Here is a 99,496-nt window from a genome sequence, read left to right as displayed (position 1 = left end):
TGTACTCGTCCGAATAAGAACGTCGCTGCCGTTTCGTCATCTGACACCTCTTGCTGTCTAAGCTATAGGTGTCCACCGATTTAGGGGAGGCTCAATTCTGGATTGCTTCGCTTCGCTCGCAATGACGAAAGAAGCCCTCATTCCCCGATCAGCGCCAACCACTCGTCCTCGGTCAGCACCTTGACGCCATGCTCGCGTGCCTTGGTGAGCTTGGAGCCGGCGTCCTCGCCCGCGACGACGTAGTCGGTCTTCTTCGAGACCGAGCCCGCGACCTTGGCGCCAAGACGCTCGGCCATTGCCTTGGCTTCGTCGCGGGTGAACTTGGTCAGCGACCCCGTGAACACGACCGTCTTGTCCGAGACCGGCGAGCTCTTGCGCGGCTGTTCGGCGGGCTTCACCTCGATCTCGCCAAGCAATTCGCCGAGCGCCTTGACGTTACGGGGTTCGGCGAAGAACTCGACCACCGCATCGGCCACGATTTTGCCAATTCCGCCGATGTTGTTGAGGTCCTGATACGCCTCCGTATTGTTCTCTTCCTTGCCAAGGCCTGTCGCGGCGGCCAGCATCGCACCGCGGAAATTTTCGATCGTGGCGTAGTGCCGGGCCAATAGCTTGGCGTTGCCCTCGCCGACGTGGCGAATACCGAGAGCGAAGATCAGTCTATGCAACTCGATATTGCGTCGGGCGTCGATCGCGTCGAACAAGTTGCGTACCGACGTCTCGCCGTAGCCTTCACGTTCCATCAACTTCTTAACCGACCGCTTGTCGCGTTCCCGGAGCGTAAAGATGTCGACCGGCGACATCACAATGCCCTCCTGATAAAATTCCTGGATCTGCTTCTCGCCAAGCCCGTCGATATCGAATGCGAGGCGCGAGACGAAATGCTTGAGCCGCTCCACCGCCTGCGCCGGGCAGATCAGCGCGCCGGTGCAGCGGCGCACCGCCTCGCCCTCTTCGCGGACGGCATGGCTGCCACACACCGGACAGGTCTCTGGAAATTTGTAAGGTTTGGCGCTCTTCGGCCGCTTGTCCATGACTACGCCGACGACCTGAGGGATGACATCGCCGGCGCGCTGGACAACAACGGTATCGCCGACGCGGAGATCGACGCCATCGCGAAGCGGGTTACCGTCGTTGCCAATCCCCTTTATGTAATCCTCGTTGTGCAGCGTAGCATTCGAAACGACGACGCCACCGACCGTCACCGGCTCGAGCCGAGCGACCGGCGTCATCGCGCCGGTGCGGCCGACCTGGATATCAATACCATTGAGAGCCGTCGTCGCCTGCTCGGCCGCGAACTTGTGGGCGATCGCCCAGCGCGGGCTACGAGAGACGAAACCGAGCCGGTCCTGCCAGTCAAGCCGATCGACCTTATAGACCACACCGTCGATATCATAGCCAAGCGAGGCGCGGTCCTCGCCGATCTTGCTGTAGAACTTTAGGACGTCGTCGACGCTCTTGCACACTCGGGTCAGCGGATTGACCACGAATCCTGCCTTGTCCATCCACTCCAGCATGCCATGCTGCGTCTCCGCCGGCCGTTCGCTCATCTCGCCCCAAGTGTAGGCAAAGAACTTCAATGGCCGCGATGCCGTGACCGAGACGTCCTTCTGGCGCAACGAACCTGCCGCCGAATTGCGCGGATTGGCAAAGACCGTATCGTCAGCGGCGGCCTGCTTCTTGTTCAGCTCGATAAAATCCTTCTTGAGTATATAGACCTCGCCGCGCAGTTCGCAGGCCGCGGGGATGTGTCGGCCCTTCAGCGTGTGCGGAACGTCCTTGATGGTGCGGACATTCTCGGTCACGTCCTCGCCGGTGAATCCATCGCCACGGGTCGCGGCACGAACCAGTTCGCCGTCTTGGTAGCGCAGCGACAGTGACAGTCCGTCGATCTTGGGCTCGGCGACTAGCGCCGGAATCTCATCGTCATCGAGCTTGAGGAAACGCCGGACGCGGCCGACGAATTCCGTCACATCCTCGTCGCTGAAGGCATTGCTGAGCGAGAGCATGGGCACGACATGCTGCACCTTCGCAAAGCGCCCAGAGGGCTTCGCTCCAACGACCTTTATTCGATCGAAGTATTCCTTCCATCGCTTCTGTTGCTTCCATGTACTGATAAGCAGCTTCTCTAGGACATCGTAATCTGCGTCCAGCAGGATCGGCTTGTCCAAGTTATAGTAGGCGTGCTTCGCCCTCTCGATCTCCTCAGTGTAAGCCCGCAGCATCATCGAAGTTTCTTTTTCGAAGGCTTTTGGCAGACTTATGAGTGCCTTCCGTTTCTCGTCTGCATCCAACTCATGCAGTCTTTGATGAAAGGCAAAGACTTCATGTAAGTGCTCGTCTTCAAAAGAATTAAGAATGGCGACCAATTGAGCTTTTCGAAGATGCGGATCAACGAGAAGCCAATCGTCGGCAATGTAATTTAGCGCGATGGCTTTATTATAGTTGCTTCGCTTTTGTGCCATGAGAGTCGTACTAGCTCGCCGCCTTGAGCAGCCGGTCCGCGGCAGCCCTCGCCTCGGCGGTGATCTCGGCGCCGGCGAGCATCCGCGCGATCTCCTCGCGGCGGTGGTCGGCGGCGAGCGCATTGACGCGGGTGGCGACGCGCTTGCCCTTGTCCAGCGCGTCCTTGGAGATCAGCAGATGCTGGTCGGCACGGGCGGCGACCTGCGGGGCGTGCGTCACGGCCATCACCTGGACCTTGCCGGCGAGCCGCGCCAGCCGTCCGCCGATCGCGTCCGCGACCGCGCCGCCGACGCCGGTGTCGATCTCGTCGAACACCAAAGTCGGCGCCGAGCCGCGGTCGGACAGCACGACCTTCAGCGCCAGCAGGAAACGCGACAGCTCGCCGCCGGAGGCGACCTTCATCATCGGCCCTGGCTTGGTGCCCGGGTTGGTCTGCACCCAGAACTCGACGCGGTCGAACCCTTGCGGCCCTGGAGCTGCCTCGTCGGTCTGGACCTGGGTCATGAACTTGGCGCGTTCGAGCTTGAGCGGCGCGAGCTCGGCATTGACCGCCTTGTTGAGCTTCTCCGCGGATTTCTGCCGCGCCATCGACAGCTTCTTGGCCGCCGCCGCATAGCGCGCATCGGCCTCGATCGCGGCCTGGTCCAGCTTCTTCAGCCGTGAGGCGCCGGCATCGATCAGAACGACATCGGCGGCATATCTGGCGGCAAGCGCGGCGAGCCCGTCGACCGGCGTCGAATATTTGCGCGAGGCGGCGCGCAACGCGAACAGGCGCTCCTCGATGCGTTCGAGCTCTGAGGGATCGAAATCGGTCGCGGCAAGCGCCGCCTGCAGATGCTGGTCGGCTTCCTCCAGCGCGTTGATCGCGATGTCGATCGCCCTCACCGCGGGCTCGACCAGCGCCGGCGCGTTGACGCCGCGGCGCTCCAGCCGGCGCACGGCGGCCGAGAGCGAGGCGACCGGCGAATGGTGGCCGCCGACCGCCTCCTGCGCCTCGCGCAGGTCGGAGGCGATCTTCTCGCCCTGCATCATGGTGGTCCGACGGGACGCCAGCGAGGTCTCCTCGCCATCCCTGGGCGCGAGCTGCTTCAATTCGTCGGAGGCGTGACGGAGGTAATCGGCTTCGCGCGCAGCGCGCTCCATGCCGGCGCGATGCTCCTCCAGCGCGGTGTTGGCGGTGCGGCGGGCGTCCCAGAGCGCCTCGACCGCCGAGACATCCTTTTCGAGACCGGCGAAGGCGTCGAGCAGGCGGCGGTGGGTGGCGGCATCGACCAGCGCGCGCTCGTCGTGCTGGCCGTGGATCTCGACCAGGGCAGCACCGACCGCCTTCAGCGTCTGCACGCTGATCGCCTGGTCGTTGATGAAGGCGCGGGTGCGGCCGTCGGCGAGCTGGACCCGGCGGAGAATCATCTCGCCGGTATCCTCCAGCCCGTTCTCCGCGAGGATCTTCGCTGCAGGGTGATTCTTGGGGATATCGAACACGGCAGTAACCTGCCCCTGCTCCGCGCCGTGGCGCACGAGGCCGGCATCGCCGCGGCCGCCGAGCGCCAACGCAAAGGCATCGAGCAGGATGGATTTGCCCGCACCGGTCTCGCCGGTCAAAACCGCGAGGCCGGTTGCGAATTCGATATCGAGCCGTTCGATCAGGACGATGTCACGGATCGACAGACGCGCCAGCATGGAACTCTATTTCCTAGCCGAGACCCATTTTCTTGAAGGTCTTGCTAATCCAGGACCCCTGATTCTCGCTCGGTTCGAGACCGCCTGATTTTACAAGATTATAGGCGTCCTTGTACCAGCGACTGTCAGGAAAATTGTGCCCGAGCACGGCGGCAGCCGTCTGGGCCTCGCCGACGATGCCGATCGCCATATAGGCCTCGGTCAGGCGGTACAGCGCCTCCTCGACATGGCGGGTGGTCTGGTACTGCGTCACCACGGCCTTGTAGCGGTTGATCGCCGCCGTGTAGTCGCGCTTCTGCGCGTAATAGCGGCCGACGTTCATTTCCTTGCCGGCGAGCTGGTCTCGCGCACCTTCGATCTTGGCCTTGGCCGAGGTCGCATATTCGGAGGTCGGATATTTGCGCACCACCTCTTCCAGCGAGGCGATCGCCTTCTCGGTGCGGGTCTGGTCGCGGCTGATGTCCGGAATCTGGTCGTAATGCGAGGCGGCAATCAGATATTGCGCGTAGGCCGCATCCGGGCTGCCGGGATGCAGCGTGACGTAGCGGGTGGCGGCGCCGATGCAACTGTCATAATCGCCGCCCTGGTAGGACGCGTAGGCCGACATCAACAACGATTTGCGGGCCCAGTCGGAATAAGGATGCTGGCGGTCGACCTCTTCGAACTTTTTGTTCGCCGCCTTCATGTCCTTCTTCTCGTTCATGAGGTACAGGCCCTCATTGTAGATCTTGTCAGCGGGCTCCTCGACGAAGGTGTCGTCCTTGGCGGTGAACTTGTCCCAAAGCGCGCCGGTGCCGCAGCCGGCCAGCGGCAGCGCGAGCACGAAGAGGGCGACAACCTGAAGCAGCCCGCGGACTCGAGACGAGACTTCTCGAGACGGAACTTGACGATATCCGCGCGTCATACGCTGTGCCGACATGAGTATTGCCCTGACGCCCTGTGGTGCGGTGTCCGCCAGCCCATGAACCCCGTCCTGGGCGCGAAATATAGCCGTGGTGCCTGCCGTGCGACCACGCCGGTGTAACCGAAAAACGATCTTCAACCAACCCGGATAGGCAGGCATTCCGCCCGGATTAAGGCGAACGCGCCGCAATCCTAGCCGATCATCGTTACCAGGAGTTTCCCGGGGAAAGCCGCCGCCAAACGCCTGTGGCGACGGGTCTGTTCAGGACCCGTCTCTCTTTTAGGAAACGTTCGCTTCAGGATCCGTCTCTCTTTTAGGAAACGTCTGGCCCGTAGACCGCGGCGACCCGGCCACCGACGATGCCGCGACCGGTTTCGGCCACCGGACGCGTGGTGCGGCGGGCTGCTTCGCCCTCGACCACCCGCCAGGCGGTGCGGTCGGCGAGCAGCGCGGTCAGGACGGCGTGATTGAGCTTGTGGCCGCCACGAACCGAGCGGTAGGCGCCGAGCAGCGGCAGACCCGCCAGAGCAAGGTCACCAATCACGTCCAGCACCTTGTGGCGGGCGCATTCGTCGGCGTAGCGCAGGCCTTCGGTGTTGAGCAGCCGCTCCTCGTCGAACACGACGGTATTGTCGAAGGAGGCGCCGAGCGCATAGCCGGCGCTCCAGAGCCGCGCAACGTCGCACATCAGACCGAAAGTCCGGGCCCGGCCGACTTCGCGGCGGAAACGCTCCGGGTTGAGGTCGAAGGCGTAGCTCTGCTGGCCGATGACAGGATTCGTGAAGTTAATCTCGACCTCGGCGCGGAACCCGTCGGCATAGGGCCGGATCTCGCCGAAGGAGTCGCCGATCTTGACCGAGATCGGCTTCAAAACCTGAACGAAGCGGCGCTGTGCCGGCTGGGTCACGATGCCGGCCTGGTCGATCGCCGCAACGAAGGCCGCGGCGCTGCCGTCCATGATCGGCACTTCCGGCCCGTCGATCTCGATGATTGCGTTGTCGACGCCCATGCCCCGCAGTGCAGCAAGCACATGCTCGGCGGTGGAAACCAGCGGACCGTCGCGATCACCGAGGACGGTGGCGAAATCGGTCGCGATCACCTGCTCGGCGGTGGCCTGAACTTCGCGGTCGCTTCCCTCAAGCCCGGTGCGGATAAAAACAAAGCCCGCGTCGACAGGCGCGGGTCCAAGCGTGAGCGTGACGGGAAGACCGGAATGAACGCCGACGCCTGCCACACTGGCTTGCGCACGAAGCGTTGTTTGCCGGCTAAATTTCATCAGGAACCGCCCCACTACGACCACCGCGACTTATACTGAACCCGACTGAGCGGCTGAGACCGCTCGCTTCCGAATCCGTATCCCCAAGTCACGGCAAACCATAGTCACTGCCTCAAACAGCGCCAACTCACGCTTTTTTACCGATTGTTACCCCAAACCCGCCGTATTAGCGCCAAGGCTTAACCAAATTGGACCGGAGTTCGGGACCGTTTTCGGTAGTTTTACTGAACCATCGAATATGTAATTAATTATTTAAAATCAGTTGCTTGGCTACGCAATCCGGGTATGCACGGGGCAAAAGAAAAGGTCCCGGCAAGCTTCCCGCCGGGACCTTTTTTCGTCTGCCTTATTGTAACAATCCTCAGGTCGCCTGCCGTCGCAGGAAGGCCGGGATATCAAGATGGTCGTCTCCCTGTGGCGCCGGGGCAACAGGCGCGGGACGGCCGTGCATGTCCAGGCCCTGCGGCGCGGGACGACGGGCATACTCGGACACCGGCTCGGCGGAAGCGATTTGCTGCGCCACGGTCTTCTGGGGGCGGCGATCGGGCAACGGCGGCATCGCGGGACCGGCGGTGCGGGCCGCGATCGGCGCTTCGCTCTCCTCGTCACGACGGCCGAGGCCGACATTGGCGAGGCGCTGCAGCAGCGACAGCCGGGTCTTCTGCGGGGTCTCTTCCTCGACCTCGCCGCGGGCCTGGCGAAGCTCAGCCTGGGCCGGCATCGGAAGTTCCTCGATCCGCGGCATCCGCGGTGTGCGGACCGGCGCACGCTCGGCCTGCGGCGGGATGAAGGTTTCCGGCGTCATGGGCTCATGCATGGCCATCGGCGCCTGCTCGGGCTCCGGGAACAGCGTGGGCTTCTGCGCGATCGGCCGCACGGTGACGTCGCCATAGGTCTGCATCGGCGCGGGAGCCTGCGGTACGTCGGCAACGGCGGCGGCGATGGCGGCAAGCGCAGCGCGCTCTACGTTCGGACGCGGAGCCGTGGGAGCGGCGGCAAACTGACCCGTTCCGGCGGCCGGGGTCTGCGCTTCGAACTTCTGGGCGCGCTCGGCCATGCGCTGATTGTCGGCGCGCAGCCGTGCGGTCAGATCGGCAAGACGGCTCTCGGCAGCCGCGGCCGGAGCAGCGGGAGCCTGCTGCGCCTGCGGAGCAGGATTCGCGACGGGAGCGCTGGTGGCCTGGCTGTTGCGCGCGATCGCGGCCTGTTCGATGCCGGTCGCGACGACCGAGACGCGGATCAGGCCGTCGAGGGCTTCGTCGAAGGTGGCGCCGACGATGATGTTGGCGTCCTGGTCGACTTCCTCGCGGATGCGGGTCGCAGCTTCGTCGACCTCGAACAAAGTGAGATCCTTGCCGCCGGTGATGGAGATCAGGAGGCCCTTGGCGCCCTTCATCGAGCTATCGTCGATCAGCGGGTTGGCGATCGCGGCTTCGGCGGCGGTCAGCGCGCGCTTGTCGCCGGAGGCTTCGCCCGTGCCCATCATCGCCTTGCCCATCTCGCGCATGACGGCGCGGACGTCGGCGAAGTCGAGATTGATCAGGCCTTCCTTCACCATGAGGTCGGTGATGCAGGCAACGCCCGAATAGAGCACCTGGTCGGCCATCGCGAAGGCGTCGGCGAAGGTGGTCTTCTCGTTGGCGACCCGGAACAGGTTCTGGTTCGGGATGATCAGCAGCGTATCGACGACCTTGTGCAGCTCGTTGATGCCCGCTTCCGCGGTGCGCATGCGGCGGCCGCCCTCGAAGTGGAAGGGCTTGGTCACGACGCCGACGGTGAGGATGCCCATCTCGCGCGCGATCTTGGCGATCACGGGAGCCGCACCGGTGCCGGTGCCGCCGCCCATGCCGGCGGTGACGAACACCATGTTGGCGCCCGAGAGATGGTCGCGGAGCTCGTCCATCACCTCTTCGGCTGCGGCCGCGCCGACGACCGGCTGCGAACCTGCGCCCAACCCTTGCGTGGCCGCCGTGCCCATCTGCACGATGCGCTGCGCCTTCGACATCGTCAGCGCCTGCGCGTCGGTGTTGGCGACCACGAAGTCGACGCCCTGGAGGCCCGCCGTGATCATATTGTTGACGGCGTTACCACCGGCGCCGCCGACGCCGAACACGGTGATGCGGGGCTTCAGTTCGTGAATATCAGGAACATTGATGCTGATGGTCATGTTTGCCTCTCGATCACGCGCGCGTGGGTTCGCCCCGGCCGGCGGCCGCGGGAGTTGGTGAAAATCGAATATTGCGGGAAGGAGTCATCAGAAGCCCTCGCGTAGCCATCGTCCGACCTTTCCGAAATACCCGCCGGTCCCCGTCCTGACCTGCTGCCGCGTATGCCGCGGTTCGACATGTTCGTGGTGAACATATTGCGGGTAGACGAGCAGTCCGGCCGGCACCGCGAAGGCGGCGTTCTTCGCCTCGTTGGGCAGCCGGCCGAAACCGAGCGGACGTCCGACCCGCACGGGCCGGCCGAGAATCTGCGTTCCGAGCTCAACGAGACCGGTGAGCTGCGAGGCCCCGCCTGAGAGCACGACGCGGCCGTTGGGCTCCGAGGCGAAGGGCGAATCCTTCAGCTTGTCCCGAACCATTTCGAAGACTTCCTCGGCACGATGCTTGACGATGTTGGCGATGGTAGCGCGGGAGACGATCTGCGGCAGATCCTGCTCGTCACCGGCTGTCGGTACAGACATCAGCTCACGCGAGTCCGATCCGCCGGTGATGACGGTCCCGTATAACGTCTTGATTCGCTCGGCATCGGCAATGGTCGCGGAGAGTCCGCGCGCCAGATCCATCGTGATGTGTTGCCCGCCGACCGCAAAACCCGCGGCATGCACGAAGCGGCCGCCGGAAAAGACCGCGATCGTGGTGGTGCCCGCGCCCATCTCGACGACGGCAGCGCCGAGGTCGGCCTCGTCGTCGGTCAGCACCGACAAGCCTGCCACATAGGGACTTGCCGCCATGGCTTCGACGTTGATGTGGCAGCGTTCCACCGCCAGCATCAGGTTCCGCGCCACCGTGGCGTCGCAAGTGACGACATTCATGTCGATGCCGAACTGATGCGCGACCATCCCGCGGGGATCGCGGATGCCCTTGACGCCGTCGAGCGTGTAGCCGATCGGCAGCGCGTGCAGCACGGTGCGGCCTTCGCCGGTGGCGTGGCGCATGCCGGTGGAGGTGACCCGGCTGACATCGGCCGGCGTCACGGCGCCGCCGCGGATGTCGGCCGCAGCTTCGACCAGCTGACCGGAGAGCCGGCCGCCGGACACCGACAGCAGCACGGACTCGACCCGCACCTTGGCCATTTTCTCCGCAAGCCCGACGGCCTGTCGCACCGCCTGCTCGCATTCGCCGAGATCGATCACGGCGCCGGCCTTCATGCCGCGGGACTGGATCTGGCTGTAGCCGATCAGCTCCACCGCATGGGTCCGGTCGCGCAGGGCTTCGCTCGGCGCCGACGGCTTCAGCCGCGCGATCATGCAGGCGATTTTGCTGGTGCCGATGTCGAGGCAGGCGACGAGGCCGCCGCGCTTGTGCGGCATCGGGCGTGTCTTCGGTGTCTGGGTGCGATCAAGACCGGTCATGCAGCGTCCCCGGCCTTTTTCTTCTTCTTGTCCTTGAACAAATCGTCGCGCGCCTTGGCGGCGTCCTCGGACAGCTGCACCACCAGCCGATCGGGCAGGCGCAGGTCGACCGCGACGATGTCGCGGGAGAACAGCTTGTCCTCCTTGTCGAGCCTGGACAGCGTCGCAAGCGCGTTGCCGACGTCTTGTTCGGGCAGGCGGATGTCCAGGCCGTCCTTAAGCCTCAGGTTCCAGCGCCGCTCCCCGACGAAGATCGCGGCCTTGGTGATGGAATTGACCTGCGGATAGCGCGCCAGCAAAGCGAGGAAATCGCGAGCCTGCGTCTCGGCACCCTTGCCGACCACGAGCGGCAGCGACAGGAAGCGGCGCGAGACATAGGGTTCGAGCACGGCGCCGTCATCGGCGATGACGGAGAGCCGGCCGGCCTCCTGCCACAGCGCGAACGCCTTGCGCTCGGTGAGCTCGATCATGAGCTGGCCGGGATACAGCTTCAGCACGGTCGCATCCGCGATCCAGGGATTGGCCTTGAGCTTGTCGCGCACGGCGTCGGCGTCGAGGAACAGCAGCGAGGATCGGCCGCTGACGCCGCCGATCGCAAGGATCTCGTCCTGGCTGAGCTGCTTGCGGCCGTTGATCACGACGGAGGTGATGCGGAAGCCGGCGGAATTGGCCAGCGCGTTACGGGTGTCGTTGACCGCCGTGATGAAATCCTGGAGATGGCCGCCTTTGACGATACCGAAGCCGCAGCTTCCGATCAGGAGCAGCACCGTCATGCTGATCCCGACCCGGCGCGGCAGATAGCGCTCGACCAGCGCGACCAACCGCGGCGGAGGCTCGCGTTCGATGACGGCTTTGGCCCGGGCTTTGGTTTTAATCTTTTCCTCGGCTGCAGCACGCGCGCCGTGAACTCGTTCCAGACGCTTGTCCTGCACCCACTCGCGCAGAAGCACGACCGCTCCGATAGCGGCCGCCTTCAGGTCAGCTTGGGGCCTCAGCGATCTGAAAAGCGACCGAGTGAGGCTTCCTGCTCCATCCATTGCACGAGCTCGTCAACAGTTTGCCCGCGACATCGCGCGGGTCCTGGCGAACATGACGTCTCGGACTTGCCGGGCCGGGTGCTGGTCTTCAGCAGAAGAAAACCTCTCCCCTTCAGAGCGTTCGCCGGAGGTGACAACACCCGCAACGGTCCACGCGCCGGCAGCCAAAGCGTCATATACGCCGCCAGCGTTAACCTTCGGACGTCCTGGTAAACAAAAGGTAAAGTTCGTTAACGACGTGAGCTTTTTGCCCAGGCCTGTGAGGCATTTATGCCGCAATATCCGGCATTTTACCGGTTTTGGGTTCCAAAACCGGCCGTTTCGCCGGTTCGGCCGTTAACCAGTCCTAATTATTTTCGCACACCGGCCACAGCGAGCTCGACCAGGCCGCGCAGGAAGTCGACGAACGCGATGCCCTCGGCCTTCAGCGCCTTGGGGTAGAGCGAGGACTTGGTCAGCCCGGGCAGCGTGTTGGTTTCGAGATAGATCAGCCCCTTGTCCGAGACGATGAAATCCGAACGGGAATAGCCGGTACACGACATCGCCCGGTGCGCCAGCATCGCCTGCTGCTTCAGTGCGGCGGTGATTTCGGGTGCGAAGCGGCCGGGACAGATCTCCTGGGTCGACTTCAAAAGATATTTCGCCGCGTAGTCGAAACTGCCCTCGCCCGGAATGATCTCGATCGGCGGCAGCGAGATGATCGAGCCATCCGGCCGCTCCAGCACGCCGCAGGTCGCCTCGACGCCAGCGATGTAGGGCTCGATCACGTACTCTTCGTGCTTGGCGGCATTGCGGACGGCGACGAGATCCTGCCTGGCGTTAACGAAGATCAGGCCGTAGCTCGAGCCATCCCTGGCGGGCTTTGCGATCAGCCGGCCGTATTCGGCGAAGGCCTCGTCGATCTGGTCCAGCGCAATGTTGGCCGGCGGCGACACGCCGCCGAGCGCGGCGAAATGTTTGGCCGCGAACTTGTCGAACGCGAGATGCGAGGAGGCCGAGCCCGATCCGGTGAACGGCACGCCGCGCGCCTCGCACATCACCTGCAATTCGCCGTTCTCGGCGCGCCCGCCGTGCAGGCCGAGCACCAGCACGCGGTTCTCCGCCCTGGCCTGGTCGAGCGCCTGCTGCAACGGAATGCCTGACGTGCCCGGCTTGAACTCGTCCTCGAATGGGCGGGCATGTTCGAGCAGCTGTCTGGACTGCACGACATGCACCTTGTCCTCCACATCCCACCACCAGAGATCGGCCTCGGGCAGCGCCTGATGCAGCGCCTGGGCTGAGGCGACCGAAACCAGACGTTCGCGATTGGAGCCGCCGAAAAGGATGGTGATGCGCATGTTCTTTGGTCCGTCACCTGTCTGTGTTCGTCATTCCGGGGGCGATGCGAAGCATCGAACCCGGAATCTCGAGATTCCGGGCTCTCGCTTCGCGAGCCCCGGAATGACACTCACGCGGGAATTCCGATCCGCTTGATTTCCCAGTGTAGCTCAATTCCGGAATTTGCCTTCACCCGTTCACGCACGGTCTCGCCCAGCGTCTCGATGTCGTGCGCGGTGGCGTCACCCGTGTTGATCAGGAAATTGCAATGCATCTCGGAGACCTCGGCACCGCCGACGCGCAGGCCGCGGCAGCCGGCAGCATCGACCAGCTTCCAGGCGGAATGGCCGGGCGGATTCTTGAAGGTCGAGCCGCCGGTCTTTTCGCGGATCGGCTGCGCGGTCTCGCGATGGGTTTGCACTTCCGCCATGCGTGCGCGGATCGCGTCGGCATCCCTGATCTCGCCGCGGAAACGCGCGGAGGTGAAGATGATGGAGGGATCGACGCCGCTGTTGCGGTAGACGAACTTCATGTCGGCATTGGAGAAGACGTGCTTGGTGCCGTCGCGCCCGACGCCTCGCGCCTCGATCAACACGTCCCTGGTCTCGCCGCCATTGGCGCCCGCATTCATGCGCAACGCGCCGCCGATCGTGCCGGGAATGCCGAAGTAGAATTCGAGCCCACCGATATTGGCCGACGCGGCGACTTCCGCCACGCGCTTGTCGAGCGCGGCCGCGCCCGCAGTGACGACATCGCCGCTAGCGCTCGCCTCGCCGAAGGCGCGCGGCGCCAGCCGGATCACCACGCCCGCAATGCCGCCGTCGCGCACGATCAGGTTGGAGCCGACGCCGACGACGTAGACGGGAATGTCGCTTGCGAGATGCGCGAGGAAATAAGCGAGGTCGTCCTCGTCCGCCGGCGTGAACAGCACCTGCGCCGGGCCGCCGACGCGAAACCAGGTGAGCTCGGCGAGCGACTGGTTCGCCAGCAGCCGGCCGCGAAGATCGGGCATCGCGGCTTTGAGGTCGGGTGTGATGTCGGGGAAGCTCATGCGAGCATGCTCACTGCGGGTGAGGAGCGCACACTTCTTCCGTTCCCTCCCCCCTTGTGGGGGAGGGTCAGGGAGGGGGGTAGCCCCAAGCGAGATCGGAGTTCGCGGCCACCCCTCTCCCCCGCCCTCCCCCACAAGGGGGGAGGGAGCGCAGCTTGCCGTGCGGCTGACTGCGGGCCCCTCAGCATCATCATTCCAGCGCCTTCAACTCGCCGGGCAAGGCATAGGCCCATTGCGTGATGTTGCCGGCGCCAAGGCACACCACGAGATCGCCCGATTTCGCTACGCCCTTGACGATGCCGGCGAGATCGGACGCCGCCGGTAGCGGGATCACCTCGCGGTGGCCGTGGGCGCGCAGGCCCGCGGCGAAATGGTCGCGATCGATGCCCTCGATCGGCGTCTCGCCTGCGGCATAGACCTCGGCGACGATCACCACATCCGCGTCGTTGAAACAGGTGCAGAATTCCTCGAACAGCGACTGCAGGCGGGTATAGCGATGCGGCTGCACGACGGCGACGATCTTGCCGTTGGTGGATTCCCGCGCCGCCTTCAGCACCGCCGCGATCTCGACCGGATGATGGCCGTAATCGTCGATGACGGTGACGCCGTTCCATTCTCCGGTCTTGGTGAAGCGGCGCTTGACGCCGCCGAAGCCGGCGATCGCCTTGCGGATTGCCTCGTCCGACACGCCGAGCTCGCGCGCGACCGCAATCGCGGCCGTCGCGTTGGAGGCGTTGTGGCGTCCCGGCATCGGCAGCATGAGATCGGAGATCTCGTGCACGGCGCCCGTCTTGCGATCGCGGAAGGCAACCTTGAACTTCGATCCGCCGCCCATCGGGGTGAGGTCGACGAAGCGCACATCGGCCTGCGGATTCTCGCCATAGCTGATGATGCGCCGATCCTCGATCTTGCCGACGAGAGTCTGCACCACGGGATGATCGATGCACATCACGGCAAAGCCGTAGAACGGCAGGTTCTCGACGAAATGCCGGAACGCGTCCTGCACCGCCTCGAAGGTCTTGAAGTGATCGAGATGCTCGGGATCGACATTGGTGACGATCGCGACCTCGGTCGGCAGCTTCAGGAACGTGCCGTCGCTCTCGTCGGCTTCGACTACCATCCAGTCGCCCGCACCGAGACGTGCGTTGGAGCCGTAGGCGTTGATGATGCCGCCATTGATCACGGTGGGATCAAGGCCGCCGGCGTCGAGCAACGTCGCGACCATCGTGGTCGTGGTGGTCTTGCCGTGGGTGCCGGCGATGGCAACGCAGCTCTTCAGCCGCATCAGCTCGGCCAGCATCTCGGCGCGGCGCACCACAGGGATGCGCCGCTCGCGCGCCGCCGTCAGTTCCGGATTATCGCGCTTGATCGCGGTAGAGACCACGACGACCTCGGCGCCGTCGACGTTCTCCGCCTTGTGGCCGACCGAGACCCTCGCACCGTTCTTGCGCAGACGATCGAGATTGTAATTGTCGGAAGCGTCCGAGCCCTGCACGGAATAGCCGAGATTGAGCAGCACCTCGGCAATGCCGCTCATGCCGATCCCGCCGATCCCGACGAAGTGGATGGGTCCGATCTCGCGCGGCAGTCTCATGCTCTATTCCCTGACCTCGCCGCCGGAGAAGGCGGCATCTGGCGAAGGTCACGGCAAATCAGCCGCGCGCCTTTCCTACTGGATGCCCCGCTTTAGAAGGCGAAGACAAGGGCTTTTTCGCGTCAGATTCCCGCGATTTTGGCCACCAGATCGGCCAGCCGCTCAGCCGCATCGAGCCGGCCGGCGCCGCGGGCGGCCTGCGCCATGGTGGCAAGGCGCGCGGGCTCGGCGGCGAAGGCGGAGATCTCGGCGGCGAGGCGATCGGAGGAAAACTCGGTCTGCGGAATGCGGATCGCACCGTCGACTTTGGCCAGCACGCCGGCATTGGCGAACTGGTCCTGGTCGATCGCGCCCGGTAGCGGCACCAGGATCGAGGGCCGCCCGATCGCGGCGAGTTCGGCCACGGTGCCCGCGCCTGAGCGCGACACCACCAGATGGTTGGAGGCCAGCCGTGCCGGTAGATCGGTGAAAAACGGCGCAAGCTCGGCCTTGATCTTCAGCCTGTCGTAGACCGCACGCACGCGCGCCATGTCCTCGTCACGCACCTGCTGGGTGAGGACGAGCCGGCCCCACAGTGCGGGCTCGAGGCGCTCGATCGCGCCCGGAACGATGTCGGCCATGATGCGCGCGCCCTGGCTGCCCCCAACGACGAGCAGCCGCAGCGGGCCGTTCACTTCAGGCGCAGCGTATGGCACGCCAGCTGCGGCGAGAATCGCCGGACGCATCGGCGTGCCGACCGTCGTGGTCTTGCCTGATAGCGCCGGATCGCGATCGAGCACGCCAGGCAATGAAGTGGCGATGGCGCGGACGCGGCTCGACAGGAACCGGTTGGCGCGGCCGAGCACCGCATTGGCGTCATGGATGATGCCGGGCACGCCCGCGAATTTTGCCGCGACCAGCGGCGGCAGCGTCGGATAGCCACCGAAGCCGACGACAGCGACCGGCTTCAATCGCTTGATCAAGCTGTAGGCGGACAGCGTGCCGGCCGCGAGCGTCAGGCCGGCATAGGCGAGCTGCAGCGGATTGCGTCCACGCGCAGTCTCGCTCGAGACGACGTCGATCATGTCCTTGGTGAACAGCCCACTGTAGCGCAGCGCGCGCTCGTCGGTGACGAGGCGGACACGGAATCCGCGCCGGATCAGCTCGACGCCGAGCGCCTCGGCCGGAAACAGATGGCCGCCGGTGCCGCCCGCGGCGAGAAGAATCAGGGGGGAGGTGTCCATGGAGAGGAGTTTTACAGGGACTTTCCCGCCATTGCGAGCCGGTGCTCGTGCCCCGGGCGCAGCGCAGCGCGCCGCCCTTCGCGGCGTGGTGCGCTGCTGAACCGGGGCCCATGGCTGCGGCATTCTGGGTCCCGGATCTGCGCTTCGCTTGTCAGGGACACGAGAGCAATCACGCGTAGCTGCGCATCGCCTCGGCGTGGCCGCTTGCCTCGACCTCGGTGCGCGGGCGCAGCCGCGTCAGCGCCAGCATCATGCCGACACCATAGGCCAGCGACACGATCGAGGAGCCGCCATAGGAGATGAAGGGCAGCGTCATGCCTTTGGCGGGGATGAGCTGGAGATTGACCGACATGTTGATCGCGGCCTGCACGCCGAACAGGATCGCAAGCCCCGAGGCCGCGAAGCGCGAGAACATGTCTTCGTTGGCATAGGCGCGCGACAGCGTGCGGATGACGACGAAAGCAAACAGTGCCAGCATTGCGAGGCACAGGATGATGCCGAACTCTTCGGCGGCAACCGCGAACACGAAGTCGGTGTGGCTGTCCGGCAGGCTGCGCTTGGCGATGCCCTCGCCCGGCCCGAGCCCGAACCAGCCGCCGTTGTAGAAGGCTTCCATCGCGGTATCGACCTGGAAGGTGTCGCCCGAGGCCGGATTCATGAAGCGCTTGATGCGGCCGGCGACGTGAGGAACAAAAAGGTAGGCGCTGAACAGTCCGGCGGCGCCGAGGCCGGCGAGCCCGAACACCCAGATCATCCGCATGCCCGCGATGAAGAACAGCGAGCCCCACACCATCAGGATCAGCATGGTCTGGCCGAAATCCGGCTCCATCACCAAAAGCGAAACCAGCATCAAGAGCAGCACCAGCGCCATCGAGGTCGCCGGCATTTCTGGCCGCCGAGTGGATTCCGCGAACAGCCAGGCGGCCATGACGACGAACGACGGTTTTGCGATCTCGGAGGCCTGGATGTTGACGCCGATCAGCGTGATCCAGCGCCGCGAGCCCTTCACCTCGGGACCGATCGCGAGCGTCAGCACGATCAGGATGATGCTGGCCGCAAAGATGATCAGCGCGCTGCGGCGGATCGCGCGCGGCGACAGGAAGGAGACCCCGAGCAGCACGATGCAGGAAGGCACCAGGAACAGCACGTGACGGCTGAAGAAATGGAAGGGATCGAGCCCGATGCGGGTCGCGACCGGCGGGCTCGCCGCCAGCGACAGGATCACGCCGGTCAGCATCAGCGCCAGGATGGCACCCATCAGCGGCTTGTCGACGGTCCACCACCACTCGGAAAAGGGGGTGCGTTCTTCACGGGAGAGCATGGCGGCCGCTTTCGGACAGAGGTCGGTCCATTGGTCGCCGAGGTTGGTTACCGGGTGGTTAAGGGAATCGATGAAGTTTTCGGGAGTCGTGCCCCGGACGCAGCGCAACGCCCTTGCGGTGCGCTGCTGAGCCGGGGCCCAGCAGGCTTCTGGGTCCCGGCTCTGCGGAGCGTCACTTCGTGCCGCACCGCGTCCGGGACACGAAGGTCATCATACCGGCGACTTCCTATCCGAAAGCAAACTGCGAGTCCTCTCCAGCGCTTCGATGAGCTGGTCGAGCTCTTGCGCACCGAAGAAGACCTCAATGTCTCCGTTCTTTCTGAGGGACAGCGCGAGGCCGGCGACCTCGCCAGCAGTGCGTACCACTACGACGGCGTCATCTCCGGAATCGCGATCAGGAAAACAAATTGTGGCAACCTGCATCGTCACCTCATCACCCTCTCAGCGCGTCGGGTTATAAACCGTCACACCACCGGCTTCACGCCAGGCAGCGCCTGCACCAGCTCGCGGAACTTGGTGCCGCGGATCTCGAAATTGCGATACTGGTCGAAGGAGGCGCAGGCGGGTGACAGCAGGACGACCGCGTCAGCGATGCCCGACGCCTCCGCATCGCGTGCGGCTTGCTCGACCGCCACATCGAGGGTCTGGCTGATCTCGTGCGGCACTTGGGTGCCGAGCGTGCCGGCAAACTCCTCCGCGGCCTCGCCGATCAGGTAGGCTTTGCGGATGCGCGGGAAGTAGCCGGTGAGGCCCGTGATGCCGCCGGCCTTCGGCTTACCGCCGGCGATCCAGAAAATGTCGGCGAAGGACGACAGCGCATGCGCTGTGGCGTCCGCATTGGTGCCCTTGGAGTCGTTGACGAACAGCACGTTGCCGCGGCGGCCGACCTGCTCCATGCGATGTGCAAGGCCCGGAAAGCTGCGCAGGCCGTTCTGCAAGACATCGAGGCTGATGCCCATCGCGAGCGCGGCGGCGGCCGCACACGCCGCGTTCTGAGCATTGTGCAGACCGCGCAGAGAACCGATGCCGCCGAGCTTGGCGACTTCGCTGCGGGCACCACCGGAGGTCCGCACGATATTGCCATGCTCGACATGGATGCCGCTGGCCAGCGGATTCCTGACCGAGATGCGCACGATGTTCTTGCCGGTGCGATCGAGCCGGTCGGCGATATCGCGGCAAAAACCGTCGTCGACGCCGACGATCGCGGTGCCGCCGGCCTGCACACCGGCAACGAGGCGTTCCTTCACCGCAGCGTAATGCGCGATGGTGCCGTGGCGATCGATGTGGTCCTCGCTGACATTGAGCAGAATGCCGACGGAGGGATCGAGCGAGGGCGTGAGGTCGATCTGGTAGGACGACATCTCGATGACGTGGACGCGGCCCATGCCCGGCGGCTCCAGCGACAGGATCGCGGTGCCGATATTGCCGCCCATCTGGGTGTCATAGCCGGCCACTTTGGTCAGGTGCGCGATCAAAGCCGTCGTGGTCGATTTACCATTGGTGCCGGTGATGGCGACGAACGGCGCATCCGGCGCGTGGCGGCGCCGCTCGCGGCAGAACAACTCGATGTCGCCGATCACCTCGATAGCGGCCTCGCGCGCCTTCAGCACGCTCCAATGCGGCACCGGGTGGGTCAGGGGAACGCCGGGCGCGAGCACCAGCGCCGCGAAATTCGCCCAGGAGACGTTGCGTAGATCCGCCGTGATGAAGCCCGCTTGCGCGGCCTTGGCGACGTTCTCGGCATTGTCATCGGCGGCGATCACCTCGGCGCCACCCGCTTTCAAGGCGTAACAGGAGGCGAGCCCCGAGCCGCCGAGGCCGAACACCGCGACCGTCTTGCCGGCAAAGGACGTGACCGGGATCATCGAGGGCTCACCGCAGCTTCAGCGTGGACAGGCCGGCGAGCGCCAGCATCACGGAGATGATCCAGAAACGGATCACGATCTGCGGCTCGGTCCAGCCGAGCTGCTCGAAATGGTGATGAATCGGCGCCATCCGGAAGATGCGCTTTCCCGTCATCTTGAACGACACCACCTGCACGATGACGGAGACCGCCTCCAGCACGAACAGGCCACCGATCACCGCGAGCACGATCTCGTGCTTCACCGCCACCGCGATCGCACCCAGCATGCCGCCGAGCGCGAGCGAGCCGGTGTCGCCCATGAAGATCGAGGCCGGCGGCGCGTTGAACCAGAGGAAGCCGAGGCCCGCGCCCAGCAGCGCGCCGCAGAGCACGGCGAGTTCGCCGGTGCCTGCGACATATTTGATCTGGAGATAATCGGCGAACACCGCGTTGCCGGCGAGATAGGCGATCATCGCAAAGCTCGCGGTCGCGATCATCACGGGCACGATGGCGAGGCCGTCGAGACCATCGGTGAGGTTCACCGCGTTGCCGGCGCCGACGATCACGAAGGCGCCGAACACGACGAAGAACCAGCCGAAATGCAGCACGGTGTCCTTGAGGAAAGGAATCGTCAGCGCGGTCGACGCCGGATCGCGGTTCAGCCGCACCAGCGCGTAGCAGGCAACCAGCGCGATTGCCGCCTCGATCAGCAGGCGAAGCTTGCTGCCGAAGCCGGTCGTGGTCTGCTTGGTCACCTTGAGATAATCGTCATAGAAGCCGACGAAGCCGAAACCGAGCGTCACCGCCAGTACGATCCAGACATAAGGGTTGAGCGGATTGGCCCACAGCACCGTGCCGACCGTGAGGCCGGACAGGATCATCAGCCCGCCCATGGTGGGCGTGCCTTTCTTGGCGAGATGCGATTGCGGACCATCGGCCCGGATCGGCTGGCCCTTGCCTTGCCGGATGCGCAGATGGTCGATGATCCAGGGGCCGAACAGGAACACGAACAGCGCGCCGGTGACGACGGCGCCGCCGGTGCGGAAGGTGATGTAGCGGAAGACGTTCAGGAAGGTGCGAACGGCACCGAAGCCCGGAAATGTGTTGGAGAGCTCGATCAGCCAGTAAAACATTCAGACGGTCCTATGGCGCCTTTGCACGCGCCTTGATCTTGGCCTTATCAACCTGCCTCACGCGCATTCGCTGGTCTTCATCATGGGTCGGGCGACCTCTAAAGAAAACGAACGGCTTCGCGCCGGAAAGGGTGGGATTCGGGAACAGCGCCTTCCAAGCAGTTTACGCCCTTGCCTGCAAGGCGGCCACTAGGCCCGGCACAAACTTGTTGACCCAGAACATCTTCTTGCTGCCCTTGACAACCACGACATCGCCTGCCCTCAGCAGATTTGCGACCTCGCCCGGCTTCAGCGTGACGGGGTCGTCGTGCCAGCCGAGACCCTTGCCTGCTGGAAGCACCTCGAACAGGTGACGCATCAGGGGTCCGACGCAATAGACGCCGTCGATGCCGTCGAGATGCTTGGCGAGGCCGGTGTGATAGCCGGGCGCGCCATCGCCCAGCTCCAGCATGTCGCCGAGTACCGCAATGCGGCGGCCGCCGGTCGTGTTGCGCGCTTGAAGGCTTTGCAGCGCGGCAGCCACGCTGGCCGGATTGCCGTTGAAGCTGTCGTCGATCACGGTGATACCGCCGACCGCCTGCTCGACGCCACGGCCGGTCATGATGCCGACCCGGTCGAGCTTGATCGCAAGCGTCGCCGCATCGAGATTCGCCGCACGGATCGATGCGAGCGCGGCGAGCGCATTCTGCACGCGGTGCGGCGCGCCCGGCGTCAGGCTGAACGCGATCTCTTTCTTGCCGAGCGCGGCCACGACCTGCCAGCTGTCGCCATGCGGCGCGTGCGCGACCTCGTGCACCTCGGCTTTGTCGCCGAAGCGTATGACCTTGCCCTTCCAGTCCGGCGCCTTGATCCCGGCGGGCAGCACCAGCACGCCTTCCGCGGGCAGACCGAGTGCAATCGACACCTTCTCGCGACGGATGGCTTCGAGCGAGCCGAGCTTCTCCAGATGCACCGGCTGGACGTTGACGACGAGCGCGACTGTCGGCCGCGTCAGTTCGCTGAGCCGCGCGATTTCGCCGGCCTGGTTCATGCCCATCTCGACGACCCAGAGACTGGCATCGGGCCGCGCATTGCATAGCGTCAGCGGCACGCCCCAGAAATTGTTGAAGCTCGACGGGCTGGCATAGGCATTGGGGTAGGCCGCGAGGAATTCCTTGGTGCTGGTCTTGCCTGCGCTGCCGGTGAGCCCGATCACCGGTCCGTTGAAGCGCGCACGTGCCGCGCGGGCAAGACCCCAGAGGCCGTCGATCAGCGTGTCCTTGACGACGATCTGGGGAACGCGGACGCCCGCGATCTCGTGCGGCACGATCATCGCGACTGCGCCGGAAGTTTCCGCCTTTTCCGCGAACTCCCAGCCGTCACGCGCGCTGGCGAAGGCTGAGATGAAGCCGCCGCTCGGCGTGCCGCTCAGCGCGACGAACAGGCTGCCCGGTTTCACCAGCCGGCTGTCCTGGGTGACGAAGTCGATCGGCGTGTCCGGGAACGATCCGGCGGCGCCCAGCGCGCGCGCCACTTCGGCCACCGTCCATATGGGCGCGCTCATGCAATCCTCGACGCTAATGCGGCGGCGACCGCCTCGTGATCACTGAAGGGCAAAACCTCTCCGCCGACGATCTGCCCGGTCTCGTGGCCCTTGCCGGCGATGAGCAGCGCATCGCCATCTTCCAATTCCTCGATCGCCGTGCGGATCGCAACGGCCCGGTCGCCGATTTCGCGCGCGCCCCTGGCGGCGGCGAGGATTTCGGCGCGGATCGACTCCGGCTTCTCGCTGCGCGGATTGTCGTCGGTGATGATGATGCCGTCGGCGTTGCCGGCCGCGATCTCGCCCATGATCGGACGCTTGCCGGCATCGCGGTCGCCGCCGGCACCGAACACGACGACCAACCTGCGCTTCGCGTAGGGACGCAGCGCCTGCAGCGCCTTCGCCAGCGCATCGGGCTTGTGCGCGTAGTCGACGAAGATCGGCGCGCCGTTGCGCTCGCCGACGCGCTCGAGCCGCCCCTTGGCGCCTTCGAGGTGTTCGAGGCTCGCAAACACATTTGCGGCGTCGCTGCCGGTGCCGATGGCGAGACCGGCCGACACCAGCGCATTCTCGATCTGGAATTCGCCGACCAGCGGCAGCCGGATCGCATATTGCTTGCCGCGATGTTCGAGCGCGAGCACTTGCGAAAACCCTTCGACCTCCGCACCGGCGAGACGAATGCCCTCGCCTGCCCCGTCGCCCTTGCGACCGACCGCCATCACGCGCAAGCCGCGCGAATTCGCAGCGCTGATCGCCTCGGCCGAGCAATCATGATCGGCGGAGATCACGGCCGCGCCTCCCGGCGGAACAAGTTCGCGGAACAGCCTGAGCTTGGCCGCAAGATAATGCGCGACGGTCGGATGGTAATCCATGTGGTCGCGCGAGAGATTGGTAAAGCCGCCCGCCGATACGCGCACGCCGTCGAGGCGATATTGATCGAGCCCGTGCGAGGAGGCCTCGAAGGCGAGATGCGTGACGCCCTCGCGCGCGATCTCGTCCAACTGCCGGTGCAGCGCGATCGGATCGGGCGTCGTCAGCGAGCCGTAGACTGTACGTTTGGGCGAGACTAGGCCGATGGTTCCGATGCTGGCGGAGGCGTGCCCGAGCCGCTCCCAGATCTGCCGGGTGAATGCGGCGACCGAGGTCTTGCCGCTGGTGCCGGTCACCGCCGCAATGGTGGCGGGTTGCGCGGGAAAAAATCTTGCCGCGGCGAGCGCCAGCGCGCGGCGCGGATTGGCGACTGTGATGAACGGCACCTTGCAGCCATCAGGCACATGGTCGCCGACAACCGCCACCGCGCCTGCGGCAATCGCGGCATCGACGAAGCGCGCACCGTCGGTCTTGCTGCCCGCAAGTGCGAAGAAGAGATCACCCCGCTTGACCGCGCGGCTGTCGAGGGCAACGCCGGTCACATCGAGGGCCGCGATGGCGGGCTCGATTGCGGCGTCATTGCCTAGGAGGTCACGCAGCTTCATGGTCTTCCAGTCGACATGCCGGACCGGAACACCGAATCTGCAGGGAAATCCCGACTCAGCAGCGGCAACGGCCCACCCGGTTGATTACTGGGTTGTCCTGGATGCTGCAAGAATAAGGCGGTCCGCAGGCGGCAGGTCGAAGCGCGGCTCGATGCCGAGCAGCGGCGCGATCCGCTCAATCACCTTCCCGCCGGTCGGCACAGCATTAAAGCCGGACGTGATGAAGCCGTAGGTCTCCTTCAGCGGCTGCGGCTCGTCCAGCATGATCAGGATCTGATATTTCGGATCGTCGCAGGGCATGATCGCAGTGAAGGAGTTGAGCACGCGTTTCTTGGCATAGCGGCCGTTGATGACCTTCTCGGAGGTGCCGGTCTTGCCGCCGACATAGTAGCCGTTGACGTTGGCGGTCTTGGCGGTGCCGATCTCGGCATTGAGCCGCATCAGGAACCGCATCTTGTCGCTGGTCTCCGTCTTGACCACGCGCTTGGCCAACGCTGCCGCTTCGGACTCGCTGCGTTTCATGAAGGTCGGCGGAATTAGATAGCCGCCGTTCACGAGTGCGTTAATCCCCATCACCGCCTGGAGCGGCGCCACCGACAGACCCTGGCCGAACGCGATGGTGACCGTGTTCAGCTCACCCCAGCGGCGCGGGATCAGCGGAGCCGCGCTCTCGGGCAGCTCGGTGCGCAGCCGCGTCAGCTGGCCCATCTTGGCGAGAAACGCCTTGTGCGCCTCGACGCCCTGGCCGAGCGCGATCCGCGCCGCACCGATATTGGACGAGAACGTGAACACTTCCTTGGTGTTGATGAAGCGTCCGAGCGAGTGGCTGTCGTGGATGGTGAACTTGCCGTAGTGCAGGTTTCCGCGCGCATCCCACATCGAGTTCAGATTGATCTTGCCGGAATCGAGCGCCATCGCCAACGTAAACGCCTTGAAGGTCGAGCCCATCTCGTAGACGCCGGTGGTCAGGCGGTTGATGCGGTCGGGGTCGTGCGCTTCCTTCGGATTGTTGGGATCGAAATCCGGAAGCGAGACCATCGCCACGATCTCGCCGGTCTTGACGTTGGAGACGATGCCGGAGGCGGCCTTGGCGTGGTATTTCTCCTTGGCCTTCAGGAGCTCGTCACGCAGGGCGTGCTCGACGCGCAGATCGACCGAGAGCTCGATCGGCTTTTGCAGCCGGTCGGTGGCAAAGCCCGCGCGGTGGAGATCGGCGAGCCCCTGATTGTCGAGCCACTTCTCCATGCCGGCGATGCCCTGGTTGTCGATGTTGACGAGACCGATGAGGTGGGCGACCTCGTTGCCGGTCGGATAGACGCGCTTGTTCTCGCGCAGGAAGCCGATGCCGGGAATGCCGAGCTTGTGGATATCCTGCTGCTGCTTCGCCGTAATCTCGCGCTTGAGCCAGACGAAGCCCTTGCGCGTCTTCAGGCGCTCGCGCACCTCGGCCTCATCGAGGTCGGGCACGGTGGCGGTCAGAAGCTCGATCGCCTCGTCCTTGTCGATGATGCGGCGCGGCTCGCCGAACAGGCTCGACGCCTTGACGTCGGTCGCGAGAATTGCGCCGTTGCGATCGACGATATCGGGCCGCGCGGTCGCGACCACCTCCTGCGCCGCGGCGCGGCGTGCGCCGTGGGCGTCGGCGCCGATCGCGAACATCACGAGCCGGCCGCCGATCAGGGCGTAGACCGCGCCGAAGGCGAGCATCGCCAGGCCGACGCGCGCCCGCGCCTTGGCGGCGCGATCGACGTTGCGCCCGTACAGCAGACTGCGGATCAGCCGTTGCCGCCAGGGCTCGGTCGGCTTTCCTACAGGTTTGGCCGGGGTCACAGCACTCATGGCTTGTCCTCGGGCTGAGGCACGGAGCCCGTCACGTTATCGGGATCGCTCGCGGCTTCGATGGTATTGAGCATGGCGCCGATCGGATCCGGCTCGCCCGGCCTGAACATCCGCGGCGGACGCTCGGGCAAGTTCTTCAGTGAATCATATTGCGTGCCGTTGACCGGCTTGAGCTGCAGATGCCGGTCGGACAGGCCCTGCAGGCGCAGCGGCGCATCGAGCTTCGCCCATTCGGAGCGCAGCGCCGCGATCGCATCGCGCTGCTCGCGGATCTCCGCATGCAGCCGCAGCACCTTTTCGGTGCGCGCCGTGGAGTCCATCTTGATCCTATAGACATAGGCCGCCGCGAAGATCAGCGCGCCAATGACGAGCAGGTGGATGAAGCGCATGCGCTAGCCACCTCTCATGACGTCGGAGAGTTTTGGCCAGGACGATTGCTCGCGATCGTCCTGCGCAGGCGCCGAGGTGCGCTCGGCGGCGCGCAGCTTTGCCGACCGCGCCCGCGGGTTATGCGCGACTTCGTCCTCGCCCGCGATCACCGGCCGCCGCGTCAGGAGCTGGAAGCTCGGCACCGCCTGCGACACTTCCGGAAGATGGCGTGAACCGCCACCCGTCTTGCTGCGCTCGGCGAAGAAATTCTTGACGATGCGGTCTTCCAGCGAATGGAACGAGACGACCACGAGTCGACCACCGGGCTTGAGCACACGCTCGGCAGCGATGAGCGCGTTCTGGAGTTCCTCGAGTTCTTCATTGACGAAGATGCGCAGGGCCTGGAACGTCCGCGTCGCCGGGTGAATATCGCCGGGCTTGGAACGAACCACCCTGCCGACGAGATCGGCGAGCGCGCGTGTGGTCGTGAACGGCGTCTCCTGCCGGTCGGCGACGACGGCGCGGGCGATCCGGCGCGACTGCCGCTCTTCGCCGAGGAGATAGATGATGTCGGCGAGATCGCCTTCCGAGGCGCGCGCGACGACATCGGCCGCAGTCGGGCCCGCCTGCCCCATCCGCATGTCGAGCGGACCATCGAGGCGGAACGAGAAGCCGCGGCCGGCCTGGTCGAGCTGCATCGAGGACACCCCGACGTCCATCACGACGCCGTCGATGCCATCGACGCCTTGAGCCGCGCAGATTTCGGCGAGGTTGGAGAAGCGATCTTCAACCAGCGTCAGCCGGCCCGCCGAGCGTTCGACCAGCTCGGCGCCGCCTGCGATCGCAGTACGGTCGCGATCAATGGCAATCACCCGGGTTCCCGGCATGTCGAGGATCGCGCGGCTGTAGCCGCCCGCGCCAAAGGTCGCGTCGATGTAAAGGCCGCCCTCGCGTGGGGCGAGGTGGTCGATGGCCTCACGGCCAAGAACGGGGATGTGCGGAGCCGAGCTCATGCGCCAAGCCTGCCGATCGCCCCGCCGGACTCCCAAGTGAGATCGGGGACGAACAAGCTCATAACGCCTCGAATAATTCCGCGTCGCGGCGGTTCCACGACCCAATCCCCGTCCAGCATGGTTACCGTGCCCGATCGTCCCGGGCCACCAACCCAGTATTCCCTTTGGAATTTGTCGGGCAGCCATGGGATTTCGAGCCAAAATACGCTTTGGCCGCCTCCGGACGCGGGTCGGCTCTTCATCTCTCAGTAACGGCCCTTAGCGTTAAGAAAGCGTTGATCGGCTCGCGACAAGTCGAAAAGCTGACGCGGCGGTGATGCTTCATCCACACACATGCGCCAAAATGCATCCGTTAACCTCGTCGCGCGGTTGCGCACGGTGGAGGGTAAAGGAATAGTAAAGAGAAGGGCTTGGCCCACTCTCTGTCTGTCTCGAGCTGTTTATGTCGTCCGGTTCGTCCACGCCGTCTGGATCTGATTCGAAGCGTCAACGCGTTCTCCCGGTTCCCAAGGCCGCCGCGAACATGCGGACGTTCGAGCCGGATTCCTCGATCGTCTCCGACATCATCCCCTCACCGAACCACGGCGACCGCAACAAGGGCCGGCAGCCCGACATGATCGTGCTGCATTACACCGGCATGCCCGACGTCGAAGGTGCGCTGGCGCGGCTCTGCTCGGCTGGCACCGAGGTGTCGGCACATTATGTCGTGCTGGAGGACGGCCGCATCGTGCAATGCGTGCCGGAGGCCAGGCGTGCCTGGCATGCCGGCGTCTCGTCCTGGTCCGGCGAGGACGACATCAATTCCTGCTCGATCGGGATCGAGATCGTCAATCGCGGCCACGATTGGGGCTATCCGGAGTTTCCGCTGCGCCAGATCGCCGCCGTGATCGCGCTGTGCCGCGGCATCATGCTCCGCCGCAAGGTGCCCGCGCACCGGGTTCTCGGCCATTCCGACGTGGCGCCTGCGCGCAAGAAAGATCCCGGCGAAAAATTTCCGTGGCATTCGCTGGCCAATTCCGGGGTCGGCCACTGGGTCACGCCCGCGCCGGTCGTACGCGGCGAGAGCCTGATGCTCGGCACCATCAGCGACGAGGTGCTGAGCCTGCAGCAGGCGCTCGCCAGATACGGCTACGGCGTTCCCCTCACCGGCAAATACGACGGCGCGACCATGGAAGTCGTCACCGCGTTCCAGCGCCATTTCCGCCCGGCGCGACTGGATGGGGTCGCGGATCACTCGACGCTGTCGACCTTGCAGGCACTGTTGGGAAGCTTGCCGGCGGAGGGAACGACGGTCGCGTCGAAGTGACGGCGACTGCCACGCACCCCGTCATTGCGAGCGAAGCGAAGCAATCCAGACTGCCTCCGCGGAAGCAGTCTGGATTGCTTCGTCGCAAGCGCTCCTCGCAATGACGGAGTATGTGGCGACTACTCCATCTCCCGCATCCTTCGCGCATAAAGTCGTCGCAGCGGCTCGAGCTGCGTCGCTTCCGTCGCCGCGCGATAGGCCTCGCGCGCCTCCTCATTGCGGCCGAGCCGCCGCAATAGATCCGCCCGCACCGCTGGCAGCAGCTCGTAGCCATGAAGCCCGCCGCGTGCGGCGGTCGCATCCACGAGATCGAGTGCGCGCGCGGGCCCATCGACCATCGACACCGCCGCCGCGTGGTTAAGCTCGATCACCGGAGATGGGTTGATCCGCAGCAGGACCTCGTAGAGCCCGGCAATCTGCGGCCAGTCTGTCTGCTCATAGCTCGGCGCACGCGCATGCAGCGCGGCGATCGCGGCTTGTACTGCGTAGGGCTGCGGCCGGCCGGGCACGCGCAGCGCGTCGTCGACCAGGCGCAGACCCTCCTCGATCTGTGCATGGTCCCACCGCGAACGATCCTGCTCTTCCAGCAGCACGATGTCGCCGGCGGGGGTCTGGCGCCCTGCGCGGCGCGCATCGTGCAGCAGCATTAGCGCCAGCAGGCCCTTGATCCCGGCGCGATCGGGTAACAGCCGGTCGAGCAAGCGGCCAAGCCGGATCGCCTCGGCCGCAAGATCGGGCCGCATCAAATCCGCACCCGACGTCGCCACATAGCCTTCGGTGAAGACCAGATAGATCACGGCAAGCACACCGTCGAGCCGCGGCACCAGCGTGTCGCGCTCGGGGACCTCATAGGGAATGCCGGCGAGCCTGATCTTCTGCTTGGCGCGGACCAGACGCTGCCCCATCGCCTCCTCGCTGACGAGAAAGGCGCGCGCGACCTGCGCCGTGGAGAGCCCGCAGAGGGTGCGCAGCGTCAGCGCGACCTGGACTTCGGGCGCAAATGCAGGATGGCAGCAGGTGAAGATCAGCCGCAGCATATCGTCGTCGAGCGTCGCCGGCGGCTCGGCGGGCGCTTGCGCGTTCAGCTCGAGCTCGTGCACGAGCGCCTGCTCCTTGCCGCGGAAGACGGCCTGGCGCCTGATACGGTCGATCGCCTTGTGCCTGGCGACATTGACCAGCCAGGCACGCGCATTGTCGGGGACCTCGCACGCCGGCCAGCGCTCCAGTGCCACCGCAAAGGCGTCCTGGAGCGCGTCCTCGGCAAGATCGAAATCGCCGACGAGGCGGATCAGCGTGGCCAGCGCCCGCCCCGCCTCGTCGCGGAAAATCTTGTCGATCTCGGACAGTGTCATGCGCCGATGCGCGGCTGCGCCGTCACTTGTCGTAGACCCAGATCGGCCGCACCTCGATCGAACCGATACGCGCCGACGGAATCCGCGATGCAATCTCGATCGCGGTATCGAGATCCTTGGCCTCCACGAGGTAATAGCCGCCGAGCTGCTCGCGCGTTTCGGCAAACGGGCCGTCGGTCGTCAGAGTCTTGCCGTCGCGCACGCGGACCGTCGTCGCAGTCGTGGTCGGCTGCAAACGGTCGCCCGCCTTGAAATTGCCGCTCTGAATGATGCCTTGCGTGAAGGTCTGATATTCCGCCGTCATCTGCTGGCCGGCCGCCGGACGCATATTCGCGTACTCGGCTTCGTTCTGGTAGATCATCAGCAAATATTGCATCGCTTAACTCCTGTTGTTCGGCGGGATCGCCGACATCCAGTCGAACGGGACACACACCAAACGACATCTTCAGGATAAATTATTTGCAGGCCGCATGCGCGGCGATATCAGCTTGACGGAACCGTCATAAATGCCCCATGCCTGCCCCGTCAGTCGGCCGGACGGCCGCTCCGGCAGGTGCCGAAAGGCCGCCGGGGAGGAAAGTCCGGGCTCCCTTGACATACGGTGCCGGATAACGTCCGGCGGGGGCGACCCCAGGGAAAGTGCCACAGAGAACGAACCGCCCGCCTTCGCAGCGCAAGCTGCGTAGGCAGGTAAGGGTGAAAAGGTGCGGTAAGAGCGCACCGCGGCTGCGGCAACGGAGCCGGCATGGTAAACCCCACCGGGAGCAAAACCGAATAGGGACGGCGTAGCGGGCTGTTCGCGAAAGCGATAACGCCGCGGGGCGATGTCAGGCCCGCCGTCCGGGTAGGTTGCTCGAGGCCATGTGCAAACATGGTCCCAGAGGAATGGCCGTCACGTATCGTTCGCGCAAGCGGACGGTGCCTTACAGAACCCGGCTTACAGGCCGGCTGATATCTTGCAACGAGGGGTTCGATGCTGACCGCATCGAGCCCCTCACCATTTGGGCGCTCACTATCCGACGATCTCTTGCAATACGCCCATCAGCGCGTCCGGCGCTGTCACGTTCGGCGCGTGGCTGGCGTCGAGCTCGACAAAACGCCAGCCGTCCTCGCTCCTCGTGCGCCTCGCGAATTGCCCGAACACGTCGCCCGGCGGAATGCGCGTGCAATAGATGTAGCTGCGCGGCATCGCCGGCTCGCTACCTTCGAGCTTCAGCTTTGTCTCGAAACATTTGATCGGCATGTTGATCCGGCGGGCGTTGAGCCAGTCGAGATCGGCCTGCGGCGTGTCCGGCGGCGGCGGGTTCGGCGGGATGCGGTAGCCGTCGCCTGAGCTTGCCGCCTTGCGCATCGGCTCGCGCCCGCCCTCATGGAGATCGAACAGCGACTGGCCGTCACGCGGCACGAAGGCGTCGAGGTAGATCAATTGCGTCACCCGCTCGCGCGCGCGATCGGCGACGCCGGTGGCGACCATGCCGCCATAGCTGTGGCCGAGCAGCACGATGTCGCTGAGATCCTCGAACCTGATGACGTTGAGAATGTCCTGGATATGCGTGTCGAGATCGATCGCGGCACTGGCCAGATGCGCGCGCTCGCCGAGCCCGGTATAGGTCGGCGCAATCAGGCGGTGGCCGGCCTGCGCCATCAGCGGATGCATCTTCTTCCAGGCCCACCCGCCAGACCACGCGCCGTGACAGAGCAGGAAGGTTTTTGAGCGTGCGGCCATCGCCGTTTCCATCGTTCTTGTTTGTACGATGGAGTGTAGCGGGCGAGCGCGCGATGTAAACGCTATGGCTTCTTAAGCCGCGCGAGTGGTCACCTTCACGAGGGCGGGTGCAGGCCGACCAGCTTCGCGCCGCAGCTTGCCCGTCTCAAAACCGTGCATGCCGATCTGCCATTGCAGCCCGACGATGGCACCCTTGGTCGGCTGCAACAGCGCGAGCGAAGCGAACAAGGTCACCGGCAGCCACACCGCCAGTTGCAGCCAAACTGCTGGGGCATAGGCGGTCTCCACCGCGAGGATTGCCGGGACCACGAGATGGCCGACGACGACCATCACGAGATAAGCCGGAAAATCGTCGGCGCGCTGGTGGAACAGCTCCTCGCCGCAATGGTCACAGGTATCCGCCACCTTCAGGAAACGGCCGAACGCATGGCCTTCGCCGCAGTTCGGGCACTTGCCGCGAAATCCGCGCCACATCGCTTTTGCCAGAGAGACTGAACCGGTCGCCATGACCCCACCTCTTCCTTTTCTACGATCCATACAATAATATCTTGTATCCATACATTCAAAGGATATAGGCCTTAATTGCATGGATTGGACCCCTACAATCTCGGAGCTGAGCGGGCCGCGCTATCAGCGCATCGTCGAGGCCATGGAGGCCGACATCGCCGCCGGCCGGCTGGTGCGCGGCCAACAATTGCCGACGCAGCGGGCGCTGGCAAAGGCGCTCGGCGTCGACCTCACCACGGTGACGCGCGCCTACACCGAGGCGCGGCGCCGCGGCATCATGGAGGCCCGGGTCGGCCAGGGCTCGTTCGTGTCGGAGACCAGCGCGCGCCGCGCGGTCGACCTGCCGCATCCCGTCGCGATTGACCTCTCGATGAACGTGCCGCCGCAGCCTCTCGAAGCGCAGCTCGACGAGCGCATCATCGCCGGGATGGACGCCATCCGCGCGCAATCGGGTCTGACGGCGCATCTCAACTACCAGCCGCCCGGCGGCAGCGCACATGAGCGCGAGGTCGCGGCGCGGTGGATGCGGGCACGCGTGCCGCATGCGCATGCCGACAGGCTCGTGATCTTTCCCGGCGCGCAGACGATTCTGTTCAACCTGCTCGCCCATCTCGCCCGGCCCGGCGACGTGGTGCTGACGGAGGCCCTCACCTTCCCCGGCATCAAGGCCGCCGCGGCGCGGCTCGGAGTCAAGCTCGTCGGCGTCGCCATGGATGACGGCGGCATCCTGCCCGACGCGCTGGCGGAAGCTTGCCGCACGCATAGACCGAAAGCGGTCTATCTCATTCCGACGCTGCACAATCCGACCACCGCGACGCTTCTTCCCGAGCGCCGCGGCGCCATCGCAAAAATCATCAACGATGCCGATACGATTCTGATCGAGGATGACGCCTACGGGCTGCTCGATCGCTCGGCATCGCCGATCGCCAATCTCATTCCGGAACGGACATATCTCGCGACCACGCTGTCGAAATGCATCGCGCCCGCGCTACGGGTCGCCTATCTGGTGACGCCCGACAGCAGCTCGCAGCGGGAGATGCGCAACTCTTTGCAGGCGACGGTGCAGATGCCGGCACCGCTGATGGTCGCGCTGGTGACGCATTGGATCGAGACCGGGATCGCCGACCGCATCATCACCGCCATCAGGAGCGAGGCGGTCGGCCGCCAGCAGCTCGCGCAACGGGCGCTCAAAGGATTCGAGTTCCAGGCCAAACCCGCCGCTCACCATCTGTGGCTACGGCTGCCTGAGGGCCGCGCCGACGTCGCGGCGCATCTCCTGCGGAATGGACTAGCCGTCGTCGCCGGCGAGGCCTTCACCGTCGACGGAACGCCGCCACACGCGGCACGCGTCTCGCTTGGCGCGGCGCGCAACAGGGCGGAATTGACGGAAGCGCTACGCATCCTCGTGAGCGCGCTGCACAGCCCCGCCGACACCAGACAGATCGTCTAGCAATACTTATCGATGCTGACGGCGATGCCGCGAGCGAACGACTGGTGCGACGGGGGACGGATAGGCCGCATAGGCTTCGCTCGGCGCGACGGACTCGCCGCGGGCCCCGCGCGCGGCGGGTGTGAGCTGGCCGCCATTCAGAACGTCGCGGTCGGGATGGGCAGCCTGATAGGCCGCGGGCTCGGAAAACTGCGCCTGCGCCATCGTCGGCATCAAGGCCGCCGCCGACACCAGCGCGGCCGCGACGGCAATCTTCGTGCGGATCATCGTCCTTCTCCATATGCTCAGCCGGGATGCTGGCCGATCGGACCGCATGATGGCGTCGAGCGGGCCCCCAGGTGGAAGTACGAGCATCATCTAGACCTGTCTTTCGCGAACGCCCGCCGCTGGGGATCACGCTTGCGTGCGGTTTTGAAATTGACCTGCACGGCCGCAGCTGTGCTATGCGAGCGATGGGGATCAACAATTCGGGATCGCCCAGGCGACAGGGACAATCTGTTGGAAATACTCACCTACGCGCTGCTGCTGCTCGGCGCACTGGCCGGGGGCTTCGTCTCGGGCCTCGCCGGATTCGGCACCGCGCTGATGGCACTCGGCATCTGGCTCTACGTGCTGCCGCCCTCGCTCGCGGTGCCCCTGGTGCTGATCTGCTCGGTGATCGCGCAGAGCTCGACGCTGCCGTCGATGTGGAAGAGTTTTGATCTCTCGCTGGTCTGGCCGTTCCTGATTGGAGGACTGATCGGCGTGCCGCTGGGCACCATGCTGGTCGCCTCCGCCGATCCAAAAGTGTTCAAGCTGAGCGTCGGCGTGCTGCTGCTGATCTTCTCGACCGCGCTGTACCTCAACAAGAAGCCGCTCGCCATCACCTTCGGCGGTCGCATCGCCGACGGCGCGATCGGGTTTGCCGGCGGCATTCTTGGCGGTCTCGCCGGATTATCGGGGCCGCTTCCGATCCTGTGGGCCAACATCCGCGGCTGGAACAAGCACGAGCGGCGCGGCATCTTCCAGCTCTTCAATTTCACCGTGCTCGCCACCGCTTTGGTGTTGCAGACGGCCTCGGGCCTCGTCGCGTTCAAGGTGGTCTGGCTCGCGGTGGTCGCCTTTCCGGGCACGCTGATCGGCGCATGGGCCGGCGCGCGCGTCTATCACGCGCTGAGCGACAAGCATTTCGGCGATGTCGTGCTCGGTCTGTTGTTCCTGTCGGGCCTCGGCCTCGTCTGGAACAGTCTTGGCACGCACTAACTCCGTATTTTCTTCACGGTGAGCGCCACGCCGCCGGCAACCCCGACGCCAAGCACGCAGATAAGCGATCGCTACGCGGGCGCGCGTACAGGAGTCGCCACAGGCTCGGGTGCAGCCTGCTCGGGGGGCTCCTCGTGCCGGAGCACCACAAGGCGCTTTCCGAACTCGCGGCGCAACAGCCACACGCTCAGGGCAGCCTGCAGCGTGGTCGTCGCGATCGACAGGTACCAGACATGCTCCATCCGGAAGCCCGGCCACGTCGAGAGCCAGATCGACGGCAGGGAATAGGTGAGGACCCGCGTTGCCGAGGTCAACAACACCGGCTTGGTATTGCCGAGCCCCTGAAACATGCTGGAGCAGGTGAAGATCAGCCCCTGCGCCACCATGTTGAGCGAGACGATGCGCAGAAAAAGCGACGCAACCGCCATCGTCTCCTGATCCTTCGAGAAGCCGGTAAGCAACAGACCAGGCACGAGCTGCGCCGGGATCAAGAAAACAATCATCACGGCGGTCGCGACAAGCGCCGCCTTGACAAAGGTCTCCCTCACGCGCGCTCCATTGCCGGCACCGAAATTCTGCCCGGCGATCGGCCCCGCCGCAAGAGCGATGGCGAGCGCCGGCATCTGCATCAGGCCGAGGAGACGCGTCCCGATGCCAAATCCGGCCTGTGCCGCCGAGCCGAAAACGCTCAGCACGTAATAGCCCACGGCCATGATGATGAAGACCATCGCGAACTCGCCGCCTGCAGGCAGGCCGACATTGAGGATCCTCTTCCACTGTCGAAGCTGCGGCCGCCATTGCGCGGGATTAAAGGCGACATAGCGTTCCAGTTTCAGGAAATACACCAGCAGCATGAGCACACCGATGAAGACGGCAATCGAGCTTGCGAGGCCCGCTCCGGCAACACCGAGCGCGTGCCCGGTGCCCCAACCCGAGATCAGGACCGGCGCCAGCGCGATGTTGATGGCCACTGCAAGCGCTTGAACCAGCATGCTCGGCCGCACGATTCCCGTGGCCCGCAACGCAGACGCCATGACCTGCGACGCAAACTGCAGCGCCAAAGCCGGCATGAACCAGAGCAGATAAATCGCGCCGGCTTCGACCGTGGCCTCATCGGCCGCGACCGCGCGCATATATGGACGCGACAATGCGAAGCCCGCGCCCAAGGTCAGGAGCCCGAACAGCACCGACAGGAGGACCGACTGGTTGAAGACGAGGTTGGCGTCGCCGCGATCCTTGCGCCCCACCGCGTGCGCCATCAGCGCCACGGTGCCGACGCCAAGCACCTGCATCAGCGCATTGACGAGAAAGCCGGCATTGCCGGCCGCGGCGACACCCGCGATTGCCGCATCGCCCAGTCCCGACACGAAATACAGGTCGACGAGCTGGCAGATCATGATCGTGATCATGCCGACCACGATCGGTGGCGCCATGCTCAGGATGTGGCCCACGATGGAGCCGCGTGTCAGGTCTTTCATGTCATTCATCCTCTGGCGGCGCGACGGCGGGACTTTCGTCCCGCCAGCCGCGCGCCACTCACTCCGCTGCTGCGATATGTCCGAGCTCCACCACCTGGCGCTCGAACAGGCCGCGATAGATGCCGCCGGGCTTGGCCGCGAGCCTGGCATGCGTGCCTTGCTCGACGATCTCGCCGCGGTCGAACACCAGGATGCGATCGAGGCTCTTCACCGTCGACAGCCGATGCGCGATCACGATCGAGGTACGGCCTCGCATCAGCCGCTCCATCGCCTGCTGGATCAGCGCCTCGGATTCCGAATCGAGGCTCGAGGTCGCTTCGTCCAGAATCAGCACCGGCGCATCGGCCAGGAAGGCGCGCGCCAGCGCCACGCGCTGCCGCTCGCCGCCGGAGAGCTTGACGCCGCGCTCGCCGACCAGCGTCCCGTAACCCTTGGGCAGGCGCAGGATGAAGTCGTGCGCGTTGGCCAGCCGTGCCGCCTGCTCGATCGCCTCCAGGCTGGCGCCGGGCCGGCCATAGGCGATGTTCTCGGCGAGCGAGCGGTGAAACAGGATCGGGTCCTGCTGCACGATCGCGATCTGGCTGCGCAGCGAGTGCTGGGTGGCCTTGGCGATGTCTTGCGCATCGATCAGAACGCGGCCGCCGGTCACGTCGTAGAGCCGCTGCACCAGCTTGACGAAGGTGGTCTTGCCGGAGCCGGAGCGGCCGACGAGACCGACGCGCTCGCCGGCACGGATCGTGACCGACAACCCGTCATAGAGCGGCGCGTGATGACCGCCATAGTGAAACGTGACGTCGTCAAAGAGGAGCTCTCCGCGCTCGATCGCGATCGGCCGCGCGTCCGGCGCATCCGCAATCCCGATCGGCTCGTCGTGGATCGCCACCAGCTCCTCCATGTCGTTGACCGAGCGCTGCAGGTTGTTGATGTGCATTCCGACGTCGCGCAAATAGGCATGGATGACGTAGTAGCTCGTCAGCACATAGGTGACGTCGCCGGGCGAGGCCCGCCCCGACATCCACAGCAGCACCGCGCCGCCGATCACGGAGGCGCGCAGGGCCAGCAGCACCGAGAGCTGCGCCAGATTGGTGTAGTTGTAGCGCAGCCAGGTCCGCCGCACGCGCACGCGCCAACGATTGACGACACGGGCAAGCCGCGCATCCTCGCGCGCTTCCGCGCCGAAGGATTTCACCACCGCGTTGCAGGTTAGCGCGTCCGCCAACGTGCCGCCGACCTTGGTGTCCCAGGCATTGGAGACGCGCGCGGCTGGCGCGATATAGCGCGTCGAGAACAGCACCGTCATCGTGACGTAGGCCAGCGCGCCCAGCGCGATCACCGCGCCAAGCGAGGCCCAGTGCACGCCGAGCAGGATCATCGACCCGATCAGCACCAGCAGCGACGGCGCCAGCGCCATCAAGATGGTGTCGTTCAACAGGTCGAGCGCCCACATGCCGCGGGTCACCTTGCGCACCGTGGATCCCGCGAAGGAGTTGGCGTGCCAGTCGGTCGAGAAGCGTTGCACGCGCATGAAGGCTTCCTGCGCGACCTCGGACATGATCTTGAGCGAGAACGGCACGATGGCTTGAAGGCCGGTCAGCCGCAGCACCATGGACGCAGCGCCCAGCGCCACGATACCGCCCAGGGCCATCAGCGCCGCGTGACGCGCGGCGAGATCTGATGGGCCGCGCGTCAGGGCGTCGACCAGATGTCCGGAGAAGACCGGCATGAACAGGTCGGCGACGGTTGCGCCCAACAAGCCGCCGGCCACGACGAGGGTACGCCCCGGCTGCTTCAGCCAGTGCCGGAACACGAATGGCAGCACCACGCGTATCGCCGCGGGCCTTTTTGACAGAGCGGTCATGGCGTCATCCGGCCGCTTCTGGCGCGGGCCGGCTCCATTGATGGACGCAGGCCGGCCGCGAGGGCCGAGACGGCGTCACTTAAAGTTGGCTTTGGACTTGGGGAGCGGAGCGATCGGGACTGGAAGCCCAATCGAAGCTGGCGGAAGAGGCCTCTAGGAGGCCGAGCAGATACCGAGCCAGAACATCATCGAGCGCGGGCGTGCGATCTGCGAATGCGACGAAATCATGCAAATCCTCCCAGTTCGATGGAATGAGTTGCGCTTTATAGATGTGTCACTGGTGATTTGCAACGGGGCTCGCGCGAGATCACGCACGAGTGTTGCAAATTAGTGCGCGTCGCCGCTGGCGCCGAACGGCGAGGCCGGCTTCTTCAACAGCGTGACGAGCAGGGTGAGGCCGAGATAGAACACCGTCAGGATGAAGAAGGCATCGCCGAAGCCCATCACCACGGCCTGGCGATGCAAGAGCTGCGACAGCTGCTTCATCGCCATCAGCGTGGAATCGCCGAGCCCCTGGAACTTCTGCATGAACATGGTCAGGGTTTCGGTCGCGGTCGCGTTGCCCCAGGTCACGCGCTCCTGCAGGCGCGAGATGTGCAGGTCGGTGCGGTCGTTGAGCACGGTGTTGATGACGGCGAGGCCCACGGCGCCGCCGAGATTGCGCATCAGGTTGAAGAGCCCCGAGGCGTTCTTCACCCGGTCGGGCGCGAGCGTGCCGAGCGCGATGTTGTTGGTCGGCACCATAGCGAACATCATGCCGACGCCGCGCAGGATCTGCGGAATCAACAGCTCGTAGAAATCGTAGTCGCGCGTGATCCAGGTCATCTGGTAGGAGCCGAGCGCGAATACGACGAGCCCGAACGCGATCATGTAGCGCATGTCGTACTTCGCCATGAGGCGGCCGACCACCGGCGCAACCAGGAACATGGTGATGCCCGAGACGAACAGGGTATCGCCGATCATCAGCGCGCTATAGCCGCGCACTTCGGCGAGATAACGTGGGTAGATGTAGGTCAGGCCGTAGAGGCCGATGCCGATGCAGAACTGAAGGACGCAGCCGATCGCGAAATTGCGATTGGAAAAGGTGCGCAAATTGACGATCGGCTCGGCCGCCGTGAAGACGCGCCAGAAGAAGGCGATCGCCGAGATGCCGCAGATCCAGGCGCAGATCGCGACCGAGGGGTCCTGCATCCATTCATATTGCGGGCCTTCCTCCAGCACGTATTCCAGCGTGCCCAGGAAGCTGGCCATGAACAGCAACCCCCACCAGTCGAAACGATCGAGCAATTCGAAATGCGGCTCGTCGAAATCGACCAGCGCCAGCACGCCGATTGTGATACCGATGCCGGGCACGATGTTGATGAAGAACAGCCAGTTCCAGGACATCAGGTCGGTGATGTAGCCGCCGACGGTCGGCCCGATGGTCGGAGCCAGCGTTGCGACGAGCCCGATGATGGGACCGACGATGTGGAATTTGGTGCGCGGGAAAACGGTGTAGGCGGAAGCGAACACCGTCGGGATCATGCCGGCGCCGAGAAAACCTTGCAGCGCGCGCCAGACGATCATCTCCTCGATGGTGGTGGCGAAGCCGCAGAGCAGGCTCGATACGGTAAAGCCGGCCGCCGAGATCGCGAACAACAGCCGCGTGCCGAACGCGCGCGACAGAAACCCCGACAGCGGAATCGCGATCACTTCGGCGATCAGATAGGCGGTCTGGACCCAGGAGACTTCACTGGAGCTTGCCGACAGGCCGGCCTGGATTTCACTCAGGGACGCCGAGACGATCTGGATGTCCAGGATCGACATGAACATCCCGAACACCATGATGATGAAGGCGAACAGCCGCTTCGGCGCGATGCGCTCCGAAGCGGGGTCCGCCATCATGGCAGGTGAAACGGTCGTGGCGTTCGCCATCGTCTGACCTCGCGGCGCAGGCGCGCTACTGCGGATGGATCATGGTGGCGTCGTCGAGATCGACCTCGCTGTCGGCGTCGGCCGCGCCCTTGTTGGTATCGACGGTCGCAGTGACCGACATGCCGGCGCGGAGCAGGTTTTGCTTCGCGACCGACTTCGGCACGCGGATGCGGACCGGCACGCGCTGCACGATCTTGGTGAAGTTGCCGGTGGCGTTGTCGGGCGGCAGCAGCGTGAACACCGAGCCCGCGCCCGCCGCGATGCTGTCGACGACGCCGGAGAACTTGCGCATGCCGTAGGCGTCGACCTTGATCGTCACCGGCTGGCCGGGGCGGATGCGCTTGAGCTGGGTCTCCTTGAAATTGGCGTCGATATAGACGTTGTCGAGCGGCACGACGTTGCCGAGCCGCTGGCCAACCGCGACGAAATCGCCGGCACTGACGAGGCGGTTCGAGAACGTGCCGTCGACCGGCGCGCGCACCGCGGTGAAGGCGAGATCGCGCTCGGCCTTGGCCAGCGTGGTCTTGAGCTCGGCGAGCTGCGCCTGCGCTTCGGCCTGCTGCGCCTTGGCAACGTCGACATTGCTGAGCGCGACATCGTAAGCGGCCTGCGCAGCCTTGACGGCGGCGGCGCCCTGATCGCGTCCGGCTTCGGAGCTCTCGAAGGTGGCGCGCGAGGCAAAACCCTTGTTGCTCAGCGCCTGCTGGCGCTCGTAATCGAGGTCGGCGCGCTTGAGACCGGCTTCGGCGGAGACGAGTTGCGCCTTGGCCTGCGCGACCTGGCTGTCGAGCGCCACGACCTGGCGGCCGATGCGATCGATGGTGGCCTGCTGGGTCGCGATCCTGGTCGCGGCGGCGTCGACCGCGATCTTGTAGTCGCCGTCGTCGATGCGGAAGACGATGTCGCCGGCGCGCACCGTCGTGTTGTCGCCGGCGAGGATCGAGGAGACGTGGCCGGCAACGCGCGCGCCCAGCATGGTGTTGTTGGCGCGGACATAGGCGTCGTCGGTCGCGACGTAGAAGCGGCCAACCAGCGTGTAATAGCCGGCATAGCTCGCGGCCGCGAGCGCCAGCACCAGCCCCACTCCCATCATCACGAATTTGCGCTTGCCGGACTTCGGCGCGCCGGCGGCGGCAGGCGCGTCTGGGGCTGCGGCCGGCTTGTCGGTCACGGGCTGCTCCGGCGCCTCGCTGGGGCGGCGCTTGGTTTCCTCGGCCACATGAGAGCGCAACTGCTCGGCGAGAGCTACAGACGTCTCGGTGGCAGCATCACCACCCGCGGGCGTCGGCGTCTCCACGGCGTCCGGGCGAAGGACGCGCGCAGCCTGGTCTCTCACTACGGCCATGGAGGGCTCCCCCAACAAAAAAGCGCGATGAGGGACAGCCGCGTGCGGCCCGGTCCCTCTCGCTTATCCCAAATATCATTGACCGAACGGTTCGGTCAATATAGATAATATTCCCGGGCAGAGCCTACTGGCCCGAATCCTTTATTTCGGTTTCATGATCCTGGACCGATGCAAAAACCTTCCGAGACCCTGAACCAATGGTTGTAGCCGACCGCGAACATCTGCACGTCATCCAGGAGGAGGACAGCTCCAAACGCCGCCAGATCCTGGACGGGGCCCGCAAGGTGTTCATGGATCTCGGGTTTGACGGTGCCAGCATGGGCGAGATCGCTCGCGCGGCGCAGGTCTCGAAGGGCACGCTTTACGTCTACTTCGCGGACAAATGCGCGCTGTTCGAAGCCATCCTCGAGCAGGAGGCGCTCCAGCACGGTCAGGTCGCGTTCAACTTCGATCCGGTCCGCGATGTTGAAACCACGCTGAAGGATTTCGGCCGGGCCTACAACCGTCTGCTGTGCCGGACCGGCGGCGGATCCGCGATCCGCACCGTGATGGCGATCGCCGAGCGCATGCCCGATCTCGGCCGCCGCTATTATGCGCGGGTGCTGGACAAGTCCATCAACCGCCTCTCCGACTATCTCAACACCCATGTCGCCTGCGGCGATCTCGCGATCGACGATTGTGATCTGGCGGCGTCGCAATTCATGGAACTGTGCAAGGCCTCGCTGTTCCTGCCCTTCGTCTTCCAGGCTGCGCCCGCACCGTCGGAAGAGCGCATGAGCGAAGTCGTCGACAGCGCGACGCGGATGTTCCTGGCGGCGTACCGGGCGAAGTAACGGCACGCGTTGCAGGCCGTTCCGTCGGTCCTATATTGGGGCTCATGTCCCGTGATCTTCGCCCGCCGGTCGATATCCTCCATTACGAGATCGTTCAGGAACAGGCCTCCGCACTCGGACGGATGGGCCGCACGCTTGAACGGGCGCTGGCGCGCTTGCGCGAGTTCGACGCCGCTCACGCAAGCTCGGAAGTGCCGGCCGCGATGCAGCCGGCCAGGCGAAAGCTGGTGATGGAAGCCGGCCACGCGCTCTGGATGTTCGTGGTGCAGCGTGAGGCAACCGGCCTGCGCGACAGCCGCCACATCATGCGGACCTACAATGTCCCCGCCGAGGTACAGCTGTGCATGGGACTGGTCCCAGCACCGTCGAAGTCGACCTGAAATTTTTCTACGGCGCGGGCTCTAGTCGGTCACCTGCTTCCTCAACGCGGCGAGATCGTTGACGGCCGTCTTGGTCGGCCAGTCCAGACGATGCCGTCGTCCTGGAGGCGGCTGAGGATCAGGCTGATGGACAGGCGCGTCGCGCCGATCATGCGCGCGAGTTGGCCTGGCGTGATACGGCCGAGCGAGATCGGGCCCCTTTCCTCCTGGGCTACGCATCACGCGCAAGCCTCAATCGTCGGCGTACTCGTCCTCTTCGTGTTTTCGCGCCATGCTCTTGCGCGTACCCAGCGAGCCGGTCACGGAGGGATCACGCGCATTCGCATAGGGATTGCGCCCGCCCGCCCGCGCGGCGACCTCTTCGCCGGAGACGGCAGCGGGCTGGCAGATCAGGCGGCGGCTGGCGCGGCGCATCAGATCGACGTGGATGTGATCGTAATGATAGACGTTCGAGCCCGGCGCCAGCACCGTGGTGAAATGCACACACGCGCCCGACTGCACGTCGCGCAAGAACCCCTGCTCTTCCGGCATGCCGCGCCAGCCATCCTTCACGGTGACGCGGCGGCCGTCGGCGAGCACGAAGGCGGCGATGTCGAGCGCGTTGCCGAAGGCGTGCTCGGAGATATGGGCGTGCGAATTGCCGTTCATGCCGCGGCAGGAATAAGCGGAGATCTGCTTGATCTCCGCGACGCGGGTGCCGAACCACCGCATCGCCGAGGGCTGCACGGTGTCGGCGAGCCAACGATCGAGCTCGGACACGATCGGACAGGCCAGCGTCGCAACCGGCTTGATCGCAACGGGGCCAACGGCGGTGACGGGATTGCCCTGTGCCGGACCAAGGCGCGGCAGCGGTTGCTGCGCGGGCGCCTGCGAGTAGGGCGCCGGCCGTGCCGGATAGCTCGGCGCATTCATGTAGCGCGACGCGCCCGCGGCATCGGTGCCCTCGGGCGGCAAATCGATCTCGTCTTCCTGCTGCGCCACGCCGGGCGCATTCAGAGGCATTGGACCAGGGGAAGCGCCATAGCCGGACGGCTGACGCACCGCGCTCTCGGGATAGTTCGAGCGTTGCGGATAGGACGATGCCGGAGTGTTCTGGCTCTGCGGGTAATTCGATCGCGGCTGCGTCACCGGCCAGCGCGGCTGGCTGCCCACGCTCCCGGGCGGACGCAGTTCCTCATCGGCAAAGCCGTAGCTGCTCGAGCCTTCGCCGAGGGCGGCGACCTTGAGCGGAAACTCTGCGCCGCACATGCCCGGCCCGGAGATCGGGTCGATGCGGACGAGATCCGGCCCCTCTTTCACCGCGCCGGATTTCAGGCATGCGGCTTCGGCCTCGGCCCGCCACGGTTCACGTTCGGCCTGGAAGACGCCGCGTCCGCAACCTGCTAACGAAACAAGGACGATGGAGCCGACGAGATACAAACGAACTCCGCGCGTCATGCACGCACGTTCGGTGAATTTACTTAAAGACTCTTCAACGTGTGGATTTCAGTGTTCTTTAACCATATCGGCTCGCGCCAGCAGGAGCACCTGCCCGTGGCGAGTGACAGCAAGGCTGACTTTTTCGGAAAGAGACTTTCTGTTAACCATGACGCTCTCGCGCAAGGCGGCGCGACAGCGGGAGCGACATCATGACGTTCGCCGGGAGACTGAGCGTTATCACCGCGTACCTCGCCATGGCCTTTGTCGGTGCCATCGTGCTCGGCATGATCTAGCGGCTTCAGCCGAGGTATCGAACGCTTCCCTTACGACCGCGCGCTCCACTGCCGCGACGTCGTGATCAGCTTCTCCGGCCGCTCTTCGGCTCGCGTCCAGTCGTTTCCGGAACACCAGAAATGGCTGACTGCGCAGGCTTCCACGTGGAGCTTGCCGGAGCTCTTCAGCGTCATCGTCGCATAATAAGTGCTGCCGCTGGAGCGGCTGTAGATGTTGCCGGTCCAGACGTCGTGCGTTTTCGGCTTCATGTTGACGAGCACGCTCTCGCCCCTGGCCGACGCTTCAGTCAGCGCGAAGCCACACAGTGCCGGTCCACAGCGTTCGATGCGGACCGTGCCCTTGGCGCCTGCGCTCTCCCATTCGCCCAGCGGCAAATAGGCGGGCTCGTCGTCGCCACGCTCAGGGCTCGTCACGGGTTGCTCGAGCTCCGGCCTTGGCGCGACGACAGGTGCCTCCATGCGCGGCGGATCGAGCGCGACGGTCTTCGGCGGATCCATCCGCGGTAGCTCGACCCGCGGCGGATTGGAGCTTGGCGCCTGCGGCAGGACAATTGGCTGCGACGTCGTTGAGGCAAGGACAGGAGCCGTCTGCGCCGCCGCAGGCGCTACCGCAATCGCTTGCGCTGGCCTGACCGGAGCCGCGGGATAGAGCGGCTGCGGCGGCGGAAGCACCGGCGCAGGGGCCGGCGTCGTGTCATCGTCCGGCCGAAAGCTGCGATGGGAGGAAACCGAAACACAGGAAGCCGATCGGCAATGGCTGGGCGAGTCGACCTGGAATCGATGACCGCCGATCGAGAACGCGAAGGACCCGGCCTCGGCTGCGGGCGCAATCGCCATCAGCGCGATCAATGTGCCAAGCGAAGTCACAAGCCGCATCATCGGCGCCTCCCTCTCTGTGGCGACGACATTACACAGATGCAATCGCGGCTGAATGTGCGCGGCGTCACCCAGCACCGGGGAGCCGTTGTGACGCCCATCACAGAAGGTCCGACCGGCCCGGCGTAGGGTCGAACCACGCTTCATCCACCCGCGACTTCAGTCCCATCGGGACCCACACATTCTTCGGAGGTTGTCATGAACAAGCTCACCATCGCCGCCACCGCTCTCTTCCTCGCGTCCACCGCCGCCGCGCATGCCGGCAATGCGATCTCGTTCCAGATCGAAGGCCAGAACATCCGCATCGAGACGCCGCGCAACTGCGCCTCGCTCAATTGCGTGACCATCGTCGCGCCGGGCTTGTCCGACAAGCCGATCAAGCTGAACAACATCAACCTCAAGGGCCTTGGCTCGAAGGATGATGACGTCGACACCACGCCGGCTCCGGCCACGACCGCGCAGCCGGCGCCGGCTCCGGTGCAGCAGCAGCAGCCCGTGCAGCAGGCCCCCGTGCAGGCGACCGCGCCGGCAGCGCCCGCTATCGCGGTACCGAGCACGACGGTTGCCGCTGCTCCGTCCGCTGGCTACGACGCCACGACGCAGACCGCGCCCGCTGCGGCTCCCGCGCCCGTCGCGGTTGCTCCGGCCCCCGCTCCGGCGCCGGTGCCCGCCGCGCCTGTCGCGGTTGCCAACACGCCGATCGGCGTCTGGGCGACCGAAGAGAACAAGGGCAATGTCCGCGTCGAACAGTGTGGCGTCAATCTCTGCGGCTACGCCGCGAAGACCAACGAGCGTATCCTGATCAACATGAAGCCCGACGGCGCGAAGTGGAGCGGCCGCATCCACGATCCCGACTCCGGCCGCAACTACGACTCGACGATCGCGATGAAGGGCCCGAATGCAATGCGCGTGCAGGGCTGCGCCTTCGGCGGCATGTTCTGCGGCGGCCAGACCTGGAAGCGCGTGAGCTGACGCACCACCATCGTCCCATTCTATAGTCATCCCGGGCGATGCGAAGCATCGACCCGGGATCATGCGCGACAGTCTCAGTTTATCCCCTCACCCTGAGGAGCCTGCGAAGCAGGCGTCTCGAAGGGCAAAGGCCCGGATCGCGAGCGGGCCTGCATGGTTCGAGACGCGCGCAAGGGCGCGCTCCTCACCATGAGGGGAAAGAGTTGGATTTGAACGTTCACCGCCGCCGTGCGATAGACATTCATCCGCCGTTCAGCTGTACCCGGCTGATATCGGTCGATCTCGCCTCGCGTTTCTCACCGGGACTCTTCGTGACATTTATCGTGGCCTGGCGCCGCTTCATGTTCGCGCTTGTGCTGCTGGCGTTGCCGCCGGCCGGCGCGAGCGTTGCGTTCGCATCCGATGCGATCGAGCTTGCGCAGGCGCAGCCACAAGCGCAGCCGTCGCCCGCCCCCTCGCCGACGCCATCGGCTTCACCCGTTCCCGCGACCGAGGCGCAGCCCGCCGCCATCGAGCCGATCGGCAACGTCGCGACGGTGACGGGCATCGCGACCGTGATCCGCGACAAAAATTCCTATCCGCTGCGGGTACGCGACGACATCTTTCTCAACGACGTCGTGCAGACTTCGTCGAACTCCTCGCTCGGCATCACCTTCAACGACGCGACCACGTTCAACCTCTCGGCCAGCGCCAAGATCACCATCGACACTTACGTCTATGAGGACGGCGGCAAACAGAACGCAGGAATCTTCGACATCGGCAAGGGCACGGTCGCCTTCGTCGCGGCGGCGGTGGCAAAGACCGGCGACATGAAGATCACGACGCCGACGGCGACGCTCGGCATCCGCGGCACCACCGGCGTCGTCGAGGTGCCGGAAGGCCCGGCCGCGAACAACGCCAACAACGTCAACATCAAGCTCTATCCCGACGCCGACGGCCGGGTCGGACACATCGACGTCGACGACCGCACGAGCGGGACGCGGCTCGGCGCGCTGACGCAAGGCGCGAGCGGTTTTGCGATCCGGCCGGGCGCGGCCGCGGCAGGCGTCATGCGCTTTGCCGCGGTGCCGATCACGATCGCACCACAGCAGATCGCACGCGACCGCGGCTTCGTCAGCCAGGTGCATCTGGCGCAGACCACGGGCCGGCAGATCGTCACCGAGCAGCGCGACTTCCGCCGTGCCAATCCGACCGCGAGCCCGCGCATTCCGCGGCCGTTCCAGCCGCCGCAACAGCAACAATTGCGGCCGAATACGGCGCCAGGACAACAGCCGCAACAGCCGCAGCGGCCGAACGGTCAGCCCGGTCAGAACAACCGTCCAGGCCAGCAGCAGCCCGGCACGCCAGGCCGCCAAGGCGCCCAGCCCCAGCGGCAGGGCCAAGGACAGGGTCAAGCGTCGGGCCAAGGCGGCGCCGTCCAGCCCGGTACGCCGAGCGCGGGTCAGGGTCAGCAACAGCAAGGCCAGAAGCAAGGCGCGGGACGTCCGGCAGGCCCACCGCGCACCGGTCAAGGCACGCAGCCTGACGGCACGCCGCAAACCCGGCCGCAACGCGGTGGGCAGATTCCGACGCAGCCCGGCGGAGTCGCGCCGCCGCAGCCGGGCGGAACGCACCAGCAGCCGGGCCTGCAGCCGCAGCTTCCGCGCACCGGCATGCAGCCCGGCCAGCCGCCCGCTGCTCGACAGCCGGGCATGCAACGCCCGGGCGGATTCCAGCAGCGCCTCCCCGCCGCGCAACGCCCCGCAGCGCCGCGAAGGCCAGCACCAGTTCCGAAGGAGAAGGAGCGGCGGTGACTTTCTTCCTTCTCGCCTTGCGGGAGAAGGCGGCGCGAAGCGCCGGATGAGGGGTTCTATCGGCGAAAACTCATCGACAGCTTGACGCGTGGAGAGAGACCCCTCACCCGGCTTTGTTTCGCAAAGCCACCCTCTCCCGCAAGGGGCGAGGGTGCACCGTCACGCTGCGCGCGAGGAGAACTCACGCCTCGCCGCGCAGCCAAGCCTTCACCTTCTGCAAGAGACCATGCCGCAACTCGTCCGAAGCCGCTTCGGCTGGCGTCAGCGTCTGCAAGGCTGCATCGACATCCTCGGTCGCGAGCGGCGGTGTGACGTCGGTATCCACCGGCGCAAGCCCTGCCGCCGCGAGCGCGATCGGGCCGACCTGGGTCAGAAACACGCGCTCGTACTCGCGCGACAGGCGCGCGAGCGCGTCTTCCAGCGTCAACCAGTCGACCGCCTTGATGTCGTTCATCAGCTTGCGGACGGGACCGTCCCCGGCCTCCATGCGCCAGAAATGCACGACCTTGGAGCGCCCGCCGGACTGATAGACGAGCGTGCCCAGAAATTCGTGGATGGCGACCTCGTGACCGGTCTCTTCCAGCACTTCGCGATGCGCGGCTTGCTTCGGCGTCTCGCCGTCGTCGAGCTTGCCCTTGGGCAAAACCCATTCGTTGCGCTTGCGCTGGCGCACGACGGCGATCAGCGGCGGCGCACCTCGCCGCAGCACAATACCACCCGCCGCCATCACCGGCGCCTGTGCCATCACCAAATCCGTCGTCGCAGAAACGTCCCAGGGACGATATAGGCGGCCGACGCGGCTGATTGAAGGCTAGTTTTTTCTCAGCAGCGCTTGACCTGCGCGAATGCGCGTGCCCTCGGCGATGTCGTCGCAGAAGGTGAAATCGCCGGGCGCGAGGATGATGATGGTCGAGCCATGCTCGAACCAGCCGAGCTCCTCGCCCTTGCTCACGTTGACGTCGCAGGGAAAATTGACCGGCCCTCTCGTCTGGGCATTCAGCACCATGTCGAGGAAATGCAGACGGATGCTCGCGACCAGGATCGCGGCGACCGGTACCAGCGTCACGGCTTCGCCCGTCGGCAAATGCGTGCGGATCACTGCGCGCTCGTTCTTGCAAAACAGACGCTCGACCCGTTTCAGCGCGATCGGGTTGACGTTCCAGACGTCGCCATGGATCAACGTGACACGCTCGATATGCGCGTCAAAGGGCGCGTGGAAGCGGTGATACATGCTCGAGGTCAGCCGCAGGGTGACGAAGGAGCCGTTGCGGTGCTGATCGACAAGGGCGGAATCGCCGAGCAGATCGAGCAGCGAGTACGGCGCGCCTTTGACCTGGAACAGCTCGGTGTCCGCGATCCGGCCATGGGCGCCGACAATGCCGTCGGACGGGCTGGCGACAATGGAGGGGTCCGGATCAAAGGGGCGCAAGCCGGGCTTGAGCTCCCGGGTGAAGCAGTCGTGCAGGCTCTTGAAATGCGTTTTCCGCGCCTCCGACAGATCGAGGTCGGAGAACAGCTTCCACAGCGCGATGGAGCCGTCCCGCACCAGCGGGTTCTCGATCTTCGAGAACCAGCCCATGAAGCGGGTTAGCGCCGCGCGAGGGATGCGGTTGGTCAGCAGGAAGTTGAGGTCTTCCTGCTGGGTGAAAGAGGCGATCAGGGCTTTGACTGTCATGAATCTGTCAGCTCGCAGTATTAGCGCTTGTTGTCATGGAAACGACACTCCCGATTCTTTCTTTGTCCGTGGCCGCCGCAGCGTCCGCTGCCGTCGCCTTCCCGAAAATCAAGGCGCGGATCGCATTGTCCCGCGCCAAGCACCGCTCGCTCGCCGGACACTCCAAGATGTCGCGCCGGGTGGCAAAGCTGCTCCCGTTCTACGAATTCGAAGGCGATGCGTACTTCGCCTGCGACGGCGCGCCGGCGAACGTCGCAACGCAGCGCAAGGACGGCTTCTTCCGTCTCGCGCGTCTCTACGCCGAGCGCTACCCCAAGGGCCGCGCGATGACGAAGGAAGCGGCGGAAAAGATCTCCGATTTGCACTTCACCGAAACCTACCGCGTGCCGTTCCAGTTCTCGCGCCTCGTCCGCGAGCATTTGGGCACCTCGACCTTCTTGGAGTCGTCGCGCGGCGTCACCGTCACGGATGTCGACGGCAACACCTCCTACGACCTCACGGGGTCCTACGGCGTCAACATCTTCGGCAACGACTTCTACAAGGAATGCATCGAGGGCTCCGAGAAGCGCGCGCACGCGCTCGGACCGGTGCTCGGCCCCTACCATCCCGTCATCCTCGAGAACGTGGCGCGGCTGTGCCAGATCTCGGGCCTCGACGAAGTCTCCTTCCACATGTCCGGCACCGAGGCCGTGATGCAGGCGGTGCGGCTCGCGCGCTATCACACCAGGCGCACCCATCTCGTTCGTTTCGCCGGCGCCTATCATGGCTGGTGGGGCGACGTGCAGCCTGGAGTCGGCAATCCGATTCCCGCGCACGAGACCTACACCCTCGCCGAGATGTCGGAGAAGACGCTGCACGTGCTGCGGACGCGCAAGGACATCGCCTGCGTGCTGGTCAACCCGCTGCAGGGGCTGCATCCGAATGGCAACGCGCCCGGCGACTCCTCGCTGGTTGATTCCTCTCGCGGCGGCAATTTTGACCGCACCGCCTACACCGAGTGGCTCAAGACGCTGCGCGAGGTCTGCGACCAGCGCGGCATCGTGCTGATCTTCGACGAGGTCTTCGTCGGCTTCCGTCTCGCGGCAGGCGGCGCCCAGGAGTATTTCGGCGTCAAGGCCGACATGGTGACCTACGGCAAGAGCCTCGCCGGTGGCCTGCCGGTCGGCGTGGTCTGCGGCAAGAAGGAGTTGATGCGCCGCTTCCGCGACGACCGCCCCGCCGACGTCTGCTTCGCCCGCGGCACCTTCAACTCGCACCCCTACGTCATGACGGCGATGGACGAGTTTCTGAGCCGGCTCGCCAGCCCGAACCTCCGCGCCATCTATGACGGATTGGACGAGACCTGGAACGGCCGCGCGCAAAAGCTCAACCAAATGATGGGCGATGCCGACCTGCCGGTGCGGTTCGCGAACTTCTCGTCGATCTGGACGGTGAAATACACCACGCCGTCCCGCTACAACTGGATGCTGCAATATTATCTGCGCGCCGAAGGCCTGTCCTTGAGCTGGGTCGGCACCGGCCGGCTGATCTTCAGCCTGAACTACACCGATGCCGATTTCACCGAGGTCGCCGAACGTTTCGTTCGCGCCGCCGAGAAGATGAAGGCCGACGGCTTCTGGTGGCACGATGGCGTCCTCACCAACAAGACCATCAAGCGGCAGATCCTGAAAGAGATGCTGGCCAAGCGCTTCGGACGCTAAGGTCGATTCTCCGCTCCAACACACAGTCGTTCCGGGGCGGCTCGAAGAGCCGAACCCGGAACCTCGAGATTCCCCGGTGCGCAATGCGCACCTGCGGTCTGGTCCTTCGGACCATCCCGGAATGACGGCGTCTGTGGCGGCGCTCAATTCCACTTCCCCGCACGCTGGGCGAGGCGAAGAAAACGCAGCGGCCGGGCCCAACACGTGGATGCCCGGGACGAGCCCGGGCATGACGCAACCATCAGACATCGGAGGCCTTGGTGAGAACGGCGCGCTCAGGCGTGCTGCTCTTCGAGTGTGGGCTCGCCGATCAGGCCCAGCGTGTGCTCGGGCTTGAGGTGCAGGCCGGGGTCCATCAGCTCGCCGCGCATCAGCGCCAGCGGCGCGTTGCGGTAGAGCATCAGATCGTGGAAGGGGTCGGTCAGGATCTTCGTCATCCAGACGAGGCCGGTCTCGACGTCGCGGATGAAGAACAGGTGCACCGTGCGGAACATCAGACCGCCGCCGCCGACCACGAGCCAGATCTTGGCGACCTGCCGCATGAAGTCGGTCGCGCCCGCCCAGGGCGTGAACAGTCCGAACAGCGTGGGATCGACCAACAGCACCACCGGGGACAGCGCCCAGATCGACATCAGCACCACCTTGCGCTGAAGATTGTAGCCGACCTTGATCTCTTCCTTGTGCTCGTGCGTCGCCTGGTTGATCTGGTCGTAGCCGTGCGGCTCGAAGAAGAAGTGACCCGCCTGGCGCGAGGTCATCGAGACCAGCCAGCCGACCAGCGCCGAGATCATGGGGTCGACGAACAGCCAGACATAGGCGAACAAGAAGCTCAGCGCGCTGACGAAGTGCAGGCTCTGATTGATGCGGCTGTGGTGATAGTAGCGGTGGTCGTCCCAGCGCTGGATCCGCAGCTGCTCGAGATAGTTCTTGATCATGCTCTCCCCCAAATGCTTTCGGGTTCAGGATTTACAGAGATTCGATGTAGGCCGTGTGACATCATCATTTTGTCATGTGACGATGCGCAGCGACGCCGTGACGCATGCGACGCGTGAGCTTGGGTTACGCCGCCTTGGCGACGTCGACCTTGCGGAAGCGCACCAGCGAGAAATGACCGAGCGGCGGGATCAGGCGGCGCTCGGCAAGCTCGATGCCGTTGGCGCCGGCGAGCCATTTGGCGTAACGCGACCAGGCGAACTCGGCGGTGCGGAAGCCGAGCGGACGCACCACCGGCTGCAGCTTCTGCTCGATGAAGCGGCGCATGCCGGTATCGGCGCTGACGCGGGTGAGGATGATCAGCTCGCCGCCGGGGCGCAGCACGCGGGCGAATTCGTCCAGCGCGACTTCCGGATTCGGCACGGCCGTGACGACGTATTGCGCCATCACGACGTCGAAGGAATTGTCGGGGAATTCGAGCTTCTCGGCATCCATCACCGCGAGGCCTTCGACGTTGTTCAGCTTGCCCTCGGCGACGCGCTGGCGCGCCTTGTCGAGCATCGCCTCCGAGATGTCGGTGCCGAAGATGCGCAGATGCGGCGCGTAGAGCGGCAACGAGATGCCGGTGCCGACGCCGACTTCGAGCACCCGGCCGCCGATCTTGTTGGTGGCCGCGATCGCAGCCTGCCGGCCCTTGGCGAACACGCCTCCGAACACCAGGTCGTAGACCGGCGCCCAGCGGTCATAGGCCTGCTCAACCGTGCCGCGGGTGAGGTCGAGCTGCTGGGTGCCGTCAAGGTTCATGATCTTAGCCATCGATGAGGTTCTCGCTGTGGTTCGAAACGTTTTGGGTCAACCGCGCACCGGCCGACGCGCCATGATCGGCGAGGCGCGCAAGGCACGGCTGGGCTGAAGTGAAGTGAGGTTGCCGACGAACTGGCGCGCGCTGTTTTCCCAGGAGCGCTCCAGCGCGAAATTGCGGCAGGTCTCGCGCGACATGGTGAGCGCGCGCAGGCACGCGGCGCGCAAATCGTGGTCGATCGCGCCGATCGGGTGATCCGCGATGACGTCCTTCGGACCCGTCACCGGAAACGCCGCAACCGGCGTGCCGCAGGCGAGCGCTTCGAGCTGCACCACGCCGAACGTGTCGGTCAGGCTCGGAAACACGAACACGTCGGCGGCGGCGAGATGCGCGGTAAGGTCAGCACCCTTCTTCTCGCCGAGAAACACAACGTCCGGATATTTCTTTTCGAGCGCAACCTTCTGCGGGCCGTCGCCGACGACGACCTTGGTGCCGGGCAGGTCGAGCGAGAGGAACGCTTCCAGGTTCTTCTCCACCGCCACGCGGCCCATCGTCATGAAGATCGGCCCGGGCAGATCGAGCTTCGCCGGAGAGTCGGGATGAAACAGCTCGGTGTTGACGCCGCGGGTCCAGAAGCCGAGCCGCTTGAAGCCGCGCTCGGAGAGCTCCTGCCGCAACGAGGGCGTCGCCACCATGGTCATGGCGGCGGCATCGTGGAAGTGGCGCAGCACGGCGTAGCCGACGCGCGCGGGGATGCCGGTCCGCACCGAGACGTACTCGGGAAAGCGCGTGGTGTAGGAGGTGGTGAAGGCGAGCCGGTTGCGACGGCAATAAGCCCGCGCCGCCCAGCCGATCGGCCCTTCGGTCGCGATGTGCAGCGCCTCGGGCGCCGCCCTCTCGATCCGCCGCGCAATCTCCTTGCCGCTCGGCAGCGCAATGCGCAGCCCCGGATATGTCGGTAGCGGCCACGACCGAAAACCGTCCGGGGTGAGGAAGTCGATCTCGACATCCAATGCCTTGGCCGCGCCAGCCAGCGAGGTCAGCGTCCGGACCACACCGTTGACCTGCGGATGCCAGGCGTCAGTCGCGATTAATACCCGCATGGGGAAATCCCGAGATTTTTATGATTCTCGGCTTTGGACCATCAACCACGGATATTTCAGGCGTGTGACGTCATGGAAGTGTCGGCCCGCTGTTTTGTTCGTTAACGGGTCCGCGCAGCCACGAAACCGTCATGAAACAATCCTTGCCGCCATGAAGCCGTTTTCGGTTTTCCGCGCAAACGTCCCGAAACTTCTTTCCGTTAGTGATTTCCGCAACAGAGCACCGAAATGGTGCCGGGTGACCAAAAAACACCGCGCAAACAGGGGCGACCAATGATCAATCCGGAGACGTTGAAGACTTATTCGCGCGCCGTTGCGTTTGGCGCAGTGGCTGTCACCGCGATCGCGTTCGCCGGCCCGGCCAAGGCCGCGCCTGTGCAGCTCTTCCCCTTCTTCCAGCCGCTGCCGCCGATCGCGGCGCCATACCAGCCTTATCAAGCCACACCCTATCAGGCCGCGCCGTCCGAAGATCAGGACGCCGTCGAAACGCCGGCCCGCTTCCGTCGCCAGACCGTCTCCTACGCAACGCGTGAGGCGCCCGGCACCATCATCATCGATACACCCAACACCTACCTCTATCTGGTGCTCGGCAACGGCCAGGCGATACGCTACGGCATCGGCGTCGGCCGCGACGGCTTCACCTGGTCCGGCACCCAGTCGGTGACCAAGAAGGCCGAGTGGCCGGATTGGACCCCGCCGCCGGAGATGATCGCCCGCCAGCCTTATCTGCCGCGCCACATGGCCGGCGGCCCCGGCAATCCGCTCGGCGCCCGCGCCATGTATCTTGGCGGCACCATCTACCGCATCCACGGCACCAACGCGCCCGACACCATCGGCAAGCACGTCTCCTCCGGCTGCATTCGCCTGACCAATGACGATGTCGCGGACCTCTACTCCCGCGTCAACGTCGGCACCAAGGTGATCGTGCTGCCGATGACGGAACGCCGCGCGGATCTCGGCGCCGCGACGCGGTAAGCGACAGGACATTGTGACGCAAACGGCCCCGGAACCCACCGGGGCCGTTTTCGTTTGCCCTCGGCATCCCCAAGCGCGCGCGTGCTGCGACGCGATCCCCGATGGAGGCGCGAGTGCAATCAAATCCGCAAACGCCGCAAGGCACTTGGCTGCGCGCGATCGTCGGAGCTGGCGCAGTGGCACTGCTGCTGACCGCGCCCGCTTCGCTCGCACAACAGCCGGCGAGCGACGACGCAGCCCAGCAGGCCTTCAACAATTCCTGCCGAACCTGCCACTCGGTGAAAGAGGGCGACAATCGTCTAGGCCCCAACCTCAATAAAATCGTCGGACGCAAGGCCGGCTCGCTGCCGAACTACAACTATTCCGCGTCGATGAAAGAAGCCGGCTTCGTCTGGGACAAGGACAAACTCATCCGCTTCATGGTCAAGCCGGACGAAATCGTATCCGGCAACAAGATGCAGCCCTATGGCGGCGTCTCGGCGGAGGAAGCGGCGAAGGTGATTGCCTATCTGGAGGCGATGGGCAGCCAGTAGGATCGCGGTGGCGCTACGTATCCGCCGGCTCATACCGTCGCTCCACGTGGAACGATTTCGCGGTAATCAGCCAGGTCCCATTGATGCAGTGGTACGCCAGATAGTCAACGTATTGGAGCACATCGATCCGAATGCGAACTTTCACCATGGCTTGCGCTGACGACGCCATATCGACCAGCAATATCTCCTGAAGGCGCGGGGCATTCTTCGATTTGGGCGACGCAGTCGACGCCAGCATCGTCCTGTAGTCGCGAACGGGCAGGATCCGCAATTCGGCGTCGCGAAATCCATGGAGTTGCGCAGTCGGCGCAAAGACGCGGTCGAATTGCGAAACGTCATTGTCGTACATCAGCACAAAGTAGCGTTCGACGGCCTCCAGCAGAGGCGCAAGGTTCGGGCTCTCGGTCATGGCTCGCTCCATCAGCAGCAAAGTCGGAGCAATCCATCCCACGGAAAACCGAGGCGTGTCCTTGCGAACTAGGCTAATCTCGAAGCCTCCGGCGCAACATTGCGCCCTTCTTGATCAAACGGGATGCGGTTCATGCCAAAATGCGAGCTGGATGCGATCGACCGGCGCATCGTCACCGAACTCCAGACCAACGCGCGACTGAGCAACATCGAACTGGCAGATAAGGTCGGATTGTCCCCGTCACCCTGCCTGCGACGGGTGCGACGGCTGGAGCGCGACGGCTATATCGACGGTTACCGCGCCGCCCTCCGGCGCGGCCGCCTCGGGCTCGGCTTCTCGGCCTTCCTCGGCGTCAAGATCAACGGCCATGCCAACGACCAGGCGCTGAGCTTCGAAAGGACAGTCGTTGCCATGCCCGAGGTCGTTGCCTGTCACCTCGTCTCCGGTGAAGCTGACTACCTCCTCGAAATCGTCGTGCCCGAGCTCGAGGACTACCAGCGCTTTCTCGTCGACAAGCTGCTCAACCTGTCCATCGTGCGAGAGGTTCGCAGCAGCATCGCACTCCAGACGCTCAAGGCCGGCGCACCCCTGCCGCTGGCACATCTCGCATAACCATGATCAGACTGCTGACACCAGCCGACGCCGCGCTCTACCGCCCCGTCCGGCTGGAGGCGCTCGCGAGCAATCCCGAGGCTTTCACCAGCACGCTTGAACGCGAACAAGACAAGCCACTCGCATGGTTCGAGGAGCGCCTCGCGATATCGGACGTGTTCGGCGCGTTCATCGCGGGCGAGCTCGTGGGGACCGCCGGCTTCCGCCGGGAGGACGGCGCGAAGACCGCACACAAGGGGGTGCTCTGGGGCATGTATGTGCGGTCGCGGGCACGGAAGTCCGGCACAGGGAGGCTCCTCGTCAACGCGGTCGCGGCGCATGCCGCAAAGCGCGTCGAGCAGCTTCATCTCGTCGTCGTCAGCGACAACGAGGCCGCGTTGCGGCTCTACGTGGCCGCAGGATTTGTCGAATACGGCCGCGGGATGAAGGCGCTGAAATACAATGGCCGATATTACGACGAGACCCTGATGGCCATGTTCTTCGACGGAAGCGACGCGGCCGCGGTGACGCGGCGGCCGTCTTAACGACCAACCGCCCTCCACCGCTCCGCAATCAGCCTCAGCCACGCCGCCGAATGAAACGCGCTCATCAGCAGATACATCGGCACCATCCCGCCGAGCATCGCCCCATGTCCGGAGCCGCACAGCATGTCCGCCGGGCCATCGACCATGGCCGTCAGCACGGCCATGATCGCGAAGGTCGGCGTCGCCGCCAGCGCCAGCCATCTGGCGAGGTGACGCGCGGCCACCACACCATTGCGGCTCGCGCCGGCCGTTGCGCTGACGGGGCTAGTCACGTCCTTCAGCCGCCTCCTCGCGAAACGCCTTCTCGCCGGCGGTCGAGATCTCGACCCATTTCTTGTCGGGCGCCGCGCCTTCGGTGTAGCTGTCGTGCCAGTTCCACCATTTGTAGGTCGGCGTTTGCGGATAGCCTTTCGGCGAATCCTCCCAGACCTCCTGCCGTCCCAGCGGCGTGATGTCGAGGTAATTCCAGGTGCCGCCCATCTGCTCGTCGCCCCGGCTCTTGACGAAATAGGTGCGGAAGATGCGCGTCCCGTCGCGGAAGAACACGTTGGTCCCGTGCCATTCGTCGACGCCGAAATCCGCATCGAAACTGTCGGTGACGGTGACCCATGGCATGGTCCAGCCCATCCGCTGCTTCAGCCTGATGATATCGCCCTGCGGCGCGCGCGAGGCGAACACCAGCGTGGTGTCGCGGGCATTGAGATGCGCGACATGGGCGACCTGGTCGGCGACCATGGAGCAGCCGCGGCAGGCATGATCCGGCCAGCCGAACACGCCCGGCTCGAAGAAGGCGCGGTAGACGATCAGCTGCCGCCGGCCCTGGAACAGGTCGTACAGACTGACCTTGCCGCCGGGCCCCTCGAACGCATAGGTTTTGGTCACTTCCATCCACGGCATGCGCCGGCGCTCGGCCGCCAGGGCGTCGCGGGCACGGGTATGCGCCTTTTCCTTCACGAGCAGTTGCTGACGGGCAGCCTCCCAGTCCTGCGGCGACACCACCGGCGGTGTTTGCATGGCGGCCTGTCCGTTATTTCCTGCGTTGTCAGCTGATGTCATCATGGCTCTCCAACTTTTCCCGGGCGGCCGTTCCGTATCTCGCTGTGCAAGATGCGGAACCGCTCGCCCCTCGCCGCACATTGTCGGCCGTCAACGATCTCTCGCACCGGACGGTTGCGTGGTGGGAGTAACAAGTGTGGCGGGATTTGAATGGAGTCGCTGATCACGGCCGCGGCGCGCGCGCTCCAAGCCGGCGATCCGCTCGGCGCGCTGAACCGCGTTGCGCTGCGCAATGATGCACCTTCGCTGGCGCTGCGCGGCATCGCGATGGCGCAGCTCGGCGATCTCGCCAAGGCGAAGACGTTGCTGCGCAGCGCCGCACGCGCCTTCGGCCCGAGAGAGGCGGTCGCGCGCGCCAGGTGCGTGGTCGCGGAAGCCGAGATCGCGCTCGTCTCGCGCGACCTGAATTGGCCGGCTAAGACGCTCGCGGCGGCGCGAGCGACGCTCGCAAGCCACGGTGACCTCGCCAACGCCGCCCATGCGGGTCACATCGAGGCGCGCCGACTTCTCCTTCTCGGGCGCCTCGAAGAGGCCGAGCGCACGCTGGCCGAGATCAACACCACGCCGCTGCCCCCGGCCGCGCAGGTCGCCCGCGAGCTCGTGATTGCCGGCATCGCCATCCGGCGGCTCCGAACGAAGGACGCGCGCGCGGCGCTCGGCCGCGCGGCGAGCGCAGCACGGCAGGCCGGCATTGCAGCGCTTGCAGCCGAGGTCGAAAGCACGAGCCGCGTGCTCGACACGCCCGCAGCGCGCCTGATCACGCGCGGGCACGAACGGCCGTTACTGCTCGAGGAGGTCGAGGACCTCGCGACATCGGAGGCGCTCGTGGTGGACACGTTCCATCACGCGGTTCGCAGGCAGGGCATCCTCGTGCCGCTCGGAACGCGGCCGGTGCTGTTCGCGCTGGCCCGCATCCTGGCGCAGGCCTGGCCCGCGGACGTCTCGCGGGAAACGTTGATCACGGGCGCGTTTCAGGCAAGGCACGTCGACGAATCGCATCGCGCCCGGCTGCGCGTCGAAATCGGACGGCTCCGCACCAAGCTCGAGCCTCTCGCCGACGTCAGCGCGACGAAGCAGGGTTTTGTGCTGGCGCCGCGCAAGACACCGCGCAAGACGCGGGAGGTTCTCGTGCTGGCACGACCCGTCGAGGAGAAGCACGCCAATGTGCTCGCCTTCCTCTCCGACGGCGAGCCCTGGTCGAGCTCGGCGCTCGCGTTCGCGCTGGGAACGAGCGCGCGCACCGTGCAGCGGGCCCTCGAAGAGCTGGCGCGATCGAACAAGGTACAGTCCTTCGGACACGGACGGGCGCGGCGCTGGATGACGCCGCCCGTGCCGGGTTTCCCGACAGGCTTGTTACTCCCCGGACCGCTCCTGAAGACGTAAAGTGGGATTCACACTACAGGGACCGAGCAGATGAAACGTTCAGCCGCCGAGATCGTCAGGGAATACGGGCCCTATGCTGGCGTCGAAGCCGTGCACGGCGTCACCTATGACGGCAGCCATATGTGGTTCGCATCCGGCGACAAATTGAACGCAGTCGACCCGGCCGATGGCAAGATCACCCGCTCCATCGATGTCGCTGCGCATGCGGGAACGGCGTTCGACGGCCGCCACCTGTTCCAGATCGCCGAGGACCGCATCCAGAAGATTGACGCTGCGACCGGCAAGGTGCTCGCCACCATCCCTGCACCTGGCGGCGGCGGCGATTCCGGACTGGCCTGGGCCGAGGGCTCGCTCTGGGTCGGGCAGTATCGGGAACGCAAGATCCATCAGGTCGATCCCCAGACGGGAAAAATTCTCCGCACCATCGAAAGCAAGCGCTTCGTCACCGGCGTGACCTGGGTCGAGGGCGAGCTCTGGCACGGCACCTGGGAAGGCGAGGACAGCGACATCAGGCGGATCGACCCTGATACGGGCAAGGTGCTGGAGCAGCTCGACCTGCCCGCCGGGACGATGGTGTCAGGATTGGAGTCCGATGGCGGCGACCGCTTCTTCTGCGGTGGCGGAGATCGCGGCAATGTGAGAGCGGTGCGCCGTCCGAAGCGCAGCTAGGGTGCGCCATGACGAATGCGCGACAATTGCGCGTTCGCAGCCGTTAATATGTTTGCCCCAATTCCACCCCATCGGTGGGCTCTAGCGCCCTCCTCGCCTGCCCTGTAGACTTCTGCCCTGGGGCGGCCTGGGGGATTGATGCGACTGACGCTGAACTTGAAAACTGTCCTGATCGCCGTCGCGGTGCTCGCGGCGTCGTTTTTCATCAGCCTCAAGGCGATGGACTGGCTGTCGCCGCGGGCGACGAATTCCGCGCCGCCGGTCGCGCAATTGCCGCCGCTGCCGCCGGTCTCGAAGAGCTCGATCGTGGTGGCGCCGGTCGCCATCGCGCTGTCGGCGATCCGCGAGCAGGCCGAGAAGGCCGCTCCGCGCAATTTCGCCGGCAAGGCCGAGAACCCGATCTCGCAAATCCTGGAGAACGGCGACATCGGCTGGTCCGCCGTGCGCGGGCCGATGTCGGCTGTCGGCGACAAGGACGTGCTGACGATCTCGACGCCGCTCACGGGCAAGCTGAACGTGACGGGCTCGCTGTCGTCGAAAGCCACCGGCGCGCTCGGCGAGGCGCTCGGCAGCGTGCTCGGCGGCAATGCCGCGAAACAGATCGGCGCGGTCAACATCAAGAATCTGAACGCCAGCGCCGAGATCAAGGGCAACGTCGTCGTCACCTCGCGGCCGAAGCTCGCGGCCAACTGGCATCTCGAGCCCAATCTCGGCGCCCAGGTCAACCTTGGCGACACCAACCTCAACATCTCCGGTGCCAAGGTCAACGTGCCGGCGCAGGTAAAGCCGCTGATCGACAAGACCGTCAGCGAACAAATCAACGCCGTCTCCGAACGGATGCGCAACGATCCGACCTTGCGGGAGAACGCGAAGCTGCAATGGGCCAAGGCCTGCCGCTCGATCCCGCTGCAAGGCTCGGACTCCTCGGCCGCACTGCCGCCGCTCTGGTTGGAGATGAAGCCGATCCGCGCCATCGCCGCGCAGCCGCGCGTCGACGCGCAGGCCGTGACGTTGCTGATGGGCCTGGAAGCGGAGACGCGCGTCACCTCCACGCCGACCAAGCCCGACTGCCCGTTCCCCGACAAGATCTCGATCGTGCCGCCGACCGGCACCGGCGTGAACATCGGCGTACCCATCGACGTGCCCTTCACCGAGATCAACAAGCTGATCGCGGCGCAGATGGTCGGCCATACCTATCCCGAGGATGGCTCCGGTCCCGTGGACGTCACTGTGAAAAGCGTCAACGTGATCCCGTCGGGCGAGCGCCTCCTGATCTCGCTGCTGGTGCGCGCCAAGGAGAAGAAGAGCTGGCTTGGTCTCGGCGCCGAAGCGACCGTGCACATCTGGGGCCGGCCGATGCTCGACCAGGCGCAGCAGACGCTGCGGCTCGCCGACATCCAGCTCGCGGTGGAGTCCGAGGCGGCCTTCGGCCTGCTGGGTGCCGCGGCGCGCGCGGTGGTGCCGCAGATGCAGCAGGCGCTGGTGCAGAAAGCGACAATCGATCTGAAGCCGATTGCCGCCAATGCACGCGAGAAGATCGCAGCCGCGATCGCCGATTTCCAGAAGAGCGAGGACGGCGTCAAGGTCGAGGCGAAGATCGACAGCCTGACGCTGGCCGACATCGCCTTTGACTCCAAGACGCTGCGCGTGATCGCGGAAGCTGGCGGATCGCTGAATGTGTCTGTGACGAAACTGTCGGGAATGTAGCGCGCCTTTCCTCGACGGGTCCGTGCGCGTCGTTACTTGCGCCGCTGGCATTCTGGTCGGAGGATGCTAAGCTGTTCCTCGCACACTCGGACGAGGTGCCGACAGCACTGTGGCTGATAACGCGAGGACGACATGGAAGCCGGCATGGTCACGCCTGCGCCGGCACTGGTGCGCTTTTCCGGCATTCAGAAGACCTACGATGGCGAGCACCTCGTGGTGAAGAACCTCGATCTCGACATCAGGAAGGGCGAGTTCGTCACCCTGCTCGGTCCGTCGGGCTCGGGCAAGACGACCACCCTGATGATGCTGGCGGGTTTCGAGGTTCCGACCCATGGCGAGATCTACCTCGCGGACCGGCCGATCAAGAATGTGCCGCCGCACAAGCGCGACATCGGCATGGTGTTCCAGAACTACGCCTTGTTTCCGCACCTGACGATTGCGGAGAATATCGCCTTCCCGCTATCCGTCCGCAGCACGAACAAGGCCGAAGCGCAGGATCGTGTCAAAGCGGCATTGCGCATGATCAAGATGGAAAACCTGGCACAGCGCCGGCCCGGGCAGCTGTCCGGCGGTCAGCAGCAGCGCGTGGCGCTGGCCCGCGCCCTGGTTTTCAATCCGCAACTCGTGCTGATGGACGAACCCCTGGGCGCCCTGGACAAGCGCCTGCGGGAGCAGATGCAACTGGAGATCAAGCAACTGCACGAGACGATGGGCATCACCGTCGTCTACGTCACCCACGATCAAAGTGAAGCGCTCACCATGTCGGACCGCATCGCCGTATTCAACGACGGCATCGTGCAGCAGATCGACAAGCCCGACAGGCTGTATGAGCATCCGGTGAACAGCTTCGTCGCCCATTTCATCGGCGAGAACAATGTGCTGGCCGGCACCGTCGAGACGGTCGAGAAAGATTATTGCCGCGTTGCGCTGGCTGGCGGCGGCGCCGTGACCGCACGAGCGGTCAACGTATCAGGCGCGGGCGCATCGACCTCGCTGTCGGTGCGGCCGGAGCGGATCGCTATTATCCCGAATGGCACCTCCAGCGACGAACCGAACCGACTGCCGGCCAAGGTGCAGAACACCATCTATCTCGGCGACCACGCGCTGGCCGTGCTCGACGTCGCCGACAACAGGGAGTTTATGGTCAAGCTTCAGCCGGGGACGCATGACAGCCTGAGAGCTGGCAGCCTTACAGCTGGCAGCCTGAGACCTGGCGATGACGTGTTCATCACCTTCCGCCCGGAGGACTGCCTCGCCCTCGATCCCGTCTGATCCAACCATGCAGCAACGCTCCAACGCGGGCGGACCTACATCGACCAAGCTCAACGCAAGTCACGTGAAGAAGAAGGAACAAAGACCATGCTGAAGCGCAAGATTGTACTGGGGTTCGCCGCGGCATTCGCCGCCAGCGCGGCGCTGGCCACGGTCGCGCAGGCGCGTGACCTCACCGTCGTGTCGTGGGGCGGCGCGTATCAGGATGCCCAGAAGAAGGTCTATTTCGAGCCGTTCAAGAAAGCGACCGGTGTTGCGATGAACGACGAGTCCTGGGACGGCGGGGTCGGCGTGTTGCGCGCCAAGGTGCAGGGTGGTGCCGCCACCTGGGACGTCGTGCAGGTCGAGAGCGACGAACTGGCGGTTGGCTGCGAGGAAGGCCTGTTCGAAAAGCTCGACTATTCGAAGATCGGCGGCGAGGCCGCCTATATCCCACCGTCAGTCAACGCTTGCGGCGTCGGCGCCATCCTCTACGATTTCGTTCTCGGCTACGACAAGGACAAGCTGAAGGAGGCTCCCAAAGGCTGGACCGACTTCTTCGACACCAAAAAGATTCCGGGCAAGCGCGCCTTGCGTCAGGGCCCGAAGACCACGCTCGAGATCGCCCTCATGGCCGACGGCGTCGCGCCAAAGGACGTCTACAAGGTGCTGGCGACCGACGAAGGCGTCGAGCGCGCGTTCAAGAAGCTGGACACCATCAAGGGCGACATCGTCTGGTGGAAGGCCGGCGCCCAGCCGCCGCAATTGCTCGCCTCCGGCGAGGTGGCGATGACCTCGGTCTACAACGGCCGCATCGACACCGCGAACAAGAACGAGAAGAAGAATTTCGGCATGGTGTGGGACGGAGCCCTCTTCACCATCGACACCTGGGTGATCCTGAAAGGCAGCCCGAACAAGGACGCGGCCTACAAGTTCCTGGACTTCGTCGGCAAGGCGGAGAACCAGTCGAAACTGTCGGAGAACATTGCTTATGGCACCTCGAACAAGGACGCAGCCGCTCTGCTCGCGCCTGCCGTTCTGAAGGATTTGCCGACAGCACCTGACAACATCAAGAACGCGGTCGAAATCAACGTTGCCTTCTGGCTCGAGAACATCGACCGCCTGACCGAGCGCTTCAACAAATGGGCAGCGAAATAGCGCGCGGCCGAACCGGCGTGCGGCGCGCATTGACAGCAGTTTCGTCGCGGCCATCCTTCGAGACGCCCACCTTAGGCGAGCTCCTCAGGATGAGGACGTGCGCGGCAGCGACTTCGGAGAGCCTCATCCTGAGGAGACCGCCACCGGGTCCGCGCAAAGCGCGGCCCGATGACAGGCTCCGCGGTCGTCTCGAGGGACGAGGCGCTTGCTCAGATCGCTCCGAAAGGCCGCACGCGATTGCCACAGCCAAAATGACGAGAGATGTCCAGTCACAATGGGGCTCCCGATGACGGCAGCCTCCTCAATCGGCGCCGACGCGTTGGCCAAGGTGCCGCTCAAGCGCCGGCTGAAGCAGGCGGAGCGCGCGCGCCAGACCAAGGCGCTGGCACTCATTCTGCCGCTTCTCATCTTCCTGCTCTTCACCTTCGCTGGGCCCATCGCCGGCATGCTGTGGCGTGCCGTCGATGACCGGGAGGTGCGTCTGGTTCTGCCTCAGACCATCGCGGCTCTCGCTAGTTGGGACGGCAGGGATCTGCCGGACGAAAAGGCCTACGCGGCGCTGGCAGGCGACATCATGGCGGCGCGCGCTTCCGGCACCATTGCGATTGCGGCCAAGCGGCTCAATTACGCGCTGAACGGGTTCCGTACGATCCTGACCAGCACCGCACGCAATCTGAAGACCGTGCCCGACCCCGGCACGGCGAGGGAGACACTGGGCAAGATCAACCCGGCCTGGCGCGAACGCGCCACCTGGACCACGATCAAGGACGCCAGTGGTCCCATGACCGGCTTCTATCTTTTGTCGGCGCTCGATCTGACGCGGAACGCGGACGGCACGATCGTCGCAGCCCCGCCGGATCAGGCCATCTACCGCGACGTTTTCGTCCGCACCTTTCTCATCAGCCTCAGTGTCACGGTGCTGTGCCTGATCCTCGGCTTCCCGGTCGCTTACTTGCTGGCGGCGCTGCCGCCCGGCCGGTCGAACCTGCTGATGATCTTCGTCCTGCTGCCGTTCTGGACGTCTCTGCTGGTCCGCACCTGCGCCTGGATCGTGCTGCTGCAGAGCAAAGGCGTCGTGAACGACAGCCTGCTCTGGCTTGGCATCATCGACGCGCCGTTGCGCCTGATCTACAACCGCTTCGGCGTCTGCGTGGCCATGACCCACGTCCTGCTGCCGTTCATGATCCTGCCGCTGTACAGCAGCATGAAGGCGATCTCGCCTGCTTACATGCGTGCCGCCGCCTCGCTCGGCGCGCCGCCGCTCACCGCCTTTCTGCGGATCTACCTGCCTCAGACGCTGCCCGGCATCGGCGCGGGAAGCCTGCTCGTCTTCATCCTGGCGCTCGGCTATTACATCACCCCGGCCCTCGTCGGGGGCGCCGCCGATCAAATGATCAGCTACTTCATCGCGCTCTACACGACCGAGACGGCCAATTGGGGTCTTGCTTCGGCACTGGGTGCGGTGCTGCTGCTCGCCACTATTCTGCTCGCGCTCGTCTACGGAAAGCTGGTGCAGGGACAGCAGGTGACGGGAGGGATGAAGAATTGAGCGACAATTCCTCCATCCGCACGCCGAGCCAGCGTATCGCGTGGACCGCGACCATCGTTATCTCCACGCTGGTGTTCATCTTCCTGATCGCGCCTATCCTTGCGATCATGCCGCTGTCCTTCAGCTCGGGCTCGTACCTCACCTATCCGCTGCCGGGCCTCTCCCTGCGCTGGTACGACGACTTCATCAATTCGCCGCGCTGGATGAATTCGCTGAAGAACAGCATGATCATCGGTGTGGCCTCGACCTTGCTGTCGATGGTGCTCGGCACGCTGGCGGCGCTGGGGCTGGCGCAGTGGAAGAGCCGGTTCAAGCCGCTCGTGCTGGCCTTCGCGCTGTCGCCGGTCGTCGTGCCCGGCGTTATCACCGCGGTCGGCCTGTATTTCTTCTTCGCGCCGATCGGACTGACCGGCAGTTATCTCGGCTTGATCCTGGCCCACACCGCGCTGGCGACGCCCTTTGTGGTGATCACGGTCGGTGCGACGCTGCAAAGTTTCGACACCAATCTGGCCCGCGCCGCTGCCTCGCTCGGTGCCTCACCGCTTGACGCGTTCCGCCGCGTGATCCTGCCTCTGATCCTGCCCGGCGTGGCATCGGGAGCCCTGTTCGCCTTCGCGACCAGCTTCGACGAGGTGGTGATCGTGCTGTTCATGGCAGGTCCGGAACAGCGCACCCTGCCGCGCGAGATGTTCAGCGGCATCCGCGAGAACATCAGCCCGACCATCACGGCAGCGGCGGTGATTCTGACAACGGTCTCGGTGATCCTACTCGCCACGCTGGAAGGCTTGCGCCGACGCAACGAACGGCTGAGGGGCGGCGCGTGAGCGCGCGGTGTCTTCTCCTTCTCCCCTTGTGGGAGAAGGTGGCGCGAAGCGCCGGATGAGGGGTCTCTCTCCGCACCTTCGATTACAGTGAGACTCGCGGAGAGAACCCCTCACCCGTCTCGCCGCTAGCGCGGCGAGCCACCCTCTCCCACAAGGGGAGAGGGCAAAAACACCGCCGCGCCCTGCTTATTTCTCAACCCTCATCTCGCATCCCGGGCTTTGCTCCCGCGTCCGTTTGTCGCTAGAACGTGCCCGCAACAACGCCCAAACAACAACGCAAGGGAGAAAAACAAATGCAAAAACTCATCGTCGCGATCGCGGCCGGTCTTGCTCTCGCCGCCACGTCGGGCGCCGCGCAGGCGCAGATTTCCGACGACGTCGTCAAGATCGGCGTGCTCACGGACATGTCGAGCCTCTATGCGGACGCGACCGGCAAGGGCTCGCTCGCCGCCGTGGAGATGGCGGTCGCCGATTACGGCGCCAAGGTCGCGGGCAAGCCTGTCGCAGTGGTCTCCGCCGATCACCAGAACAAGCCCGACGTCGGCGTCAACATCGCCCGCAACTGGTACGACAACGACAAGGTCGACGCGATCTTCGACGTGCCGACGTCGTCGGTGGCGCTGCCGATCTCGGCGCTGACGCGCGAGAAGAACAAGATCCACATCAACTCGGGCGGCGGCTCATCCGATATCACGGGCGTCGCCTGCTCGCCCAACACGGTGCACTGGACCTACGACACCTATGCGCTGTCGAACGTCGCCGGCAAGGCGATGGTCAAGCGCGGCGAGGACACCTGGTTCTTCGTCACCGCCGACTACGCCTTCGGCATGGCGCTGCAACGCGACGCCGCCAACGTCGTCAAGGAGAGCGGCGGCAAGGTGCTCGGCGAAGTCCGCCATCCGCTCAACTCGTCGGACTTCTCCTCGTTCCTGCTCCAGGCCCAGGCCTCAAAGGCGAAGGTGGTCGCGTTGGCCAATGCCGGCGGCGACACCACTAACGCCCTGAAACAGGCGGCCGAATTCGGCCTGACGCAGGGCGGCCAAAAGATGATCGCGTTGCTCATGGAGATCACCGACGTTCATTCGCTCGGCATCAAGTCGACGCAAGGCCTGATCATCACCGACGCGTTCTACTGGGACACCAACGAGGAGACGCGCGCCTTCTCCAAGCGCTTCAACGAGAAGGTCGGCCACATGCCGACCATGATCCAGGCGGGGCTCTATTCGGCGACCATGCATTATTTGAAGGCGATCGACGCCATCAAGTCGGACGAGGCACCGAAGGTGATGGAGCAGATGCGCAAAACGCCGGTCAACGACTTCTTCGCCAAGAACGGCAAGATCCGCATCGACGGCCGCATGGTCCACGATATGTATCTGTTCGAGGTCAAGAAGCCCGAGGAATCCAAGGGCGAGTGGGACCTCTACAAGCTGATCGCTACCGTGCCCGGCGACGAGGCCTTCCGCCCGCTCGACAAAGGCGGCTGCCCCCTGGTGAAGGGAAATTAGGGATATTCTCCGTCATTGCGCGCGAAGCGAAGCAATCCAGAAATGCATCCGCGGTGACAGCCTGGATTGCTTCGTCGCAAGAGCTCCTCGCAACGACGGCAGACGAAAAAACGCACGACAGCGCGCCCGGCAAAAACCGGGCGCGCTTCGTTTAGCCGTTCAGAACCGCGTTACTCCGAGTATTTGAACTCGGGCATGTTCTTCAGCTCGTCCTTGCTCGCATTGAACACGGCGTGGTCCGGATACCATTTCGACGAGGACGTGGCCGTCGTCGCGGGCTTGTTGTCGGTGCCGGTCGCGGCACCCGTCGTGGTGGTCGCCGCGGGCCGGTTGGCCGCGCTGTTCGGGTTGTTCCCGGCAGCGCCGGTGTAGGCAACGGCCTCGTTGACGAATTTCAGCTTCTCATAGGGCACCGCGACCAGATGCTCGCCCAGGCCGAGGAAGCCGCCGACGCCGATCACGGCGATCTTGATGTTGCCGCTCTTGTCCATCAGCAGATCGTTGATCGAGCCGATGTTCTCGTTGGCGTCGTTATAGACCTTGATGCCGTTCATCTTGGACGTACGCCACTGTCCCGACGCGGTCGTGGTCGTCGTCGAGGCGGCGGCAGCCGGCGCCTTGTCGGTGGTGGCGGTCGGATTTTGCGCGAACGCAACGGTTGCGAGCAGTGCGGTACCGGCGAGACCGGCCGCGATCGATTTCATCAACATATTGTCCTCTCCTTCAGCAGAAAACTCGTGCGGAGAAAACAGCTCGGATCAGTCCCAGTTCCGCGCGTGCTGCAATTTCGTCGCGTGCTGCGCGAGGATTGGAGCCGCGTGCGATTGTTCCTAAGTCACTCAGGAACATTTTGCAGCGCACTGTTCCTCGCGGACGATCGTGCGCCCTGGGTGAAGCAAGACCGCAGCGAGGAACGCGCCGATCTGCGTCACGCAGATCAGCTCCTGTAGTCGATCAGAAGCGCGGCGAAGTCCGAGCCGCCTGATGAGCTGCCGTTGGCGCCGTAAGACGACGACGACGATTGCGACTGCTGCAGCGCCTGGAGAAACTGCTGAAGGATCTCGGCCGTGGTGGAGGCGGTTGACGTGCTGCTGGTCGCGTCCGTTGACGACGAATCCGACGAGCTGTCGTCCGGCGGCGGACCTGGCGGGGGGCCGCCCGCACCCCCGGGACCGCCCGCACCACCGGGACCGCCGGCGCCATTGGCGAAGGCGGATTGGAATACGTTCTTCAGCTCGTCGGCCTGGTCTGACGTCAGCGTCCCGTTCGACACCTCGTTGGAGATGAGGTCGTCGATCTTCGAGTCGATGTCATCCTTGGAGGGACGCGCGCCGCTCGACTGATCGCTCGACCGGCCCTGCTGAAGCGCCGTGTCGATGTCGGTCAGCGCCGTCGAAAGCGCCGACTGGTCCGACGACGAGACCGTGCCGGCGGACACGTCCGATTGCAATTGCTGCTGCAGCCTCTGCAACGGCGACTGGTGGTGACCGGCGGAGGCCGCCGAAATCGAGGTCATGATGGCTCTGTGAGTTCTGCAGGGTTTCGTGGCCGACCAAGCCACGGTATGGTTAGCGCGCTTAACGAGACCTTGCCGCTTCCCTGCCCGGTGATGTCCTGCTGTTGCGGCATGGGCCATGGAAACAATCTGAAACAAATCTCTTCGCCATTTGGCCCGAACCTTGGACAAACAAAGCGCATGGCCCTTCCCAATCCCAACATCCTTGTCGTCGAAGACGACCGTGAAACCCGGACGTTGATTGCGAAATACCTCCGCAACAACGCCTGCAACGTCACCGCCGTGAGCGACGGCCGCGAGATGTCGCGCGCGATGGCCGATCATCGCGTCGACCTCATCATCCTCGACGTCATGCTGCCCGGCGAGGACGGCCTCAGCCTGTGCCGCAAGCTGCGCGCGGAAGGACAGACGCCGATCATCATGCTGACCGCACGCGGCGAGGACGTCGACCGCATCGTCGGCCTCGAAATGGGCGCGGACGACTATCTGCCGAAACCGTTCAACCCGCGCGAGCTGCTCGCCCGCATCAACGCGGTGCTGCGCCGCCAGGCGGCCGCGCAGGCGGCGAGCTCGATCGAGGGCGCCAGCACGCTCGCCTTCGAAAGCTGGCGCATCGATTTGCGCCTGCGCGAGCTGCGCAATCCCGACGGCGCGCGCGTCGCGGTGACCAGCGCCGAGTTCGACCTGCTGCGGACGTTCTGCGAGCGTCCCGGCCGCGTGCTCTCGCGCGACAGCCTGCTCGACCTCACGCAGGGGCGCAGCACAGGCTCGTTCGAGCGCTCGATCGACGTGCTGGTCAGCCGCATCCGCCGCAAGATCGAGCCCAATCCGGCCGATCCGACCATGATCAAGACGGTGCGCTCCGGCGGCTATCTGTTCACGCCAAGAACTGAAGCGGTCAGGACTGAAGCGGTCGCGGCGTCCCTGAGCAGCTGAGGGAACGCCGACGATGAAGCCGTTCGGGTTCTTCCACCTCAGGGGTATCGGCGGGCAGATCGCCGCGCTGGTGCTGGCTTCCACCGTCGCGCTGCATCTCGTCGTCACCGCCGCCTTCCTGATCGGCCGGCCGGACCGCCCGGACACGGCGCCGGACGGCGCGCCTCAATTGGCGGACGCCGCGGTGCTGCTCGGCTCGGCTGAGCAGGCCGAGCGGCCGCGCCTCATCGCAGATCTCGCGCGCGCCTTCCCGAAGCTCAACATCGAGACGTTCGCGCCCGGCACCGCGAACGTCGTCGACGACAGCGAAAGCCAACATTTGCACGGGATCCGCCGCCATCTCGGCCGCGGCTACAAGGTGGTGCAGCTCGCCCCCCAAGCCGGCGAGCACCGCATCGGCGTACAGCTGCCCGACGGCACTGTGATCGCCGGCCAGGTCCGTGGCGGCCCGCGGCCGTGGTTCTGGGGCGCACCGTGGCTGATGGCGCTGATGACCACCTTCATCTGCGTCACCGTGCTCGGCCTGTGGGCGGCGCGCGCGCTGGCGGCGCCGCTGTCGTCCTTTGCCAGGGCTGCCGAGAATTTCAGCCTGGACGGCGGGGCGGATCCACTTCCCGAGCGCGGCCCGGAAGAGATCCGCTCGGTCGCGCGCGCGCTCAACCGCATGCACGAGCGGATCGCGCGACTGATGTCGGACCGCACGCGGATGCTTGCCGCGATCAGCCACGATCTGCGCACACCGATCACGCGGCTGCGCCTGCGCGCCGAGTTCGTCGAGGACGAAGGCAACCGCAAGCGCATGCTGATCGATCTCGACCAGATGCGATCGATGCTGGAATCCGTTTTGTCGCTATTGCGCAACGACCGCCAGATCGAGGCGGTGACGCTGGTCGACATCGCGAGCACGCTGCAGCTCATCGCCGACCAGTTCGGCGACATGGGTCATGTCGTGCACTATGCCGGCCCGCAATCCGCGACCGCCGCCGCGCGTCCCGACGATCTGCATCGCGGCGTCACCAACCTCGTCGAGAACGCAGTGCGCTTCGGCGCCGAGGTGACGATCCGGCTCGACATCTCGAACGCCAAACTCGTCATCGACGTCGAGGACGACGGTCCCGGCATTTCGGATGCGCGCAAGCAAGAGATGCTGGAGCCGTTCGTGCGCGGCGACGACGCCCGCACCATGGACGAGTCCACCGGCTTCGGCCTCGGTCTGTCGATCGCACGCGCGATCGCCCTCGCCCATGGCGGCGAGCTGTCGCTGCACGACCGCGAGCCGCATGGGCTGATCGTGCGGATGCAATTGCCGGTATGGCAACAGCCGCGGCTTGCGGCCTAACTTCAGGCCGCGAGCGGCGGGTGCTCGAGGGCAGCCTCGTCGAAGATCGCAATCGCCTCGAAGCGATAATTGCAGGCCTGACAAGTCCAGAGATAGGAGACGCGCCCCTCGCCCGGCTCGACCCAGTCGGGCGTCGGGATCAGCGTGCCGCATTGGGCACAGGGATTGTTTCTGGGCAAATCGTGTTCTGACATGTCGCCGCTGTGGGCTTTGACCATGGTTGATTTTGTCATGGCACCTCTCCCGATTCGCTGGCCGTGACATACTCGCTTTCGTGCGCCCATGCGAATAGACAGGCCTGCTGTCGCGAGTTGTCCGCCTGAGGAAACTCTGACGCCAGCATTGAGTCGTCACAGCGGCTCGGCACCGCGAAAAAATTAACGGCGGCGTTTGGTCACATCATTGCCGCGTTCGGGAGGCCTAAACGGCAGCCGGGCGCAGGCCTTCAATCAGTCTCAGGGACCTCCGGGATATCTGATGAAAATTTTACGTATCGCCGCGCTGCTCGCGGCCGGACTGACGTTGCCACAGGCCGCATTCGCGGGCCAAGCGGAGTACGCCGAGATGGTCGCGGCCCACGCGCGCGCCAACGGCGTGCCGGAGGCGCTGGTGCATCGGGTCATCATGCGCGAAAGCCGCTATCAGCCCGGCCTGGTCGGCCATGGCGGCACCATCGGGCTGATGCAGATCAAGCTCGCGACCGCCCGCGGGGTCGGCTACACCGGCGACGCCGCCGGCCTGCGCGATCCCAACACCAACCTCACCTATGCCGTGAAATATCTCGCCGGCGCCTATCACGCGGCAAATGGCGACCACGCCCGGGCCGTTCGTTATTTCGCCGGCGGCTATTACTACGCCGCAAAGCGGCAGCGGCAGGAGGCCGTGCAAGTCGCCAATACGAACGAGGCCAATATGAGCGCCCCTTGGCTCGAGCCGAACGGCAATCCGCAGCCGATATTCGGCGCCGCGCCGCACCGGAAGCTCGCCCAGCGCGTTCGCAACGCTCGGGCACAGACGCCCAGGTAAGTGCGGTTCCCGCCAAACGCGTTGACACAGCCTGTCACTGGCATACATTAGAGCCGTTCCGAGGGGTGCTCCGAGGAGGAGCTGAGATACCGCTAAATGGGCAAATCCGCCCAGGACCGCGGTGACCCTTTGAACCTGATCCGGGTCATGCCGGCGAAGGGACAGGGATGTTGCAGACGACCAAGCGACCGGATTCCCCGGTATCCATCATCGGCGCAGGCATTGCTGGCGCCTGGCAGGCCTTGCTGTTCGCGCAGGCCGGCCACGCCGTCATCCTGCACGAGCGCGGTGACGCCGACATGACCGATGCCACCAGCCATTGGGCCGGCGGCATGCTCGCGCCTTATTGCGAGGCGGAGGTTTCCGAACCCATCATCTCCAGGCTCGGCCTGCGCTCGCTCGACATCTGGCGGCGCGAGCTGCCCGACACGCCCTTCAACGGCTCGCTGGTCGTCGCCCACCCGCGCGAGCGCAACGATTTCGAGCGTTTTGCCCGCATGACCGAGGGCCATTGCCGGCTCGATGCCGCCGGCCTTGCCGAGCTCGAGCCGTCGCTCGAAGGCCGCTTCCGCGACGCGCTGTTCTTCCCGACCGAGGGCCACGTCGAGCCGCGCCGCGTGCTGCCTAAACTGCACGAGCGCATCCGCGCCGCCGGCGGCACCATCAAGTTCGAAAGCGACGTCGCCGCGGCCGAACTCGCAAAACTTGATCCTAAAGGCATCGTGATCGACTGCCGCGGCCTTGCTGCGCGCGACGAGCAGCCTGGCTTGCGCGGCGTCAAGGGCGAGATGATCCTGATCGAAACCGCCGAGGTGCAGCTCGCGCGCCCGGTGCGGCTGATTCATCCGCGCTGGCCGCTCTATGTGATCCCGCGCGAGGACAATCTGTTCATGCTGGGCGCGACCTCGATCGAGGCCGAGGACACCGGCGTCAGCGTGCGTTCCGCGCTGGAGCTGTTGGGCGCGGCCTATGCCGTGCACCCCGCCTTCGGCGAGGCCCGCATCGTCGAATTCGGCTCCGGCCTGCGCCCTGCTTTCCCCGACAATCTGCCGCGCATCGGCATCCGCGGCAACACGATCAGCGTGAACGGCCTCTACCGCCACGGCTTCCTGATCGCGCCTGTTCTGGCCGAGCTGACGCTTAGCTTTGTCGAGCGCGGCCAGATCGACAATGAGGTGATGCAATGCGCGTGATCGTTAACGGCGAGCAACGCGAGATCAATTCGGCCAGCGTGGACGCGCTGCTCAGCGAGCTCGACTACGAGGGCACCCATTTCGCGATCGCGCTCAACTACGACGTCGTGCCGAAGAGCCGCTGGGCCGAAACCGCGCTGAAGGCCGGCGACGAGATCGAGATCATCACACCGCGGCAGGGAGGGTGAGGATGGCTCTCCATTTATCGCCTAGGCGCGCGCCACACATTCCGCTGTCATCGCCCGGCTCGACCGGGCGATCCAGTACGCCGCGGCGTCTCGGTTCTAGCCGCACCGCCTCTGGAATACTGGATCCCCGCCCCCCGTGCGCAATTTGCGCACTAGGCGGGGATGACAGTGTCATTTGGAGAGACACCACATGGTGACCTTCTACGGCAAAACCTTCCCCTCCCGCCTGCTGATCGGCAGCGCGCTTTATCCCTCGCCTGCGATCATGCAGTCGGCGATCCGCGCCTCGGGCTCGAACATTGTCACGGTGTCGCTGCGGCGCGAATCCGCCGGCGGCAAGACTGGCGATGCGTTCTGGAATCTGATCCGCGAGCTCGACGTCACCGTGCTGCCGAACACCGCCGGCTGCCGCAGCGTGCGCGAGGCGGTGACGACGGCCAAGCTCGCACGCGAATTGTTTGGCACGAGCTGGATCAAGCTCGAAGTCATCGCCGACAACGACACGCTGCAGCCCGACGTGGTCGGACTCGTGGAAGCAGCAAGCCTCCTGATCAAGGACGGCTTTGAGGTGTTCCCCTATTGCACCGAGGATCTCTCGGTCGCCAACCGCCTGGTCGACGCCGGCTGCAAGGTGGTGATGCCGTGGGCCGCGCCCATCGGCAGCGCGAAAGGCATCACCAACCGCGACGCGCTCAAGCTGATGCGCGAGCGGCTGCCCGATATTACGCTGGTGGTCGACGCCGGCATCGGCGCGCCCTCGCATGCGTCCGAGGCGCTCGAACTCGGCTACGACGCCGTGCTGCTCAACACCGCCATCGCCAAAGCCGCCGATCCCGTCGCGATGGCCAACGCCTTCCGCCTCGGCATCGAGGCCGGCCGCACCGCTTACGAAGCCGGGCTGATGAACGCCCGCGATTTCGCCTCTCCTTCCACCCCTGTCGTTGGGACACCTTTTTGGCATGCCGTATCCTGATCGTTTCTATCCCGTCGTCGACAGCCTCGCCTGGGTCGAGCGCCTGACCAGGCTCGGTGTCGGCACCATCCAGCTGCGCGCAAAAGACCTCGACGATTCGCAATCGCTGCAGATGGTCACCGATGCGCTGGCGATCACCGCGGGCACGCAAGCCAAGTTGGTCGTGAACGACTATTGGCGCGCGGCGATCGTCGCCGGCGCGAAATATCTTCATCTCGGCCAGGAGGACCTTGCGGACGCCGACCTCGCTGCGATCCGCGAGGCCGGCCTGTCGCTCGGCGTCTCCACCCATGACGATGCCGAGCTTGACACCGCGCTCGCCGCCGAGCCCGATTATGTCGCGCTGGGCCCGATCTTCTTCACCACGCTCAAATCGATGCGCTTCGAACCGCAGGGCATTCCGAAGATCACGGAATGGAAGAAGCGCATCGGCAATATCCCGCTGGTCGCGATCGGCGGCATCAAGTTCGAGCACGCCGCGGAGATCTTTGCCGCCGGCGCGGATTCCATCGCCGTCGTCAGCGACGTCACCCAGAATGCCGACCCGGATGCGCGGGTGCGGCAATGGCTCGGCCTGTCCGCGGAGGCGGCGTGATGCGCACTCTCTCCACCCGTCATTGCGAGGAGCACTTGCGACGAAGCAATCCAGACTGCCTCTGCAGAGAGATTCTGGATTGCTTCGCTGCGCTCGCAATGACGGAGCAAGAATTCACCGCCGTCGCTCAAACGCACGCACAACAGAATTAAACCGGAGGATCCCATGAACATCCGCTCCAACCCCGACAAGACCGTTCCCGCCGTCACCACCGGCCCGCTGCCCTCGTCGCGAAAAATCTTCGCCTCGCCCGATGCCGCGCCTGAGCTGCGCGTGCCCCTGCGCGAGATCATCCTGTCCGAGGGTGCCGGCGAGCCGAACCTGCCGGTGTACGACACCTCCGGTCCCTACACCGACCCGTCCGTGACCATCGACGTCAACGCCGGTCTCGCGCGCGGCCGCAAGGGCTGGGTGCTCGAGCGCGGCGGCGTCGAGGAATATCAGGGACGGCAGATCAAGCCGGAGGACAATGGCAGCGTCTCCACCGACAAGGCCGCGCGCGCGTTCTCGGCCTATCACCAGCCGCTGCGCGGCCTCGACGGCCACAAGATCACCCAGCTCGAATTCGCCCGTGCCGGCATCATCACCAAGGAGATGATCTACGTCGCGGCACGCGAAAACCTCGGCCGCAAAGAGCAGCTCGAGCGTGCGGAAGCAGCCCTTGCCGACGGCGAAAGCTTTGGCGCCGAAGTGCCCGCCTTCATCACCCCGGAGTTCGTCCGCAGCGAGATCGCGCGCGGCCGCGCCATCATTCCCTGCAACATCAACCACTCAGAGTTGGAGCCGATGATCATCGGCCGCAACTTCCTCACGAAAATCAACGCCAATATCGGCAACTCGGCGGTGACGTCATCGGTCGAGGAAGAGGTCGAGAAGATGGTGTGGGCGATCCGCTGGGGCGCCGACACCGTGATGGACCTCTCGACGGGCCGCAACATCCACACCACGCGCGAATGGATTTTGCGCAACGCGCCGGTGCCGATCGGCACCGTTCCGATTTATCAGGCGCTGGAGAAGTGCGACGGCGATCCGGTCAAGCTGACCTGGGAGCTCTACAAGGACACGCTGATCGAGCAGTGCGAGCAGGGCGTCGACTATTTCACCATCCACGCCGGCGTGCGCCTGCAATACATCCACCTCACCGCCAACCGCGTCACCGGCATTGTTTCTCGTGGTGGTTCCATTATGGCGAAATGGTGCCTGGCGCATCACAAGGAGAGCTTCCTCTACACCCATTTCGACGAGATCTGCGACCTCATGCGCAAGTATGACGTCTCGTTCTCGCTCGGCGACGGCCTGCGTCCGGGCTCGATCGCCGACGCCAACGACCGCGCCCAGTTCGCGGAGCTGGAGACGCTCGGCGAGCTGACCAAGATCGCATGGGACAAGGGCTGCCAGGTCATGATCGAAGGCCCCGGCCACGTGCCGATGCACAAGATCAAGATCAACATGGACAAGCAGCTCAAGGAGTGCGGCGAAGCGCCGTTCTACACCCTCGGGCCTCTGACCACCGACATCGCGCCGGGCTACGACCACATCACCTCCGGCATTGGTGCGGCCATGATCGGCTGGTTCGGCTGCGCCATGCTCTGCTACGTCACGCCGAAGGAGCATCTCGGCCTACCCGATCGCAACGACGTCAAGGTCGGCGTCATCACCTACAAGATCGCCGCGCACGCCAGCGATCTCGCCAAGGGTCACCCGGCCGCCCAGCTGCGCGACGACGCGCTGTCCCGCGCCCGCTTCGACTTCCGCTGGAGCGACCAGTTCAACCTCGGCCTCGACCCCGACACCGCCAAGAACTTCCATGACGAGACCCTGCCGAAGGAAGCCCACAAGGTCGCGCATTTCTGCTCGATGTGCGGGCCGAAGTTCTGTTCGATGAAGATCACCCAGGACGTGCGGGACTACGCGGCGACGCTGAACGATCCGAACGGCGTCGGCATGTCGATGAGCGGGACCGCCGAGGACGGCATGGCCAAGATGAGCGCGAAGTTCAAGGAGATGGGCGAGAACTTGTATCTGGATGCGGAGAAGGTGAAGGAGAGTAATCGGGTGTTGTGAGGATGATCGAACTGAACTTGCGTTGAAGGCCGGGCGAAAGCCCGGCCTTTTTGTTAAGACAATCGGCCATAGTTCGAAGAGCGAGGGCAGTATCATCAATCGCTTTCTTCTCCAACATGGAGGTTACACTTCGCTAACCTACCTTGTGAAGTCTCCACCTCCGTTGGTTGCGAGTTCGCTTCATATCGCTGTAAGATAGACAGCAGGCCCCTGTGGCGCGAGCGGTATCGCACCTTTGAAGTACAGATTACATGATCTGATATTCTTCTTCCTACTCGCCGAGATTTCAGGTGCGCCGGCGCAGGAGCAGCCACGCGTGGCCGGCGGGCCGATCGCGCCTGCAGAGGTCGTGCTTTACATCCAATCAGACTTGAAGCGCACCGAGTTCGTTCATCCGCTGGTTTGCGCGCTTCAGCGCGTGCTCACCGCGCCCGTCACCGTGCGGGCTCTCGACCTTCCACTCGGACCCGAATTGCGTGCAACGCCCACGCAGTTCGAGGTCACCAGGGTGGCAGACCGCTTCATCCAGCGAACAGAAAACGAAGGAAATTCGCCTTCGTTCAAGTATCTTCTTATTCCGGTCGATATGAAGGTCGAGGCTTGGAATTGGCGCTATGCATTTTCTACGAGCTTTGGCGACCCAACGACGTCCTACCACGCCGGCGTCGTCTCTACCGCGCGGATCGTTGCCGGCAATTGGTGGCTGCAATCCCCTTGGGACCACCAGATAACGGCGACGCGCGCTTACAAGTTGATACTCAAATCAATCGCACAGACCGCAGGACATCGCGGTACCGGCGCCTGCATTCTCGCAACTTCACTCAGCCTTGAGGAGTTGGATCGAAAATCTTCCGAATTTTGCCCGGATGATCGCGCCGCACTTGTTGCTGCCGGCATTCTCAAGGAGAAAGAAGAGCAGAATGGCCCCGGCTGCATGACCGTTGCAGGGCGATTGCTTATGCCGATGCTCGTGACAGCACGCAGGATGCTGGACGATTGGTGGGCTACGCTGCACTAACCTACCCTGCGCAGCGAGCAAGCGTAGCCCAGATGGAGCGCGAGCGAAGCCCAGCTCCCGCATTCCGCTTCGCTTCATGCGGACTACAATGCTGACGATCCTCCCGAGGCCTGATTTGCCCGACCCCGCCCTCCACCGCCTCCCCGACCAACTCCGCCCCAACCTCCGTCTCGTCTTCGTGGGCACCGCTGCCTCGACGCGTTCGGCCGAGCTGGGGCACTACTACGCCCATCCCGGCAATCGCTTCTGGCGCGCGATCGATGAGGCAGGGATCACGCCGCGGCGCTATCAGCCGGGCGAGTTCGCAAGCCTGCTCGAGCTCGGGATCGGCTTCACTGATCTGTCGAAGTCGGGCGCCGGAATGGATCACCAGATCGCGGCTGAGACAATCGACGTGCCGGGGTTCAGGGCCAAGATCGAAAAGTTTCGCCCGAGGACGATTGCATTCACGAGCAAGAAGGCGGCGAGCTTGTTTTATGGCAGGCCGTCGAGCGGGATTGCGCTGGGGCGGCAGCCGCGGGATGAGAGCTTGCCCGAGGTGTTCGTGCTGCCGTCGCCGTCGGGTGCGGCGTCCGGGCATTGGACGCTGGAGCCGTGGCGCGAGCTTGCGGCGTGGGTCGCTGCACTGGACACTCAACACCCACAGACCTCATCCTGAGGAGACCGCGTAGCGGGCGTCTCGAAGGATAGCCGCGGCGGGATGTGGGCCTGCATGGTTCGAGACGGCGCTACGCGCCTCCTCACCATGAGGAGTTGGCACCGTCACCACGGCCCGCCCCTCACCCCGCATACGCCCTGTCCAGGTCCGCAATCACGATCTTTCTCATCTGCATCATCGCCTGCACGACGCGGTTCGCCTTGCTGCGGTCGGGGTCGCCGAGATAGCGGCCGAGCGCTGATGGGATCACCTGCCAGGACAGCCCGAACTTGTCCTTGAGCCAGCCACAGCGGGATTCCTCGCCGCCGTCGGCGGTGAGCCTGTCCCAGAAATAATCGACTTCCGCCTGCGTTTCCACGCTGATGAAGAACGACACCGCCTCGTTGAACTTGTATTGCGGCCCCCCGTTGAGCGCGTTGAAGCGCTGGCCTTCGAGCTCGAACACCGCCATGAAGTCGCTGACGGTCTCAACCTTGGCATTGGGAAACACCGATTTGTAGAAGGCGACGGCCTCCGGCACGTTGTTGTCGAACCAGAGAAACGGCGTGATGGAGGTCATGAATGGAAATCCTTTTGTCTCGCGCGGACGCGCGGCGGCGCGCCGATGTTCCAAGGACGAGGCAGGAGGCAACGATCCGACAGTGGCGGCGGGTTTTTCTTGTAGCCCGGATGAGCGACAGCGACATCCGGGGCCGGCAGCTGCCCCGCATATCGCTATCGCTCATGCGGGCTACGGGGTCCACGAAAACCCATTAACCTGTCGGAATCCACTCATTCCATTCGTCCTCCGAACGCAAAACGCGATCAACCCCGGAGACCTCCGATGCCTCCCACCATCACCGCCTTCGCAAACTCGCCCGACCGCGGCCGCGGACAGGCCCGCGACATGCGGGTGCGCTGGGCGCTCGAAGAGGTGGGGCAGCCTTACGAGGTCCATCTGGTTTCGTTCGCGGACATGAAGGGGCCCGCGCATCTCGCGCTACATCCATTCGGGCAGATCCCGACCTACGAGGACGGCGACCTCGCCTTGTTCGAGACCGGCGCGATCGTGCTCCATATCGCGGAGCGCCATGCCGGGCTGCTGCCGACGGAGCCGCAGGCCCGGGCCCGCGCGATCGCGTGGATGTTTGCCGCGCTCAGCACACTGGAGCCGCCGATCGTCGAGCTCGGGATGGCCATGCTGTTCGAGCGCGACCAGAGCTGGTACGCGGAGCGGCTGCCCACGCTGCAGGATCGCGTCCGTGTCCGGCTCGGCGAATTGTCCCGCCGCCTCGGCGATGCCGACTGGCTCGACGGTGCGTTCAGCGCCGGCGATCTCATGATGGTGACGGTGCTGCGCCGGTTGAACGCGTCAGGCCTGCTGGACGAATATCCAGAAATCGCCGCCTATGTCGCCCGCGGCGAAGCGCGGCCGGCCTTCAGGCGCGCTTTCGATGCGCAATTGGCGATATTCACCGCTGCATCGAAGGGTTCGCAGGACCGTTAGCGCCCTAAAGATCGAAATTGGTCGGCAGCATGACCACGTCACGAATTGTCATGCCGCGTGGCCGCGTCAGCATGAACATCACGACCTCGGCCACGTCGCCGGCCTCCAGCAGGCTTCCCGAGTCCCTGGCTTCCTTCAGCTTCTCGGGTGGCCAGTCCGCAAGCAGGGCGCTGACGACCGGGCCGGGCGAGATCGAGCCCACGCGGATACCGTGCTTGAAGACCTGGCGCCGCACTGTCTGGACGAAGCAGTTGACCGCCCATTTGGACGACGCGTAGACCGGCTCCCATGGCGTCGGAAAATGCGCCGCCAGCGAGCTCGTGACGATGATGTCGCCGGTCCCGCGCGCGATCATGTGCGGCAGCACGTCGTGCACGTTCTTCATCACGACGTTGACATTCAGGTTCAGCATCCGGTCGATCGCCATGGTGTCAGCATCGACCAGATCGCCACCGACATACGTGCCGGCATTCGCATGCAGGATGTCGAGCTGGCCGGCCTGCTCCAGAACGCGCGGCAGCAGCGTTGCGCAGTCTTTTGGGTCCAGCAGGTCGACGAGCAGCGGGATCACGGCGTCGCCGTGCTTGTCGCAGAGCGACTTCAGCGCGGCCTCGTCGCGGTCGACCATCACCACGCGCGCGCCCGCGGCCAGCATCGCCTCGGTGCTGGCCAATCCGATGCCCGACGCGGCCCCGGTCACGGCCGCAACCTTGCCTTCCAACTCTCTCGCCATAGGGTCACCATCGCTGACGTCACGGGGATGCGGAGTATAACAATCCCGGATGGCGTTGTCGGGGCAAACCAGCAACGATGCAATCGTCCTCCGATCGAAGGAGGCGGCGCACAAAGCGCGGAACTGTTGCAAGCGCGTCACGGCGGCGATACGACTTCAGCGCGAGGAGCGTCCCATGCTGACCCTCTACTCCTATCCAGACCTGTTCGGTGTCGCCGACAACAACGGTTACGGCCTCAAGGTCTATGCCTTCCTGAAGCTCGCGGGCGTACCGTTCGCGCATGAGCATGTGTTCGATGCCTCCGCCGCGCCGCGCGGGCAGCTGCCCTATGTCGTGGATGACGGCGAGACGATCGGCGACAGCGAGACCATCATCGCGCATGCGACCGCGAAATACCGCCTCACCATCGACGCCGCGCTAACTGCGGAGCAGAGGCGGACCAACCACTTCGTCACGCGCATGCTCGACGATCTCTATTGGGTGATGTCGTATTCGCGCTGGAAGGACGAGCGTTATTATCCCGCGTTTCGCGACGCCTTCATCGCGCAGCACAAGCAGATCGATGCGGCAGGATTCGAGAAGGCGAAGGCGTATAATGCGCAGCGTTATCACTTCCAGGGCATCGGCCGCTACACGCCCGAGCAGGCCTATGCGCGGGGGCTCGCAGATCTGCAGGTGCTGGCGGAGATCGTGCCGGCGGCCGGCTTCGTGCACGGCGCGGCGCCGACTAGCGTCGATGCCGGCATCTACGGCTTCATCGCCAACATTTTCTTCTTTCCGATCCCGACACCGCTGAAGGCGTTCGTCGATGCGCACGCAAATCTCGTCGCACATTGCGAACGGATTCACGCGGCGGTGACGGGAACGTAGCCCGGATGAGCGACAGCGACATCCGGGACCGAGGGTTGACCCGCATGTCGCTCTCGCTCATGCGGGAATTGAGCTGATCGCCCCTACCGCATCGTGATCGCGAGCCCGCTCAGATCCGCATTCGCCATCAGGCCGACTTGCGTGCCGGACAGCTCGAGCACGGCGCCCTTCTGGTTGGTCAGCACGATCGCACGCGCGCCGCGGCCCACTGCGATGCCGGCACCGGCGGCGCCGTAGACGCCGGCGATATCGGAGGGCCGGTTGATGTTGGAGACGCGGCCGCGCAGCACGGTCTTGGAGCCGCCGAAGACGAGGCCGTAGTCGAGACCGCCGGTCGAGAGCGAATAGGCGCGGCCGCGGAAGTTCAGTACGCCCGAACCGCCGGAGCCGCCGATGATCCAGCCCGCCTTGTAGATCGTCAGCACCACGGTGCCGCCGTCGGCCAGCGCCGAGGTCGAGAGGCCGGCAAGCGCGGCAATGCCGACCAGCGCGGCGCGGAAGGTGGATGCGAACTTCATGAGGGTCTCCGGGGGCTATTCTTCAAGGGGGAAACGAATCAGACGCGAATGTATCCGATGCATCGCGGCGGCAACATGATGGGCGCGGACGTGAGTCGGGGTCTGTAGCAACACACTCAACTGTCATCGCCGGTTTAACCGGGCGATCCAGTATTCCAGAGAGGGCGATGGTGAACCGAGAAGCCGCAGCGCCCTGGATGCCCCCGGTCAAGCCGGGGCATGACGGCGGAGTTTGGCGCGACAAGACGCTCACCCGCCATCATGCCATTCTGCCCCTGTTTTGCCCGACGGAGCAACGGTTATTTTGCTTTTCCCGAAGTCAAAAAGAAAGCTCAATGATTCCCGCCGGATGCCTACTGTGCATGGGGTTGTTTTCGCGTTTTTTGTTGGAGGCGCCCCGACCTGCCGCTACGCTTGCGCTTCCTGCCGTCCATCCGAGGTGATCTCATGCCGATCCAGCATTTCGCGCCCCCGCCCCACATCAAGGCGCCGCCGCTGTCCTTTGCCACGCGCACCGGCGATCTCCTGTTCGTCTCCGGCATTCCCGGCTTCGACGCGAGCGGCGCGCTGCCCGATGGCTTCGAGGCGCAGTTCGCCAACGTCGCCGTCAACATCAAGCGCGTGCTGGCAGAGGCCGGCGCCGCGATCCGCGATCTCGTCAAGGTCAACGTGCTGCTGACCCGCGCCTCCGACGTCGCCGCCATGAACGCGCTCTATGCCGGCGCCTTCGGGCCGCCGCCCTACCCTGCCCGCACCACCTGCGTGGTCCACGCACTGCCCGATCCGAAGATGCTGATCGAGATCGAGGCGGTCGCGTCGCTGGCCAAGGGGTAGACGTGTGATAGTCCGGCGACAGTCAAGGCATAAGGGGCATCCGAACAGCCGACCAACGACTGACATGTCCGTGAACGGTCGCCGCCCCGCTTGCCAGCCGCACCATTTTGCCGCACCAGTTTCCTCTCACGTTCCCATCAGGAGATATTTCATGCGTCGCGTTCTCGCCCTCTGTGCCGTTGCCGGCATCGCCACCTCCGTGTTCGCCGTGCCGGCGTCGGCGGCGGTCGGTTATTACGTGATCCGCTGGGACAACACCGGCATCTGCCAGGTCTGGAACGAGGACCTGAAGTACAAGCCGTTCCAGTGGGGCGTGTCGACCTACAAGGTCGTCAGCAAGCCGCTCCCGACCTTCACCGCCGCCTCGGAGCTCCAGATCAAGCTGCGCGGGGAGCGCCGCTGCACGCTCTAGGCCTGAGGCGACAGATCGGATTTCAAAGGGCGGATCGCGCGAGCGGTCCGCCTTTTTTCTTTTCGACGCGCCACTGGTTTTTCGGCCGAGATCGCGCATTTTCCGCGCACCCGCTTTGAACCTGGCCAGCTGGCGGACCTACTCACATCTTGTTCGGGGCGCCTCCCAGCGTCCCGCGCCAACCAGCATCCTTGCCCGCTTGTTTTTGCCCGCTTGTTTTTCACCTCGCGGCTTTGGAGCCAATCGATGCGCGCGCCGACGAAAGCCACGGTTCTGGCCGCATCGCTGCTGATCGCCGCAACGGCAAACGCACAGGCCCCGCAATCCTTCCGCGTGATCTCGCCGGTGTTCGGCCAGTTGGTCAGCTTCGCGATGCCGTCGAATTTTTCCGCGGTGTTCGAGAACACCAAGGGCGGCCACTACATCCGCGAGGCCGTACTGAAGGGCGAGACGCCTGAACGCTGGACCGAGATGATCACCGTGACCGGCGAGAAGGGCATGACGCTCACTCCAGGTTCATCGCCCGAGAAATTCGCGGGCTCGATCGCAAGCGGTTTCAAATCCGCCTGCCCCGACAGCTTTGCGGCAAGGCCGCTTGGCGCCACCACGTTCGGCCGGTTCGAAGGTTTCGTCGCCGTGATCGGCTGCGGCCGCGTCGACAGCGGTCCGACCCGGCACAGCGAAACCGCACTGCTGGTCACGCTGAAGGGCACGAGCGACTACTACACGATCCAATGGGCCGAGCGCGGCCCCGAAACCGACCAGCCGCCGGTGAACGACGACCGCTGGCAGGCCCGTCTGCGCGCGCTCAGCCCGATCGAGCTCTGCCCGATCGTAGCGGGCGAAGCCGCGCCCTATCCGAGCTGCGTGAACAAGAGCTGAGGCTCGACTCCAAGTCCGACGTCCGTAGCCCGGATGAGCGAAGCGATATCCGGGAATTCAACCTACGCCCGGTCAGCCTCCCTCGGCTCGCTCACCGAAAGCAATCCCGCTTTCGCCGGCATCGCCCGCCCAATCTTCCGGGAGCAATCCCGCCCGCACATATCGGTGAAAGGACGAATGCGGCCAATCACAAACGCGCTGGACGTAGCGATGTTTAATTGGGTTGAAGTGAATGTAATCCACGTGGCGGGCGAAATCATCTTCGTCGCGAACCGTGTGCTCCCAGTAGCGTCGTTGCCACAGAGCCAATTCTCCATTGGACTGGCGGGCTACGTCGATACCCGCATGCAGTAGTGCGCTGCTGAAATGCCCCTTGATCCTTCGCCAACGTCCCGCGAAATCGGCGTCATGCGGCGGGAGGTTCATGACGACATGCAAATGGTCCGGAAGGATCACAATCGCATCGACCTCGGACGGGCGCTCCCTGCGAGCGGCCCGAAAAGGCATCGCGCAGGGCGTCAACGTTCTCAATCAAAATGGTCGATCGGCGGTCGAAGAGCGCTACAGTAAAAAAGTAGGTGCCGCCGGGAAGAAAATTTCTGCGATACAGAACCATGGGCTAGACCCGTCCCGGATGTCGCTTCGCTCATCCGGGCTACAGGATAGCACATGAGCTCTCACGCGTCCTTGTAGGCGCGGGGATGGATCAGGATATCGCGCGCGGCGGCAAGGTCGATGAACGCTTGGGCGCTGCCGCCGTGGTCGGGGTGCATGCCCTTGGCGGCGCGGCGATAGGCCTGGTTGATGTCCTCGCAGGTGAGCTGCACCGCGAGCGGCAGGCCGAGCACCTTGCGGGCGCGATCCTCGCTGGACAATTTTTTCGGCGCAGCATTGCGGCGGCCGAAGCGCGGCGCGGTCAGGTCGTGGACAACGTCGAGCACCACGCCGAGACGGCGCCGGGCCGCCAGCGTGACGCTGTGATCGTCATTGTCCACGGCCTGGCGCAGCACCGGAAGCGCCTGCTCGGCGGCCTGACGCAGCATGGTATCGGTGCTCATCCGCGCGACCTCGGCGACCAGCCGGCCCGCCTCGGCCCAATCGGCGCCGTCCGCCGACCGCAGGCGTTCGAGTGCGAATTTCCAGGATTCGAGCTGTTCCATCATGCGCGCAACGTTTAGCAATCAAGACCAGTATGCCAAGGCCGCCGTTTCCGACCCCTTAATTTCGAGTTAGCCTTTCATGAAACTTCGAAAAGAAATCGGGAGGAAATTGTCATGGCATTGCTCGCGAACCACATCGCAATCGTCACGGGCGCCGGTTCGGGCATCGGCCGGGCCATCGCGGCCGGCTACGCCCGCGAGGGCGCGCAAGTGGTGCTGCTCGACGTCAACGCCGACACGGTCGCGGAAGCCGCCGAGGGGATCCGCAAGTCCGGCGGCAAGGCCGAGAGCTTTGCGCTCGATGTCACCAAACGCGACGACTGCTTCGCGCTCGCCAAGCAAGTCGCCGACGAGGTCGGGCAGGTCTCGATCCTCGTCAACAATGCCGGGATCACTCGCCGCAACGCCTTCACCGCGGAGACGGAGACGGTGGCGAAGGACTGGAACGACATCATCTCGCTCAACCTCAACGGCGTCTTCAACATGACGCAGGCGTTCCTGAGCCCGTTGCGCGTAGCGAAGGGCCGCATCGTCAATATCGGCTCGATTCAGTCCTTCGTGCATCTGCGCACGCCGAGCTCGGCGGCCTACACCACCTCGAAACACGGCGTGCTCGGCTTCACCAAGGCGCTCGCGGTCGAGCTCGGCAAGGAGGGCGTGCGCGTCAATGCGATCGGGCCGGGCTTCATCGAGACCAACATCAACGCCAATGTGCGCGCGACCAATCCGGCGCTGGTGCAGGCCTTCGTCGATCACACCCCGCTGGCGCGCACCGGCAAGCCCGAGGACATCGTGGGTCCCGCGATCTTCCTTGCGTCGGACATGTCGGCCTACGTCACGGGAACGATCGTGATGGTGGATGGCGGATACCGGACGGTGTGAGCGGGATGATGCCTGCTTGGCAATGCGGAGTATGCTCGCGGGAACATGCAATCCGTGCCAATCGCGGCGGTGCGGCGGCATTCCCAAGGTCAATTGGTGCGATCGCCCCGCGGTTAACCTTTCGTTAACCAAACCCGCCCACCGTAGATTTACGGCTTGGGGGTCGTTTGTTCTCGATCCGCTTCCAAAGAGGGAGGCGGGCGTTGATCGGGGAGTGTGTCGATGACCACTGTTCATGTCGCTGCGTCCGAACCGGGCGCATATTTCCTTTCACCGAACCAGATCGTTCCGCTGCTGATCGGCGCGACCGTCGACGAGGTCGAGCGTGAGCTCGTCCTGCAGACGCTCGCCCGTTGCGACGGCAATCGCACGCGCGCCTCGCGCGTGCTCGGCCTCTCGGTGCGCACGCTGCGCAACAAGATCAGGCTCTACGCCGCCTCCGGCATCGAGGTGCCGGCCTATCACGACTAGCGCGCGACGTGCGGCCGATTGGTGTTGATCAAGCCCAGGCGCGAGCCCGGCGGAATTGCCGCTGTCGTCAAACGCCGCTAATTAGCTTGCTTCCGGTCAAGGGAGCAGCGGCGTGGCAGACGAACAAAAACGGCAGGGACCTCAGGGACCGCGCGGACGGCAGGGCGAACCGGGGCGGCCGGGACCACAGGGCCATCCGGGCAAGCGGGGCCCCGATGGCGCGCGTGGCAAGCCGGGGCCGCAGGGCAAGCCGGGTCCGATCGGAAAGGCCGGACCACTGGGCAAGCCCGGCCCGCAAGGCAAGCAGGGCGAAGCCGGACCGCGCGGGGCAGCCGGTGCACAGGGACCTGTCGGACCGCAAGGGCCGGCGGGGCCGCAAGGCCCGCGTGGTGAGGCCGGTCCGCCCGGCCCATTGCCGTCGATCGAGCAGGTGCTGCCGTGGCTCGATCAACTGTTCGACGCCTGGGACGAGCGCCGTCGCCAGCGCGAGCGTGAAGCCGCCGAGCGCGAGGCGCTGGAGGCAGCCGTGCAGGAGACCGACGACGCGCCCCTCGGTGACGAGGACGAGGACAGCGAAGGCGACAATCACAGGAAGAAGAAGAAAAAGAAGAAGCACGGCTAGGACTGACAGACGAATCTATTTCGTCCCATTCTCGCGTCGCGGCAGCATGCCCATACGCTCGAACTGCCAGCGCATGGCGCGGTACCAGAGATAACCGACCGCTGCGCCGCACAAGGCCAGGATCACGACGTTCGCGCTCGAGAACGAACCGCTCCACCACGTCATCCACGCTGTCCACAGCAGCGTGAAAACGACGGCACCTGCTTTCAGCGGAAGAAGAGGGCGGCTCATGGTCGTGCTCCCGGGTGTCAAAAGCCCGGCGAACATCATCGCGCGTTGCGACCGCTTTCACCGTGAGCCAGATCACGGAACGGACCTTCGAGCCGCCTAGCCGAAGCGCAGCCGCGAACGTTCCTTGGCCTTTTCCGCCTCGGCCTCACGGTCGCGTGCCGGGGCGTGGGTGTGCAGCGACGTCAGGAGTTTTCGCGCAGCCTCCGCGACCTCCGCCACCGCACGATCGAAGGCCGCCTCGTTGGCCTGCGAAGGCTTGTTAAAGCCGGACAGTTTCCGAACGAACTGGAGCGCGCTGGCGTGGATCTCATCCTCCGTCGCCTCCGGCTCGAAGTTGAACAGCGTCTTGATGTTGCGGCACATGCACTCTCTCCTGACCTTTCCCTCAAGGACGACCGGCGAAAACGAAATCCTACATCCTTCCGGACAGTTCTGCTAAGTTCCGCCGCAACGCGGCCGCCGACCAGAGCCGCACGGGGGAAATAGACATGAAAGCTTCTTGCGCGGCGCTGTCAGCCATCCTGTTGTCCGTCTCTGTGTCGGCCATCTCGACGTTCGCATGGGCGGCCGATTATCCGGCACCGAAGCAGGGCGACTGGGTCGTCAGGGATTTCAAGTTCCACACCGGCGAGACCATGCCGGAGCTGAAGCTGCACTACACCACCGTGGGTGAGCCGAGCGGCCAGCCGGTCCTGGTGCTGCACGGAACCGGCGGCTCGGGCGCGAGCATGCTGTCACCAGCCTTTGCCGGCGAGCTGTTCGGCGCGGGGCAGCCGCTGGATGCCTCCAAATATTACATCATCATCCCCGACAATATCGGCCATGGCAAATCGTCAAAACCGTCCGACGGGATGAAGACGAGCTTCCCGAAATACGATTACGAGGACATGGTCGAAGCCCAGTATCGCCTGGTGACGGAAGGGCTTGGCGTCAAGCACCTGCGGCTCGTCATCGGCAATTCCATGGGCGGCATGCACACCTGGTTGTGGGGCGAGAAATATCCGAAGGCGATGGACGCGCTGATCCCGATGGCCTCGCAGCCGACCGAGATGGCGTCGCGCAATTGGATGCTGCGGCGGATCATGCTCGACACCATCCGCAGCGATCCCGACTACAATGGCGGCAATTACACCGGCCAGCCGCGCATGATGAAATACGCGATCACCGCCTACGGCATCGCGAGCATCGGCGGAACGCTGGCCTATCAATCGCAGGCGCCGACGGCAGCGAAGGCCGACAAGATCGTCGACGAGCGGCTGGCCATGCCGATCACGACAGATGCCAACGACTTCGTCTACCAGTGGGAGTCCTCGCATGACTACAATGCCCGCGAGAAGCTGGAGGCGATCGAAGCGTCGCTGCTGCTGATCAATTCCGCCGACGACGAACGCAACCCGCCTGAGACCGGCCTCACGGACGCTGCGATGACGCGGGTCAAGAACGGCAAACTGTATCTCATCCCAGCAAGCACGGAGACGCGCGGCCACGGCACCACGGGGAACGCCAAATTCTACAGCGAGCAGGTCCGGCAGTTTCTGCAAACCGCGCCGCAGCGGACGATGTAGGATTGCCAGGCTTGCCGCCATGTTCGCCATGCATCATATGCGGCGCCTCGACGCCGCATATTATTTGAGCATGCATTGCGCTGACAGGTCGGGCTTAATCGCATCAACGATACGAATCGACGCGCGGGGCAATCGCGCGCCAATGGCACGACACGCGATGAGGAGGATCGCATGCACAGGCTCGTACTGTGCGTTTGGCTGGCGGCGCTGACGGGCGCAGCGTTCGCGTTCGACAACGGGCAATATGATCACGTCCCGCCTGACATCCGCGCCTGGTTCAAGAGCGTGATCGCACCGAACGGCGTGCCCTGCTGCGACGTCTCCGACGGCCATCGCACTGAGTACGACGTGCGCAGCGGCGCCTATTGGGTGCCGATCGAGGGACAATGGATGGAGGTGCCCGAGCGCGCCATCATCCGCGACCGCGGCAATCCGGTCGGCCAGGCCGTGGTGTGGTACGTCCATCACCGCGGCGCCATCATCATCAGTTGCTTCGTGCCGGCGGATGCGGTGTAGCGCGATAGCGCCTCGACGCGGTGCTAGCTCGGCCGATGGTTCCTGTGAACGACAGAACGCGCGCTTGCGCTCTATGCGCTTTGCGTGTGGGCGGCAAACATCAAGCATGTCCTGGAGGGCATCGACCTTCCACGCATCCCCAACAGCTGGCTCTACCACGGGCCGCGGCTGGCGCTTCAGCCGGTCCTGATCGGGCGGGCTCTGTATTGCGCTGGCGTGATCGAGTGGCCGCGGCGGCGTGACAAGGGGGATAGCGATCGCGCTGGGAGATGATATTCTCAGGCATTCCACCAGGGAGACCTTCGTGACTGATCTTTGCGCCGAAGACCTCGCCACCATCTATGCCCAGCCGAGCCCACGCGTGATCGCGAAAGCGCGCCCCGCGATCGATGCGCATGCGAAGAAATTCATCGAGATGTCACCGTTCTGCGTGCTCGCGACGTCGGGAGCGGACGGCAGCGTCGATGCCTCACCACGCGGCGGCGGCGTTGGCTTCGTCCACGTCGCCGGCCCCAACCAGCTGCTGATGCCTGATCGCTCCGGCAACAACCGGATCGACAGTTTTCGAAATGTCGTCGAGGGCTCGGGCTTCGTGCATCTGTTGTTCTTCGTCCCCGGATTCGACGAGACGCTGCGCGTCGGCGGCCGCGGCACGCTGTCCGCCGATCCGGACCTGCTCGCCTCGATGGTGGAGTTTGGCAAGCCGCCGCGCGCGGTGCTGAACCTCGCCGTCAGCGAAGTCTATTTCCACTGCGGCAAGGCCCTGATGCGCTCGAAGCTGTGGTCGTCCGAGAAGGTGCCGCGCTCGGTGATGCCGAGCATCGTCGAGGTGGTCCACGAGCAAACCGGCCTTGGTGAGCCGCAGAGTCAGGAGATCGTGGAAGAGCTCTACAAGACGCAGTTGTAGCCGGCTTTCGAACCGCACACGGGCGTCATGCCCGTGCTTGTCCCGGGCATCCACGTCTTCGTTGCAGGGTAGCACGTGGATGGCCGGGACAAGCCCGGCCATGACGAATGGAGAGTGCGGAGTGAGGGACCTAGTGTCCCTCGCCCTCGAGCCCGCCAACGTGCTTCTGGGTGTAGAGTTCGAGGCCGATGCGGCCGATCAGGTCGAGCTGGGTCTCGAGGAAGTCGATGTGGTGCTCCTCGTCGCTCATCAGCTTCTCGAACAGGTCGCGCGTCACATAATCCTTGACGCTGTGGCAGTAGGTCGCCGCTTCCTGGTAGAGCGCCCGCGCGCTCATCTCGGCAGCGAGATCGCACTCGATGATCTCCTTGACGTTCTGGCCGATACGCAAGGGATCGAGCACCTGCATGTTCGGGAAGCCGTCGAAGAACAGGATCCGCTCGGTCAGCTTGTCGGCGTGCTCCATCTCCTCGATGGACTCCTTGCGCCAGACCTTGGACATATCCCGCAGGCCCCAATTGTCGAGGAAGCGGTAGTGCAGCCAGTACTGGTTGATTGCAGTCAGCTCGTGACGCAGTGCCTTGTTGAGATAATCGATAACTTTTGCGTCGCCCTGCATGGTTCACTCCAGCTCTTGCAGTCCAAATCGGCCGTAAACCGAATTTAGAACGCTTCTAAATGAGTTTGAAGACTGGAGCAACCGGCTACGGGACGCAGCCGGTGAAATGCTCAGCCATGGTTGCGGAAGATTTCAGCAGGCCGCGAGGGCGAACTCGGCCGGCTGGGCCGTCTCGTCATTGGCCGCCACAGTGTGGTTGTGCGGACAGCCGGAGCAGCAGGACGTGGCACAGGGGCCGAGTGCTTCGTCGATAATGGTCTTGATCGTCCGAGCGCAGCGGCCGCATTCGGCGCTACAGCCGAGACACCCATACACCTGCTTGGCATGGCGCACAGCGTCGTCGGACTCGGCGACGGCGGCGCGGATGTCGTCATCGCTCAGCACGTTACAGGAACAAACGATCATGGAAGCGGCAGGCCCTTTGGTGATGCGCCATCATCGATATTTAAGGGGCCGGCCGGATGCAAAAGGAAAAAGCGGAATTTGAAGCTATTCCAAACTAGCCCGGAAACAGCCTAGAACGGCTCTAAAATAGGGCCTTGCGCTGGATCAAGATTGCGGCGGATCTAGTCGCCCCCGCCGCCTCCACCATCGCCGCCGCCCCCGCAATCTCCGCCACTACTGCCGCTATCGCTGCTGGAACAGCTGCCGCCGTCGGTCGAGCTGCCGGAACTATCGCTGGAAAACCAGCTCCCCCACGAGAAGCCGTCGCTCGAGCCGGTGGCGGTGTCGCCACCGCCACTGCCGCCGGCCCCGGCGCGGGAGCGCCGCTGGCTGCGGTTCTGAAGATGGGTGATCCAGCCGTAGCCGATCGCGAAGACGACCCCGGCAGCGATCAATGCATTTATCATCGCGCTACCCATCATCGCCCTCCCCTGGCTGAGCTGCGGTCCATGTTAATTGGTCGCCCCCGGCAAAGGTGCCGTTCATTGATCATTCAATCGAAATATGGAACTTTACCCTCAAAGAGTTCCCGTGTGCTTTGTTCGAAAGGTCAGCCAATGAAGAAGTCGCTCCTGGCAATCGCTGCCGTCGCCGCGGTGGCCCTTAGCGCCGCTACACCAGCCCAGGCGCAACGCGGCGTCGCGGCGGGCGTGGCAGCCGGAATCATCGGCGGCGCCATTGTCGGCGGGGCGCTGGCCTCTCCGTATTATTACGGACCGAGCCCCGGCCCCGGCTACGCATATGGTCCGGGATATAGCCCGGGCTACTATCCGCCGCGCTACTACGCACCGGGCCCGGGCTACGTCGCCGACGACTATTATGGCGACGGCTGCGTCTGGCAGAAGCAGCGCTTCTGGGACGGTTATGCCTGGCGCGTCCGCCGCGTCAGAGTCTGTGGCTGAAGTCGCCCCAAGCAGATTCATTCCAGATGCGCCGTTCATCTCCGGGCCTGAAAAAGACCGCTTTTTCTCGTCACAGCTCCGTGTGCGTTTACCGGGGATTGACCATTTGCGCGCTTCCTAACTGCAAGGCCAATTCCATCAGAGTCTGCGTGAACCTTTGAACCCCGGACGCTCCTAACAAGGAGCATCCATCTCTCAGGAGAGCCAAGAGTATGAAGAAGACTTTAGTTGCCGCCCTTACGGTTGCGACGATCGCCGGTTCGCTGGTGACCGCCACTCCGTCCGCCCAAGCCCATGACGGCGTCGGCGCCGGCATCGCAGCCGGCCTGATCGGCGGCGCAATCGTCGGCGGTGCCATCGCATCGAGCCGTCCCGCCTATGGCGGACCGGTTTATGTGGCCGAGCCCGGCCCGCCGCCGCCGCCCTGCTACTGGCAGCGCCAGCGCTACTGGGACGGCTACGGCTGGACCGTCCGCCCGGTTCGCGTTTGCTACTGATCTGATCGCACGGCGTTCATGAGCGCCGCGATCGAAGCCCGGCCGAGCACCTCGGCCGGGCTTTTTCTTTGGCGAAGAACTGCGGCTCGCTATCGCGCCTGGATCGAGCGCAGCACCTCTTCGCTCGGCCAGCAATCAACCTTGAGGCCTGCCGACTTCTGGTAGGTGCCGAGCGCAGCGCGCGTCTGCATGCCGGCCTTGCCGTCGATCTTGTCCTTGTAGAGCCCGACGCGCGTGAGCCCGCGCTGCATCGCCTCGACATCCTTGGTGCGCAATTGCTTCGAGGCAGACCACGGCGTCGCGAACGGCTGCGTGCTCGTCATGCGGTCGGCGAGATGGCCGACGAACAGCACGTAGAGATCGGAGAAATTGTATTCCTTGATCACGAAGTAGTTCTTCGTGGTCAGGAAGGACGGGCCGTAGATGCCTTCCGGCTGCAGCAGCGAGGCCGGCTGCGCCTGCTCGGCGGCAGTGAGCTTTTGTCCGCGCACCGGCACAAAGCCTTCGCGCAGCCACTGGCCGATCGGCTTCGTCACCTCGGGCACGCCGGCGGTGCAATCGACCTTGGCCGGAGCTTGCACCTCGTAAGCCCAGCGTACGCCGCTCTGCCAGCCCTTGTTGACGAGCTGCTGCGCGGCGGAGGCCAGCGCATCCGGCACCGAATGCCAGATGTCGATGCGGCCGTCGCGGTCGAAATCGACGCCGTGCTTGTAATATTCGGACGGCAGGAATTGCGTGAGCCCGGTCGCGCCGGCCCACGACGAGCGCATGTCCTTGCGTGTCACCACGCCGTCACCGAGAATTTTCAGCGAGAGGATGAACTCGTTGCGATAGGTGTCCTTGCGGCGGCCGACATAGGCCTGCGTCGCCAGCACGCGCACGAGATCGTAAGGCAGCGTGTAGCGGCCATAGTCGGTTTCGCGGCCCCAGATCGCCAGCATGACGGTGGCGGGCACGCCGGAGTTTTTCTCGATCTCCGTCAGCGCGGGACGATATTTTTGCAGCAGCCGCTGCCCCTCGCCCGCGAGGCGCGCGATCGAGGCTTCCCTGACATAGTCGGCCGGCACCTGCACGAACTCGGCCTGCGACGGCGCCCCCGTTGCGGGCCGCCCCGGCAGGATCAGATCCGGCAGCTTGTAGTCAGGCTCGAGCCCGCGCGTCTCTCGCTCGAACGTCGCGCGCGACACGCCGGCGGCCTCCGCGTCCGGCCACAGCGAGGCGATGAACTGCGCGAAGGCGGCGTCGGCAGCGCGGGCGGGCGACAGGCCGCAGGTGATAGCGATCACCGCAGCTATGAGCACCCGCCGCATCATGCTGAGATCACCGCGTCAGCTTCTTGTACTTCACGCGATGCGGAATGATGCTGTCCTGGCCGAGCCGGCGCATCTTGTCCTTCTCGTAGTCCTGGAAGTTGCCCTCGAACCATTCGACATGGCTGTCGCCTTCGAAGGCCAGGATGTGGGTCGCGATGCGATCGAGGAACCAGCGATCATGGCTGATAATGACGGCGCAGCCGGCGAAATCCTCCAGAGCCTCTTCGAGCGCACGCAGCGTGTCGACGTCGAGGTCGTTGGTCGGCTCGTCGAGCAACAGAACGTTAGCGCCGGATTTCAGCATTTTCGCAAGGTGCACGCGGTTGCGTTCGCCGCCGGAGAGCGCGCCGACTTTCTTCTGCTGGTCGGCGCCCTTGAAGTTGAACGACGAACAATAGCCGCGTGAATTGACTTCCCTCTTGCCGAGCAGGATCAGCTCATTGCCGCCGGAGATCTCCTCCCATACGTTCTTGCTGCCATCGAGCGCGTCGCGCGACTGGTCGACGTAACCGAGATGAACGCTCTCGCCGACCGTGATGGTGCCCTTGTCCGGCTCTTCCTGCTTGGTGATCATCCTGAACAGCGTGGTCTTGCCGGCGCCGTTGGCGCCGATCACGCCGACGATTCCGCCGGGCGGCAGCTTGAAAGTGAGATCGTCGATCAGCATGCGATCGCCGAAACCTTTGCTGAGCCCTTCGAAGTCGACCACGTTCTGACCTAGGCGCTCGGCCACTGGAATCGTGATCTGCGCAGTCTGTGTCTGCTTTTCGCTCGCCTGCTTCAGCAGTTCGTCATAGCGCTGATAGCGCGCCTTGGATTTGGCCTGGCGGGCTTTCGGCGAGGACGCGATCCATTCCTGCTCGCGGGCCAGCGTCTTCTGATGCGCAGCGTCCTCGCGGCCCTCCTGCTCGAGCCGCTTCTGTTTCTGCTGCAGCCAGGACGAGTAATTGCCCTCGTAGGGAATGCCCTTGCCGCGATCGAGCTCGAGAATCCAGCTCGTGACGTTGTCGAGGAAGTAGCGGTCATGGGTGACGATCAGGATCGCGCCGGGATAGTTGCGCAGATGGCCTTCCAGCCACGACACCGATTCCGCGTCGAGATGGTTGGTCGGCTCGTCCAGCAGCAACAACTCAGGCTGGTCGAGCAGCAGCTTGCACAGCGCGACTCGGCGGCGCTCACCGCCAGAGAGTTTCGACACGTCGGCATCGTCAGGCGGACAACGCAGCGCGTCCATGGCCTGGTCGACCTTGCTGTCGAGATCCCAGAGGCCCTGGGCCTCGATCTCGTCCTGCAGCTTGGTCATCTCGTCGGCGGTCTCCTCGGAGTAGTTCATCGCCAGTTCGTTGTAGCGATCGAGGATAGCCTTCTGCTTGGCGACGCCCAGCATGACGTTCTCGCGTACGCTGAGTGCCGGATCGAGATGCGGCTCCTGCTCGAGATAGCCGACGCGGGCGCCCTGGGCGACCCAGGCCTCGCCGTTATATTCCTTGTCGAGGCCTGCCATGATCTTGAGCAGCGTCGACTTGCCCGAGCCGTTGACACCGAGCACGCCGATCTTGGCGTCCGGGTAGAAGCTCAGATGGATGTTATCGAGCACCTTCCGGGTCGGGTAGCTCTTGGTCAGGCCCTGCATGAAATAGATGAACTGGCGCGCCATCGGTCCCGAAAACCTTCGATTTGAGGAAATTTGCTTGCCGCCGATGTAGCGATCCCGCCCCCAAAGGGCAATGTTTTCCCTCCGTTCACCACGGATGAATACGGGCCGGACACCATCCCGCCACCGATCCGGACAATTGAAACTATCTTTTAATAAATCAGGCCAAAGCTCGGTTTCGCGCGGAAACAGCGCCACCCGCTCAGAATGAACGGGAGCACAGCGAGACAGCGTCATGGCCGTGATCGAGACCCATTCCCTTCCCGTTCCGGCGGAAGCCGGCAGCGCCTCCGCATTTGCCTCGGAGATCAAGGGCTTCTGGAAGCGCTTCTTCGCCACCGCTTTCAACCCCTACCGGCCCGAACTGCATTACATGCGCGGCCCCGGCCCCGCCTGGCGCGCCAAGCACGGCATGAATGCGCCGTTCCGGCTCAAGCCCCGCGACCTCTGAGCCCTTATCACCTGTCGGATTTTTGAAGACGCGAACGGCTTGCGCACGGTCCTGATTGCGCGCAACCATGGCCTGGTTCCACCTCTCGCCATGGAAGAACGCTGATGACGCGGCTGCGCTGTGCAATTCTGGACGACTATTTCAATCTCGCCCTCGAAGTCGCCGATTGGCAAAGCCTGTCCGACCGCATCGACGTCACCGTGTTCAGCCATCCCTTCGCCTCCGAGCAGGCCGCGGCGAGCGCGCTGGCCGATTTCGAGATCGTCTGCGCGATGCGCGAGCGCACCGCGTTCCCGAAGAGCCTGTTCGAGAGCCTGCCGAAGCTGAAGCTGCTGCTGACATCAGGCATGCGCAACGCCTCGATCGACATGGAGGCCGCCAAGGCGCGCGGCGTCACCATCGCCGGCACGCAATATTCACGCGATCCGACTGCGCCCCTCACCATGGGCCTCATCCTGGAACTGACCCGCGGCATCGGCCGCGAGAACGCGCGCATGCATGCGGGCGAGCCCTGGCAGACCTTTGCCGGCGTTGAGATCGAAGGATTGACGCTCGGCGTCGTCGGGCTCGGCAAGCTCGGCAGCAAGATGGCCGGCATTGCGAAGGCGTTCGGCATGAACGTGATCGCCTGGAGCCCGAACCTGACCCCGGAGAAGTGCAAGGATGCCGGCGTCGGCTACGCTACCAAGGAGGAGCTGTTCGCCAAGGCCGATATCGTCAGCATCCATGTGGTGCTGAGCGAGCGCTCGCGCGGGCTGGTCGGGGCTGCCGATCTCGCGCGGATGAAACCGACGGCCTTCCTCGTCAACACCGCGCGCGGGCCGATCGTGGACGAGCAGGCGCTGCTCGAGGCGTTGCAGCAGAAGAGGATTGCAGGCGCCGGCATCGACGTATTCTCGGTCGAGCCGCTGCCAACAGACCATCCCTTCCGCAAGCTCGACAATCTCGTGCTGACGCCGCATCTCGGCTACGCCACCGAGGACGGCTTGCGCATCCACTACAGCCAGATGGTCGAGGCGATCGACGCCTTCACCAAGGGCGGCGAGCTGCCGCGGAAGCTGGCGTGATGCCTCAGGCCGCCGAGCGGTGGCTGGTGGGCTGCCGTGCCGCATCGGCAAAGCCGTCGCGCCAGGAGGCATGCGCCGGCAGCCAGCCGAGCTCGCGCTTGGCCTTGCCGTTGGAGGCTCCGCGCACCTCCGTCATCATCGCAACCATATGCTCGCCCGCAAGCAGGCGGCCGAGCCAGGCGGGAATGTGACGCGGCGGCTTGGCACCGAGCAATTCGGCCAGCGCGGGCAACCAATCCTTCACCTGCGCCGGATGATCGTCGACGATATTGTAGATGCTGCCGGCGCGCCCGCGTTCGAGCGCGGCAAGCGTGGCAGAGGCGGCATCTTCGGTGTGAATGAACGACCACGTGCCGCCGCCATCGCCGATCACCGGCACACGCCGGTGGCGCAGCTGGTCGATCATCGCAGGCGAGAGCGTGCCCGTGCCGGGTCCATAGAAGAATCCATAGCGCAGCACGATACCCTCCGGCTTCGTCGAAGCGGTGACGCTTCGCTCCAGATACCGGATTGCCTCAAGCGTGCGTCGCAGCTCTCGCGGCGGATGCGGGTCGAGCTCATCGGTCTCGGTCTTCACCGTTCCCCCGGCGCGACTGAAGGTCCAGCCGCAGAAGCTTTGCGCGATGAAGCGCCTGGCGCCGGCCTCGCGTGCGGCATTCAGCAGAATGTCGGTTCCGCGGGTGCGGAGCTCGTTGGTTCGCGCGAAGGCCCGATCGAAATGCCGGAGGTCCGTGGCGGCCGCGAGATCCGTCATCTGGTGAATGACGGCGTCGGGCTTTGCCGCAATCACCGCAGCGTGCATGCTGCCGGCATCGAGGCCGTCGGCGACGACCGGCTCTGCACCCAATCGACGCACCAAATCTGTTTTTGCCGCATTCCGTGTCGTGCCGATCACCGAATGACCCGCGGCGACCAGCGCCGGAACAAGATACCGACCGACCGCGCCGGTCGCGCCCGCAACAAAGATGCGCATCCTGTGCTCCTCAATTCGTTGCAATCCTCCCGGACGTAATCGAGGTGCGGAGCCGTTCAAGTATGCGCAAGTAGGACTTGCGCGCATGCGTCAAATGATGACGGGGGGGGGGCGGAGGGGCCGCGCCCGCCGGACATGAAAAAATGAGGGGGGCGTTCAGCGCCCCGGGACCCGGGGGGGGGGCGGGGGCCCCCCACCCACCCCCACCCCCCCCCCCCCCCCCCC

At 64.8% G+C, this 99,496-nt stretch carries 100 protein-coding genes, 1 other RNA gene, 2 pseudogenes and 1 riboswitch; of the genes and pseudogenes, 47 read left to right on the top strand and 56 right to left on the bottom strand.

Annotated elements, in window-relative coordinates; genetic code table 11:
- Positions 1–137 precede the first annotated feature (137 nt).
- The 20 genes from ligA to rsmH form a co-directional block, all read right to left on the bottom strand.
- Positions 138–2,228, bottom strand: coding sequence for an NAD-dependent DNA ligase LigA (ligA, locus tag ABIB80_RS31895; RefSeq protein ID WP_157158651.1), 2,091 nt, complete (start codon positions 2,226–2,228; stop codon positions 138–140).
- Positions 2,229–2,475: 247 nt separating this feature from the next.
- Positions 2,476–4,146: a DNA repair protein RecN gene (recN, locus tag ABIB80_RS31890; RefSeq protein WP_007600870.1), complete on the bottom strand. Its 1,671-nt coding sequence runs from the start codon at positions 4,144–4,146 to the stop codon at positions 2,476–2,478.
- A 13-nt stretch (positions 4,147–4,159) separates the two neighbouring features.
- Positions 4,160–5,065 carry an outer membrane protein assembly factor BamD gene (locus ABIB80_RS31885; protein ID WP_007600868.1) on the bottom strand — a complete coding sequence of 302 codons (906 nt, stop codon included), beginning with the start codon at positions 5,063–5,065 and terminating at the stop codon, positions 4,160–4,162.
- A 298-nt stretch (positions 5,066–5,363) separates the two neighbouring features.
- Entirely contained in the window at positions 5,364–6,326 is a 963-nt protein-coding gene (gene lpxC, locus ABIB80_RS31880; RefSeq protein WP_007600866.1) for a UDP-3-O-acyl-N-acetylglucosamine deacetylase, read from the bottom strand.
- 361 nt (positions 6,327–6,687) lie between these two features.
- A complete protein-coding gene (gene ftsZ, locus ABIB80_RS31875) occupies positions 6,688–8,493 on the bottom strand; it encodes a cell division protein FtsZ (RefSeq protein WP_007600865.1) in 1,806 nt (601 codons plus the stop codon).
- 87 nt (positions 8,494–8,580) lie between these two features.
- Positions 8,581–9,903 (bottom strand): cell division protein FtsA, encoded by a 1,323-nt coding sequence (ftsA, locus tag ABIB80_RS31870; protein WP_007600863.1) that lies wholly within the window; start codon positions 9,901–9,903, stop codon positions 8,581–8,583.
- On the bottom strand, positions 9,900–10,940 hold the full coding sequence (locus ABIB80_RS31865; RefSeq protein ID WP_007600861.1) for a cell division protein FtsQ/DivIB: 1,041 nt from the start codon (positions 10,938–10,940) through the stop codon (positions 9,900–9,902). The genes ftsA and ABIB80_RS31865 overlap by 4 nt, the downstream gene beginning before the upstream one ends.
- Before the next feature lie 350 nt (positions 10,941–11,290).
- Positions 11,291–12,277 carry a D-alanine--D-alanine ligase family protein gene (locus ABIB80_RS31860; RefSeq protein WP_007600859.1) on the bottom strand — a complete coding sequence of 329 codons (987 nt, stop codon included), beginning with the start codon at positions 12,275–12,277 and terminating at the stop codon, positions 11,291–11,293.
- A 110-nt stretch (positions 12,278–12,387) separates the two neighbouring features.
- Positions 12,388–13,308: a UDP-N-acetylmuramate dehydrogenase gene (murB, locus tag ABIB80_RS31855; protein WP_007600855.1), complete on the bottom strand. Its 921-nt coding sequence runs from the start codon at positions 13,306–13,308 to the stop codon at positions 12,388–12,390.
- 190 nt (positions 13,309–13,498) lie between these two features.
- Positions 13,499–14,902: a UDP-N-acetylmuramate--L-alanine ligase gene (gene murC, locus ABIB80_RS31850; RefSeq protein WP_354128965.1), complete on the bottom strand. Its 1,404-nt coding sequence runs from the start codon at positions 14,900–14,902 to the stop codon at positions 13,499–13,501.
- A 122-nt stretch (positions 14,903–15,024) separates the two neighbouring features.
- Entirely contained in the window at positions 15,025–16,125 is a 1,101-nt protein-coding gene (gene murG, locus ABIB80_RS31845; protein WP_007600853.1) for an undecaprenyldiphospho-muramoylpentapeptide beta-N-acetylglucosaminyltransferase, read from the bottom strand.
- Positions 16,126–16,294: 169 nt separating this feature from the next.
- On the bottom strand, positions 16,295–17,446 hold the full coding sequence (ftsW, locus tag ABIB80_RS31840; RefSeq protein ID WP_035994241.1) for a putative lipid II flippase FtsW: 1,152 nt from the start codon (positions 17,444–17,446) through the stop codon (positions 16,295–16,297).
- 210 nt (positions 17,447–17,656) lie between these two features.
- Positions 17,657–17,869: a hypothetical protein gene (locus tag ABIB80_RS31835; RefSeq protein WP_007600850.1), complete on the bottom strand. Its 213-nt coding sequence runs from the start codon at positions 17,867–17,869 to the stop codon at positions 17,657–17,659.
- A 41-nt stretch (positions 17,870–17,910) separates the two neighbouring features.
- The gene (murD, locus tag ABIB80_RS31830; RefSeq protein ID WP_007600848.1) at positions 17,911–19,311 is read right to left on the bottom strand and encodes a UDP-N-acetylmuramoyl-L-alanine--D-glutamate ligase; all 1,401 of its coding nucleotides are present in this window, start codon (positions 19,309–19,311) and stop codon (positions 17,911–17,913) included.
- Positions 19,312–19,318: 7 nt separating this feature from the next.
- Positions 19,319–20,422, bottom strand: a complete 1,104-nt coding sequence (gene mraY, locus ABIB80_RS31825; RefSeq protein ID WP_007600847.1) for a phospho-N-acetylmuramoyl-pentapeptide-transferase — start codon at positions 20,420–20,422, stop codon at positions 19,319–19,321.
- Between the two features lie 163 nt (positions 20,423–20,585).
- Positions 20,586–21,965: a UDP-N-acetylmuramoyl-tripeptide--D-alanyl-D-alanine ligase gene (locus tag ABIB80_RS31820; RefSeq protein WP_007600846.1), complete on the bottom strand. Its 1,380-nt coding sequence runs from the start codon at positions 21,963–21,965 to the stop codon at positions 20,586–20,588.
- Positions 21,962–23,419, bottom strand: a complete 1,458-nt coding sequence (locus tag ABIB80_RS31815; RefSeq protein WP_007600845.1) for a UDP-N-acetylmuramoyl-L-alanyl-D-glutamate--2,6-diaminopimelate ligase — start codon at positions 23,417–23,419, stop codon at positions 21,962–21,964. The genes ABIB80_RS31820 and ABIB80_RS31815 overlap by 4 nt, the downstream gene beginning before the upstream one ends.
- 84 nt (positions 23,420–23,503) lie before the next feature.
- Complete coding sequence (locus ABIB80_RS31810) at positions 23,504–25,258, bottom strand: peptidoglycan D,D-transpeptidase FtsI family protein (protein ID WP_007600844.1); 1,755 nt, start codon at positions 25,256–25,258, stop codon at positions 23,504–23,506.
- A complete protein-coding gene (ftsL, locus tag ABIB80_RS31805) occupies positions 25,255–25,647 on the bottom strand; it encodes a cell division protein FtsL (protein ID WP_007600843.1) in 393 nt (130 codons plus the stop codon). The genes ABIB80_RS31810 and ftsL overlap by 4 nt, the downstream gene beginning before the upstream one ends.
- A gap of 3 nt (positions 25,648–25,650) precedes the next feature.
- Positions 25,651–26,640, bottom strand: a complete 990-nt coding sequence (rsmH, locus tag ABIB80_RS31800) for a 16S rRNA (cytosine(1402)-N(4))-methyltransferase RsmH (protein WP_007600841.1) — start codon at positions 26,638–26,640, stop codon at positions 25,651–25,653.
- A 523-nt stretch (positions 26,641–27,163) separates the two neighbouring features.
- Here rsmH and ABIB80_RS31795 point away from each other — a divergent pair.
- Positions 27,164–27,946: an N-acetylmuramoyl-L-alanine amidase gene (locus ABIB80_RS31795; RefSeq protein WP_007600840.1), complete on the top strand. Its 783-nt coding sequence runs from the start codon at positions 27,164–27,166 to the stop codon at positions 27,944–27,946.
- Positions 27,947–28,065: 119 nt separating this feature from the next.
- On the opposite strand, the gene ABIB80_RS31790 is transcribed toward ABIB80_RS31795, so the two are convergent.
- On the bottom strand, positions 28,066–29,298 hold the full coding sequence (locus tag ABIB80_RS31790) for an RNA polymerase sigma factor (protein WP_354128964.1): 1,233 nt from the start codon (positions 29,296–29,298) through the stop codon (positions 28,066–28,068).
- A gap of 22 nt (positions 29,299–29,320) precedes the next feature.
- Positions 29,321–29,674 (bottom strand): YciI family protein, encoded by a 354-nt coding sequence (locus ABIB80_RS31785; RefSeq protein ID WP_007600836.1) that lies wholly within the window; start codon positions 29,672–29,674, stop codon positions 29,321–29,323.
- A gap of 149 nt (positions 29,675–29,823) precedes the next feature.
- Between ABIB80_RS31785 and rnpB the strand changes: the two genes are divergently transcribed.
- Positions 29,824–30,254, top strand: an RNA gene (gene rnpB / locus ABIB80_RS31780) — RNase P RNA component class A.
- A gap of 56 nt (positions 30,255–30,310) precedes the next feature.
- Here rnpB and ABIB80_RS31775 read toward each other — a convergent pair.
- Together ABIB80_RS31775 and ABIB80_RS31770 are read right to left on the bottom strand one after the other, a co-directional pair.
- Positions 30,311–31,024 carry an alpha/beta fold hydrolase gene (locus ABIB80_RS31775; protein ID WP_007600834.1) on the bottom strand — a complete coding sequence of 238 codons (714 nt, stop codon included), beginning with the start codon at positions 31,022–31,024 and terminating at the stop codon, positions 30,311–30,313.
- A 72-nt stretch (positions 31,025–31,096) separates the two neighbouring features.
- The gene (locus tag ABIB80_RS31770) at positions 31,097–31,561 is read right to left on the bottom strand and encodes a DUF983 domain-containing protein (RefSeq protein WP_083869967.1); all 465 of its coding nucleotides are present in this window, start codon (positions 31,559–31,561) and stop codon (positions 31,097–31,099) included.
- A 49-nt stretch (positions 31,562–31,610) separates the two neighbouring features.
- Between ABIB80_RS31770 and ABIB80_RS31765 the strand changes: the two genes are divergently transcribed.
- Complete coding sequence (locus ABIB80_RS31765) at positions 31,611–32,981, top strand: aminotransferase-like domain-containing protein (protein ID WP_007600832.1); 1,371 nt, start codon at positions 31,611–31,613, stop codon at positions 32,979–32,981.
- A 6-nt stretch (positions 32,982–32,987) separates the two neighbouring features.
- Here the strand turns inward: ABIB80_RS31765 and ABIB80_RS31760 are convergent, their stop codons facing one another.
- Positions 32,988–33,248, bottom strand: a complete 261-nt coding sequence (locus ABIB80_RS31760; protein ID WP_007600831.1) for a hypothetical protein — start codon at positions 33,246–33,248, stop codon at positions 32,988–32,990.
- 231 nt (positions 33,249–33,479) lie between these two features.
- Between ABIB80_RS31760 and ABIB80_RS31755 the strand changes: the two genes are divergently transcribed.
- Positions 33,480–34,223, top strand: a complete 744-nt coding sequence (locus ABIB80_RS31755) for a sulfite exporter TauE/SafE family protein (protein WP_007600830.1) — start codon at positions 33,480–33,482, stop codon at positions 34,221–34,223.
- Between the two features lie 71 nt (positions 34,224–34,294).
- Here ABIB80_RS31755 and ABIB80_RS31750 read toward each other — a convergent pair whose 3' ends face one another.
- From ABIB80_RS31750 to ABIB80_RS31735, 4 genes are all read right to left on the bottom strand, one after another.
- Entirely contained in the window at positions 34,295–35,701 is a 1,407-nt protein-coding gene (locus ABIB80_RS31750) for an MATE family efflux transporter (RefSeq protein WP_007600829.1), read from the bottom strand.
- Positions 35,702–35,759: 58 nt separating this feature from the next.
- Positions 35,760–37,559 carry an ABC transporter ATP-binding protein gene (locus tag ABIB80_RS31745; RefSeq protein WP_007600828.1) on the bottom strand — a complete coding sequence of 600 codons (1,800 nt, stop codon included), beginning with the start codon at positions 37,557–37,559 and terminating at the stop codon, positions 35,760–35,762.
- 327 nt (positions 37,560–37,886) lie between these two features.
- Entirely contained in the window at positions 37,887–39,473 is a 1,587-nt protein-coding gene (locus tag ABIB80_RS31740) for a DHA2 family efflux MFS transporter permease subunit (RefSeq protein WP_354128963.1), read from the bottom strand.
- Between the two features lie 25 nt (positions 39,474–39,498).
- Positions 39,499–40,818 (bottom strand): HlyD family secretion protein, encoded by a 1,320-nt coding sequence (locus ABIB80_RS31735; protein ID WP_007600826.1) that lies wholly within the window; start codon positions 40,816–40,818, stop codon positions 39,499–39,501.
- A gap of 197 nt (positions 40,819–41,015) precedes the next feature.
- On the opposite strand from ABIB80_RS31735, the gene ABIB80_RS31730 reads away from it, so the two are divergent.
- Positions 41,016–41,651: a TetR/AcrR family transcriptional regulator gene (locus ABIB80_RS31730; RefSeq protein ID WP_007600824.1), complete on the top strand. Its 636-nt coding sequence runs from the start codon at positions 41,016–41,018 to the stop codon at positions 41,649–41,651.
- Between the two features lie 44 nt (positions 41,652–41,695).
- Entirely contained in the window at positions 41,696–42,031 is a 336-nt protein-coding gene (locus ABIB80_RS31725) for a DUF6665 family protein (RefSeq protein WP_007600823.1), read from the top strand.
- A 41-nt stretch (positions 42,032–42,072) separates the two neighbouring features.
- On the opposite strand, the gene ABIB80_RS31720 is transcribed toward ABIB80_RS31725, so the two are convergent.
- The 3 genes from ABIB80_RS31720 to ABIB80_RS31710 all read right to left on the bottom strand — a co-directional run bounded on the left by ABIB80_RS31720 (position 42,073) and on the right by ABIB80_RS31710 (position 44,622).
- Positions 42,073–42,183 (bottom strand): hypothetical protein, encoded by a 111-nt coding sequence (locus tag ABIB80_RS31720; protein WP_245285996.1) that lies wholly within the window; start codon positions 42,181–42,183, stop codon positions 42,073–42,075.
- A 79-nt stretch (positions 42,184–42,262) separates the two neighbouring features.
- Positions 42,263–43,468 carry an extensin-like domain-containing protein gene (locus ABIB80_RS31715; RefSeq protein WP_007600822.1) on the bottom strand — a complete coding sequence of 402 codons (1,206 nt, stop codon included), beginning with the start codon at positions 43,466–43,468 and terminating at the stop codon, positions 42,263–42,265.
- A 305-nt stretch (positions 43,469–43,773) separates the two neighbouring features.
- The gene (locus ABIB80_RS31710) at positions 43,774–44,622 is read right to left on the bottom strand and encodes a DUF2147 domain-containing protein (RefSeq protein ID WP_007600821.1); all 849 of its coding nucleotides are present in this window, start codon (positions 44,620–44,622) and stop codon (positions 43,774–43,776) included.
- A gap of 195 nt (positions 44,623–44,817) precedes the next feature.
- Between ABIB80_RS31710 and ABIB80_RS31705 the strand changes: the two genes are divergently transcribed.
- A complete protein-coding gene (locus tag ABIB80_RS31705) occupies positions 44,818–45,591 on the top strand; it encodes a DUF2147 domain-containing protein (RefSeq protein ID WP_354128962.1) in 774 nt (257 codons plus the stop codon).
- Positions 45,592–45,911: 320 nt separating this feature from the next.
- On the top strand, positions 45,912–47,384 hold the full coding sequence (locus ABIB80_RS31700; protein ID WP_354128966.1) for a FecR domain-containing protein: 1,473 nt from the start codon (positions 45,912–45,914) through the stop codon (positions 47,382–47,384).
- Positions 47,385–47,565: 181 nt separating this feature from the next.
- On the opposite strand, the gene ABIB80_RS31695 is transcribed toward ABIB80_RS31700, so the two are convergent.
- Both ABIB80_RS31695 and asd read right to left on the bottom strand, forming a co-directional pair.
- Complete coding sequence (locus tag ABIB80_RS31695; RefSeq protein WP_007600816.1) at positions 47,566–48,129, bottom strand: NUDIX hydrolase; 564 nt, start codon at positions 48,127–48,129, stop codon at positions 47,566–47,568.
- A 66-nt stretch (positions 48,130–48,195) separates the two neighbouring features.
- Complete coding sequence (gene asd, locus ABIB80_RS31690; protein WP_007600814.1) at positions 48,196–49,059, bottom strand: archaetidylserine decarboxylase; 864 nt, start codon at positions 49,057–49,059, stop codon at positions 48,196–48,198.
- 35 nt (positions 49,060–49,094) lie between these two features.
- Here asd and ABIB80_RS31685 point away from each other — a divergent pair, with 35 nt between their 5' ends.
- Positions 49,095–50,759, top strand: a complete 1,665-nt coding sequence (locus ABIB80_RS31685) for an aminotransferase class III-fold pyridoxal phosphate-dependent enzyme (RefSeq protein ID WP_007600813.1) — start codon at positions 49,095–49,097, stop codon at positions 50,757–50,759.
- Between the two features lie 275 nt (positions 50,760–51,034).
- On the opposite strand, the gene ABIB80_RS31680 is transcribed toward ABIB80_RS31685, so the two are convergent.
- The 3 genes from ABIB80_RS31680 to ABIB80_RS31670 form a co-directional block, all read right to left on the bottom strand.
- Positions 51,035–51,694 (bottom strand): hypothetical protein, encoded by a 660-nt coding sequence (locus tag ABIB80_RS31680; protein WP_007600812.1) that lies wholly within the window; start codon positions 51,692–51,694, stop codon positions 51,035–51,037.
- 124 nt (positions 51,695–51,818) lie between these two features.
- Entirely contained in the window at positions 51,819–52,508 is a 690-nt protein-coding gene (locus tag ABIB80_RS31675) for a class I SAM-dependent methyltransferase (protein WP_007600811.1), read from the bottom strand.
- 36 nt (positions 52,509–52,544) lie between these two features.
- Positions 52,545–53,597 carry a glycosyltransferase family 4 protein gene (locus ABIB80_RS31670; protein WP_354128961.1) on the bottom strand — a complete coding sequence of 351 codons (1,053 nt, stop codon included), beginning with the start codon at positions 53,595–53,597 and terminating at the stop codon, positions 52,545–52,547.
- A gap of 273 nt (positions 53,598–53,870) precedes the next feature.
- Here ABIB80_RS31670 and ABIB80_RS31665 point away from each other — a divergent pair, with 273 nt between their 5' ends.
- Positions 53,871–54,572 carry a L,D-transpeptidase gene (locus ABIB80_RS31665; protein ID WP_007600803.1) on the top strand — a complete coding sequence of 234 codons (702 nt, stop codon included), beginning with the start codon at positions 53,871–53,873 and terminating at the stop codon, positions 54,570–54,572.
- A 101-nt stretch (positions 54,573–54,673) separates the two neighbouring features.
- On the top strand, positions 54,674–55,105 hold the full coding sequence (locus ABIB80_RS31660) for a c-type cytochrome (RefSeq protein WP_035994237.1): 432 nt from the start codon (positions 54,674–54,676) through the stop codon (positions 55,103–55,105).
- Positions 55,106–55,118: 13 nt separating this feature from the next.
- Here ABIB80_RS31660 and ABIB80_RS31655 read toward each other — a convergent pair whose 3' ends face one another.
- A complete protein-coding gene (locus ABIB80_RS31655) occupies positions 55,119–55,514 on the bottom strand; it encodes a nuclear transport factor 2 family protein (RefSeq protein ID WP_007600801.1) in 396 nt (131 codons plus the stop codon).
- Between the two features lie 132 nt (positions 55,515–55,646).
- On the opposite strand from ABIB80_RS31655, the gene ABIB80_RS31650 reads away from it, so the two are divergent.
- Together ABIB80_RS31650 and ABIB80_RS31645 are read left to right on the top strand one after the other, a co-directional pair.
- Positions 55,647–56,126, top strand: coding sequence for an Lrp/AsnC family transcriptional regulator (locus ABIB80_RS31650; RefSeq protein ID WP_007600800.1), 480 nt, complete (start codon positions 55,647–55,649; stop codon positions 56,124–56,126).
- 2 nt (positions 56,127–56,128) lie between these two features.
- A complete protein-coding gene (locus tag ABIB80_RS31645) occupies positions 56,129–56,650 on the top strand; it encodes a GNAT family N-acetyltransferase (RefSeq protein WP_007600799.1) in 522 nt (173 codons plus the stop codon).
- On the opposite strand, the gene ABIB80_RS31640 is transcribed toward ABIB80_RS31645, so the two are convergent.
- Positions 56,647–56,922 (bottom strand): hypothetical protein, encoded by a 276-nt coding sequence (locus ABIB80_RS31640; protein WP_007600798.1) that lies wholly within the window; start codon positions 56,920–56,922, stop codon positions 56,647–56,649. The genes ABIB80_RS31645 and ABIB80_RS31640 overlap by 4 nt on opposite strands.
- Entirely contained in the window at positions 56,915–57,709 is a 795-nt protein-coding gene (locus ABIB80_RS31635; protein WP_035994234.1) for a DUF899 domain-containing protein, read from the bottom strand. The genes ABIB80_RS31640 and ABIB80_RS31635 overlap by 8 nt, the downstream gene beginning before the upstream one ends.
- A gap of 147 nt (positions 57,710–57,856) precedes the next feature.
- On the opposite strand from ABIB80_RS31635, the gene ABIB80_RS31630 reads away from it, so the two are divergent.
- From ABIB80_RS31630 to ABIB80_RS31595, 8 genes are all read left to right on the top strand, one after another.
- Positions 57,857–59,089, top strand: a complete 1,233-nt coding sequence (locus tag ABIB80_RS31630; protein ID WP_354128960.1) for a helix-turn-helix domain-containing protein — start codon at positions 57,857–57,859, stop codon at positions 59,087–59,089.
- Positions 59,090–59,119: 30 nt separating this feature from the next.
- The gene (locus tag ABIB80_RS31625) at positions 59,120–59,758 is read left to right on the top strand and encodes a Vgb family protein (RefSeq protein WP_007600795.1); all 639 of its coding nucleotides are present in this window, start codon (positions 59,120–59,122) and stop codon (positions 59,756–59,758) included.
- 138 nt (positions 59,759–59,896) lie between these two features.
- Positions 59,897–61,465 carry a DUF4403 family protein gene (locus ABIB80_RS31620; protein WP_007600794.1) on the top strand — a complete coding sequence of 523 codons (1,569 nt, stop codon included), beginning with the start codon at positions 59,897–59,899 and terminating at the stop codon, positions 61,463–61,465.
- A gap of 132 nt (positions 61,466–61,597) precedes the next feature.
- Positions 61,598–62,737 (top strand): ABC transporter ATP-binding protein, encoded by a 1,140-nt coding sequence (locus ABIB80_RS31615; protein ID WP_007600793.1) that lies wholly within the window; start codon positions 61,598–61,600, stop codon positions 62,735–62,737.
- 87 nt (positions 62,738–62,824) lie between these two features.
- The gene (locus tag ABIB80_RS31610; protein WP_007600792.1) at positions 62,825–63,874 is read left to right on the top strand and encodes an ABC transporter substrate-binding protein; all 1,050 of its coding nucleotides are present in this window, start codon (positions 62,825–62,827) and stop codon (positions 63,872–63,874) included.
- A 286-nt stretch (positions 63,875–64,160) separates the two neighbouring features.
- The gene (locus tag ABIB80_RS31605) at positions 64,161–65,423 is read left to right on the top strand and encodes an ABC transporter permease (RefSeq protein WP_035995528.1); all 1,263 of its coding nucleotides are present in this window, start codon (positions 64,161–64,163) and stop codon (positions 65,421–65,423) included.
- Entirely contained in the window at positions 65,420–66,247 is an 828-nt protein-coding gene (locus ABIB80_RS31600) for an ABC transporter permease (protein ID WP_007600787.1), read from the top strand. The genes ABIB80_RS31605 and ABIB80_RS31600 overlap by 4 nt, the downstream gene beginning before the upstream one ends.
- A 293-nt stretch (positions 66,248–66,540) precedes the next feature.
- Entirely contained in the window at positions 66,541–67,755 is a 1,215-nt protein-coding gene (locus ABIB80_RS31595; RefSeq protein ID WP_007600785.1) for an ABC transporter substrate-binding protein, read from the top strand.
- 170 nt (positions 67,756–67,925) lie between these two features.
- On the opposite strand, the gene ABIB80_RS31590 is transcribed toward ABIB80_RS31595, so the two are convergent.
- The gene (locus ABIB80_RS31590) at positions 67,926–68,465 is read right to left on the bottom strand and encodes a PRC-barrel domain-containing protein (RefSeq protein ID WP_007600783.1); all 540 of its coding nucleotides are present in this window, start codon (positions 68,463–68,465) and stop codon (positions 67,926–67,928) included.
- A gap of 227 nt (positions 68,466–68,692) precedes the next feature.
- Positions 68,693–69,271, bottom strand: a complete 579-nt coding sequence (locus tag ABIB80_RS31585) for a hypothetical protein (RefSeq protein WP_007600781.1) — start codon at positions 69,269–69,271, stop codon at positions 68,693–68,695.
- A 180-nt stretch (positions 69,272–69,451) separates the two neighbouring features.
- Between ABIB80_RS31585 and ABIB80_RS31580 the strand changes: the two genes are divergently transcribed.
- On the top strand, positions 69,452–70,207 hold the full coding sequence (locus ABIB80_RS31580; RefSeq protein WP_007600780.1) for a response regulator: 756 nt from the start codon (positions 69,452–69,454) through the stop codon (positions 70,205–70,207).
- 13 nt (positions 70,208–70,220) lie between these two features.
- Complete coding sequence (locus tag ABIB80_RS31575) at positions 70,221–71,546, top strand: ATP-binding protein (RefSeq protein ID WP_007600779.1); 1,326 nt, start codon at positions 70,221–70,223, stop codon at positions 71,544–71,546.
- 2 nt (positions 71,547–71,548) lie between these two features.
- Here ABIB80_RS31575 and ABIB80_RS31570 read toward each other — a convergent pair whose 3' ends face one another.
- Positions 71,549–71,779 carry a hypothetical protein gene (locus tag ABIB80_RS31570; protein ID WP_007600778.1) on the bottom strand — a complete coding sequence of 77 codons (231 nt, stop codon included), beginning with the start codon at positions 71,777–71,779 and terminating at the stop codon, positions 71,549–71,551.
- Between the two features lie 244 nt (positions 71,780–72,023).
- Here ABIB80_RS31570 and ABIB80_RS31565 point away from each other — a divergent pair, with 244 nt between their 5' ends.
- The 8 genes from ABIB80_RS31565 (at position 72,024) to ABIB80_RS31530 (ending at position 79,261) form a co-directional block, all read left to right on the top strand.
- A complete protein-coding gene (locus ABIB80_RS31565) occupies positions 72,024–72,572 on the top strand; it encodes a lytic transglycosylase domain-containing protein (protein ID WP_007600777.1) in 549 nt (182 codons plus the stop codon).
- A 51-nt stretch (positions 72,573–72,623) separates the two neighbouring features.
- Positions 72,624–72,752, top strand: a riboswitch (TPP riboswitch).
- The gene (locus ABIB80_RS31560) at positions 72,740–73,765 is read left to right on the top strand and encodes an FAD-dependent oxidoreductase (RefSeq protein ID WP_007600776.1); all 1,026 of its coding nucleotides are present in this window, start codon (positions 72,740–72,742) and stop codon (positions 73,763–73,765) included. It overlaps the preceding riboswitch by 13 nt.
- The gene (gene thiS, locus ABIB80_RS31555) at positions 73,756–73,953 is read left to right on the top strand and encodes a sulfur carrier protein ThiS (RefSeq protein WP_007600772.1); all 198 of its coding nucleotides are present in this window, start codon (positions 73,756–73,758) and stop codon (positions 73,951–73,953) included. The genes ABIB80_RS31560 and thiS overlap by 10 nt, the downstream gene beginning before the upstream one ends.
- A gap of 190 nt (positions 73,954–74,143) precedes the next feature.
- Positions 74,144–74,926 carry a thiazole synthase gene (locus ABIB80_RS31550; protein ID WP_007600770.1) on the top strand — a complete coding sequence of 261 codons (783 nt, stop codon included), beginning with the start codon at positions 74,144–74,146 and terminating at the stop codon, positions 74,924–74,926.
- On the top strand, positions 74,913–75,521 hold the full coding sequence (locus ABIB80_RS31545; RefSeq protein ID WP_007600768.1) for a thiamine phosphate synthase: 609 nt from the start codon (positions 74,913–74,915) through the stop codon (positions 75,519–75,521). Before ABIB80_RS31550 ends, ABIB80_RS31545 begins: the two co-directional genes overlap by 14 nt.
- Before the next feature lie 165 nt (positions 75,522–75,686).
- On the top strand, positions 75,687–77,585 hold the full coding sequence (gene thiC, locus ABIB80_RS31540) for a phosphomethylpyrimidine synthase ThiC (RefSeq protein WP_007600764.1): 1,899 nt from the start codon (positions 75,687–75,689) through the stop codon (positions 77,583–77,585).
- A gap of 235 nt (positions 77,586–77,820) precedes the next feature.
- On the top strand, positions 77,821–78,603 hold the full coding sequence (locus tag ABIB80_RS31535) for a hypothetical protein (RefSeq protein WP_035994232.1): 783 nt from the start codon (positions 77,821–77,823) through the stop codon (positions 78,601–78,603).
- 88 nt (positions 78,604–78,691) lie between these two features.
- Positions 78,692–79,261, top strand: coding sequence for a mismatch-specific DNA-glycosylase (locus ABIB80_RS31530; protein WP_007600761.1), 570 nt, complete (start codon positions 78,692–78,694; stop codon positions 79,259–79,261).
- A 121-nt stretch (positions 79,262–79,382) separates the two neighbouring features.
- On the opposite strand, the gene ABIB80_RS31525 is transcribed toward ABIB80_RS31530, so the two are convergent.
- Positions 79,383–79,820 carry a VOC family protein gene (locus tag ABIB80_RS31525; protein ID WP_007600759.1) on the bottom strand — a complete coding sequence of 146 codons (438 nt, stop codon included), beginning with the start codon at positions 79,818–79,820 and terminating at the stop codon, positions 79,383–79,385.
- 264 nt (positions 79,821–80,084) lie between these two features.
- On the opposite strand from ABIB80_RS31525, the gene ABIB80_RS31520 reads away from it, so the two are divergent.
- Positions 80,085–80,747 carry a glutathione S-transferase family protein gene (locus ABIB80_RS31520; RefSeq protein ID WP_007600757.1) on the top strand — a complete coding sequence of 221 codons (663 nt, stop codon included), beginning with the start codon at positions 80,085–80,087 and terminating at the stop codon, positions 80,745–80,747.
- Positions 80,748–80,751: 4 nt separating this feature from the next.
- On the opposite strand, the gene ABIB80_RS31515 is transcribed toward ABIB80_RS31520, so the two are convergent.
- Entirely contained in the window at positions 80,752–81,480 is a 729-nt protein-coding gene (locus ABIB80_RS31515; RefSeq protein WP_007600747.1) for an SDR family oxidoreductase, read from the bottom strand.
- Positions 81,481–81,655: 175 nt separating this feature from the next.
- Here ABIB80_RS31515 and ABIB80_RS31510 point away from each other — a divergent pair, with 175 nt between their 5' ends.
- A complete protein-coding gene (locus ABIB80_RS31510; protein WP_354128959.1) occupies positions 81,656–82,351 on the top strand; it encodes a glutathione S-transferase family protein in 696 nt (231 codons plus the stop codon).
- Positions 82,352–82,434: 83 nt separating this feature from the next.
- On the opposite strand, the gene ABIB80_RS31505 is transcribed toward ABIB80_RS31510, so the two are convergent.
- The gene (locus ABIB80_RS31505; protein ID WP_007600742.1) at positions 82,435–82,869 is read right to left on the bottom strand and encodes a hypothetical protein; all 435 of its coding nucleotides are present in this window, start codon (positions 82,867–82,869) and stop codon (positions 82,435–82,437) included.
- Between the two features lie 447 nt (positions 82,870–83,316).
- Here ABIB80_RS31505 and ABIB80_RS31500 point away from each other — a divergent pair, with 447 nt between their 5' ends.
- From ABIB80_RS31500 to ABIB80_RS31490, 3 genes are all read left to right on the top strand, one after another.
- Positions 83,317–83,703 (top strand): RidA family protein, encoded by a 387-nt coding sequence (locus ABIB80_RS31500; RefSeq protein ID WP_007600740.1) that lies wholly within the window; start codon positions 83,317–83,319, stop codon positions 83,701–83,703.
- A 151-nt stretch (positions 83,704–83,854) separates the two neighbouring features.
- The gene (locus ABIB80_RS31495; RefSeq protein ID WP_007600739.1) at positions 83,855–84,115 is read left to right on the top strand and encodes a hypothetical protein; all 261 of its coding nucleotides are present in this window, start codon (positions 83,855–83,857) and stop codon (positions 84,113–84,115) included.
- A 246-nt stretch (positions 84,116–84,361) separates the two neighbouring features.
- On the top strand, positions 84,362–84,997 hold the full coding sequence (locus ABIB80_RS31490) for a hypothetical protein (protein WP_007600737.1): 636 nt from the start codon (positions 84,362–84,364) through the stop codon (positions 84,995–84,997).
- Positions 84,998–85,069: 72 nt separating this feature from the next.
- Here the strand turns inward: ABIB80_RS31490 and ABIB80_RS31485 are convergent.
- Both ABIB80_RS31485 and ABIB80_RS31480 read right to left on the bottom strand, forming a co-directional pair.
- Positions 85,070–85,613 (bottom strand): annotated as a pseudogene (locus ABIB80_RS31485) (REP-associated tyrosine transposase).
- A 61-nt stretch (positions 85,614–85,674) separates the two neighbouring features.
- Positions 85,675–86,160, bottom strand: a complete 486-nt coding sequence (locus ABIB80_RS31480; RefSeq protein WP_035994230.1) for a molecular chaperone DnaJ — start codon at positions 86,158–86,160, stop codon at positions 85,675–85,677.
- Between the two features lie 111 nt (positions 86,161–86,271).
- Here ABIB80_RS31480 and ABIB80_RS31475 point away from each other — a divergent pair, with 111 nt between their 5' ends.
- The 3 genes from ABIB80_RS31475 to ABIB80_RS31465 all read left to right on the top strand — a co-directional run bounded on the left by ABIB80_RS31475 (position 86,272) and on the right by ABIB80_RS31465 (position 88,132).
- The gene (locus ABIB80_RS31475; protein WP_007600732.1) at positions 86,272–87,039 is read left to right on the top strand and encodes an SDR family NAD(P)-dependent oxidoreductase; all 768 of its coding nucleotides are present in this window, start codon (positions 86,272–86,274) and stop codon (positions 87,037–87,039) included.
- Positions 87,040–87,261: 222 nt separating this feature from the next.
- Positions 87,262–87,510 carry a helix-turn-helix domain-containing protein gene (locus ABIB80_RS31470; protein WP_027519697.1) on the top strand — a complete coding sequence of 83 codons (249 nt, stop codon included), beginning with the start codon at positions 87,262–87,264 and terminating at the stop codon, positions 87,508–87,510.
- Positions 87,511–87,622: 112 nt separating this feature from the next.
- Positions 87,623–88,132 carry a collagen-like domain-containing protein gene (locus ABIB80_RS31465; RefSeq protein ID WP_007600730.1) on the top strand — a complete coding sequence of 170 codons (510 nt, stop codon included), beginning with the start codon at positions 87,623–87,625 and terminating at the stop codon, positions 88,130–88,132.
- 15 nt (positions 88,133–88,147) lie between these two features.
- Here ABIB80_RS31465 and ABIB80_RS31460 read toward each other — a convergent pair whose 3' ends face one another.
- Both ABIB80_RS31460 and ABIB80_RS31455 read right to left on the bottom strand, forming a co-directional pair.
- A complete protein-coding gene (locus ABIB80_RS31460; protein ID WP_007600728.1) occupies positions 88,148–88,363 on the bottom strand; it encodes a hypothetical protein in 216 nt (71 codons plus the stop codon).
- A gap of 96 nt (positions 88,364–88,459) precedes the next feature.
- Positions 88,460–88,726 (bottom strand): DUF2277 domain-containing protein, encoded by a 267-nt coding sequence (locus tag ABIB80_RS31455; RefSeq protein WP_007600726.1) that lies wholly within the window; start codon positions 88,724–88,726, stop codon positions 88,460–88,462.
- Between the two features lie 125 nt (positions 88,727–88,851).
- On the opposite strand from ABIB80_RS31455, the gene ABIB80_RS31450 reads away from it, so the two are divergent.
- The 4 genes and pseudogenes from ABIB80_RS31450 to ABIB80_RS31435 all read left to right on the top strand — a co-directional run bounded on the left by ABIB80_RS31450 (position 88,852) and on the right by ABIB80_RS31435 (position 91,351).
- The gene (locus tag ABIB80_RS31450; RefSeq protein ID WP_007600725.1) at positions 88,852–89,928 is read left to right on the top strand and encodes an alpha/beta fold hydrolase; all 1,077 of its coding nucleotides are present in this window, start codon (positions 88,852–88,854) and stop codon (positions 89,926–89,928) included.
- A 171-nt stretch (positions 89,929–90,099) separates the two neighbouring features.
- On the top strand, positions 90,100–90,444 hold the full coding sequence (locus ABIB80_RS31445; protein ID WP_007600723.1) for a hypothetical protein: 345 nt from the start codon (positions 90,100–90,102) through the stop codon (positions 90,442–90,444).
- A gap of 60 nt (positions 90,445–90,504) precedes the next feature.
- A pseudogene (locus ABIB80_RS31440) lies at positions 90,505–90,717 on the top strand (DoxX family protein); the annotation flags it as partial.
- 31 nt (positions 90,718–90,748) lie between these two features.
- The gene (locus tag ABIB80_RS31435) at positions 90,749–91,351 is read left to right on the top strand and encodes an MSMEG_1061 family FMN-dependent PPOX-type flavoprotein (RefSeq protein WP_007600722.1); all 603 of its coding nucleotides are present in this window, start codon (positions 90,749–90,751) and stop codon (positions 91,349–91,351) included.
- A 130-nt stretch (positions 91,352–91,481) separates the two neighbouring features.
- Here the strand turns inward: ABIB80_RS31435 and bfr are convergent, their stop codons facing one another.
- The 3 genes from bfr to ABIB80_RS31420 all read right to left on the bottom strand — a co-directional run bounded on the left by bfr (position 91,482) and on the right by ABIB80_RS31420 (position 92,836).
- Entirely contained in the window at positions 91,482–91,970 is a 489-nt protein-coding gene (gene bfr, locus ABIB80_RS31430) for a bacterioferritin (RefSeq protein WP_007600720.1), read from the bottom strand.
- Positions 91,971–92,102: 132 nt separating this feature from the next.
- Complete coding sequence (locus ABIB80_RS31425) at positions 92,103–92,375, bottom strand: (2Fe-2S)-binding protein (protein WP_007600718.1); 273 nt, start codon at positions 92,373–92,375, stop codon at positions 92,103–92,105.
- A gap of 161 nt (positions 92,376–92,536) precedes the next feature.
- Positions 92,537–92,836 carry a hypothetical protein gene (locus ABIB80_RS31420; protein WP_035994228.1) on the bottom strand — a complete coding sequence of 100 codons (300 nt, stop codon included), beginning with the start codon at positions 92,834–92,836 and terminating at the stop codon, positions 92,537–92,539.
- Positions 92,837–92,971: 135 nt separating this feature from the next.
- Between ABIB80_RS31420 and ABIB80_RS31415 the strand changes: the two genes are divergently transcribed.
- Positions 92,972–93,316 carry a hypothetical protein gene (locus ABIB80_RS31415; RefSeq protein ID WP_007600715.1) on the top strand — a complete coding sequence of 115 codons (345 nt, stop codon included), beginning with the start codon at positions 92,972–92,974 and terminating at the stop codon, positions 93,314–93,316.
- Positions 93,317–93,528: 212 nt separating this feature from the next.
- Positions 93,529–93,813, top strand: a complete 285-nt coding sequence (locus tag ABIB80_RS31410; protein WP_007600714.1) for a hypothetical protein — start codon at positions 93,529–93,531, stop codon at positions 93,811–93,813.
- Positions 93,814–93,902: 89 nt separating this feature from the next.
- On the opposite strand, the gene ABIB80_RS31405 is transcribed toward ABIB80_RS31410, so the two are convergent.
- The gene (locus tag ABIB80_RS31405) at positions 93,903–95,126 is read right to left on the bottom strand and encodes a lytic murein transglycosylase (protein WP_354128958.1); all 1,224 of its coding nucleotides are present in this window, start codon (positions 95,124–95,126) and stop codon (positions 93,903–93,905) included.
- A gap of 7 nt (positions 95,127–95,133) precedes the next feature.
- Entirely contained in the window at positions 95,134–96,783 is a 1,650-nt protein-coding gene (ettA, locus tag ABIB80_RS31400) for an energy-dependent translational throttle protein EttA (RefSeq protein ID WP_007600707.1), read from the bottom strand.
- 232 nt (positions 96,784–97,015) lie between these two features.
- Here ettA and ABIB80_RS31395 point away from each other — a divergent pair, with 232 nt between their 5' ends.
- Positions 97,016–97,231, top strand: coding sequence for a hypothetical protein (locus ABIB80_RS31395; protein ID WP_007600706.1), 216 nt, complete (start codon positions 97,016–97,018; stop codon positions 97,229–97,231).
- Between the two features lie 104 nt (positions 97,232–97,335).
- On the top strand, positions 97,336–98,298 hold the full coding sequence (locus ABIB80_RS31390) for a D-2-hydroxyacid dehydrogenase family protein (protein ID WP_007600705.1): 963 nt from the start codon (positions 97,336–97,338) through the stop codon (positions 98,296–98,298).
- 4 nt (positions 98,299–98,302) lie between these two features.
- On the opposite strand, the gene ABIB80_RS31385 is transcribed toward ABIB80_RS31390, so the two are convergent.
- Positions 98,303–99,271, bottom strand: coding sequence for an NAD-dependent epimerase/dehydratase family protein (locus ABIB80_RS31385; protein ID WP_007600704.1), 969 nt, complete (start codon positions 99,269–99,271; stop codon positions 98,303–98,305).
- Between the last annotated feature and the right edge of the window lie 225 nt (positions 99,272–99,496).

This window comes from Bradyrhizobium sp. i1.15.2, assembly GCF_040548425.1.
Lineage (GTDB): Bacteria > Pseudomonadota > Alphaproteobacteria > Rhizobiales > Xanthobacteraceae > Bradyrhizobium > Bradyrhizobium canariense.
This window is presented reverse-complemented; position numbering and strand designations above follow the sequence as displayed.

Bases quoted from the DNA above. Each gene is read 5' to 3' on its own strand.
- ABIB80_RS31865 (WP_007600861.1), bottom strand. From the start codon at position 10,940: ATGGATGGAGCAGGAAGCCTCACTCGGTCGCTTTTCAGATCGCTGAGG.
- ABIB80_RS31450 (WP_007600725.1), top strand. From the start codon at position 88,852: ATGAAAGCTTCTTGCGCGGCGCTGTCAGCCATCCTGTTGTCCGTCTCT.
- ABIB80_RS31750 (WP_007600829.1), bottom strand. From the start codon at position 35,701: ATGAAAGACCTGACACGCGGCTCCATCGTGGGCCACATCCTGAGCATG.
- ABIB80_RS31650 (WP_007600800.1), top strand. From the start codon at position 55,647: ATGCCAAAATGCGAGCTGGATGCGATCGACCGGCGCATCGTCACCGAA.
- ABIB80_RS31580 (WP_007600780.1), top strand. From the start codon at position 69,452: ATGGCCCTTCCCAATCCCAACATCCTTGTCGTCGAAGACGACCGTGAA.
- ABIB80_RS31525 (WP_007600759.1), bottom strand. From the start codon at position 79,820: ATGACCTCCATCACGCCGTTTCTCTGGTTCGACAACAACGTGCCGGAG.
- ABIB80_RS31410 (WP_007600714.1), top strand. From the start codon at position 93,529: ATGAAGAAGACTTTAGTTGCCGCCCTTACGGTTGCGACGATCGCCGGT.
- ABIB80_RS31605 (WP_035995528.1), top strand. From the start codon at position 64,161: ATGACGGCAGCCTCCTCAATCGGCGCCGACGCGTTGGCCAAGGTGCCG.
- ABIB80_RS31695 (WP_007600816.1), bottom strand. From the start codon at position 48,129: ATGGCACAGGCGCCGGTGATGGCGGCGGGTGGTATTGTGCTGCGGCGA.
- ABIB80_RS31560 (WP_007600776.1), top strand. From the start codon at position 72,740: ATGTTGCAGACGACCAAGCGACCGGATTCCCCGGTATCCATCATCGGC.
- ftsZ (WP_007600865.1), bottom strand. From the start codon at position 8,493: ATGACCATCAGCATCAATGTTCCTGATATTCACGAACTGAAGCCCCGC.
- ABIB80_RS31505 (WP_007600742.1), bottom strand. From the start codon at position 82,869: ATGAAGTTCGCATCCACCTTCCGCGCCGCGCTGGTCGGCATTGCCGCG.
- rsmH (WP_007600841.1), bottom strand. From the start codon at position 26,640: ATGAGCTCGGCTCCGCACATCCCCGTTCTTGGCCGTGAGGCCATCGAC.
- ABIB80_RS31790 (WP_354128964.1), bottom strand. From the start codon at position 29,298: ATGACACTGTCCGAGATCGACAAGATTTTCCGCGACGAGGCGGGGCGG.
- ABIB80_RS31625 (WP_007600795.1), top strand. From the start codon at position 59,120: ATGAAACGTTCAGCCGCCGAGATCGTCAGGGAATACGGGCCCTATGCT.
- ABIB80_RS31785 (WP_007600836.1), bottom strand. From the start codon at position 29,674: ATGCAATATTTGCTGATGATCTACCAGAACGAAGCCGAGTACGCGAAT.
- ligA (WP_157158651.1), bottom strand. From the start codon at position 2,228: ATGATGCTGCGGGCTTACACTGAGGAGATCGAGAGGGCGAAGCACGCC.
- thiS (WP_007600772.1), top strand. From the start codon at position 73,756: ATGCGCGTGATCGTTAACGGCGAGCAACGCGAGATCAATTCGGCCAGC.
- ABIB80_RS31685 (WP_007600813.1), top strand. From the start codon at position 49,095: ATGGAAACGACACTCCCGATTCTTTCTTTGTCCGTGGCCGCCGCAGCG.
- ABIB80_RS31520 (WP_007600757.1), top strand. From the start codon at position 80,085: ATGCCTCCCACCATCACCGCCTTCGCAAACTCGCCCGACCGCGGCCGC.
- mraY (WP_007600847.1), bottom strand. From the start codon at position 20,422: ATGTTTTACTGGCTGATCGAGCTCTCCAACACATTTCCGGGCTTCGGT.
- ABIB80_RS31765 (WP_007600832.1), top strand. From the start codon at position 31,611: ATGGATTGGACCCCTACAATCTCGGAGCTGAGCGGGCCGCGCTATCAG.
- murD (WP_007600848.1), bottom strand. From the start codon at position 19,311: ATGATCCCGGTCACGTCCTTTGCCGGCAAGACGGTCGCGGTGTTCGGC.
- ABIB80_RS31810 (WP_007600844.1), bottom strand. From the start codon at position 25,258: ATGAGTGCTGTGACCCCGGCCAAACCTGTAGGAAAGCCGACCGAGCCC.
- ABIB80_RS31390 (WP_007600705.1), top strand. From the start codon at position 97,336: ATGACGCGGCTGCGCTGTGCAATTCTGGACGACTATTTCAATCTCGCC.
- ftsA (WP_007600863.1), bottom strand. From the start codon at position 9,903: ATGACCGGTCTTGATCGCACCCAGACACCGAAGACACGCCCGATGCCG.
- murG (WP_007600853.1), bottom strand. From the start codon at position 16,125: ATGGACACCTCCCCCCTGATTCTTCTCGCCGCGGGCGGCACCGGCGGC.
- ABIB80_RS31570 (WP_007600778.1), bottom strand. From the start codon at position 71,779: ATGACAAAATCAACCATGGTCAAAGCCCACAGCGGCGACATGTCAGAA.
- ABIB80_RS31515 (WP_007600747.1), bottom strand. From the start codon at position 81,480: ATGGCGAGAGAGTTGGAAGGCAAGGTTGCGGCCGTGACCGGGGCCGCG.
- ettA (WP_007600707.1), bottom strand. From the start codon at position 96,783: ATGGCGCGCCAGTTCATCTATTTCATGCAGGGCCTGACCAAGAGCTAC.
- ABIB80_RS31710 (WP_007600821.1), bottom strand. From the start codon at position 44,622: ATGATGCGGCTTGTGACTTCGCTTGGCACATTGATCGCGCTGATGGCG.
- ABIB80_RS31675 (WP_007600811.1), bottom strand. From the start codon at position 52,508: ATGGCTAAGATCATGAACCTTGACGGCACCCAGCAGCTCGACCTCACC.
- ABIB80_RS31595 (WP_007600785.1), top strand. From the start codon at position 66,541: ATGCAAAAACTCATCGTCGCGATCGCGGCCGGTCTTGCTCTCGCCGCC.
- ABIB80_RS31820 (WP_007600846.1), bottom strand. From the start codon at position 21,965: ATGAGCGCGCCCATATGGACGGTGGCCGAAGTGGCGCGCGCGCTGGGC.
- ABIB80_RS31405 (WP_354128958.1), bottom strand. From the start codon at position 95,126: ATGATGCGGCGGGTGCTCATAGCTGCGGTGATCGCTATCACCTGCGGC.
- ABIB80_RS31715 (WP_007600822.1), bottom strand. From the start codon at position 43,468: ATGACGCGCGGAGTTCGTTTGTATCTCGTCGGCTCCATCGTCCTTGTT.
- ABIB80_RS31610 (WP_007600792.1), top strand. From the start codon at position 62,825: ATGCTGAAGCGCAAGATTGTACTGGGGTTCGCCGCGGCATTCGCCGCC.
- ABIB80_RS31705 (WP_354128962.1), top strand. From the start codon at position 44,818: ATGAACAAGCTCACCATCGCCGCCACCGCTCTCTTCCTCGCGTCCACC.
- ftsW (WP_035994241.1), bottom strand. From the start codon at position 17,446: ATGCTCTCCCGTGAAGAACGCACCCCCTTTTCCGAGTGGTGGTGGACC.
- ABIB80_RS31635 (WP_035994234.1), bottom strand. From the start codon at position 57,709: ATGATGACATCAGCTGACAACGCAGGAAATAACGGACAGGCCGCCATG.
- ftsL (WP_007600843.1), bottom strand. From the start codon at position 25,647: ATGCGCTTCATCCACCTGCTCGTCATTGGCGCGCTGATCTTCGCGGCG.
- ABIB80_RS31445 (WP_007600723.1), top strand. From the start codon at position 90,100: ATGCACAGGCTCGTACTGTGCGTTTGGCTGGCGGCGCTGACGGGCGCA.
- ABIB80_RS31420 (WP_035994228.1), bottom strand. From the start codon at position 92,836: ATGATGGGTAGCGCGATGATAAATGCATTGATCGCTGCCGGGGTCGTC.
- ABIB80_RS31815 (WP_007600845.1), bottom strand. From the start codon at position 23,419: ATGAAGCTGCGTGACCTCCTAGGCAATGACGCCGCAATCGAGCCCGCC.
- murC (WP_354128965.1), bottom strand. From the start codon at position 14,902: ATGAGACTGCCGCGCGAGATCGGACCCATCCACTTCGTCGGGATCGGC.
- ABIB80_RS31615 (WP_007600793.1), top strand. From the start codon at position 61,598: ATGGAAGCCGGCATGGTCACGCCTGCGCCGGCACTGGTGCGCTTTTCC.
- lpxC (WP_007600866.1), bottom strand. From the start codon at position 6,326: ATGAAATTTAGCCGGCAAACAACGCTTCGTGCGCAAGCCAGTGTGGCA.
- ABIB80_RS31835 (WP_007600850.1), bottom strand. From the start codon at position 17,869: ATGCAGGTTGCCACAATTTGTTTTCCTGATCGCGATTCCGGAGATGAC.
- ABIB80_RS31565 (WP_007600777.1), top strand. From the start codon at position 72,024: ATGAAAATTTTACGTATCGCCGCGCTGCTCGCGGCCGGACTGACGTTG.
- ABIB80_RS31760 (WP_007600831.1), bottom strand. From the start codon at position 33,248: ATGATCCGCACGAAGATTGCCGTCGCGGCCGCGCTGGTGTCGGCGGCG.
- ABIB80_RS31550 (WP_007600770.1), top strand. From the start codon at position 74,144: ATGGTGACCTTCTACGGCAAAACCTTCCCCTCCCGCCTGCTGATCGGC.
- ABIB80_RS31775 (WP_007600834.1), bottom strand. From the start codon at position 31,024: ATGGCCGCACGCTCAAAAACCTTCCTGCTCTGTCACGGCGCGTGGTCT.
- ABIB80_RS31670 (WP_354128961.1), bottom strand. From the start codon at position 53,597: ATGCGGGTATTAATCGCGACTGACGCCTGGCATCCGCAGGTCAACGGT.
- ABIB80_RS31510 (WP_354128959.1), top strand. From the start codon at position 81,656: ATGCTGACCCTCTACTCCTATCCAGACCTGTTCGGTGTCGCCGACAAC.
- ABIB80_RS31490 (WP_007600737.1), top strand. From the start codon at position 84,362: ATGCGCGCGCCGACGAAAGCCACGGTTCTGGCCGCATCGCTGCTGATC.
- ABIB80_RS31425 (WP_007600718.1), bottom strand. From the start codon at position 92,375: ATGATCGTTTGTTCCTGTAACGTGCTGAGCGATGACGACATCCGCGCC.
- ABIB80_RS31645 (WP_007600799.1), top strand. From the start codon at position 56,129: ATGATCAGACTGCTGACACCAGCCGACGCCGCGCTCTACCGCCCCGTC.
- ABIB80_RS31480 (WP_035994230.1), bottom strand. From the start codon at position 86,160: ATGATGGAACAGCTCGAATCCTGGAAATTCGCACTCGAACGCCTGCGG.
- ABIB80_RS31455 (WP_007600726.1), bottom strand. From the start codon at position 88,726: ATGTGCCGCAACATCAAGACGCTGTTCAACTTCGAGCCGGAGGCGACG.
- ABIB80_RS31885 (WP_007600868.1), bottom strand. From the start codon at position 5,065: ATGTCGGCACAGCGTATGACGCGCGGATATCGTCAAGTTCCGTCTCGA.
- ABIB80_RS31725 (WP_007600823.1), top strand. From the start codon at position 41,696: ATGTCCCGTGATCTTCGCCCGCCGGTCGATATCCTCCATTACGAGATC.
- ABIB80_RS31460 (WP_007600728.1), bottom strand. From the start codon at position 88,363: ATGAGCCGCCCTCTTCTTCCGCTGAAAGCAGGTGCCGTCGTTTTCACG.
- ABIB80_RS31415 (WP_007600715.1), top strand. From the start codon at position 92,972: ATGAAGAAGTCGCTCCTGGCAATCGCTGCCGTCGCCGCGGTGGCCCTT.
- bfr (WP_007600720.1), bottom strand. From the start codon at position 91,970: ATGCAGGGCGACGCAAAAGTTATCGATTATCTCAACAAGGCACTGCGT.
- ABIB80_RS31385 (WP_007600704.1), bottom strand. From the start codon at position 99,271: ATGCGCATCTTTGTTGCGGGCGCGACCGGCGCGGTCGGTCGGTATCTT.
- ABIB80_RS31770 (WP_083869967.1), bottom strand. From the start codon at position 31,561: ATGGATCGTAGAAAAGGAAGAGGTGGGGTCATGGCGACCGGTTCAGTC.
- ABIB80_RS31545 (WP_007600768.1), top strand. From the start codon at position 74,913: ATGCCGTATCCTGATCGTTTCTATCCCGTCGTCGACAGCCTCGCCTGG.
- ABIB80_RS31795 (WP_007600840.1), top strand. From the start codon at position 27,164: ATGCGGACGTTCGAGCCGGATTCCTCGATCGTCTCCGACATCATCCCC.
- ABIB80_RS31745 (WP_007600828.1), bottom strand. From the start codon at position 37,559: ATGACCGCTCTGTCAAAAAGGCCCGCGGCGATACGCGTGGTGCTGCCA.
- thiC (WP_007600764.1), top strand. From the start codon at position 75,687: ATGAACATCCGCTCCAACCCCGACAAGACCGTTCCCGCCGTCACCACC.
- recN (WP_007600870.1), bottom strand. From the start codon at position 4,146: ATGCTGGCGCGTCTGTCGATCCGTGACATCGTCCTGATCGAACGGCTC.
- ABIB80_RS31720 (WP_245285996.1), bottom strand. From the start codon at position 42,183: ATGATCGGCGCGACGCGCCTGTCCATCAGCCTGATCCTCAGCCGCCTC.
- murB (WP_007600855.1), bottom strand. From the start codon at position 13,308: ATGAGCTTCCCCGACATCACACCCGACCTCAAAGCCGCGATGCCCGAT.
- ABIB80_RS31735 (WP_007600826.1), bottom strand. From the start codon at position 40,818: ATGGCCGTAGTGAGAGACCAGGCTGCGCGCGTCCTTCGCCCGGACGCC.
- ABIB80_RS31585 (WP_007600781.1), bottom strand. From the start codon at position 69,271: ATGACCTCGATTTCGGCGGCCTCCGCCGGTCACCACCAGTCGCCGTTG.
- ABIB80_RS31655 (WP_007600801.1), bottom strand. From the start codon at position 55,514: ATGACCGAGAGCCCGAACCTTGCGCCTCTGCTGGAGGCCGTCGAACGC.
- asd (WP_007600814.1), bottom strand. From the start codon at position 49,059: ATGACAGTCAAAGCCCTGATCGCCTCTTTCACCCAGCAGGAAGACCTC.
- ABIB80_RS31620 (WP_007600794.1), top strand. From the start codon at position 59,897: ATGCGACTGACGCTGAACTTGAAAACTGTCCTGATCGCCGTCGCGGTG.
- ABIB80_RS31730 (WP_007600824.1), top strand. From the start codon at position 41,016: ATGGTTGTAGCCGACCGCGAACATCTGCACGTCATCCAGGAGGAGGAC.
- ABIB80_RS31500 (WP_007600740.1), top strand. From the start codon at position 83,317: ATGCCGATCCAGCATTTCGCGCCCCCGCCCCACATCAAGGCGCCGCCG.
- ABIB80_RS31590 (WP_007600783.1), bottom strand. From the start codon at position 68,465: ATGTTGATGAAATCGATCGCGGCCGGTCTCGCCGGTACCGCACTGCTC.
- ABIB80_RS31680 (WP_007600812.1), bottom strand. From the start codon at position 51,694: ATGATCAAGAACTATCTCGAGCAGCTGCGGATCCAGCGCTGGGACGAC.
- ABIB80_RS31740 (WP_354128963.1), bottom strand. From the start codon at position 39,473: ATGGCGAACGCCACGACCGTTTCACCTGCCATGATGGCGGACCCCGCT.
- ABIB80_RS31475 (WP_007600732.1), top strand. From the start codon at position 86,272: ATGGCATTGCTCGCGAACCACATCGCAATCGTCACGGGCGCCGGTTCG.
- ABIB80_RS31470 (WP_027519697.1), top strand. From the start codon at position 87,262: ATGACCACTGTTCATGTCGCTGCGTCCGAACCGGGCGCATATTTCCTT.
- ABIB80_RS31530 (WP_007600761.1), top strand. From the start codon at position 78,692: ATGCTGACGATCCTCCCGAGGCCTGATTTGCCCGACCCCGCCCTCCAC.
- ABIB80_RS31660 (WP_035994237.1), top strand. From the start codon at position 54,674: ATGGAGGCGCGAGTGCAATCAAATCCGCAAACGCCGCAAGGCACTTGG.
- ABIB80_RS31630 (WP_354128960.1), top strand. From the start codon at position 57,857: ATGGAGTCGCTGATCACGGCCGCGGCGCGCGCGCTCCAAGCCGGCGAT.
- ABIB80_RS31395 (WP_007600706.1), top strand. From the start codon at position 97,016: ATGGCCGTGATCGAGACCCATTCCCTTCCCGTTCCGGCGGAAGCCGGC.
- ABIB80_RS31860 (WP_007600859.1), bottom strand. From the start codon at position 12,277: ATGCGCATCACCATCCTTTTCGGCGGCTCCAATCGCGAACGTCTGGTT.
- ABIB80_RS31575 (WP_007600779.1), top strand. From the start codon at position 70,221: ATGAAGCCGTTCGGGTTCTTCCACCTCAGGGGTATCGGCGGGCAGATC.
- ABIB80_RS31665 (WP_007600803.1), top strand. From the start codon at position 53,871: ATGATCAATCCGGAGACGTTGAAGACTTATTCGCGCGCCGTTGCGTTT.
- ABIB80_RS31495 (WP_007600739.1), top strand. From the start codon at position 83,855: ATGCGTCGCGTTCTCGCCCTCTGTGCCGTTGCCGGCATCGCCACCTCC.